106 protein-coding genes and 2 pseudogenes (1 of these 108 running past the window's edge) are annotated in these 115,343 nt (G+C 59.5%); 49 read left to right on the forward strand and 59 right to left on the reverse strand.

The window, feature by feature from the left end:
- Window positions 1–124 (forward strand): annotated as a pseudogene (locus MSKU9_RS02055) (IS5/IS1182 family transposase); the annotation flags it as partial.
- On the opposite strand, the gene MSKU9_RS02060 reads toward MSKU9_RS02055, so the two are convergent.
- Entirely contained in the window at window positions 111–314 is a 204-nt protein-coding gene (locus MSKU9_RS02060) for a hypothetical protein (RefSeq protein ID WP_141259696.1), read from the reverse strand. The pseudogene MSKU9_RS02055 and the gene MSKU9_RS02060 sit on opposite strands and share 14 nt — an antisense overlap.
- 94 nt (window positions 315–408) lie before the next feature.
- On the opposite strand from MSKU9_RS02060, the gene MSKU9_RS02065 reads away from it, so the two are divergent.
- The 3 genes from MSKU9_RS02065 (at window position 409) to MSKU9_RS02075 (ending at window position 3,636) form a co-directional block, all read left to right on the forward strand.
- Window positions 409–1,896, forward strand: coding sequence for a peptide MFS transporter (locus tag MSKU9_RS02065; RefSeq protein WP_141259697.1), 1,488 nt, complete (start codon window positions 409–411; stop codon window positions 1,894–1,896).
- A gap of 17 nt (window positions 1,897–1,913) precedes the next feature.
- On the forward strand, window positions 1,914–2,657 hold the full coding sequence (locus MSKU9_RS02070; protein ID WP_227002319.1) for a CDP-diacylglycerol diphosphatase: 744 nt from the start codon (window positions 1,914–1,916) through the stop codon (window positions 2,655–2,657).
- A 178-nt stretch (window positions 2,658–2,835) separates the two neighbouring features.
- Window positions 2,836–3,636: an SDR family NAD(P)-dependent oxidoreductase gene (locus MSKU9_RS02075; protein WP_162851898.1), complete on the forward strand. Its 801-nt coding sequence runs from the start codon at window positions 2,836–2,838 to the stop codon at window positions 3,634–3,636.
- 21 nt (window positions 3,637–3,657) lie between these two features.
- On the opposite strand, the gene MSKU9_RS02080 is transcribed toward MSKU9_RS02075, so the two are convergent.
- Entirely contained in the window at window positions 3,658–4,125 is a 468-nt protein-coding gene (locus MSKU9_RS02080; RefSeq protein ID WP_141259698.1) for a DUF3574 domain-containing protein, read from the reverse strand.
- 943 nt (window positions 4,126–5,068) lie between these two features.
- Here MSKU9_RS02080 and MSKU9_RS18880 point away from each other — a divergent pair.
- Window positions 5,069–5,209 (forward strand): annotated as a pseudogene (locus tag MSKU9_RS18880) (IS5/IS1182 family transposase); the annotation flags it as partial.
- A gap of 190 nt (window positions 5,210–5,399) precedes the next feature.
- Here the strand turns inward: MSKU9_RS18880 and MSKU9_RS02085 are convergent.
- Entirely contained in the window at window positions 5,400–5,786 is a 387-nt protein-coding gene (locus tag MSKU9_RS02085) for a VOC family protein (protein ID WP_141259699.1), read from the reverse strand.
- A 174-nt stretch (window positions 5,787–5,960) separates the two neighbouring features.
- Here MSKU9_RS02085 and MSKU9_RS02090 point away from each other — a divergent pair, with 174 nt between their 5' ends.
- Entirely contained in the window at window positions 5,961–6,650 is a 690-nt protein-coding gene (locus MSKU9_RS02090; RefSeq protein WP_141259700.1) for a YfdX family protein, read from the forward strand.
- Window positions 6,651–6,701: 51 nt separating this feature from the next.
- Here MSKU9_RS02090 and MSKU9_RS02095 read toward each other — a convergent pair whose 3' ends face one another.
- Window positions 6,702–7,169: a hypothetical protein gene (locus tag MSKU9_RS02095; protein WP_141259701.1), complete on the reverse strand. Its 468-nt coding sequence runs from the start codon at window positions 7,167–7,169 to the stop codon at window positions 6,702–6,704.
- A gap of 387 nt (window positions 7,170–7,556) precedes the next feature.
- On the opposite strand from MSKU9_RS02095, the gene MSKU9_RS17830 reads away from it, so the two are divergent.
- Both MSKU9_RS17830 and MSKU9_RS02100 read left to right on the forward strand, forming a co-directional pair.
- Window positions 7,557–7,724 carry a con-10 family general stress protein gene (locus MSKU9_RS17830; RefSeq protein WP_154670657.1) on the forward strand — a complete coding sequence of 56 codons (168 nt, stop codon included), beginning with the start codon at window positions 7,557–7,559 and terminating at the stop codon, window positions 7,722–7,724.
- Window positions 7,725–7,949: 225 nt separating this feature from the next.
- Window positions 7,950–8,483, forward strand: a complete 534-nt coding sequence (locus tag MSKU9_RS02100) for a DUF4142 domain-containing protein (RefSeq protein WP_141259702.1) — start codon at window positions 7,950–7,952, stop codon at window positions 8,481–8,483.
- 500 nt (window positions 8,484–8,983) lie between these two features.
- Here MSKU9_RS02100 and mgrA read toward each other — a convergent pair whose 3' ends face one another.
- Window positions 8,984–10,009: an L-glyceraldehyde 3-phosphate reductase gene (gene mgrA, locus MSKU9_RS02110; protein WP_141259704.1), complete on the reverse strand. Its 1,026-nt coding sequence runs from the start codon at window positions 10,007–10,009 to the stop codon at window positions 8,984–8,986.
- Window positions 10,010–10,274: 265 nt separating this feature from the next.
- Between mgrA and glgP the strand changes: the two genes are divergently transcribed.
- The 10 genes from glgP to MSKU9_RS02160 all read left to right on the forward strand — a co-directional run bounded on the left by glgP (window position 10,275) and on the right by MSKU9_RS02160 (window position 28,001).
- Complete coding sequence (gene glgP, locus MSKU9_RS02115; protein WP_141259705.1) at window positions 10,275–12,782, forward strand: alpha-glucan family phosphorylase; 2,508 nt, start codon at window positions 10,275–10,277, stop codon at window positions 12,780–12,782.
- 228 nt (window positions 12,783–13,010) lie between these two features.
- Window positions 13,011–14,633 carry a glycogen synthase GlgA gene (gene glgA / locus MSKU9_RS02120; protein ID WP_141259706.1) on the forward strand — a complete coding sequence of 541 codons (1,623 nt, stop codon included), beginning with the start codon at window positions 13,011–13,013 and terminating at the stop codon, window positions 14,631–14,633.
- Window positions 14,634–14,697: 64 nt separating this feature from the next.
- Window positions 14,698–16,917 carry a 1,4-alpha-glucan branching protein GlgB gene (gene glgB / locus MSKU9_RS02125; RefSeq protein ID WP_141259707.1) on the forward strand — a complete coding sequence of 740 codons (2,220 nt, stop codon included), beginning with the start codon at window positions 14,698–14,700 and terminating at the stop codon, window positions 16,915–16,917.
- A complete protein-coding gene (gene glgX / locus MSKU9_RS02130) occupies window positions 16,914–19,028 on the forward strand; it encodes a glycogen debranching protein GlgX (protein ID WP_141259708.1) in 2,115 nt (704 codons plus the stop codon). Before glgB ends, glgX begins: the two co-directional genes overlap by 4 nt.
- Window positions 19,025–20,806 (forward strand): malto-oligosyltrehalose trehalohydrolase, encoded by a 1,782-nt coding sequence (gene treZ / locus MSKU9_RS02135; RefSeq protein ID WP_141259709.1) that lies wholly within the window; start codon window positions 19,025–19,027, stop codon window positions 20,804–20,806. The genes glgX and treZ overlap by 4 nt, the downstream gene beginning before the upstream one ends.
- Window positions 20,799–22,886, forward strand: coding sequence for a 4-alpha-glucanotransferase (gene malQ, locus MSKU9_RS02140; RefSeq protein WP_141259710.1), 2,088 nt, complete (start codon window positions 20,799–20,801; stop codon window positions 22,884–22,886). The genes treZ and malQ overlap by 8 nt, the downstream gene beginning before the upstream one ends.
- Window positions 22,883–25,627, forward strand: a complete 2,745-nt coding sequence (gene treY / locus MSKU9_RS02145; RefSeq protein ID WP_141259711.1) for a malto-oligosyltrehalose synthase — start codon at window positions 22,883–22,885, stop codon at window positions 25,625–25,627. The genes malQ and treY overlap by 4 nt, the downstream gene beginning before the upstream one ends.
- 160 nt (window positions 25,628–25,787) lie before the next feature.
- On the forward strand, window positions 25,788–27,029 hold the full coding sequence (locus MSKU9_RS02150) for an FAD-dependent oxidoreductase (protein ID WP_193557616.1): 1,242 nt from the start codon (window positions 25,788–25,790) through the stop codon (window positions 27,027–27,029).
- The gene (locus MSKU9_RS02155; RefSeq protein ID WP_141259713.1) at window positions 27,029–27,481 is read left to right on the forward strand and encodes a c-type cytochrome; all 453 of its coding nucleotides are present in this window, start codon (window positions 27,029–27,031) and stop codon (window positions 27,479–27,481) included. The genes MSKU9_RS02150 and MSKU9_RS02155 overlap by 1 nt, the downstream gene beginning before the upstream one ends.
- A gap of 289 nt (window positions 27,482–27,770) precedes the next feature.
- Window positions 27,771–28,001, forward strand: coding sequence for a hypothetical protein (locus MSKU9_RS02160; protein WP_227000523.1), 231 nt, complete (start codon window positions 27,771–27,773; stop codon window positions 27,999–28,001).
- Window positions 28,002–28,120: 119 nt separating this feature from the next.
- Here the strand turns inward: MSKU9_RS02160 and MSKU9_RS02165 are convergent, their stop codons facing one another.
- Complete coding sequence (locus tag MSKU9_RS02165; protein ID WP_141259715.1) at window positions 28,121–28,426, reverse strand: hypothetical protein; 306 nt, start codon at window positions 28,424–28,426, stop codon at window positions 28,121–28,123.
- 576 nt (window positions 28,427–29,002) lie between these two features.
- On the opposite strand from MSKU9_RS02165, the gene MSKU9_RS02170 reads away from it, so the two are divergent.
- The 4 genes from MSKU9_RS02170 to MSKU9_RS02185 all read left to right on the forward strand — a co-directional run bounded on the left by MSKU9_RS02170 (window position 29,003) and on the right by MSKU9_RS02185 (window position 33,393).
- Window positions 29,003–29,617: a hypothetical protein gene (locus MSKU9_RS02170; RefSeq protein ID WP_227000525.1), complete on the forward strand. Its 615-nt coding sequence runs from the start codon at window positions 29,003–29,005 to the stop codon at window positions 29,615–29,617.
- Window positions 29,618–29,736: 119 nt separating this feature from the next.
- On the forward strand, window positions 29,737–30,045 hold the full coding sequence (locus MSKU9_RS02175; RefSeq protein ID WP_141259717.1) for a hypothetical protein: 309 nt from the start codon (window positions 29,737–29,739) through the stop codon (window positions 30,043–30,045).
- Between the two features lie 94 nt (window positions 30,046–30,139).
- Window positions 30,140–30,607, forward strand: coding sequence for a hypothetical protein (locus tag MSKU9_RS02180; RefSeq protein WP_141259718.1), 468 nt, complete (start codon window positions 30,140–30,142; stop codon window positions 30,605–30,607).
- A 464-nt stretch (window positions 30,608–31,071) separates the two neighbouring features.
- Complete coding sequence (locus MSKU9_RS02185) at window positions 31,072–33,393, forward strand: mechanosensitive ion channel family protein (RefSeq protein WP_227002341.1); 2,322 nt, start codon at window positions 31,072–31,074, stop codon at window positions 33,391–33,393.
- A 245-nt stretch (window positions 33,394–33,638) separates the two neighbouring features.
- Here MSKU9_RS02185 and MSKU9_RS02190 read toward each other — a convergent pair whose 3' ends face one another.
- From MSKU9_RS02190 to MSKU9_RS17835, 3 genes are all read right to left on the reverse strand, one after another.
- Window positions 33,639–35,018, reverse strand: coding sequence for an Nramp family divalent metal transporter (locus MSKU9_RS02190; RefSeq protein WP_141259863.1), 1,380 nt, complete (start codon window positions 35,016–35,018; stop codon window positions 33,639–33,641).
- A 517-nt stretch (window positions 35,019–35,535) separates the two neighbouring features.
- Window positions 35,536–36,696 carry an acyl-CoA dehydrogenase family protein gene (locus MSKU9_RS02200; protein WP_141259721.1) on the reverse strand — a complete coding sequence of 387 codons (1,161 nt, stop codon included), beginning with the start codon at window positions 36,694–36,696 and terminating at the stop codon, window positions 35,536–35,538.
- 158 nt (window positions 36,697–36,854) lie between these two features.
- Window positions 36,855–37,016: a hypothetical protein gene (locus MSKU9_RS17835; protein WP_154670658.1), complete on the reverse strand. Its 162-nt coding sequence runs from the start codon at window positions 37,014–37,016 to the stop codon at window positions 36,855–36,857.
- A gap of 39 nt (window positions 37,017–37,055) precedes the next feature.
- Here MSKU9_RS17835 and MSKU9_RS02205 point away from each other — a divergent pair, with 39 nt between their 5' ends.
- Together MSKU9_RS02205 and MSKU9_RS02210 are read left to right on the forward strand one after the other, a co-directional pair.
- Entirely contained in the window at window positions 37,056–38,102 is a 1,047-nt protein-coding gene (locus MSKU9_RS02205) for an aldo/keto reductase (RefSeq protein WP_141259722.1), read from the forward strand.
- 191 nt (window positions 38,103–38,293) lie between these two features.
- Window positions 38,294–39,646 (forward strand): hemolysin family protein, encoded by a 1,353-nt coding sequence (locus MSKU9_RS02210; RefSeq protein ID WP_141259723.1) that lies wholly within the window; start codon window positions 38,294–38,296, stop codon window positions 39,644–39,646.
- Window positions 39,647–39,665: 19 nt separating this feature from the next.
- Here the strand turns inward: MSKU9_RS02210 and MSKU9_RS02215 are convergent, their stop codons facing one another.
- Window positions 39,666–39,866, reverse strand: coding sequence for a hypothetical protein (locus tag MSKU9_RS02215; protein ID WP_141259724.1), 201 nt, complete (start codon window positions 39,864–39,866; stop codon window positions 39,666–39,668).
- Between the two features lie 312 nt (window positions 39,867–40,178).
- Here MSKU9_RS02215 and MSKU9_RS18450 point away from each other — a divergent pair, with 312 nt between their 5' ends.
- Entirely contained in the window at window positions 40,179–40,382 is a 204-nt protein-coding gene (locus tag MSKU9_RS18450; RefSeq protein ID WP_141259725.1) for a hypothetical protein, read from the forward strand.
- 211 nt (window positions 40,383–40,593) lie between these two features.
- On the opposite strand, the gene MSKU9_RS02225 is transcribed toward MSKU9_RS18450, so the two are convergent.
- On the reverse strand, window positions 40,594–41,556 hold the full coding sequence (locus MSKU9_RS02225) for a hydrogen peroxide-inducible genes activator (protein WP_141259726.1): 963 nt from the start codon (window positions 41,554–41,556) through the stop codon (window positions 40,594–40,596).
- 144 nt (window positions 41,557–41,700) lie between these two features.
- Here MSKU9_RS02225 and ahpC point away from each other — a divergent pair, with 144 nt between their 5' ends.
- The 3 genes from ahpC to MSKU9_RS02240 all read left to right on the forward strand — a co-directional run bounded on the left by ahpC (window position 41,701) and on the right by MSKU9_RS02240 (window position 45,589).
- The gene (gene ahpC, locus MSKU9_RS02230; protein ID WP_141259727.1) at window positions 41,701–42,264 is read left to right on the forward strand and encodes an alkyl hydroperoxide reductase subunit C; all 564 of its coding nucleotides are present in this window, start codon (window positions 41,701–41,703) and stop codon (window positions 42,262–42,264) included.
- A 76-nt stretch (window positions 42,265–42,340) separates the two neighbouring features.
- Window positions 42,341–43,924, forward strand: coding sequence for an alkyl hydroperoxide reductase subunit F (gene ahpF / locus MSKU9_RS02235; RefSeq protein WP_141259728.1), 1,584 nt, complete (start codon window positions 42,341–42,343; stop codon window positions 43,922–43,924).
- A gap of 273 nt (window positions 43,925–44,197) precedes the next feature.
- Window positions 44,198–45,589, forward strand: a complete 1,392-nt coding sequence (locus MSKU9_RS02240) for an NAD-dependent succinate-semialdehyde dehydrogenase (protein WP_141259729.1) — start codon at window positions 44,198–44,200, stop codon at window positions 45,587–45,589.
- A gap of 130 nt (window positions 45,590–45,719) precedes the next feature.
- Here MSKU9_RS02240 and MSKU9_RS02245 read toward each other — a convergent pair whose 3' ends face one another.
- The 4 genes from MSKU9_RS02245 to MSKU9_RS02260 all read right to left on the reverse strand — a co-directional run bounded on the left by MSKU9_RS02245 (window position 45,720) and on the right by MSKU9_RS02260 (window position 51,783).
- Window positions 45,720–47,294, reverse strand: coding sequence for a glucoamylase family protein (locus MSKU9_RS02245; RefSeq protein ID WP_141259730.1), 1,575 nt, complete (start codon window positions 47,292–47,294; stop codon window positions 45,720–45,722).
- A 276-nt stretch (window positions 47,295–47,570) separates the two neighbouring features.
- Entirely contained in the window at window positions 47,571–49,085 is a 1,515-nt protein-coding gene (locus tag MSKU9_RS02250) for an efflux transporter outer membrane subunit (protein WP_227002320.1), read from the reverse strand.
- A 5-nt stretch (window positions 49,086–49,090) separates the two neighbouring features.
- Complete coding sequence (locus MSKU9_RS02255; protein ID WP_141259732.1) at window positions 49,091–50,623, reverse strand: MDR family MFS transporter; 1,533 nt, start codon at window positions 50,621–50,623, stop codon at window positions 49,091–49,093.
- A complete protein-coding gene (locus tag MSKU9_RS02260) occupies window positions 50,620–51,783 on the reverse strand; it encodes an HlyD family secretion protein (RefSeq protein WP_141259733.1) in 1,164 nt (387 codons plus the stop codon). Before MSKU9_RS02260 ends, MSKU9_RS02255 begins: the two co-directional genes overlap by 4 nt.
- 116 nt (window positions 51,784–51,899) lie before the next feature.
- Here MSKU9_RS02260 and MSKU9_RS02265 point away from each other — a divergent pair, with 116 nt between their 5' ends.
- Window positions 51,900–52,553 (forward strand): TetR/AcrR family transcriptional regulator, encoded by a 654-nt coding sequence (locus tag MSKU9_RS02265; protein ID WP_141259734.1) that lies wholly within the window; start codon window positions 51,900–51,902, stop codon window positions 52,551–52,553.
- Window positions 52,554–52,589: 36 nt separating this feature from the next.
- On the opposite strand, the gene MSKU9_RS02270 is transcribed toward MSKU9_RS02265, so the two are convergent.
- The 4 genes from MSKU9_RS02270 to MSKU9_RS02285 all read right to left on the reverse strand — a co-directional run bounded on the left by MSKU9_RS02270 (window position 52,590) and on the right by MSKU9_RS02285 (window position 57,584).
- The gene (locus MSKU9_RS02270) at window positions 52,590–53,198 is read right to left on the reverse strand and encodes a YceI family protein (RefSeq protein WP_141259735.1); all 609 of its coding nucleotides are present in this window, start codon (window positions 53,196–53,198) and stop codon (window positions 52,590–52,592) included.
- A 34-nt stretch (window positions 53,199–53,232) separates the two neighbouring features.
- Entirely contained in the window at window positions 53,233–54,063 is an 831-nt protein-coding gene (locus MSKU9_RS02275; RefSeq protein ID WP_141259736.1) for a DODA-type extradiol aromatic ring-opening family dioxygenase, read from the reverse strand.
- A gap of 243 nt (window positions 54,064–54,306) precedes the next feature.
- Complete coding sequence (locus tag MSKU9_RS02280) at window positions 54,307–55,470, reverse strand: OprO/OprP family phosphate-selective porin (protein ID WP_141259864.1); 1,164 nt, start codon at window positions 55,468–55,470, stop codon at window positions 54,307–54,309.
- Between the two features lie 209 nt (window positions 55,471–55,679).
- The gene (locus MSKU9_RS02285) at window positions 55,680–57,584 is read right to left on the reverse strand and encodes an N-acyl-D-amino-acid deacylase family protein (protein ID WP_141259865.1); all 1,905 of its coding nucleotides are present in this window, start codon (window positions 57,582–57,584) and stop codon (window positions 55,680–55,682) included.
- Window positions 57,585–57,836: 252 nt separating this feature from the next.
- On the opposite strand from MSKU9_RS02285, the gene panS reads away from it, so the two are divergent.
- Window positions 57,837–58,757 carry a ketopantoate/pantoate/pantothenate transporter PanS gene (gene panS, locus MSKU9_RS02290; RefSeq protein ID WP_141259737.1) on the forward strand — a complete coding sequence of 307 codons (921 nt, stop codon included), beginning with the start codon at window positions 57,837–57,839 and terminating at the stop codon, window positions 58,755–58,757.
- 18 nt (window positions 58,758–58,775) lie between these two features.
- Here the strand turns inward: panS and MSKU9_RS02295 are convergent, their stop codons facing one another.
- Window positions 58,776–58,964 (reverse strand): hypothetical protein, encoded by a 189-nt coding sequence (locus MSKU9_RS02295; RefSeq protein WP_141259738.1) that lies wholly within the window; start codon window positions 58,962–58,964, stop codon window positions 58,776–58,778.
- 437 nt (window positions 58,965–59,401) lie between these two features.
- Here MSKU9_RS02295 and MSKU9_RS02300 point away from each other — a divergent pair, with 437 nt between their 5' ends.
- Window positions 59,402–60,424 (forward strand): LLM class flavin-dependent oxidoreductase, encoded by a 1,023-nt coding sequence (locus tag MSKU9_RS02300; RefSeq protein ID WP_141259739.1) that lies wholly within the window; start codon window positions 59,402–59,404, stop codon window positions 60,422–60,424.
- Between the two features lie 78 nt (window positions 60,425–60,502).
- Here MSKU9_RS02300 and MSKU9_RS02305 read toward each other — a convergent pair whose 3' ends face one another.
- From MSKU9_RS02305 to MSKU9_RS02345, 9 genes are all read right to left on the reverse strand, one after another.
- On the reverse strand, window positions 60,503–61,432 hold the full coding sequence (locus MSKU9_RS02305; protein ID WP_141259740.1) for a 2-hydroxyacid dehydrogenase: 930 nt from the start codon (window positions 61,430–61,432) through the stop codon (window positions 60,503–60,505).
- A gap of 28 nt (window positions 61,433–61,460) precedes the next feature.
- Window positions 61,461–62,216 (reverse strand): 2-keto-4-pentenoate hydratase, encoded by a 756-nt coding sequence (locus tag MSKU9_RS02310; RefSeq protein WP_141259741.1) that lies wholly within the window; start codon window positions 62,214–62,216, stop codon window positions 61,461–61,463.
- A gap of 208 nt (window positions 62,217–62,424) precedes the next feature.
- Window positions 62,425–63,411 (reverse strand): ABC transporter ATP-binding protein, encoded by a 987-nt coding sequence (locus MSKU9_RS02315; RefSeq protein WP_141259742.1) that lies wholly within the window; start codon window positions 63,409–63,411, stop codon window positions 62,425–62,427.
- On the reverse strand, window positions 63,408–64,457 hold the full coding sequence (locus MSKU9_RS02320) for an ABC transporter ATP-binding protein (RefSeq protein WP_141259743.1): 1,050 nt from the start codon (window positions 64,455–64,457) through the stop codon (window positions 63,408–63,410). Before MSKU9_RS02320 ends, MSKU9_RS02315 begins: the two co-directional genes overlap by 4 nt.
- Window positions 64,447–65,418: an ABC transporter permease gene (locus MSKU9_RS02325; protein ID WP_141259744.1), complete on the reverse strand. Its 972-nt coding sequence runs from the start codon at window positions 65,416–65,418 to the stop codon at window positions 64,447–64,449. The genes MSKU9_RS02320 and MSKU9_RS02325 overlap by 11 nt, the downstream gene beginning before the upstream one ends.
- Entirely contained in the window at window positions 65,415–66,416 is a 1,002-nt protein-coding gene (locus MSKU9_RS02330; RefSeq protein ID WP_141259745.1) for an ABC transporter permease, read from the reverse strand. The genes MSKU9_RS02325 and MSKU9_RS02330 overlap by 4 nt, the downstream gene beginning before the upstream one ends.
- Before the next feature lie 370 nt (window positions 66,417–66,786).
- Complete coding sequence (locus MSKU9_RS02335; protein ID WP_141259746.1) at window positions 66,787–68,106, reverse strand: AGE family epimerase/isomerase; 1,320 nt, start codon at window positions 68,104–68,106, stop codon at window positions 66,787–66,789.
- Window positions 68,099–68,959 (reverse strand): glucose 1-dehydrogenase, encoded by an 861-nt coding sequence (locus tag MSKU9_RS02340; RefSeq protein WP_141259747.1) that lies wholly within the window; start codon window positions 68,957–68,959, stop codon window positions 68,099–68,101. Before MSKU9_RS02340 ends, MSKU9_RS02335 begins: the two co-directional genes overlap by 8 nt.
- Window positions 68,960–69,025: 66 nt before the next feature.
- Entirely contained in the window at window positions 69,026–69,427 is a 402-nt protein-coding gene (locus tag MSKU9_RS02345) for a hypothetical protein (RefSeq protein ID WP_141259748.1), read from the reverse strand.
- Between the two features lie 263 nt (window positions 69,428–69,690).
- On the opposite strand from MSKU9_RS02345, the gene MSKU9_RS02350 reads away from it, so the two are divergent.
- Entirely contained in the window at window positions 69,691–70,170 is a 480-nt protein-coding gene (locus MSKU9_RS02350) for a GAF domain-containing protein (protein ID WP_141259749.1), read from the forward strand.
- 62 nt (window positions 70,171–70,232) lie between these two features.
- On the opposite strand, the gene MSKU9_RS02355 is transcribed toward MSKU9_RS02350, so the two are convergent.
- The 8 genes from MSKU9_RS02355 to MSKU9_RS02375 all read right to left on the reverse strand — a co-directional run bounded on the left by MSKU9_RS02355 (window position 70,233) and on the right by MSKU9_RS02375 (window position 75,871).
- Window positions 70,233–70,565: a hypothetical protein gene (locus MSKU9_RS02355; RefSeq protein WP_141259750.1), complete on the reverse strand. Its 333-nt coding sequence runs from the start codon at window positions 70,563–70,565 to the stop codon at window positions 70,233–70,235.
- A 171-nt stretch (window positions 70,566–70,736) separates the two neighbouring features.
- Window positions 70,737–70,871, reverse strand: coding sequence for a hypothetical protein (locus MSKU9_RS18710; protein ID WP_264371833.1), 135 nt, complete (start codon window positions 70,869–70,871; stop codon window positions 70,737–70,739).
- Window positions 70,872–71,249: 378 nt separating this feature from the next.
- The gene (locus MSKU9_RS02360; protein WP_141259751.1) at window positions 71,250–72,278 is read right to left on the reverse strand and encodes an MYG1 family protein; all 1,029 of its coding nucleotides are present in this window, start codon (window positions 72,276–72,278) and stop codon (window positions 71,250–71,252) included.
- A gap of 445 nt (window positions 72,279–72,723) precedes the next feature.
- Window positions 72,724–74,181, reverse strand: coding sequence for a phosphomannomutase (locus MSKU9_RS02365; protein WP_141259866.1), 1,458 nt, complete (start codon window positions 74,179–74,181; stop codon window positions 72,724–72,726).
- Between the two features lie 27 nt (window positions 74,182–74,208).
- Complete coding sequence (locus MSKU9_RS17840; protein WP_154670659.1) at window positions 74,209–74,373, reverse strand: hypothetical protein; 165 nt, start codon at window positions 74,371–74,373, stop codon at window positions 74,209–74,211.
- A complete protein-coding gene (locus MSKU9_RS17845; RefSeq protein WP_154670660.1) occupies window positions 74,370–74,513 on the reverse strand; it encodes a hypothetical protein in 144 nt (47 codons plus the stop codon). The genes MSKU9_RS17840 and MSKU9_RS17845 overlap by 4 nt, the downstream gene beginning before the upstream one ends.
- Window positions 74,513–74,845, reverse strand: coding sequence for a hypothetical protein (locus MSKU9_RS02370; RefSeq protein ID WP_227002321.1), 333 nt, complete (start codon window positions 74,843–74,845; stop codon window positions 74,513–74,515). The genes MSKU9_RS17845 and MSKU9_RS02370 overlap by 1 nt, the downstream gene beginning before the upstream one ends.
- 324 nt (window positions 74,846–75,169) lie before the next feature.
- Window positions 75,170–75,871, reverse strand: a complete 702-nt coding sequence (locus MSKU9_RS02375) for a pirin family protein (protein ID WP_141259753.1) — start codon at window positions 75,869–75,871, stop codon at window positions 75,170–75,172.
- Between the two features lie 187 nt (window positions 75,872–76,058).
- On the opposite strand from MSKU9_RS02375, the gene MSKU9_RS02380 reads away from it, so the two are divergent.
- Window positions 76,059–76,976 (forward strand): LysR family transcriptional regulator, encoded by a 918-nt coding sequence (locus MSKU9_RS02380; RefSeq protein WP_141259867.1) that lies wholly within the window; start codon window positions 76,059–76,061, stop codon window positions 76,974–76,976.
- Between the two features lie 48 nt (window positions 76,977–77,024).
- Here MSKU9_RS02380 and wrbA read toward each other — a convergent pair whose 3' ends face one another.
- The 6 genes from wrbA to MSKU9_RS02410 form a co-directional block, all read right to left on the reverse strand.
- Window positions 77,025–77,624 carry an NAD(P)H:quinone oxidoreductase gene (gene wrbA / locus MSKU9_RS02385; RefSeq protein ID WP_141259868.1) on the reverse strand — a complete coding sequence of 200 codons (600 nt, stop codon included), beginning with the start codon at window positions 77,622–77,624 and terminating at the stop codon, window positions 77,025–77,027.
- A 138-nt stretch (window positions 77,625–77,762) separates the two neighbouring features.
- A complete protein-coding gene (locus tag MSKU9_RS02390; protein WP_141259754.1) occupies window positions 77,763–78,449 on the reverse strand; it encodes a phosphoribosyltransferase in 687 nt (228 codons plus the stop codon).
- 90 nt (window positions 78,450–78,539) lie between these two features.
- Window positions 78,540–78,860 carry a hypothetical protein gene (locus MSKU9_RS02395; protein WP_141259755.1) on the reverse strand — a complete coding sequence of 107 codons (321 nt, stop codon included), beginning with the start codon at window positions 78,858–78,860 and terminating at the stop codon, window positions 78,540–78,542.
- A gap of 166 nt (window positions 78,861–79,026) precedes the next feature.
- Entirely contained in the window at window positions 79,027–79,230 is a 204-nt protein-coding gene (locus MSKU9_RS02400) for a TOBE domain-containing protein (protein ID WP_141259756.1), read from the reverse strand.
- A gap of 256 nt (window positions 79,231–79,486) precedes the next feature.
- Entirely contained in the window at window positions 79,487–80,293 is an 807-nt protein-coding gene (locus MSKU9_RS02405; RefSeq protein ID WP_141259757.1) for a family 1 encapsulin nanocompartment shell protein, read from the reverse strand.
- 1 nt (window position 80,294) lies between these two features.
- Window positions 80,295–81,335, reverse strand: coding sequence for a Dyp-type peroxidase (locus MSKU9_RS02410; RefSeq protein ID WP_141259758.1), 1,041 nt, complete (start codon window positions 81,333–81,335; stop codon window positions 80,295–80,297).
- Window positions 81,336–81,654: 319 nt separating this feature from the next.
- Between MSKU9_RS02410 and MSKU9_RS02415 the strand changes: the two genes are divergently transcribed.
- The 3 genes from MSKU9_RS02415 (at window position 81,655) to MSKU9_RS02425 (ending at window position 84,274) form a co-directional block, all read left to right on the forward strand.
- A complete protein-coding gene (locus MSKU9_RS02415; protein WP_141259869.1) occupies window positions 81,655–82,377 on the forward strand; it encodes an aspartyl/asparaginyl beta-hydroxylase domain-containing protein in 723 nt (240 codons plus the stop codon).
- A gap of 426 nt (window positions 82,378–82,803) precedes the next feature.
- Complete coding sequence (locus MSKU9_RS02420; protein WP_141259759.1) at window positions 82,804–84,000, forward strand: MFS transporter; 1,197 nt, start codon at window positions 82,804–82,806, stop codon at window positions 83,998–84,000.
- Window positions 84,001–84,064: 64 nt separating this feature from the next.
- The gene (locus tag MSKU9_RS02425; protein ID WP_141259760.1) at window positions 84,065–84,274 is read left to right on the forward strand and encodes a hypervirulence associated TUDOR domain-containing protein; all 210 of its coding nucleotides are present in this window, start codon (window positions 84,065–84,067) and stop codon (window positions 84,272–84,274) included.
- Window positions 84,275–84,310: 36 nt separating this feature from the next.
- Here the strand turns inward: MSKU9_RS02425 and MSKU9_RS02430 are convergent, their stop codons facing one another.
- Window positions 84,311–86,407, reverse strand: coding sequence for an acyltransferase family protein (locus MSKU9_RS02430; protein ID WP_141259761.1), 2,097 nt, complete (start codon window positions 86,405–86,407; stop codon window positions 84,311–84,313).
- A gap of 292 nt (window positions 86,408–86,699) precedes the next feature.
- Here MSKU9_RS02430 and MSKU9_RS02435 point away from each other — a divergent pair, with 292 nt between their 5' ends.
- On the forward strand, window positions 86,700–87,485 hold the full coding sequence (locus tag MSKU9_RS02435; RefSeq protein WP_141259870.1) for an alpha/beta fold hydrolase: 786 nt from the start codon (window positions 86,700–86,702) through the stop codon (window positions 87,483–87,485).
- Between the two features lie 14 nt (window positions 87,486–87,499).
- Here the strand turns inward: MSKU9_RS02435 and MSKU9_RS02440 are convergent, their stop codons facing one another.
- Window positions 87,500–87,658, reverse strand: a complete 159-nt coding sequence (locus MSKU9_RS02440) for a hypothetical protein (RefSeq protein WP_227000534.1) — start codon at window positions 87,656–87,658, stop codon at window positions 87,500–87,502.
- A gap of 233 nt (window positions 87,659–87,891) precedes the next feature.
- On the reverse strand, window positions 87,892–88,560 hold the full coding sequence (gene tmpT / locus MSKU9_RS02445; protein WP_141259762.1) for a thiopurine S-methyltransferase: 669 nt from the start codon (window positions 88,558–88,560) through the stop codon (window positions 87,892–87,894).
- 151 nt (window positions 88,561–88,711) lie between these two features.
- On the opposite strand from tmpT, the gene MSKU9_RS02450 reads away from it, so the two are divergent.
- The 6 genes from MSKU9_RS02450 (at window position 88,712) to MSKU9_RS02475 (ending at window position 94,590) form a co-directional block, all read left to right on the forward strand.
- A complete protein-coding gene (locus tag MSKU9_RS02450; protein ID WP_141259763.1) occupies window positions 88,712–88,939 on the forward strand; it encodes a hypothetical protein in 228 nt (75 codons plus the stop codon).
- 47 nt (window positions 88,940–88,986) lie between these two features.
- A complete protein-coding gene (locus MSKU9_RS18455) occupies window positions 88,987–89,736 on the forward strand; it encodes a hypothetical protein (RefSeq protein WP_227002322.1) in 750 nt (249 codons plus the stop codon).
- Window positions 89,737–89,923: 187 nt separating this feature from the next.
- Complete coding sequence (locus tag MSKU9_RS02460) at window positions 89,924–90,994, forward strand: NAD(P)-dependent alcohol dehydrogenase (RefSeq protein ID WP_141259764.1); 1,071 nt, start codon at window positions 89,924–89,926, stop codon at window positions 90,992–90,994.
- Between the two features lie 87 nt (window positions 90,995–91,081).
- Window positions 91,082–92,458: an MFS transporter gene (locus MSKU9_RS02465; RefSeq protein ID WP_227002323.1), complete on the forward strand. Its 1,377-nt coding sequence runs from the start codon at window positions 91,082–91,084 to the stop codon at window positions 92,456–92,458.
- On the forward strand, window positions 92,458–93,435 hold the full coding sequence (locus tag MSKU9_RS02470; protein WP_141259766.1) for an AraC family transcriptional regulator: 978 nt from the start codon (window positions 92,458–92,460) through the stop codon (window positions 93,433–93,435). The genes MSKU9_RS02465 and MSKU9_RS02470 overlap by 1 nt, the downstream gene beginning before the upstream one ends.
- Window positions 93,436–93,639: 204 nt before the next feature.
- Window positions 93,640–94,590 (forward strand): DMT family transporter, encoded by a 951-nt coding sequence (locus MSKU9_RS02475; protein WP_141259767.1) that lies wholly within the window; start codon window positions 93,640–93,642, stop codon window positions 94,588–94,590.
- Between the two features lie 35 nt (window positions 94,591–94,625).
- Here the strand turns inward: MSKU9_RS02475 and MSKU9_RS02480 are convergent, their stop codons facing one another.
- A complete protein-coding gene (locus tag MSKU9_RS02480; RefSeq protein ID WP_141259872.1) occupies window positions 94,626–95,216 on the reverse strand; it encodes a cupin in 591 nt (196 codons plus the stop codon).
- A 223-nt stretch (window positions 95,217–95,439) separates the two neighbouring features.
- Here MSKU9_RS02480 and MSKU9_RS02485 point away from each other — a divergent pair, with 223 nt between their 5' ends.
- Entirely contained in the window at window positions 95,440–96,027 is a 588-nt protein-coding gene (locus MSKU9_RS02485) for a glutathione S-transferase family protein (protein WP_141259768.1), read from the forward strand.
- Between the two features lie 51 nt (window positions 96,028–96,078).
- Here MSKU9_RS02485 and MSKU9_RS02490 read toward each other — a convergent pair whose 3' ends face one another.
- The 4 genes from MSKU9_RS02490 to MSKU9_RS02505 all read right to left on the reverse strand — a co-directional run bounded on the left by MSKU9_RS02490 (window position 96,079) and on the right by MSKU9_RS02505 (window position 99,521).
- A complete protein-coding gene (locus tag MSKU9_RS02490) occupies window positions 96,079–96,720 on the reverse strand; it encodes a Crp/Fnr family transcriptional regulator (protein WP_141259769.1) in 642 nt (213 codons plus the stop codon).
- A 267-nt stretch (window positions 96,721–96,987) separates the two neighbouring features.
- Window positions 96,988–97,641 carry a TetR/AcrR family transcriptional regulator gene (locus MSKU9_RS02495; RefSeq protein ID WP_141259770.1) on the reverse strand — a complete coding sequence of 218 codons (654 nt, stop codon included), beginning with the start codon at window positions 97,639–97,641 and terminating at the stop codon, window positions 96,988–96,990.
- 119 nt (window positions 97,642–97,760) lie between these two features.
- Window positions 97,761–98,222, reverse strand: coding sequence for a hypothetical protein (locus MSKU9_RS02500; RefSeq protein ID WP_141259771.1), 462 nt, complete (start codon window positions 98,220–98,222; stop codon window positions 97,761–97,763).
- A gap of 252 nt (window positions 98,223–98,474) precedes the next feature.
- Complete coding sequence (locus tag MSKU9_RS02505) at window positions 98,475–99,521, reverse strand: YeiH family protein (RefSeq protein WP_227002324.1); 1,047 nt, start codon at window positions 99,519–99,521, stop codon at window positions 98,475–98,477.
- A 109-nt stretch (window positions 99,522–99,630) separates the two neighbouring features.
- On the opposite strand from MSKU9_RS02505, the gene MSKU9_RS02510 reads away from it, so the two are divergent.
- Entirely contained in the window at window positions 99,631–100,509 is an 879-nt protein-coding gene (locus MSKU9_RS02510; protein WP_141259773.1) for a LysR family transcriptional regulator, read from the forward strand.
- A gap of 155 nt (window positions 100,510–100,664) precedes the next feature.
- Here the strand turns inward: MSKU9_RS02510 and MSKU9_RS02515 are convergent, their stop codons facing one another.
- From MSKU9_RS02515 to MSKU9_RS02540, 6 genes are all read right to left on the reverse strand, one after another.
- Window positions 100,665–101,933 carry a c-type cytochrome gene (locus MSKU9_RS02515; RefSeq protein WP_227002325.1) on the reverse strand — a complete coding sequence of 423 codons (1,269 nt, stop codon included), beginning with the start codon at window positions 101,931–101,933 and terminating at the stop codon, window positions 100,665–100,667.
- Between the two features lie 2 nt (window positions 101,934–101,935).
- Window positions 101,936–103,711, reverse strand: coding sequence for a GMC family oxidoreductase (locus MSKU9_RS02520; protein WP_141259775.1), 1,776 nt, complete (start codon window positions 103,709–103,711; stop codon window positions 101,936–101,938).
- Between the two features lie 62 nt (window positions 103,712–103,773).
- Entirely contained in the window at window positions 103,774–104,499 is a 726-nt protein-coding gene (locus tag MSKU9_RS02525; RefSeq protein WP_141259776.1) for a gluconate 2-dehydrogenase subunit 3 family protein, read from the reverse strand.
- Between the two features lie 181 nt (window positions 104,500–104,680).
- A complete protein-coding gene (locus tag MSKU9_RS02530) occupies window positions 104,681–105,868 on the reverse strand; it encodes an SMP-30/gluconolactonase/LRE family protein (protein WP_227002326.1) in 1,188 nt (395 codons plus the stop codon).
- 96 nt (window positions 105,869–105,964) lie between these two features.
- Window positions 105,965–107,335 carry an MFS transporter gene (locus MSKU9_RS02535; protein WP_141259874.1) on the reverse strand — a complete coding sequence of 457 codons (1,371 nt, stop codon included), beginning with the start codon at window positions 107,333–107,335 and terminating at the stop codon, window positions 105,965–105,967.
- A 194-nt stretch (window positions 107,336–107,529) separates the two neighbouring features.
- Entirely contained in the window at window positions 107,530–108,444 is a 915-nt protein-coding gene (locus MSKU9_RS02540) for a LysR family transcriptional regulator (RefSeq protein ID WP_141259777.1), read from the reverse strand.
- A 133-nt stretch (window positions 108,445–108,577) separates the two neighbouring features.
- Here MSKU9_RS02540 and araD point away from each other — a divergent pair, with 133 nt between their 5' ends.
- The 4 genes from araD (at window position 108,578) to MSKU9_RS02560 (ending at window position 112,722) form a co-directional block, all read left to right on the forward strand.
- A complete protein-coding gene (gene araD, locus MSKU9_RS02545; RefSeq protein WP_141259778.1) occupies window positions 108,578–110,359 on the forward strand; it encodes an L-arabinonate dehydratase in 1,782 nt (593 codons plus the stop codon).
- Between the two features lie 165 nt (window positions 110,360–110,524).
- The gene (locus tag MSKU9_RS02550) at window positions 110,525–111,394 is read left to right on the forward strand and encodes a DoxX family protein (protein ID WP_227002327.1); all 870 of its coding nucleotides are present in this window, start codon (window positions 110,525–110,527) and stop codon (window positions 111,392–111,394) included.
- Between the two features lie 297 nt (window positions 111,395–111,691).
- On the forward strand, window positions 111,692–112,171 hold the full coding sequence (locus MSKU9_RS02555) for a GlcG/HbpS family heme-binding protein (RefSeq protein WP_227000547.1): 480 nt from the start codon (window positions 111,692–111,694) through the stop codon (window positions 112,169–112,171).
- A gap of 65 nt (window positions 112,172–112,236) precedes the next feature.
- Complete coding sequence (locus MSKU9_RS02560) at window positions 112,237–112,722, forward strand: GlcG/HbpS family heme-binding protein (protein WP_141259780.1); 486 nt, start codon at window positions 112,237–112,239, stop codon at window positions 112,720–112,722.
- A 265-nt stretch (window positions 112,723–112,987) separates the two neighbouring features.
- On the opposite strand, the gene MSKU9_RS02565 is transcribed toward MSKU9_RS02560, so the two are convergent.
- Window positions 112,988–114,190 carry a carbohydrate porin gene (locus MSKU9_RS02565; protein ID WP_227002328.1) on the reverse strand — a complete coding sequence of 401 codons (1,203 nt, stop codon included), beginning with the start codon at window positions 114,188–114,190 and terminating at the stop codon, window positions 112,988–112,990.
- An 805-nt stretch (window positions 114,191–114,995) separates the two neighbouring features.
- On the reverse strand, window positions 114,996–115,343 hold the 3' end of the coding sequence (locus MSKU9_RS02570) for a glucosamine-6-phosphate deaminase (RefSeq protein WP_162853794.1). The gene runs 429 nt beyond the window's last position; 348 of the gene's 777 nt are visible here — the last part of the coding sequence; its start codon lies off the right edge, out of view; its stop codon occupies window positions 114,996–114,998.

Raw genomic sequence — 115,343 nt, forward strand, 5'->3', positions numbered from 1 at the left:
TCTCATTGAGAACTTCTTCTGCAAGCTCAAGGAGTTCAAGCGCATCGCCATGCGCAGCGAAAAAACAGACAGATCATTCGAAGCCATGATCTATCTCGTTGGCGCAATCATCAATTCAAGATAATTCCCAACAGGCCCTGAACAAAAACAATAAAATTTTTTTTGGGTGCCGCTTCCGTTCCAGAGAGGCGGCGTTCGCTTAAGCTTCTGGAAAAAGCTTCACCAAAAATCTCTTTCAATTTTAAGGTAATGTCATGAGATGATTTTTCAAACGGTCCCTTGGAATCACTCCCGTGTAGTGTCCTGTCCATCATGAAAAGTCTTTTTGAAAAAAGTGGCAATTCAGGAAGTCTTTATGATTTTTTATCAATGGTTTTTTGTTGAAACAGTTCTTTAAGGCCGGTCCGGATGCATGATCCTGACGCCACATCGTCCCGTAAGGACCGTTCCGCAGCGTTTGGCGTCGTACTGGCCATGGAAACATGGGAACGGTTCGGTTTTTACGGCATGCAGGCGATCCTGCTGCTGTACATGGTCCAGAAGCTGGGTCTACGCGATACGCAGGCCAATATGCTGTGGGGCAGCTTTTCCGCCCTGACCTACGCCGCGCCGGTTGTGGGCGGGTGGCTGGGGGACCGGGTCACGGGATCGCGGCGCACGATGGTGGCCGGTGGCATTGTCCTTGCCGTGGGGTATCTGCTGCTGGGGGAAATGGGGGGCAGTGCGCGCGCCCTCTATCTGGCCATGGGTGTCATTGTTGTCGGCAACGGCCTGTTCAAGCCCAATTCGTGCAACATGGTGAACATCATATACCGGGGGCAGGACGAGAAGCTGGATGTGGCCTTTACGCTCTATTACATGGCCATCAATGTCGGTTCGACCTTTTCCCTGTTCCTGACCCCCTGGTTGCAGCAGGCCTACGGCTGGGGGGCAGCATTCGTGTCCTGCGCCGCAGGGCTTGGGCTGGGAACGGGCTGTTATTTCCTGCGCCGTGCGCGTCTGGTCCATATCGGTACGGACCCGGATTTCCGTCCCGTGCCGGTATGGCGCGTGCTGGCGGTTGTCGTGGGAATGGGGGCTGCGGTTGAACTGGCTGCGCGTGTTTTTGCCTCCACGTCCATTCAGGGGGGGCTTGTCGTTGTATCCGGTATTCTGATCCTGCTGGCGTGGGTCATGGTGTACAGGCGGGCGGCCGCCGCGGAGCGGCCCGGGCTGAAGATCATGTATCTGCTGACGTTCGAAGTAGCGCTGTATTTCGTTTTCTACCAGCAGATGGTGACATCGCTCACCCTCTTCGCCCTGCGCAATGTCGGCAAGGATTTCATGCTGGGGAGCATGCATCTGTTTTCGCTTTCAGCGGGGCAGTTCCAGGGCTTCAATCCGTTATGGATCATGTCGGGCACCCCGATGCTGGTCGCTGCGTATGCCGCGTTGGGACGACGGCATATAAACATGGGCATCGCGGTCAAATTCATCATCGGTTTCGGGTGTGTGACCCTGTCGTTCCTGATATGGTGGGGTAGTGTGGCCCTGTCGGCATCGCCCCTTGTTTCACCATGGGTGATGCTGGTGGGGTATGGCCCGCTTTCACTGGGGGAACTGATGATCAGCGGCCTTGGCCTTGCAGCAATCGCCCGTTATGTGCCCGCGCGCATCAGTGCCTTCATGGTGGGGTGTTATTATGTGCTGATCGGGTTTGCCATGTATGTCGGCAGTCTTGTCGCCAACATGGCGGCTGTCGATACATCCGCCCCGGCCAGCATGGATGCCGCGCGGACACTGGGGATTTACGGTGATCTGTTCCGGTCCCTGACCGGCCTTGCGGCGCTTGCCACCCTGGTCTTCGCCCTGCTGCTCCCACTGGTCAGGCGGTGGGAGCGTCAGCAGGCGTATTGAGGGGCAGGTATTGCGGCATGAACAGGATGCTATGGGTCGCGGGCCTGCTGGTGGGGGGACTGGTCTGTGGCCGTATGGTGGCCGGTTCGCATTCCCCGGATGTGTTGTGGCATATCGTGCATGAGCAGTGCGTGGCGCATGCGGGTGCCGGTCCGTGTGAGAAAACCGACCCGCATGCCGGTTACGCCGTGCTGAAGGACCGTGTCGGGATCGGACAGTACCTGCTGATCCCGACGCAGCGTATAACGGGCATGGAAGATCCCGCCATTACGCGTGGGGATGCGCCGGATTACCTTGCCTATGCATGGCAGCAGACGGTGCGGGTCAATCACAGGCTGTCCCATTCCCTGCCGGCGGAGGACATGTCCCTGGCCATAAATTCGGTCTATGGTCGCAGCCAGAACCAGCTGCATATTCATGTTGATTGCATCCGCCCCGATGTCAGGGCTGCATTGCGTCAGGCGGTGCCGCATCTTGGTCCGGGCTGGACCACCCTGCCGCTGTATGGCCATGCCTATCGTGCCCGGCTGCTCAGTGCGCCTGACCTGTCGGGTGTGCGGCCTTTTGCGCTGCTGGCGCGGGACATGGCCGATCCCACGCGGGAAATGGGGCGGCATACACTGGTGATCGCGGGTATCAGGCAGGCTGATGGAAAACCGGGTTTTGTAATGCTTGATGACCATGTCGACCTTGTGCATGGCGACCGTGCATCCGGGGAGGAATTGCAGGATCATACCTGCCAGATCCAGTCCCAGCCCTGATTGCATGTGGTTTTATGCTGGCCGACGCCATGACAGGTTCCGTTCACATTTTCCTGTAGCAGGGGCACGTTGAACCCGCTGGCGTATAAAGCCGTTGCAACATCCGCCCCCGCTGGGGCAGGACGGGTATGTTGTCTTCTTTCTGTAATCCGGACCTTTTGTCATCAAGGAAATATATATGTCTGGTGTTCCCCTTCCATTTTCAGGAAAAGTGGCCGTCGTAACGGGTGCTGCCGGTAATATCGGCCTTGCGACGGCAACCCGTCTGGCCCGTCAGGGTGCCGATCTGGCGCTGCTGGATGTTGATGCGGCCAAGCTGGAACAGGCACGTGCCACGCTGCTTGAACATGAAGTACGTATCAACATCTATACCTGTGATGTGACGGACAGCGAACAGGTCCGCCAGACGGTCGAAACCGTGGTGGCGGAACTGGGTCAGATTGATTTCCTGTTCAATAATGCGGGCTATCAGGGGGCCTTTGCCCCGGTGCAGGATTATCCGGAGGCTGATTTCGCCCGTGTCATGCAGATCAACGTGGTTGGTGCGTTCCACGTGCTCAGACATGTTTCAACACATATGGTCGCGCGCAAATTCGGCCGGATCGTCAATACGGCCAGCATGGCGGGCGTGCAGGGACCGCCCAACATGGCGGCCTATGGGGCATCCAAATTCGCTATCATTGGCCTGACCGAGGTCGCGGCCAAAGACCTTGCCCCCTATAACATCCGCGTCAATGCCATAAGTCCTGCCTTCATGGGACCGGGTTTCATGTGGGACCGGCAGGTAGAACTGCAGGCAAAGGCGGGCAGCCAGTATTTTTCCACCAATCCCAAGGAAGTGGCGCAGCAGATGATCGGCAGCATTCCCATGCGCCGTTATGGCAACATCAACGAAATCCCCGGTGTGGTGGCGTTTCTGTTCAGTGACGATTCCAGCTACATGACCGGTGTCAATCTGCCAATTTCCGGCGGTATCTGACCCTGTTATCCCGGCGGGCTGTCAGAAGGTGTCACAGCCTGCCGTAATGACCACGCCCACGGCCTGCTGCTGGAAACGGGTGCGGTAAATCTGGCGGATGGCGTCAAGGCGGTCAGCCAGATCGGGGGCGGGTGAGGTTACGATCCATACAATCCGGCCGGGTTCACGCCCGATCTGCCCGCTTTCGCGGTCCTGCCATTGTCCTTCTACCCGCAACACGGACAGTCCGGTGGGAAAGCGTGGTGTCACCGTATCGCGCAGGAAGGTATTCCATTCCCGTTTCGTAACGCGTCCGCCATGGGGACGGTTCAGGCCGAACAGCAGTGATATCCGAACATCCGGCTGCGCATGCAATGCCGCGCAGGTTGATCCTGTCGCATCGGTTATGACGGGAGGGGCAGGCAGACCATGCGCCCTGCCGGGATGATCCCATCCTATTGTCTCCAATAATATCAGCAGGACAGGCAGGATACGCCGATATGCCGTCATTATTCATTCTTCCGCAAAGAATACAGGCCGGAAGACAGGATAGTATATCCAAAGCCATCCAGCCAGAGCAGAAGAAGGGGCATGATAGAGTGCGGCACAACTCCGGTTTCTGCCTGCCAGCGGTTATCACATCCGCCCGCGTGTACCATGCCATCGGGTGGCGTGGAAATTGAAAGCGTCCGGATTGTCTTTGATGATGACAGGCTCTAAAGGGTGCCCTGAGATCTGGCATATTCCGTTTTTTTCTGAATTACTGGTTCCAGGCCCATGGGTTTTTCTTAGGGATGTTTTTTAAAGGATAGTACAAGTTTCAGGATGTCATATTTGTTTAAGGCGGTATTTTCTTCAATATTATGAAGAATCTTCACCAAAAAAACTTTTTATGATTTCAGGATATTTCCTGAGCAGGTTTTCAGGCACCTTCGGTTTCACGGCGCGAGCTGACCCGTCGGCATGTGACAATGTTCAGTATATTGTGGGTTGAAATGGATTGCTGGTCCGCATTTTCTATATGCTGCAATTTATCAATAATTCTTGTTTTTATATTATAAAATCAATAAAAATATAAGTATTTGAGTATTATTGTGTATATAAATCGGCCTTGACTAGAAAGAAAATATTTTCCTTCAGGTCGTCGTATTTTAGGCCATATTTCTATCAAATTCTCCTGTAAAAAACCGGAAAGTGTGGATTATTTATATATGTGGGCAGGTATTACATGTTTGGTTCATATATTATCATCTATTGTTAGAAAAATAATTGAAAATATTGCTTGTGGCCTGGCCAAAAATTAATTGAGTGATTTCAGCCGGTGACGATTCACGGGTTTGCAACAACCTGATGAGATCATGTTGGCCTGTAATGAGAAATCACTCATGCGCAGTATTGATGCGGTGATCTGGAATATGCAAGTGACCTGCATGATACGGAACGGGTCCTGATCGCCCCACTGATGCCACGGAGAAAGTGGCTGTGCCATCCCTGGCGCGCGGACCTTGCACAACCCGGTCAATGGATTGTCAAAATCGTCAGGCGCTCCGACAGGACCGTGGGTTTTGTCGTTCTGCCAAAACGCTGGATCGTGTTGTGACATGACCCTGTATCTGCACCGTGCGGGAATGTTCGATCCGTATGCGCTTCGCCTGCAGCATGGTGTATCCCCTGCATCTCGGTATCATAGGCGGAAGCAGGGGCACGTATTATCAGGGGTATCAGGAACATACGTCGCGTGACGGTGATCGTTCCCCTGATACAGCAATAGCTGTGTCGTTTCTTTACGCTGGCGGGACGCGATACATGGCGCACAGTTTGTTGCCAGCCGGATCACGCAGATAGGCAAGGAACAGATCACCGGATTCATGGTGGCGGATGCCCGGCGGGTTTTCACACGTCACGCCACCATTGGCCACGCCTGCCGCGTGCCATTTGCGCACCGCATCTTCCGAACGGGCGTGCAGACCGATTGTCCCGCCATTTGCTGCGGTTGCGGGCTGGCCATTGACGGGTTTGGTCACGACCAGGCGGCCGGTGCGATCGGCGTAAACCAGTCGGCCCTTGGCATTGATTTCTGACGGCGGCACATCAAGGGCTTCAAAGGTGCTGTCATAGAATTTTTTCGAGGCTTCAATATCGTTCGAACCGATTACGATATGGGTAAACATGAAAGTTTCCTCTGTTCTGTCCGGAAGCAATCATTGCATAAGCCGCGACAGGGCGGCAACCACGCCGGAACGCGGAATAAGCGTGGACCATTGAGCAATTTTTTGTAACAATACCCGGTGAAATCAGCGACAAGGCTGATTAGTGACCTGATATGTTTACTGAAAAGGAAAACCATGCGTCTTATTACTTCACTGGCCGTCGTGACCGGACTGGTTGCAGCACCGTTTGGTGCGCATGCGGCATCGCTGCGTACGGACTGGGAAAAATACAAGGTAACCCGTGCGTTCAATCATCTGTCCGCTGATGGACAGCGCGCGATGGCTGATATCCTGAATGCGAAGCAGATCCTTGACGGGGGCCAGACCGACGCTGCCATTCCCGCATTGTACGACGCGACAAAGCGCCTGACCGCTGCAGGTAAGGCGAACAGCAAGTTCATTGCCGCTGAAAACAGCCTTCAGCCTGCCCCGCAGCATCCCGCAGCCAACGGGCATGTCGTGGGTACGACGCCGGTGGCATGGGTGCCGGTTGGTGGTGAAGTCATTGGTAGCGAAACGCTGGCACCGGAAAAGAAGACGGCCATTTCCACCGCCAATACCCAGTTGAAGGCAGGCAACACCCAGCAGGCGGCGCAGACGCTGCAGGTTGTCGCGGAAGATGCCGACTTCATCATGGCGATCACGCCGCTGGACCAGACGCTGGGTGCGGTGAACCGTGCCACCGTCTTTACCGAAGCCCGTCACCCGAAGGAGGCATCGGCAGCTTTGCAGCAGATTATTGACAATCTGGTATTCGTTTCCGAAGACTTTGCTGAAACTGCCGTTCCCGATCAGGGGCAGAAGCAGGCCCCGGCGAAGAAATAAGCGACTGACTGCCGGATCCCGCGCATGCCGCGGGATCCGGTTCGGTGGAGGTCATTCATCTCCACCGACTTTTTTCTTTTCGCGTTCGGCATCCACGCTCATGCGCTGGAATACGCCAAGGGACACGACAATCAGTGTCGCCACTACCAGCAGGCTGGCAGGATACAGTATATCGGCAGGTTCGCTGGTATTGGTTTCAAATACACCCACCAGTCCTTCTATGAACACCGCAATGATAATGGTGGTAATGAACTTGGTCAGGCTGGCGCGGGCTTCGCCCAGGCTTTTCTTGCCACTTGTCTGGATAACTTCTTCCTCAACAAAATATTTTGCCACGTCGAACACTGCGACCGCAATAACGACATAGCTTATGGCCTGTAATATGGCATTCCGGCCTGCATGCCACGAATGGCCCAAAGCGGACAGAAGGCCGATCATCCCGAATGTCAGCAGCAGCAGCGCAAGCAGCATCAGCATGACACTGGCGCAGGCAAAGGCAAAGCGTGACAGATGTTGCATGGACGGCTTCCGTCATTCCTGTAAGGGGGGGGCAGTTTACGGTCCGGCATATCGTATGGAAATGAGATGGCACCCTGCACGGGCGCGCGCTCGCACAGTCATGATTTTTTTCACATGCGACTGGTATGCAACGATTTCAAGATGCGGACAGGTTATTGCCAGTGAATTTTATATTGTGAATTCGATACATAATTCATGAATGCGTAAGGGAATATTATTTTTTTATTTTGTACGGCAGGGCCGGAACCGCCTGCATCCTGCCCCGTCTACCTGTTCACAGCGCGTATCTTCAGGATTGCTTCCCCACTACAGACCTACCGGAGCAAGGGGAAAAACAAGGATCCCATATGCGGTTGTAATCTCGAAAACCGGGAAAGGTGAACGATCATGGTTTATCGCATCAACCTGCACGAACGCACCAGTATCATTACCATGGCTTCTGTCGGCACTTGCGGTGGCGCTACGCACAATCCGGGTAATTTTTATGAAAACCCGCAGCGCACGGCGAAGGCCGGGCAGAAGGATGCCTGCATGACAACGTCCGCGCATACGTAAAAACCTGAACATGCGTGCGGGGCCTGTACGGCTTCCGTGTTTTTCGGGCAGATGGTCAGTCTGGCTGGAACTGCTGATGCGGTTGGCAGCCCGCCCTGGGCGCCCGGCATGACGATCTGACCCGGGCCGTGGATGAACGGGGGCAGGGGTCATGCGTCCGTTCGTTGTGATGATGGCCTGGCTGCATGGAACAGGTCTGTTTTTCAAATATCTGGAGTAATCCCAATGAAGAAAAGCATGATGGCAATGCTGGGGTTGGCTGTATGCATGTCCGTTCCCGCCGTGGCGCAGTCCATACCGGAAAAAACGGGAATCAATTCCCTTATGGGTGTCGCCCCGCGTACGGAAGATTTTGTCAAGATCGCGACAATCAGTGACATGTATGAAATCCAGTCCAGTGAACTGGCATTGCACAGCCATGATACCGCCCTGACGGATTTCGCGACAAGAATGATCGCGGACCACAAGAAAACATCCGCCGCCCTGCAGGATCTTCTCCATAGTGGCAGCGTGCAGATACAGCAGCCGACCGCATTGGATGAAACCCATCAGGACGAACTGGACAAGCTCAAGACCCTGCATGGACGCGATTTTGCACTACAGTACAGAAGTGATCAGGTGTCAGCACACGAGGATGCCGTGTCCCTGTTCCGCCGCTATGCTGAAAATGGCGAAAACGCCGCCCTGAAGACATGGGCAGCCAATACCCTGCCAACACTTGAAAACCACCTGCAGGCGGCAAGGTCACTTCCGCAATAGGGGACGGGGGCACCGTGTCCATGTCATGCTGTTTTTTTCGCACAATGGTGATTCCGCACTACCCTGCCGGGTGCAACTTTCCGCAATGCATGCTGTTGAAGCCGGATATCCGGTAAAGGATGGTTCCAATGAAGTATTCATCAAATGGAAATCCGCGGGATGGACGTGCCCCTGTTGATCCCACTCACGCCCCGCCCTTCACAACGCCCGAGCAGAAACGGCATGGTTTTATTGTCGGTTGCATGGTCGTATTCTTCGTCACGCTGATCGCAATGGTATGCTGGTTCTTTCCGCAGATTCCGCCGCCCAAATTCTGACATGCCGCCATGAACACGGAAACACGCATGACCCGAATGCCGGTCCACAAGGATCGGCATTCGTTTAATAAATCCCATGAACTATAAAGAAGCTCCTTGGGAAGGTTTTTTCAAAAGCTGCAGAAAACGCCGCCTTTCAAAAAAACGCGGCATCCGGAACTTTTATTTTTCAACAGGCATGCCCTACAGCGTGCTGACCGCACGCCACAGGTCGATTTTACCATCACGTGCATACTGGTCGATCAGGGCAAGTTCTTCCGTGCTGAAGGACAGGTTGCCCAGCGCATCCAGAGAATTGTCCAGTTGCGCTACATTGCGTGCCCCGATCAGGGCGGAAGTCACGCGCGGGTCACGCAGCACCCACGCAATGGACATCTGTGCCAGGCTCTGACCGCGTTTTGCGGCGATATCGTTCAGCGCGCGGACATGGTTCAGGTTTTCCTCGCTCAGCATATCGGGATTGAAGGAAGAACCCGCCATGGCACGCGACCCTTCCGGTACGCCATTGAGGTATTTGTTCGTCAGCAGTCCCTGTGCCAGCGGAGAAAATGCAATACAGCCCACGCCCAGTTCCGCCAGCGTGTCCAGCAGGGATACCTCGACCCAGCGGTTCAGCAGGGAATAGGACGGCTGGTGGATCAGCAGCGGCACGCCCTCTGCACGCAGCAGTCCGGCGGCTTCGCGGGTGCGTTCGGGGCTGTAGGATGAAATGCCGACATACAGCGCCTTGCCCTGACGGACCAGTTGCACAAGCGCCCCGACCGTTTCTTCCAGCGGGACATCGGGGGTGGGACGGTGTGAATAGAAAATATCCACGTAATCCAGCCCCATCCGTTTCAGGCTCTGTTCGGCGGAGGCAAGGATATACTTACGCGACCCGCCAGCCCCGTAAGGGCCGGGCCACATATCCCACCCGGCCTTGGATGAAATGAGCAGTTCATCACGATACGCGGCAAGGTCATGTTTCAGGATCCTGCCGAAATTTTCCTCGGCCGATCCGTAGGGCGGGCCATAATTGTTCGCCAGGTCAAAATGCGTGACCCCGCGGTCAAACGCCCGGCGAATGACCGCGCGCCCGGTTTCGAACACATCTTCCCCACCAAAATTATGCCATAGCCCGAGTGATATGGGGGGCAGGTCAATACCCGAATGGCCGCAGCGGCGAAATGGGGCATGTGCATATCGCTGTATATCAGGAACCCATGTCACGGTATTTCTTCCTTCTGTCCGGTGGGGTAGGGGATGGAGCCTGTCGCGCCCGGTGTATTCCGCATGTGCGGGTACGGGCGAAGCACAGCAGGATGATTGATCCCGCCTCGCCGCCTTTTGTCCATAAGGCGCGCATGTGCATTGAACCGTCAATGCCGCGTGGCAGGCTTCGTGCAACTGCCCCGTTCAGGGTGCGTTGCCTGCAGGCCATGTAATGACGGGCGTCTGCCATACATGTTCCCGATCCCAGCAGGAATGTAGCGCCATGAGCGATATGACGCCACCATGCAGCACCGGTGATGAACAGGCCGTGATCGATCTGGCGCTGGACCTGCACTGGACATGGAATCATGCCACGGACCGGCTGTGGCGCCAGCTTGCACCCGATATATGGGACCATACGCATAATGCGTGGACCGTGTTGCTCAACACGCCGCGCAGCCACCTGCGCCGCCTGCTGGCAACGCCGGATTTTCGTGACATGCTGGCGCAACTGGTTCAGGCTCATGCCGGGAGCCAGAAAAAACCGGCATGGTTTACGCAGGTCTGCACCCGTACCCCGTCACCTACCATTGCCTATTTCAGCATGGAATACATGCTGGATGAGGCCCTGCCCATCTATTCCGGCGGCCTGGGCAATGTGGCAGGGGACCAGCTGAAGGCCGCCAGCGACCTTGGCGTGCCGGTCGTGGCCGTGGGGCTGCTTTATGCGCAGGGATATTTTCGGCAGGGTTTTTCCGCCACCGGGCAGCAGGAAGCCCTGTATCCCATCAATGATCCCGCCCAGCTGCCGCTTTCCCCGGTATGCGATGGCAATGGCGACCGGCTGCGCGTGCCGTTCCGGATTGCAACGGGGCAGGTCTGGCTACGCGCATGGCGCGCACGGGTGGGGCGGACGGCACTTTACCTTCTGGATACCAATGATCCCGATAATCCCCCTGATATCCGCTGTATTACAACGCAGCTTTATGGTGGGGACGATACCCTGCGCCTGCGTCAGGAACTGGTGCTGGGCATCGGGGGATGGCGCCTGCTGCGTGTGCTGGGGCTGCGGCCTGATGTCTGTCACCTAAACGAAGGCCATGCCGCCTTTGCAGCCCTTGAACGTGCATGTGGCCTGATGGAAGACCTTGGCATTCCGTTTGCCCATGCCCTGACCATTGCGCGCGCGGGCACGGTCTTTACCACCCATACCGCAGTGCCTGCGGGATTTGACCGCTTCGCCCCGGAACTGGTCCGGCGGCATCTGGACTTTTACGCCCGGCATGACCTGCGTACCGACATTGCCGAGATTCTTGTGCTGGGGCAGGGCGATGGCGCATCCCCTGATACCGCCTTCAACATGGCCTGGCTGGCGTTGCGTGTCAGTTGCGCGGTCAATGCCGTCAGCCGCCTGCATGAACAGGTCAGCCGCAGCCTGTTCAACCCGCTGTTCCCCCGCTGGCCACAGGTTCAGGTGCCGGTATCCCATGTCACCAACGGGGTGCATGTACCCACGTGGGACAGCGCCGCCGCCGATGCATTGTGGACCAGTGCCGCGGGCAAGGACCGCTGGCTTGGCACTCTGGATGAGGTGGAGCATGGCATCCGCGCCATCCCCGCCCATGATCTGTGGCATACCCGCACGCAGGCCCGTGCGGCGCTGGTCGGGTTCATCACAGGACAGCACAGCGCGCGTTCATGCTTCACGGGTGGGCAGCATGATTGCGGCATGCCGCCGCCGGGGTTCGATCCGGATGTCCTGACCATCGGTTTCGCACGCCGCTTTGCTGCCTACAAACGCCCTGACCTGCTGCTGCATGATCCCGACAGGCTGGCCCGCATCCTGACCGGTGCGGACCACCCCGTGCAACTGGTGGTCGCGGGCAAGGCGCATCCGCAGGACATGGCAGGGCAGGCCTTGATTACGCGGTGGATGGATTTCATCCGGCGGCCCGACCTGCGTGGCCATGTAACGTTCCTGGTTGATTATGACATGTCCATCGCCCGGCGGCTGGTGGAAGGGGTGGACCTGTGGGTCAATACGCCCCTGCGCCCGTGGGAAGCATGCGGTACCAGTGGTATGAAGGTACTGGTCAATGGTGGCCTGAACGTGTCCGAACCCGATGGATGGTGGGCCGAAGCGGGCGCGCCGGATGTCGGCTGGGTCATCGGGGATGGCATGGATCATGGCGAAGGCCCCCAGCGTGACGCGCATGATGCGGATTGCCTGTACACCCTGCTGGAAAACGAAATTGTCCCCCTGTTCTATCAGCGAGACGGGGCCGGAATTGCGCAGGGATGGGTTGCGGTCATGCGTGAAAGCATGGCCCGGCTGACCCCGCGTTTTTCGGCTAACCGGGCAGTGCGCGACTATACGCAGCGGTTCTACCTGCCGGCCGCTGCCGCCTACCGCGCGCGTCTGGCCGATGGTGGGGCGAAAGCGGCGGCCATCGGGCGCTGGCAGCAGGCACTGGCGGCACGGTGGCATGAAATACGCTTTGGCGCGCTGCAGGCTGCACGCGTGGCGGACCGCTGGCGTATCAGTGTCGGGGTACATCTGGGATCGATTACGCCGGACATGGTGCAGGTGCAGCTTTACGCCGATGGGACCGCCGGGACGCCGGTCATCGTTCTGATGACACTGGTGGCGGGCGTGGCGGACGGGCAACTGACCTACAGCGCGGAAGTGGATGCCGCGCGTGCCGCCACGGATTATACGCCACGGGTCGTGGGCTTTCACCCCGATGCGTCCATTCCGCTGGAAGCCGCGTTCATCACATGGCAGAAATAGGTGCGGTCCCTGCGCGGTGAAATAATAATGGCCGGACTATATTCAGGAATGCCGTCACATAATTGCCATTTTCATTATACTCCTGAATTCTGAAAAATATTCATAAGTAATGGAACGCAGATACACGATCACATAACCGTGTTGGTGAGACCATGCAGTCCATGCCCCGTTAACTGTCCTAGAACCAGAAAATATGACCGGTTTTTCCCCCTGCAAGGAAACAGGCCGATGGTCCGTGCGGTTACCACCTTCTTTTCCCCGATCCGGCTGCTGTCCGTCACGGCAGAGATGTTTCCCTTCGTCAAGACGGGGGGGCTGGGGGATGTGGCAGGTTCGCTGCCTGCAGCCCTTGCCCCCTATGGTGTCATGGTCACGACGCTGCTGCCGGGGTATCCTGCGGTCATGGCGGCAGCGCGCGAACGGCGGGTGGCGGCCCATATGGACAGCCTGCTGGGACATGCGGTCACGTTATGGTCCGCAACCGTCGCGGGGTTGGACCTGCTGATCCTGGACGCACCCGACCTGTTTGACCGTCCAGGCAACCCCTATATGTGCCCCGATGGGCAGGACTGGTCTGATAACGGCATCCGTTTTGCGGTCCTGTCGCGCATGGCCGCTAATATCGCGCAGGGCCACATCGACCAGTACCGTCCCGATATCGTGCAGGCGCATGACTGGCAGGCCGGGCTTGTGGCGGCGTACCTGCATCATGACAGCATCGCGATGGGAACGTCCCGCACGCCAGTGGTCCAGACCATCCACAACCTTGCGTTTCAGGGGCGTTTTCCTGCGACCTGCCTGACGCAGTTCGGCCTGCCACCCGAAGCGTTCTCGGTCGAAGGGTGCGAATGTTATGGCGCGATCAGCTTCCTCAAGGCCGGGCTGTATTATTCCGACCGGATCACCACCGTTTCCCCCAGCTATGCGCAGGAAATCCAGACGCCTGAGGGTGGTATGGGACTGGACGGCCTGCTGCGTCATCGCGGCGACAGGCTGGAAGGCATCCTGAACGGCATCAACACCGACATCTGGAACCCTGCCAGCGATCCGGCGGTACATTTTCCCTACGTGGTGGGGGACATGATCGGGCGCGTGCCCAACAAGCGTGACCTGCAGGCGCAGTTCGGCCTATGGGCTGACCCGAATGCCTTTGTGGTCGGCATTGTCAGCCGCCTGACTGCGCAGAAGGGCATCGATCTGCTGGCTGATGTCACGGACCGCCTGCTGGCGGGCAATACCCAGATCATTGTAGTGGGGGAAGGGGACCGGGATATAGAACGCGATCTTGTCACCCTGAACCGGCGGTTCCCCGGACGGTTCGCATGCCATATCGGGTATAGTGAGGTACTGGGCCACCGCGTGCCCGCGGCCGTGGACGCGCTGCTTATCCCTTCGCGCTTTGAACCCTGCGGGCTGACCCAGCTTGGGGCGCTACGTTACGGGGCCGTACCGATTGCATCGCGGGTGGGGGGACTTGCGGATACCATCGTAGATGCCAACCCGGCGGCACTGGCGCGAGGTGGGGCAACGGGGTTCCTGTTTGCACCTGTGGATGGGGAAACACTTGTCGCCGGCGTTAACCGCGCGCGTGCCCTTTACCGTCGTAACCGGGCGGCATGGCGCCAGCTTCAGCACAATGGCGCAGGGTATGACGTGTCATGGAATGACAAGGCCGCGCATTACGTCATGCTGTTTGCCGAAGTGCTGGGCATGGACCTGTCCGCACCTGCGCGCTCCAATGTGATCTGCCTGCCTGGTGGGGCGGATATGGGCATGAGCCTGCGTGAAGGCCGCAGGCGTACCATTGCCCGGCGACCGCCCCGCCTGTCCCGTCCACTGGCCGCGCCATGACCGGGGCGCGGCCACAGCTGTTCGACGGCGTCATTACATAAATACAATAATATAAGGCCAAGGCATGAGGATCAGGCACGATGCAGCCCACTATTCCCTTCCCAAAGGCGTTGATGACCTGGTGCATGGACGCAGCCCCGACCCGTTTTCCATCCTTGGCCGACATAATATGGGCAAGGTCGATGTCATCCGCGTTTTATATCATGACGCGGCCCGTGTGCGCCTGGTGGTCGAACGTCCCCGTGCGGGGGTCATGGAACGACCCATGCGGCGCATGGGGGAAACCGGGCTGCATATCGGCACGATCCCCGCGGGTGCGCGCTATCACCTGAAAATCCAGTGGGCCGACGCGGTGGAGGAAACGGACGATCCCTACGCCTTCGGCCTGCTGGTGGATGAGGCGGACCTGCACCTGTTTTCCGAAGGGCGGCATCCACATCTTGACCGTGTCATGGGTGCGCAGCCCATGGTGGTGGGCGGGACGGCGGGTGTGCGCTTTGCCGTATGGGCGCCCAATGCGCGGCGGGTTTCGGTCATCGGGGATTTCAATTTCTGGGACGGCAGGCGTCACCCCATGCGCCTGCGCCACGGGGCGGGAGTATGGGAACTGTTCATTCCCGGCCTTGGTCCGGGTGAGCGGTACAAGTTCGAGATCATGACGCGCGAAGGCCATATCCTGCCACAGAAGGCCGACCCCTTCGCCCGCTTTGCCGAACGCCCCCCCGCCACCGCGTCCGTCATTGCTTCCCCCGCGCCCTTTGCATGGCGGGACCACGACTGGATGGAACAGCGCACGGCACGGCAGGCGGAGGATGCGCCCATCACCATATACGAACTGCATGTTCCCTCATGGCGCAGGCCGCAGGGTGATCCAGACCGCATCATGACATGGCGTGAACTGGCGGCGGAACTGATCCCTTATGTGATGGAGGCGGGTTTTACGCATGTGGAACTCATGCCCGTGATGGAATACCCGTTTGGCGGATCGTGGGGGTACCAGCCACTGGGCCTGTTTGCACCGTCCGCACGCCACGGGACGCCAGCGGATTTCGCGGCTTTTGTTGATGCCTGCCACAGCGCGGGCATTGGCGTGATACTGGACTGGGTGCCGGCCCATTTTCCAAATGACGTCCATGGTCTGGTCAATTTTGATGGCTGCGCACTGTATGAACACCAGGACCCGCGCGAAGGGGTGCACCGGGACTGGAACACCCATATCTACAATCTTGGCCGGCATGAGGTACGCGGCTTCCTGATCGCCAGTGCGCTGATGTGGCTGGAACGCTTCCATATCGACGGGCTGCGGGTCGATGCGGTGGCGTCCATGCTGTACCGTGATTACAGCCGCAGGGATGGGGAATGGATACCCAACATACATGGCGGCCGCGAAAACCTGGAGGCCGTGGCCTTCCTGCGGCAGCTGAACCAGGCCGTGCGCGACACCATTCCCGACGCCATTACGGTGGCGGAGGAATCAACCGCGTGGCCCGGCGTTACCCGGCCGGTGGAACACGGCGGGCTGGGGTTTTCATACAAATGGAACATGGGCTGGATGCATGACAGCCTGCGGTTCTTCGCCCGTGATCCGTTATGGCGGGGTTATCACCTGCCGGAAATCCTGTTCGGGCTGGATTATGCCTTCAGCGAGCGGTTCATCCTGTGCCTGTCGCATGACGAGGTCACGCACGGCAAGGGATCACTGCTGTCGCGCATGCCCGGAGACAACTGGCAGCGCCACGCCAACATGCGGCTGTTCCTTGCCTTCATGTGGGCGCATCCGGGCAAGAAGCTGGTTTTCATGGGTATGGAATTCGCGCAGGAAGGCGAGTGGTCGCATGATGGCCAGCCGGAATGGCATATCCTGACTGATCCGTTCAAGTCCGGCACGCTGCGGATCGTGACCGACCTCAACCACATGTACCGCACGTTGCCTGCACTCCATGCGCGGGACTGCGACCCCACGGGATTCGCGTGGGTCATCGGTGATGATACGGCCAATACGGTCCTTGCATGGCTTCGTTTTGCCCCCGGCCATGTGCCGGTCCTTGTCGTGCTCAACATGACGCCGGTCGTGCGCCATGACTATCGTGTGGGCGTGCCGGTGGGCGGGGCATGGCGCGAATGCCTCAATTCCGACGCTACCGAATATGGTGGCAGCGGGGTGGGCAACGGGGGATACGCCATGGCGACGGATCACGCGGCCCACGGCCACCCGTGTTCGTGCGTTCTGACACTGCCGCCGCTGGCCGCCCTTTACCTTCATCCGGCGGGGGATGGATCATGACGCGTTTTCCCTCATCGCTCATGCCCGGCACGCCTACGCGCCTTGGCGCGCACTGGGATGGCATGGGTGTCAATTTCGCGGTGTTTTCCGCCAATGCGCAACGGATCGACCTGTGCCTGTTTGACCCGCGCGACCGGCGCGAGATCGCACGCTTCCAATTGCCTGAATACACCGATGAAGTCTGGCACGGCTACCTGCCGGATGCGGAACCGGGGCTGCTGTACGGCTTTCGCGCCTTCGGGCCATATGACCCGGTAAACGGGCATCGGTTCAATCCGCACAAGCTGCTGATCGACCCGTATGCCCGTCGCCTGACCGGCCCGATTTCATGGTCGGACATGCAGTTTGGCTATCGCCTGCATTCACCACGTGCCGACCTGTCGTTCGACCGGCGCGACAGCGCGCCCTACATGCCGCGCTGCGTGGTGGAAAATGACGCGTATGAATGGGAGGACGACGTCCTGCCCCGCGTGCCATGGGACCGTACCGTCATCATGGAAGCCCATGTAAAGGGGTTGACCATGCGTCGGGAAATGGACCGCAATCCCCAGCCCGGTACGTTTCAGGCGCTTGGTGCGCCGGAAATGATCGCGCACCTGCACCGGTTGGGTGTCACCACCATCGAACTGCTGCCCATCCAGTGCTTCGCCCCCGAACGCTATCTGCTGGAACGCGGGCTGACCAATTACTGGGGATACAATACGCTGGCGTTTTTCGTGCCGTATGCAGGCTACCTTGCCAACGGTTCGCCGCATGAACTGCGCGCCGCAGTCCGCAGGCTGCACAAGGCGGGGATCGAGGTTGTGATGGATGTTGTCTACAACCATACCTGCGAAGGCAGCGAACTGGGGCCGACCCTATGTTACCGGGGGCTGGACAACGCCACCTATTACCGTCTTGTGCCGGGGAATGAACGCCACCTGATAAACGATACCGGGTGCGGCAATACACTCAACCTGTCACACCCGCGCGTATTGCAGATGGTGCTGGATTCCCTGCGGTACTGGGCGAATGAATTCCATATCGACGGCTTCCGTTTCGACCTTGCCCCGGTGCTGGGGCGCGAGCCGTATGGATTTGACCCGGGATCGGGGTTTTTCGATGCAATCATACAGGACCCTGTCCTGTCCAAACGCAAGATGATTGCCGAACCATGGGATCCGGGGCCGGGTGGGTACCAGTTTGGCAATTTCCCGCCCGGCTTTGCCGAATGGAATGATCGTTTCCGCGATACCACGCGCCGGTTCTGGCGGGGGGATGCGATGCAGCAGGGCGAAATGGCGGCCCGTATCGCAGGGTCGGGCGACCTGCTGGACAAGCGGGGACGCAGGCCGTGGAGTTCGATCAACATCCTGACCACGCATGACGGATTCACGCTGGAAGATGTGGTCAGTTATGCAGGCCGGCATAACGAGGCCAACAAGGAAAACGGACAGGATGGCCACGCCGAGAACTACAGCGCCAACTGGGGCGTGGAAGGGCAAAGCGATGATCCCGCCATCATCAACCTGCGCGGGCGCATACAGCGCGCGATGATGGCGACCCTCATGCTGTCCCACGGCACGCCCATGCTGCTGGCGGGTGATGAGTTCAACCAGACGCAGGAGGGCAACAACAACGCCTACTGTCAGGATAACGACATAAGCTGGCTGGACTGGAGCCGTGCGGAAACACCGGCGGGGCAGGTCATGATCGGGTTCGTGGCCCGGCTTGCGGCGCTGCGGCGGGGGCATGCCTCGCTACGGGCCACGCGTTATATGCACGGGCGGCACCATCCACTGCCCGACCTGCCCGATATCGGCTGGTTCCGCCGGGACGGTTCCCCCATGGGGCAGGAACAGTGGGGCGAGGAAGCTTTTCACCTGCTGGGCGTGCGGCGCGCCAGTACGGAAGCTGACCGCGTGGACATAACTTACATGCTGCTTAACCCCGGTGGTGATGACATCCGCGCCGTACTGCCGGGACCGGCGGGACGATGGACGCTGCTGCTGGACACCACCCGGCCCGAACAGCCGGAAACGGCGCTGGATGAAGCAGCGCACGATGTTGTCGTGCCCGCACACGGTCTGGTGCTGCTGTCAGTCGCGCCGGATGCGGAGGACACGCCATGAACCGCTATTTCCAGCACCCCCGCCACGCCGGGGCGACGGTGGTTGATGGCGGGCATACGCGTTTTCGCCTGTGGGCACCGTCATGCGACACGGTCGCGCTGGAGGTGGAAGGCCATGCCCCGGCCCCGATGTCGCGGCGCAAGGGAGGATGGTACGAATGCGTCTTTCCCTGCGGCCCCGGTGCACGCTACCGCTATCGTGTCGCCCCTGACCTTGCAGTACCTGATCCCGCGTCGTGCTACCAGCCCGATGACGTGCATGGGCCGAGCGTGGTGATCGATCCCGGTGCCTATGACTGGCAATATCCGCGCTGGTCCGGGCGGCCATGGCATGATGCGGTGATATATGAACTGCATGTCGGACTGCTGGGCGGATACGCTGGTGTGGTGCGCGAACTGCCCCGTATTGCAGCCCTTGGGGTAACGGCCATCGAACTCATGCCCCTGTCGGAAATACCGGGGGGACGGAACTGGGGCTATGACGGCGTGCTGCCCTATGCCCCGGAATCCGCCTATGGCCATCCCGATGATCTCAAGGCGCTGGTCGATGCGGCGCATGGGCATGGGCTTATGGTGTTTCTGGACGTGGTGTACAACCATTTCGGGCCGGACGGGAATTACCTGGCGTCTTATGCCGCACCATTTTTCCGTGCTGACCTGTCCACACCATGGGGCGCGGCCATTGATTTCCGGCAACCAGCCGTTCGGACATTTTTTGAAGATAATGCGCTGTACTGGCTGATGGAATTCCGTTTTGACGGATTGCGGTTTGATGCAGTGCAGGCCATTGCCGAACGTAACTGGCTGTGTGAACTGCCCGCGCGCATCCGCACCCGGACCGAACCGGGGCGACATGTCCACCTGATCGTGGAAAACGAGAATAATGACGCGGGCCTGCTGCGCGCGGGCTATCGTGCCCAGTGGAATGATGATGCCCACAACGCCCTGCATGTCCTGCTGACGGGGGAAGATGAAGGATATTACGCCAATTTTACCCCCGACCCCATAGCCGCCCTTGCGCGCGTGCTGGCGGAAGGCTTTGCCTTTCAGGGGGAAATATCGCCTGTTACCCATAAACCGCGTGGCAGCCCCAGTGGCGACCTGCCGTCCGACCGGTTCATTATTTTCCTGCAGAATCATGACCAGATCGGCAACCGGGCACTGGGCGAACGGCTGAACGTCCTTGCTTCGGAACCGGCGTTACGCGCGGCTTACGGGCTTGTGCTGCTGTGCCCGCAGATCCCCATGCTGTTCATGGGAGAGGAATGGGGATCACGCCAGCCTTTCCTGTTTTTCACCAGCCATACGCCCGGTCTGGGCCGGATCGTGCGTGATGGGCGACGGAAAGAATTTGCGGCGTTTTCACATTTTGCGTCCGAGACGATGCGCGACACCATCCCCGACCCCAATGCGCCGGAAACCTTTACGGCGTCGCTGTTGCACGACGCGGAACGTGATGCGCCGGAGCATGTGGCGTGGGCTGCGTCCATCCATGACCTGCTGGCCCTGCGGCATCGCTGGATCATGCCCCGCCTGGCGGGCGCCCGCGCCATGGGGGCGCAGGTGATCGGGCCAAAGGCGGTGGTGGCGCGGTGGCGCATGGGGGATGGCACGGTGCTGGCCATTGCGCTCAATCTGGGGTCTGCATCCGTTCCTATGCCCGATGCGCCACGGGGGCAGTGCCTATATGCCCAGCCCATGTTGGAAACCGACGGGATTTCAGACGTTCTGCCTGCCTGTGCCGTCATGGTCTGTCTTGCCGAGGTGCCCGATGAATAACCGTGATCTTGTCGATCGCGCCCGTCATGCCGGGCTGAGCATGCGCTGGCGTGACGCGGCGGGGCAGATCCACCGTGTTTCCAACGAAAGCGTGCGCCGGCTGCTGGCCGTGCTGGAGGGGCATGGCCTGCCCGGCAGCACGGGCGGCCTGCCGCCCATGGTGGTGACGGTGGAAGGGCAGGTCACCCCGCTGACCCTGCCTGACAATACGCAGGCGACCCATTTCCGCCTTGAGATGGAAAGCGGGGATGTGGTGGAGGGGCCATTGCGCCGCATACGCGGGCGGCCCGCGCTGCCGCCATTGCGGTTATGCGGGTATCACCGCCTGTCCATCGGCCTGCATGTCACAACCCTTGCGGTGGCTCCGCTGACCTGTCCCACCGTTGGCACGCGGATGGATGGGGCGGGGCCAGACCGGCCATGGGGGCTGGGCGCGCAGGTTTACAGTCTGCGCACGCCCGGCGATGGCGGCATGGGCCATCTTGGCGCGGTGGCGACGCTTGCACGTCTTGCAGCGGCGCGGGGGGCGGATGCGCTGGCCATAAGCCCGGTCCATGCCATGTTTGCCGCGCGCATGGAGCAGTACAGCCCGTATTCGCCTTCCACGCGTCTGTTTCTCAATGTCCTGCTGGCGGATCCACTGGCGGTGTTTGATACCGCGACGGTGCAGGCGGCGGGACTGCGGAATGGCAGGGCCTATGTCGATAAGGTCAGGATACTGGAGGATGCGCCCCTGATCGACTGGCCACAGGCCGCTGCCCGGCGTTATGAACTGCTGCGGCGGCTGTACGATGAACGGATCGTGCCAAATCCCCCTGCCGAACTGGCCCAATTCCGCAAGGCATGTGGGACGGCATTGCAGCAGCATGCCATATTTGAAACCCTGCATGCCTATTTCACCACCCGTGGCGGACGCGGCGGGGACTGGCGGCAGTGGCCGCTGGCAATGCGTCACCCCGACAGCCCGGAGGTCGCGCGTTTCGCCCATGAATTCGCCCATGACGTCAGCTTTCATGTGTTCGTGCAGTGGCTGGCCGCCAAAAGCATGGAACAGGCATGTGGTGCCGCGCGCGCGGCCGGCATGCGCATTGGCCTAGTGGCTGATATGGCTGTGGGTGTTGACCCTACCGGCAGCGAATGCTGGGCGCGGCAGCAGGAATTCCTGGTGGGTGCGTCCATCGGTGCGCCGCCCGATGCCCTCAGCCCGGTGGGGCAGGACTGGGGACTGACCACCTTTTCCCCCGCCGGGCTGCAGGCGGGGGGCTACCGCGCCTTTATCGAAACGGTGCGCGCGGGGCTGGCCCACGGGGGCGGGCTGCGCATTGACCACGTCATGGCGCTGGAACGGTTATGGGTCATACCGCAGGGGGGGACATCGGCTGAAGGGGCTTACCTGTCCTTTCCGGTACGTGACCTCATGCGGCTTGTGGCGCTGGAGGCGACGCGCGCCAATGCCATCGTGATTGGCGAGGATCTGGGCACGGTCACCTCCGCCTTTCGTACCATGGCGCAGAAACACGGTATCATGGGCATGAACGTGCTGTTTTTCGAACGTACGCCACAGGGGGCCTTCAAACCGCCGGGCACGTGGTCACCCGGCGCGACTGCCATGACAACGACGCACGACCTGCCTACCGTGGCGGGCTGGTGGCAGGGAACTGATATCGACTGGCGCGTGAAGCTGGGTCAGATGGCTCCGGGCGTGGATGGCGTCACCCTGAATGACGAGCGCGAGAATGACCGCACCGCACTGTGGGCGGCGATGGTGGGGCAACGTGGCACGCAGCCACCCGACCCGGCCGCGCGCAGGAAGCCGCCTGCGGAAAAGCCACCCGCCACCGCCGATGGTGCCGTAAAGGTGGTGGATGAAGCCATAGGCTTCGTTGGCCGCGCGGCATGCCCGCTGGCTGTCATTCCGATAGAGGATCTGCTGGGCCTGAATGAACAGCCCAACCTGCCCGGCACCACGACCGGCCACCCCAACTGGTGCAGGCGGTATCCGGGCATGACCGCGACCCTGCTGTCCGGTGTGGATGCGCGCCGGCGTTTCGGTCGGCTGCGGACGGGACGGTCGTCATGAACAGCGGTCACGGCGCACCATCGGTGCGGGCGACGTACCGCCTGCAGTTCCGGGGCGGCATGACGCTGGATGGCGCGACGGCCCTTGTGCCGCAGCTTGCGCGGCTGGGCATCAGCCATCTTTATGCCTCGCCACTATCTGCCGCACGCCCCGGCTCCACGCATGGCTATGACACGATCTGCTATGACCGGATCGATCCTGTTGTGGGGGATGAGGCGGCGCTGGCGCGACTGGCCGCACGGCTGCATGCCCATGGCATGGGGCTGATTGTCGATATCGTGCCCAACCACATGGCGGCGGACGGACATAACCCATGGTGGATGGATGTGCTGACATGGGGGCGGGCATCGCCGCATGCCAACTGGTTCGACATCGACTGGGACGTGCCGGATCCCGATATCCACGGGCGCGTCATGCTGCCCTTCCTTGACCGGCCGTTTGATGACGCGCTGGAAGCCGGCATGCTGGCGTTGCGTCATGATGACGACAGCGGGCTGTTTTTCATCCATCACCATGACCACCGCTTTCCGCTGTGTCCCACTGGGTATGCATCCCTTCTGGCGCGTGTCGATGCGCCGGGGGAACTGCTTGCGGCCTTTACCACCGTGGCCATGCGCGCAGGCCCGGGGCCGGAGGCGGATGCAGCGGTGGGCAGGCTGCGGCAATGGGGGACAACTGATGCGGGCAGGGTGGCCATGGCCCGTATCGCCATGATGCATGATGGCACGAACCTGTCGGGCCGCGCGTGCCTGACGGGCGTGCTGGCGGGGCAGGCATGGCAACTGGCGTGGTGGCGGGATGGGGCGTTGCGTCTGAACTGGCGGCGGTTTTTTGATATTACCGGCCTTGTCAGCCTGTGTGTCGAACGTGAAGAAGTGTTCGACGCCGTGCATGGCTATGTTTTTTCCCTGTACCGGCGCGGACTGGTTGATGGCCTGCGCGTGGACCATATCGACGGGCTGGGCGCGCCCGCGATCTATTGCCAGCGCCTGCGCGCCCGGCTGGATGCCCTGACACCCGACCGGCCAGAGGACGCATTGCCCGGTGGGGCGGTCTATGTTGAAAAAATCCTGATCGGGGGGGAAAGCCTCCCCACCGCATGGCCGGTTGATGGCACCACCGGCTATGACTTCATGGATCAGGTATCCGCCGTGCTGCATGACGCCCATGGAGCCGGAGTGCTGGACCGGCTATGGGCCGGGTGCGGTCCCGATGCCAGACCCCTTGGCCAGATCGTGCGGGCGGCGCGCACCTATCTGCTGGAACATGTCTTTTCCGCGGAATTCGGCCATCTGGCTACCCTGCTGCGGCATTGCCTGCCGGACGGGGACGGATCATGGGCGGCACAGGACCTGCGGCCCGTGCTGGAATGCCTTCTGCTGCAGTTTCGTCCTTACCGCACCTATTTTGGCGATGAGGCCGTGCAGGAGCATGGGGCGGACAGCATGGTGCTGGATATGGCGAAGACAGCGGCATGCCGCACCACGACCGGGGATCAGGCCATGGTGGTGGGGGACATCACGCGCCTGCTGTCGGCCTGTCCCGAACAGGCGCCGCCGCCCGTCGTGCGGCGCGCGCAGCAGGCGTTTGAACACCTGACCGCGCCGTTGGCGGCCAAATCGCTGGAGGATACGGCATTCTACCGTTACGGCCGCCTGGTGTCGCGCAATGAAGTGGGATCGGACCCCGCAGTACTGGGCCTGCCGGTCGCGGCCTTCCACGCGTGTTGCCTGTCGCGGCAGGCGCGGTTTCCCCATGCGCTGCTGGCGGGTGCGACCCATGACCACAAACGCGGGGAAGATGTCCGCGCGCGCCTTGCGGTGCTGAGCGCCATGCCCGGGGAATGGGAACGGCAGGTGCATGAGTGGTTTGCCCATAACCACGCGGCAGGCCGGGGCGGTCCGGACCGCATTGATGAGATCATGCTGTACCAGACACTGGTGGGGATCTGGCCGCTGGAGCCATTTGCGAATGATGCGGAACGGCTGCATTTCCGCAGGCGCATCCAGCAATGGCAGATCAAGGCCCTGCGTGAGGCCAAGCGGCACACCGGCTGGATCAGTCCCGATATGGTGTATGAAGACGCCTGCGCCGGCTTTGTGGACCGCCTGCTGGACCCTGTTGTATCTGCATCATTCCTGCGGCAGATGGCGGGATTTGTGAGCCGCATCGCCCCGGCGGGCGCGGTGAACGGCCTTGCGCAGACGTTGCTGCGCCTGACCGTGCCGGGGGTGCCGGACCTGTATCAGGGGTGTGAGCTATGGGATTTCAGCCTTGTTGATCCTGATAACCGCGCGCCGGTCAATTTTGATTACCGTGCGGGACTGCTGGAACACGCCACCAGTTTTGCTGCAGCCGCGACCGACTGGCGCACGGGGCGGGTCAAGCAGGACATGATCCGCCGGATCCTGGCGTTTCGCCAGAATTATCCCGACCTGTTCACCTACGGCACCTATGAACCGGTGGAAATCACGGGACGGGACCGCAGCCACGCCATTGCCTTCCTGCGGCGACAGGGGGGGATCCGCCTGCTGGTCGTAGCACCCCGCCTGCCACAGGCGTTGGGAGTGCAGGCGGCGGATCTGTCGGTGGGGCGCGATGTCGACCTCGGGCTTGAACTGCCGCAGCTGCATGGGCCGTGGCACAGCCTGCTGGGGGATGTGCCACGGCAGGTAAGGCATCCGTTCATGCGCGGGCAGGTGCCGCTGGTCTGCCTTGTGCACCACGCGGTGGGGGAATAGGGCTGCGGCCTGTCCTGTTGCCGACGGATCTTGCGTCCGGTCAGGAATTTTGTATCCTGTTACGTTTCAGATGCTTGTGCGATGGCACTGGCGTGGACAGATGCAAAAAGGCTGGAACTTGACCGGTTTTGACGACAACCAGAAAATCAGGCGCCTCCGCCTGAAACGAAGGGACCTGTTTGCCGGTTCCCTGGCTTTCGGTGCCGTTGGCGCGCGCGGGATGTGGAACTCCGTCCCTGCCGCCGCAGCAGCCCTGCAGCGCACCGCTGTTGGTGGCACCGTGCCCCGGCTGGTGCCCATGCGCGCCCATGCCGACCAGATTACCGATATCAAGGTCTGCCTGCGCCCGTTCCGTCCCGCCGGTCCCCGGCTGGATGTCGAGCGCGTGGGCGACAAGGTGGTCATCCATAACTATGGCCATGGCGGTAGCGGGTGGTCCCTGTCATGGGGCTCGGCCGATATCGCGGTGGGCAAGGCGGCATCGCTGTCACCCCGGCGGATTGCGGTGGTGGGCTGTGGCGTGATCGGACTGACGTCGGCCCTCAGCGCGCAGCGCGCGGGTTTTGAGGTCACCATCTATACCCGCGACATGCTGCCCCATACCCGTTCGGTCCGCGCCAATGGCAGCTGGACCCCGGATTCACGCATTGCGCTGACCGCCCCCGCCGGGCCGCAATTTGCCGATGTGTGGGAACAGATGGCCCGCTATTCATGGAAAACCTATCGCGATTACCTTGGCCTGCCGGGCAATCCGATTGATTTTCGTGACAACTACACACTGTCCGACACGCCATTTGAAGAAGGCCCCGAACCCGAAGGCCGGACCGGACCGGGGGATTACGCCTCTACCGGGATGCCGCGCGCGACCAGTGAATTCGCCACTTATGGCGACCGGATCAGGGATATCATTCCCGCACCCGAACTGCTGGCCAGTCAGGATAATCCCTTTCCCGTCGCGTATGCACAGCGTGCGCCGATGATGATGTTCAATTTCGGGGCGTACGGGCACCTGCTGCTGTCGGAATTCTATCAGGCGGGCGGCAAGATCGTGATCCGTGAATTCCATACCCCTGCTGACATGAAATCCATAGCGGAACCCGTCATCATTAACTGTCCAGGCTATGCCGCGCGTGACCTGTGGGGGGACAGGACCCTTATTCCCGTGCGGGGGCAGACGGCATGGCTGCCGCCCCAGCCGGATGTGATGTACGGGGTGGAATACAAGGGGGCTGCGGCCCTGTCCAAGAGTGACGGGCTGATGATTCAGGCCGTTGATCTGAACAATGTTGGCGAAATGGAAGGGGTCGGCAACAGCTTCGAGCATGCTGACCGCGCTGAAGCTGAAAAGGCGATTGCGGTGTTTGAAAACCTGTTTGCACGCTTTCCCGCGGGGCGTGGCTGATGCGTGGGTCGGGTTATGCCTGCCGCGCGGGCCTGGGGGCCGGGCTGCTGCTGGCGCTGGTGCAGATCGGGCTGCCTGCGGCCCATGCGGCACAGGCGCGCACCGTATCCTATTACACCACCGAACAGGCGCAGCGGGGGGAGACGACATACCAGCAGTTCTGCGCTGTCTGTCATGGCGCCAGTCTTGCAGGTGCGTTTGACGTACCGCCGCTGAAGGGGCGTTTTGTAACCAACTGGTCCGGTGCCACGCTGGATCGGCTGTTTGACTATATTTCCAAAGCCATGCCGCTGTTTTCTCCCGGTGCGCTTACACCGGCGCAGAATGCTGATCTGGTTGCCTTCATACTGCGTGAAAACGGTGTTCCCGCGGGGCGGACGGAGCTGCCAGCCACGGATGCCGCGCTGAAAACAATGGTGTTTCCCACCATTTCCGCTGACAGGGTAAAATAATCCGGGCATCCCGCAACGTGAGCAGGGAGCGCGTGACGGGATGATCCGTTTAAAGATCGTCTGAAAACAGCTGATCGACAAAAATAAAAGTTTTTGGGTGTCGCCTTTTTTTAAAGGCGGCGTTTTTTTGCAAACTGCCCCTAACTGCGGATCACAGTGTGGGGAGAAAAAGTAATCTTCCCGAACTTATGCTAATATCTGGCGTTGGGTGCATGTGGCAGGCTGCCGCAGCGTCCCACATACCTCGTGACAGTTCCAGTACCCACCATGCAGATGCAGGGAGATGGACATGACGAAGTCAGATTACACCGTGAATAATCAGGAACTTGAGATGCGGGCGATCAGCCTGTGGAACAAGCAGCATCCCGACCGGCCATGGCGGCGGCTGAGCAACCTGCACCGCTATCGCAAGGCCACGCATGCGCTGCAGGGCATTCCGGCCTTTCCTGAAGAACAGGCGCAGTTCCGGTTTCTTGCATCCCATGGCATGGGCCTGTCACAGGGCAGGAACTGCATGTAAGCAGATGGCGGGTGGGGGCATGTCCGTATGCATCCCTATCCGCTGTCCCGGACCATGACGATACGGGGCAGGTACAGTCATGTACCTGCCCTGTTTTTATATGATCAGTGTGGGGAGGGTCATTGCAGGGCGGATGGACTGCGCAGGGTCTGGTGGTTGGTGGACATGCCGGGCTGATCCGGACTTTTATTACCTGCGGGCTGTCTTGTCAGGGGCTGGTCGGGTTGCTGTTGCTGCCGTGCCGGATCGGCCTTTTCCGGCAGAGGTTCCGTCTTGCGGGAATATGGCTGCGCGCGCTCGATCGAGGAAGGTGAATTGCCCCCCGGCTGGCTTACGTTTCTATCCTGTGGGTGCTGCTGCGCCATGGCGGCCGGGGTAACGGTCAACGGCACGCACAGTACGAGTATTGCAGGAAAATATCGCATCGCGTCATATCCCTGAAGATATCTGGATGGATGGGAGGCAAAAAATCACCACCTGCATCCGCTTTCCTGCCCATAGCGTGCAGGCATATGAACAGTTCCAACACGGCGGGCTGTTTTATTGTAATTCTGGAATATTTACAGTCGGTATTTATGTTATTTCATTTTGTTCTGAAATAATTTGAAACCTTCGTGAAGGCAGGATGTTATGCTTGAGGCGGCGCATGGATCATGCGTGCCGTGACGCCGATCAGGTAAATGCCAGAATATGCGTAAGATGTGCATGACGGGAATGCATGTTTGTACGGTCATGACGCATGTAATGACAGGAGTACGCACATGCCGGATGGACTTTCCTCCCACGCGGATTTTTTTGATTCCGATTTCTGCCAGCATAAAAATTTCTGGCAGAAACGTAAGGTTTCCGTCCTGACTGACATGCTGTTTGATATTCACAATACGAAATTTTCCCGACAGGTCAGGCGTATTGCAACACGTCAGCCGATCCGCAAAGTGCTTGTTACTTCCGTGCAGGTTCCCAGACGGGACAGGACGCTTAAAAAAGTATTCAGCCGGTTCATGAATACACGGCATGCCGTTGATTTCGCCCCGGTCCGCATGATGCGTGGCAAGGGAAAGTTCAGTAATATCAATACAGCCCTGTCAAAGGTCAATCTGCCTGACTACGACTGGGTTGTGGTAACGGATGACGATGTAGCCCTGCCACACCGGTTTCTGGATATGTTCATTCCATTATGTGAAATCATGGACCTGAAAATATCACAGCCCGCGCACCGGTACCATTCCTATACATCCTTTACGTTCAATTACAGGAAATGGAACAGTCTTGGCCGTGTGACCCGCTATGTGGAAGATGGTCCCGTTACGGCATTCCACAGGGACGCCATGACCTACCTGTTTCCTTTTCCCGAATTGCGCTGGGCATGGGCGACCGATATCGCATTCTGTGATGAAGCCTACAGGAACAACCATAACGTCGGTATTGTCGATTACACGGCCATTGAACATCTCAAGCCCGCCGGGCAGGATTATCCCGTAAAGGAAGCCAGGGCCGAGGCCCGTGCCTTTCTGGCGCGCAGGTCATTGCGACCCGATCGGCTTGACCTGTTCCGCAATACGGAAATACTGCGCCATATCGGTAATGAATGCCTGACATATGATGTCATGGTGTGAATGGGGCATTCCCCTTGGCATTCCTCCCATACTGGCCGTTTTTGTAAATTCCCTTTATGGCAATCCGTAAGGGATGACCATGTTGCAATGGCATCCGCAGTTTTTGCGAAGGATTGACCATGACCCCATCGCATGATGATGCCCTGTCCGCTACCGAGCAGGCGCAACTGGGTGTCCATATCTGGCATAATGCCTTCTGCGCGGCCCTGCTGGACATGGATGCCGCGCAGCGCAAGGTCCTGCTGGCCCGTCTGGAAAGACTGGGCCAGACGATAGAACAGGGCAAGGATACGCCCAGTCGCGTCAACACCCATGCCGCGCGCAATCATGCCCTGCATCTGGTCCGGCAGGCCGTGAGGGAGGCGGAAAACACAATTCCCCCATTGCGCGTGCCCCAATGGTGTCGGGATGTCCCTGATTGTGACTGATCGTGCATAAGCGTCTTTTCCATGCTGCTGATTGCCTGCCGGGTGCAACTGGCCCAGTCTGGCATTGTAATCATGATGGAAAAGAGGATTTGACGTGATTGACCATGACCTGCAGGAGACGATGCTTCGCCGCATGGCCGACAATGGCGGGACGGCCAATCTGGTGCCCGGACACGATGCGGATGCCGGGCGCTACGCCCGAAACCTGCTTGATCTGGAATTGCAGGGACTGAGCAAGGGCGGTGTCAGCATTACCGGAAACGGATTGCGGATCACGGGAAACAGCACCCTGACCAACGCAGGGCGGGCCTATCTGGATCGGCCGGATGACATGCATGTGGTGCTGGATGGTTCCGATACCGTAAAGGCACTGCACCAGCGTATAGCAGATGATCCCGGCCTGTCGGATACGGAACGGCGTGACCTTGCCCGTTCGCTTGATGATATGCATCCGCTGTCGTTGAAAGCCTTCGGTCAGGAACTACTGGAACGTGCGGTCACGCATGGCTCGGATACCGTATTGCTGCTGAAAAAACATACAACCCCGAAGGATAGGCCGTAAGGCCCATCACTGCGCGTATCGGCGCATGGACGCCGGGCTGTTCCGTTGAATGGTGCAGTAACGGACGGTCCGCATGGGGAAGAATTCATGCCAAAACCAAATATGAGAAAAAATGTATATAAAATTAATACATAAGTCTTATTTCAATAAAAATTAATAATGACAAATAAAAAATGGCTGCCAAAAGTAAATTACAAAAAGGTAGCCAGTTTCTTGCATATCAGATCGGCTTCCGCGTCTCTGCGCTTTTAGGGTCATTTCTGCAATAACGCAGGGTGGCTGCCTGAAATGGTCAATGATCGTGCCATGTTTACCATGGCGGGCATCCATAATCAGGCCGTCGGGACGGAAGGGAAACAATGCGGCACTTAACCGATACCTGCCAACGCGGCGGCACAGGCCATTCCCTGCTGGCGCTCTGGCGGGTTGCCGTGCTGGGGATTGTCGCAACGTGCCTGCTGTCCATGCCCGGACGCGGTCATGCCGCCGATACGGATGCGGCGCAGGGCATGAGCCGTGAACAGGCGCAGCAGGTGCTGGCGGTCATGAACGACCCGGCGAAACGTACCGAATTCACCAATACCCTGTCGGCCATTGCATCCCAGATTCCTGTTGCTCCCGCGGCACCAGCCGCCGCCGTCAAAACCGCCACGGATACCCTGTCGGTCGAACCCGACACGCTGGGCAGCGATCTGGTTCAGGATATGGAAACCCTGCGTAGCCGTCTGATCGTGCAGGCCCGGCATTTTGTTGCCCTGTTTGGTGATCTGGTGTTCGTGGTGCACTGGACCCATACCATTTTTGCCGATCCGCAATCGCGGATGATCCTGTTTGATGCCATGGGGCGGGCGACATTGATCCTGCTGCTGGCTCTGGCGGCGGAACATGGTTTTTCGCTGCTGTTGCGCAAGCCACTGCTGAAGGTTACCGAACGCGCGGTCGCAACCGAACGCCGCCTGAACCTGCCTGATGCCACGGTTGCCCCGACGCCCCCAGCAGCGATAGGGGCGACAGCACAGGACACGGACGACGCGCAGACCCGGCAGGGCGACATGCAGGCCCAGCACGCAACACTGCGTCTGCTGGCCCGTGTGCCGTATTCGCTTATGCACCTGCTGATCAAGCTGCTGCCGGTGGGGCTGTTTTTCGCACTGGGGACCTGTTTTGCGTACCTGCTGACCACCACGCATCAGGCCATGCTGGTCACGCTTACGCTGACGAATGCCTATGTGGTGGCCCGCGTGGTCTATTTGCTGATGGAAACGCTGTTCGTGCCGCATTCGCCCGCCATCCGGCTGTGCAGCGCCAGCGACCAGACGGCCTTCATGGTCACGCACTGGCTCAACTTCCTTGTCGCCGCACCGTCGGTGGTAGTGTGCCTGTCCACGCTGGGGGGCGTGTTTGACATGCCCGCGCGCGGGACGGAGGCAATCATCCGTTCCGTCGTGCTGATTGAACATGTGCTTGTCGCCATCTTCACGTGGCGGGTGCGCATGCATGTCGCACTGGCCCTTCAGCCGCCCGCACGCCTGCGCACGCAGCCATTTTGGATGTTCCTGGGGCGGCTGGTCTATCTGTGGTGGGTGCCGGCCATGTTCTTCAACTTTGCATTATGGCTGATCTGGGCAACCCATATCCAGGGTGGTTATGCATGGATCATCCGTACCGTCATCCTGACAACGGCTGTCGTCATCCTGTCGCGGGTACTGTCGGTGCTGATCTTCAACCTGCAGAACCGGCTGTTCCATGTCTCCCCCGCGATGGAGGCGCGTTATCCCGGTCTGCAGGCGCGAGTGAATTATTATTACCCGGTTTCGCGCAAAATCCTGTCGTTCCTCATGTTTTTTGCATCCGCCATGCTTTTCCTGCAGGCGCTGGGGCTGCCTGCCATCCATTTCCTGTTCCATGGCAGGCTGGGGCCGAAGATCATTGGCGCAATGCTGTCCGTGCTTGTCGCCTATACGGTCGCCATCATCATATGGGAAGCGGCCAATGCCGCATTGCAGGGACAGATCGCCCGTTTTGAAAACTCATCCCAGACCGGGCGGGCCAGCCGTTTGCGTACGGTTCTGCCCATTATCAAGACGGTGCTGCTGGCGCTGATCATCATTATTGTGGCGGTCACCACCCTGTCCCAGATCGGGATCAATGTTGCCCCGCTGCTGACCGGCGCGGGGATTATGGGTGCGGCCATAGCCTTTGGTGCACAGAGCCTGGTGAAGGATTTCATCACCGGCTTCTTCATGCTGGTGGAAAATGCCATTCAGGTGGGGGACTGGGTGACCGCAGGCGGCGTGTCTGGAACGGTCGAACACCTGTCGATCCGGACCCTGCGGCTGCGTTCGGTCAATGGCGACCTGCATATCATTCCGTTTTCGGAAGTGTCATCCATTGCCAATACATCGCGTGATTACAACCTTGTCGTGGTTGATTTCATGATCGATCTCAGCCAGGACACGAAGCAGCTTTGCGCGATCCTGCATGAAGAACTGGAACTGATGCGCAGGACACCCCGTTACGGGCACCTCATCATGTCCGAATTCGCCTTTTTGGGTATTGAACAGGCGGATGGGAATGGTGCGCGGTTCCTTGGTTCGGTCCGCACCATGCCGGGCGCCAAATGGACAGTCTATCGTGAATATTATGCCCGTCTGGCCGTGCGGATGAACAGTGAAGGCATCAGGTTCCCGGTTCCCAGCTTCCTCAATCTTGTGGACAATGGTCCAGGGCCGGATGGCCTGAAGGTGACGGCGACCGTGCCCCCCACGACAGTGCCACATGCCTGAGCCTGTGCAGGATCTGCCATTTTCTCACCCGCTGCATAATAATGCGCGGCAGGGCCGGTAAGGTGTGGGTGGATAGAGATGCTGAGTGTCCTGACAATGCATGCTTCCATGCGGCGTCAGCTCCTGCTCCTGAATGAGACAGCAGTTTTCTGGTAAAGCTTTTTTTTAAAAAGTTTCAAAGAACGCCGTCTTTTTTGAAGAAAAGATGCTCCTAAGAATTTTTATTATTTTTTATCAATGAGCTGTCACAATGTGAGAACCGTATCGTAAAGCAGCTTGAAATTCAGCACCAGGATAATGGCAGCCACCAGCCACGACAACAGGGCGAATGGGCGGGATATAACGAATTCCTCCATTTTCCGCCGGTCGGATACGAACATCACCAGTGGAATTACAGCAAAGGGTAATTGCAGCGACAGAATTACCTGACTGGCCAGTAGCAGTTGCCCCACACCCCTGTCCCCATAAATGGCCGTGACAATCACAACCGGGATAATGGCCAGCCCACGTGTCAGCAGCCGTCGCGCCCAATGGGGAATGCGCAGCCGCAGGAACCCTTCCATGATGATCTGGCCGGCCAGTGTGCCGGTAATGGTTGAATTGGTGCCCGCTGCCAGCAGGGCCACCGCAAACAGGGTGGAAGCAATGCCCAGTCCCAGTATGGGGGACAGAAGGCGGTAGGCGTCCTCCAGTTCCGCGATATCCCGGTGGCCGGTGGTGTGGAAGGCGGCAGCAGCCACAATCAGGATGGCAGCATTGATGAACAGCGCCAGCATGAGGGCAAGCGTGCTGTCCCATGTTGCCCAGCGTATGGCGTCCTGCCGTCCGGGCACGGTGCGGGGAAAGGCACGCGTCTGTACGATGGCGGAATGCAGGTAAAGGTTATGCGGCATCACCGTCGCCCCGATAATGCCAATGGCGATATACAGCATCTGGCTGTTGGTCACGATCCGGGAAGAGGGCAGGAACCCCTTCAGTAACGCCGTGATGGGGGGCTGTGCCGCCACGACCTGAACGGCAAAGCATAGTGCTATGATACTGAGCAGCCCGATTATGAAGGCCTCAAGGTAACGGAAGCCCCGGTTCATCAGGAATAGCACCAGAAAGGCATCCAGCACCGAAATCATGGCGCCTGCCAGCAGGGGTATGCCGAACAGCAGTTGCAGTGCAACTGCCGTGCCGATGACTTCCGCCAGGTCACACGCGATGATGGCCAGTTCACAGGCCAGCCACAGAACGATGTTTACAACCGGCGGAAAATGATCGCGGCATGCCTGCGCCAGGTCACGCCCGGTGGCGATACCAAGTCGCGCCGACAGCGATTGCAGCAGAATCGCCATGAAGTTCGACAGCCCAATGACTGCCAGCAGCGTATAACCGAACTGCGCCCCACCCTGAAGGTCGGTAGCCCAGTTGCCGGGGTCCATATACCCGACCGAAACCATATAACCTGGCCCCACGAACGCCATGAACCGCCGCAGCCATGATGCCCCGGCACCTGGCACCCGTACGCTGGCAAAGGCTTCGGGCAGGCTGTTGGTTTCAGCTTCCCCCGGGCGGGCGAAACGCCATGCTGCGGTAGGGGAGGGTGGCGAAACGGGCGGTATTGGTGGCGTCATGGGCATACTCAATCGTACCCCTCATGAATATGCAATATGCTATATTACATTGCATAAGGAAATTTTATCAGCCGCAACCATGACACTGCAGGTGTAATATATGAAGTAAAAAATTATAAATATATGAATGAACATAAATCGTGTCTGTTTCGTGATGAAGCTATATTGAAATGCAGAAGCGATCAGGGGCTTTAACGTGCCGTATATCGATCGGATGCATGGTAAACCAGAAATTACAATCACCAGTCCCCCAGACTGGCACGGAGAAGCCAAGCTCCGCGCCCGTGGTCCTGGAATTGTAGCCCGACGCATCCTGCATGGCAGTGATAATTCGGATCAAAAGTAATGTTCATGAAGTTTTGAAAGAAATATTAGAGATTACTGACTGAAAAATTATTTGTAAGTATATTTATTTCCGCGAACCATCCGACAGTTTATAACGACTCTAGGTTCAGGACTCATGGCCCGAACATGACGGTTGCTGCGAGGCAGATGGCTGAGAAAGAAGACGGTCGGGCATTTGTCATTCCGCCGGGGTCAGGGCTACCCTGCCTGCCGCAGCCAGCGCCACGTCGCCCTGCGGGGAATGGATGCGCGCGCACAGGACGTTGCGAAAATGGCGTTCCAGCGGGTTATCCTCACTCAATGCCGGATTGCCGATTGCGGCAACGCCCAGTTCAACGGCCCTGATGGCGTTTTCCGTCATGACATATTTGGCCAGATTGGCTTCGGTGCCAGGATAATCCCCGTTGTCAGCCCGGTTGAGGGCAACATCCATTATGCTTCGGTTTGTCATCAGCAGCGCGTCAATCTGCCCCAGAAGCGTATGGAACCGGGGCAGGGTGGCAAGCGGTTTGCCCAGCGCCGTCGGCACGCGTGCATGCAGGAAGGAAACCAGCCAGTCCCGTGCTGCGCGGGCGACACCGTCATATAAGGCTGCAATGGCCAGTGCATGGCCGATAACCAGCGCCCCGTCATTGCCTGGCCATTGTTCAGGCACCCGCAGGTCAACCAGAGCCGCTTCAGGCAGTTCAACATTTTCAAATACGAAGGTATGGCTGCCCGTCGCGCGCATGCCCATCTGGTGCCAGCTTCGTTCAATACGTATACCCGGAGCATGCAGGTCAACCAGAACCTGTCCCACCCGTGGCCGGGCTTCGTCCGTTACAACCCATACCGTGCCCCAGCGCAGGGCGGTCGATCCGGTGGAATAGATTTTCCGCCCGTTCAGCATAATCTTGCCTGCATCGCGTGTAATGCGTGTCGCGGGTAGGCCGCCGCGCGAAGGGGTACCCAGTTCAGGCTCAACCCGCAGCGCGTTGATCAGTGCCCCATCTCGCAGGGCAGTTTCAATCACCTGCCGTCGCGTGATTTCGGGCCAGCGGAAATTTTCTGCAATCAGCATATGCTGCAGGAAATGCATGGCCATGATCAGCGCGGTGGTGGGATCGCCGATGGCCAGTCGGCCAACCACATCCACCACCTGCCGCAGGCCGCCGCCCTGTCCCCCATCCGTGCGTGCAATGGTCAGGCCAGGCAGCCCTGCCGCGCGGCATTCATCAAGGTTTTCGGTGGCGATTTCACCAGACCGGTCATGGGTGGCCGCACGGGTGGCAAAACGCGCCGCCAGTTCGTTCAGTGTCTGTCGGGTTACCGGAATGGCAGTGGCGGGGGATGAACCCATGGTTCAGATATCCTTGCTGCGGTTATCCATGACGGACCGGACCTCAACAACTTCATCATCATGTATCGATCCGTGCAACCCATGGTCACGGCCCGGCCACGCACGCGTCGGATAGCTGCCTGCATAATAACGATAAATAATGTGCATTTACAAAAATATCATTCTGCGCGGTTGAAATGATCGGCCATCATGCTACCGTCCGCCATGTTTTTCCTGTTGCCCTTGATCCTGTCACGGATGCGGGGCGCAAGGAAGGCGTGCGGTCGTGCCGTATGGGCATGATGACCGCCATGACTGTCCAGACCCCGGTTACGCGTCATCAGGCGTGCCGGTCCCTTTTTCAACCAGCAGGGTTTCAGATGAAGCAACGTGAACTTGGGCGTACCGGTATCAAGGTTAGCGAAATCTGTCTTGGCACAATGACATTCGGCCAGCAGAATACGGAAGCCGAGGGGTATGCCCAGCTTGACATGGCCGTGGCGAACGGCATCAATTTCATTGATACGGCCGAACTGTATTCCATCCCCCCGCGCGCGGAAACCCATGGTGCGACCGAGCGGATCATCGGGAGCTGGCTCAAGGCCCGTGGCGGGCGTGAGCGTCTGGTTATCGCCAGCAAGGTGGTCGGGCGCGGCACATCGCCGTGGTTCCGCCCCGGGGGGGAGGAAACGCGCCTGACCCCGAAACAGATCCGTTACGCGCTGGACGGCTCATTGCGTCGGCTGGGCACGGATTACATCGACCTGTATCAGCTGCACTGGCCTGACCGGAAGGTCGGCCTGTTCGGGGCGGGCGGCAATACTTTCACCACCCTGTCCGACGCCGACGAGGTACCGATTGCCGAAACGCTGGGCGTGCTGGGTGACCTTGTGAAAGAAGGCAAGATACGCCATGTCGGCCTGTCGAACGAGACCGCATGGGGCCTGTCGCAATATCTGGCCGAAGCCCGCAATGGCGCACCGCGTGTGGTATCCATCCAGAACGCCTATAATCTGATCAACCGCACGTTTGAAATCGGGCTGGCTGAAATGTCGCTGCGTGAAGGCGTGGGCCTGCTGGCCTATTCACCGCTGGCGCAGGGGTACCTGACCGGCAAATATCTGGACGGCGCACGACCAGCCGGCGCGCGCACGACCCTGTTCAACCGTGGTCAGCGCTATGAAAAACCGGGCGTGGATGACGCCGTTCGTGCCTATATCCAGCTTGCACATGAATACGGGATCGATCCTGTGCAACTGGCTATCGCCTTTGTCACGTCGCGTCCGTTCGTGACTTCCAACATCATCGGGGCCACCAGCACGGACCAGCTTGAGGCCATTTTGGGGGCGGAAAACGTGGCCATCCCCCCGGAACTGGAGGAACGAATCAACGCCATCCACCAGGTTCATTCCAACCCGGCGCCCTGACGGGACGCATCATGGCGCGCGCTCCCGGACCGGGGCCGTGTCGCCATGGTTATCCCCTGCGCCGGGACAGTCGGGCAGTATCCCTTTATCAACAATCCGTAATGTAATTTAAGTAAAAAACGATTTCACCTGATTAAACATATCTGTACGGGTTTATAAAATTACATGCTATATTGCGTGGCCGTCATTTTATGGGTGTTCCGGTGGTTTTGTTTTTCTCTGGCCTGATCGCGCTTGTCCTTCTGGTCGCACTTAATATCTTCATTTCACTTTCTGAAATATCCTTTGCCGCCGCACGTGATGCACGCCTGCGTTCGCGCGCGGAAGCAGGCGATGAACGGGCCACCGCGTTCCTGAAACTGCGGCGCAACAGCGGGCAGGTCATAACCGTCCTGCAGATATGCCTTAACGGCGTGGGTGTGCTGGGCGGCATGATCAGTTCGGAAATGATCGCGCCGTCCGTCACTCATGGACTGATGGGCTGGGGTCTGCCGACCTCGACCGCGGAAACGCTGGCCTCGGTCTTCGGGTTCATGCTGGTGACGGGGCTGTTCGTGCTGTTTGCCGACCTGCTGCCCAAACGTGTGGCCATGAACGCGCCAGACAAGATCGCGCTGGCCGTGGGCTGGTTTCCGGCTCTGGCATTGAAGCTGCTCTATCCCATTGTCTGGGTGTTTTCCAAGATGTCAGACACCATCCTGCGTGCCCTGAAGATCCCGGCGGCATCGGCCGTCGAGCCGGTTACGCCAGAGGATCTGCGTGCCATCCTGGCTGCTGGCACGGCATCGGGCGTGCTGCTGGAACAGGAACACCAGATGATCCAGAACGTGCTGGGCCTGCAGGACCGTTCAATCACGTCTGCCATGACCCCGCGTGATGAAATCGTGTTCCTCGACCTGCAGGAAACCATAGAGGAACAGAAGACCAAGGTCCGCGCCAAGCCCTATTCACGCTATCCGCTGTGCAATGGCGGCCTGGATAATGTTGTGGGGTCCATCCGCGCGGAAGACGTGCTGGCGGCCGTGGTGGACCGCGACCCGACCCAGCCACCCGCCACGGGACCGCAGGGCGCGCTGCCCGGCGGCAACGCGATCTTTCAGGTGCGGCGCGATGTCCTGTCTGTGCCCGAGACGATCAACCTGTGGGATACGCTGGCGCAGTTCGACACACATGGCGCAGGTTTCGCGCTGGTGGTGAACGAATACGGGCTGGTCGTGGGGCTGATTACCTTCAAGGACATCATGGGGGCGTTGATGGGTGGGCTTGCCAACCCGTTCGAGGAACAGCTGATCGTGCGCCGTGATGCCAATTCATGGCTGATTGACGGTGCTGCCTCCATAGGGGACGTGCGCCGTGAACTGGAGGCTGCCGATCTGGATGAAGCCGGGCCATTCGACACCATTGGCGGTTTTGTCATGCACCGCCTGCGCCGCATGGCACGCAAGGCCGACCGCGTGGATACGCTGGGTTTCCGTTTCGAGGTGGTTGATGTGGAAGGTTTCCGCATCAACCAGCTGCTGGTCACCCGGCTGACCGGGAAATGACCGTACGGACCGTTCGGGGTTACGGCCCACGCATGCCGCCCCCGCCACCCATGTAGGGACCGCCGTAGCCGCGTCCGGGGCTGCCATATCCATTGCCATAGCCACCACGATGGTAACCGTCATATCCACCGCGGTGATGATGGTGATAATGGCCATCATGGCATCCTGCTACGGACAGGCCGATAGCCAGGGCAATGAACAACCTGATGGGACGTGTCATGGGAACCTCCTGTAATGCCGTGACAACGCCATGGCGGTGCAAAGGTTTGGTGATTATGGCCCGAATCCCCAATACATGCTAACGGCGGCGTTTGCGGACTATCTGGTTGTGCATGACACGGACTTTTTTCCCGATGGGCTGCAACCTGGTCTGATGCTTCCCTGCGCGTCATGCAGACTGGCTGTTTCCTGCATGCTTTGCGCCTGCAGGGCTGGATTAATGGGGGACGCACCGGTGCCGAACAGGTCAGGCGCCGGTGGCCGTGGCGCGTGGAATGCTTCCAGCCCTTTTCGCGCATGTGCAGGCAGTTCCGTGCCGAGCCGCGTCCTGCCCTGTCCCGCCCTGCTCGTAATGATCTGGATCGATACGTTCTGTCGTGTGTCCTCCATCCACTGGCGCAGCGCATCAAGCCGTGCGGCGTGCCCCTGGAACGGGATGTCATGGCTGTCGCCGGGATACAGGATCTGGGTCAGTGATCGTCTGCTGCCGCCTGCCTCCGCCGGGGCGGGGGTCTGACAGGCTGCAAGATTTTACTGAATGGGTGACGTGTTCCGCAGGTTCTTGCCCATTACAGATTCTTTTCAGGATTGCATTCCGGGTTCCGGATGCATGCATGTGGTGAGTAGGGTTCATTACCTGACTGCACACATGGATGAAAAGCGCAGCAAGGATGGTTTCCTGTCTAACGCCTCATGGTCGTGGAAAATACCAGCCAGGCATGCCACGGTCACGCGGACCGGATGTGCGCCGCGTGCGGTGGGGACGGGACATCGACCGGTGTGCAGCTTTCGGGCGGGTTTTCGCGCAGGAAGCGGGCAAATTCCTCAAATGCAGGGCCTCGCGGGTCGGATGCACGCCATACAAGCCCGATCGTGCGGCTTGCGGATGGCAGGGCGGTCACGCTTATCAGCCCGTCCCATTCGCCCCGGTGACGCAGCGCCAGGCGGGGGATCAGGGAATATCCTTCCCCCGCGCCAATCATGTGCCACAGCATTTCAAGGCTGGTGGCCAGGCGTGGCTGGTCGCGCTGTGGCGGCATGCCACATAATGCCAGCGCCTGGTCACGCAGACAGTGTCCGTCTTCCAGCAGCAGAAGGTCCGGTCCCTTCAGGTCGGGCATCGCCAGCGTCTTGCGTCGCGCCAGCGGGTGGGTGGCGGGAAAGGCGGCAAGAAATGGTTCGCGGAACAGGGGGGCGCAATGAAATCCCTCCCCACTTACCGGCAGGGCGGCGAACACCACGTCCAGTTCATCATGGCGCAGCATTCGCAGCATTGTATCCGTCAGGCTGTCGGTCAGTTGCAGTTTCAGTTGCGGATAGGCCCGCCGAAGCAAAGGCAGCAGGTCGGGCACGTAATAGGGGCCAAGCGTTGCAATGATCCCCACGCGCACCACCCCATCCAGCGGACCAGTGCGCGTGCGCGCGGCCTCGATCATGGCGCGGGCGGCGGCCAGCACGTCGCGTCCCATCGCGATCAGGCGCGCGCCATCCGGCGTAACCGTCACATGGCGGCGCGTGCGTTCGAACAGCACGACACCCAGCAGGGATTCAAGCTTGCGCACCTGTTCCGACAGACCGCCCTGACTTACGCCACAGCGTTCCGCCGCGCGGGAGAAGTTGCGCAGGTCATCCACCGCCACCACATATTCGATGTCGCGCAGCGACAGGCCGGAAAGGGGAATATAATTCATATCTATAGATAGGACCGATTTCGGTATGTTTGTAAAAAGGTTTTTCCGATTACACCCATTGACAGAAACGGTTTCTCCCCATTTCGTGTTTGTGGGACAGATACCCCGTCAATAACTGACAAGCCAAAGCAAGGAGCATTCCGCATGGCACGCATCAATTCGTCTCTGAAGCCGTTCGAAACAGACGCCTTCCACAACGGAAAGTTCATCAAGGTGAGCGATGCCGACGTGAAGGGCAAATGGTCCGTCTTCTTCTTCTACCCGGCAGATTTCACCTTCGTCTGCCCGACGGAGCTGGAAGACCTGGCTGATAATTATGAGACGTTCCAGAAGCTGGGCGTGGAAATCTATTCGGTTTCGACCGACAAGCATTTCACCCACAAGGCATGGCACGACACGTCGCCGGCCATCAGCAAGATCAAGTTCGTCATGCTGGGTGACCCGACCGCCCACATCGCACGCAATTTTGATGTGTATATCGAGGAAGCGGGCGTGGCCGATCGCGGCACCTTCCTGATCGATCCGGAAGGCCGGATCCAGTACATCGAAATCACCGCAGGCAGCGTCGGCCGCAGTGCCGCCGAACTGATCGCCAAGATCGAGGCCGCGCAGTACGTCGCCTCCCACCCCGGTGAAGTGTGCCCGGCGAAGTGGAAGGAAGGCAGCGCTACGCTGACCCCGTCGCTGGATCTCGTTGGCAAGATCTGACGCAAGTGGTCATGGTCCGGCCCCACGGGGCCGGACCATCCACGCCACCTTTTCCCAAAGAGCGGAGTCCATTCCCATGTTGCAAGATCCCATCAAGACGCAGCTCAAGGGGTATCTGGCCAGCCTTGCGCACCCGATCGTGCTGGAGGCCAGCCTGAATGACACCCCCAAATCGCGTGAGATGCATGAACTCCTGCATGAGGTCGCCGCCCTTTCGGACAAGGTGCAGGTGTCCGAGACAGGACAGGCCTCCCGGCGTCCCAGCTTCCTCATCCACCGCGATGGCGCGAAAACGGGGGTGATGTTCGCAGCTATCCCGCTGGGGCATGAATTCACGTCATTCGTGCTGGCGATGCTGCAGGTCGGTGGCCATGCGCCAAAGATCCCCGATGACGTGGCGGCCCGGATACGCGCCCTGCCGGGACCATACAATTTCGAAACCTACGTGGCCCTGTCGTGCCAGAACTGCCCCGATGTGGTGCAGGCGCTCAATGCCATGTGCGTGCTGAACCCCAATATCCATAACGTCACGATAGACGGGGCGCTGTTCCCGGACGAAGTCGCAGCCCGCAACATCATGTCCGTGCCGCAGGTTTACCTCAATGGTGAACTGTTCGAGACGGGACGTATGGAAATTGAGCAGATCCTGGCGAAGCTGGATGCCGACGCCCCCCGGCAGGCCGCAGAAAAGCTGAAGGATATTGCGCCGTTTGATGTCCTGATTATCGGGGAAGGGCCTGCTGGCGCATCGGCCGCGGTCTATGCTGCGCGCAAGGGGCTGCGCACGGGACTGCTGGGCGACCGCTTTGGCGGGCAGGTCATGGATACCGCAGGCATCGAGAATTTCATCTCCATCCCCGAAACCGATGGCCCGAAACTGGCTGCCGCACTGGAAGCCCATGTCCGGCAGTATGATGTGGAAATCATTCCCGGCCAGCGCGCCAAGGAACTGTTTCCCGCGACACAGCCCGGCGGCCTGCATGGCGTGGTGCTGGAAAACGGTGCGGTCCTGCATTCCCGCACGGTCATACTGGCCACTGGAGCGCACTGGCGGCACCTTGGCGTGCCGGGTGAGGAGGAATACCGCAACAGGGGCGTTGCCTACTGTCCGCATTGCGATGGCCCCTTTTACAAGGGCAAGCGGGTCGCCGTGGCTGGCGGCGGCAATAGCGGGGTGGAAGCAGCCATCGACCTTGCGGGCATCGTCGCCCACGTGACGCTGCTGCAGCGTGGGTCACACCTGAAGGCGGACAAGGTCCTGCGGGACAAGCTGCACACGCTGCCCAATATCACGGTCCTGACCGAGGCCCTGACCACGCGGATCGAAGGTAATGGCCGCAACGTGACGGGACTTACCTATCGCGGTGGCGATGGCGCAGATCATCATATCGACCTGGAAGGGGTATTCGTGCAGATCGGCCTGCTGCCCAATACGGGCTGGCTGAAGGGCACGCTGAAACTGAACGACTTTGGGGAAATCATGGTCAATGACCATGGTGCGACCTCGATCCCCGGAGTGTTTGCCGCAGGCGATGCGACGACCACGCCCTACAAGCAGATTGTCATTGCCGTGGGTGACGGGGCGAAGGCCGCGCTATCCGCCTTTGATTACCTGATCCGCGTGCCCGCGCCAGCAGCGGAACAGCTGGTTACGGCCTGATTGCCGACCGGTCTGCTGTAATAAGTAAAGTAATAAAGGTCTCTGGGTGCCGCCTTTTTTCAAAAAGGCGGCATTCCTTGAGTCTTGAAAAAGCTTCACCAAAAACTTCTTTATGGTTTGGTGGATACCGGCATGTGCGAATGCCACGCAACCCGGACGCCTTCGTGCCGTTCTGCACGCACAGGCGGCATGAAGGTGGCGTTGGCCGATCAAGACGCAACGCCGCAGCATGGACCACGCCTGTTGCCCCAAGATCCGGATGGAGACAGGCCAATGGCGTACAAGACAGTCAATCCGTATACCAATGAAACCATTGCAACATTCCCAGACCTGACGGATGCGGAACTGGCGCAGAAGCTGGACCGCGCCCATGCGACCTACAGGGAATGGTCGAAACTGCCATTTGACAGGCGCGCGGCCATCGTGGGAAAGGCTGCCGACCTGCTGCGCACGCAGAAAGATAAATATGCCCGCCTGCTGACGTTGGAAATGGGCAAGCTGTATCGGGAAAGCCTGGCGGAAGTCGAACTGTCCGCCGATATCCTGCAATATTATGCCGATAATGCCGAAACCTTCCTGGCGCCACAGAAGCTGAAGGAAAAAAGCGGGCGCGGGGACCAGGCCATGGTGGTCAGCCAGCCGCTGGGCATCCTGTTTGCGATCGAGCCGTGGAATTTCCCCTATTATCAGCTTGCCCGCGTGGTGGGGCCACAGTTCATGGCGGGCAATGTGGTCGTGGTGAAGCATGCGTCCAACGTGCCGCAGGCCGCCGCTGCCTTTGAACAGCTGTTCCGTGACGCCGGTGCGCCGGAAGGGCTATATACCAACCTGTATGCCACCCGCGACCAGTTGGGCAAGATCATTGCCGATGACCGCGTGATTGGCGTCGCGCTGACCGGGAGCGAGGGGGCGGGCGCCATCGTGGCGTCGCAGGCCGGCAAGGCGCTGAAGAAGACCACCATGGAACTGGGTGGCAGTGACGCCTTCATCGTGCTGGAAGATGCCGACCTTGAAAAATCCGTGAAATGGGCGGTCTGGGGACGCATGAACAATGGCGGCCAGTGCTGTGTCGCGGCCAAGCGTATCATTGTGGCCGAACCGATTGCCGATGCCTTTCTGGACCGGTTTGCGACCGAATTGGGCAAACTGGTTCCCGGTGACCCGATGGATGAAAAAAGCGGCGTGCCGCCACTGTCATCACAGGGCGCTGCCGACCAGTTGAATGAACAGGTGGAACTGGCCGTTAAGAATGGTGCAAAGGTCATGCGTGTCGGCCCCACGCCACCCAACAGGGGCGCGTTCGTGCAGACCAGCATCCTGACCGATATAGCGCCTGATAATCCGGTTTTTCATCAGGAACTGTTCGGCCCGGTCGCCATGTTCTTCCGTGTGCGCGATGAGGATGAGGCCATAGCCCTGGCCAATGACAACCCGTACGGGCTGGGCGGTTCGGTGTTTACGTCCGATACGGCGCGCGGCATCCGGGTGGCTGAACAGATCGAGACGGGCATGGTTTATGTCAATCATCCCACATGGACGACATCAGACCTGCCCTTTGGCGGGGTCAAGCGGTCAGGCTTCGGGCGTGAACTGTCATCCATGGGCATACAGGAATTCGTCAACAAGAAGCTGATTGACGTCGTGCCGATCGATGCTGGCCCGTAAAACCTGTCGAAAGAAGTTTTTGGGTGAAGCTTTTTTTCAAAAAGCTTCGTGAAACGCCGCCTTTCTGAAAAAAGGCGGCACCCGGAAACTGTTTATTTTCTGAACAGTCTTTCAGGCAGTCAAAAACACACTACGACGGGTTGGCCGGGGCCACCGGTCCCCGTGTGGCATCACCGGTCGGTGCCGCCGTGGGGGATTGCGGGGCAAGTTGCGAAGTCCGTGTATCGGGCCGGGCCACCTTCGCGGCGGCGGTCGGGGTCGGTAGCCATCCCCCTTCAAATCCCGCGCGTTCCAGCCCCGCGCGGATATAGGGGTTGCGCTTCATCACGTTCCACACCAATCCGCTGCGCCAGTTTTCGATCATGAGCAGGATCGGCCCCTGATCGATGCCCAGATATTCCCGATCGGTCCAGAAGGTCTGCCCGTTGCGGAAACTGGGGTTGAACGCATCGACAAAACCGTACTGGCCATAAATATTCTGCCCGTAGCGGTTTTTCATGTTCTGCAGTGTCGGCAGCACGATTTCAGGCGCGAACGCAATGGACCCGGCTGCGGCGGTGGGGGCTACGGTGCCGTCATCCTGCGTATAGTCGCGGCCAGCGCCACGGGCGGAATAGGACAGGAAATGCCGTGACTGCCCATCAATCTGCCGGGTCACGTCACCGGGACCGTCACAGGCGGTCAGGCCCCACATCGTGGCACTGTAATCCTGCCACTTGCCGGGGTTGGCAATGGCATAGGCCCGCTGGGCATAGACGGCGCGGCGGCTGTTTTCAAAGTAATCGATCTGTTTTTCACGCGCCCATGCATCCTGCACGCCACGAAAATCAATCCACGCATGGGTGTACTGGTGGCCGAACAGGGGGGCGAAGTTCAGGAAGGTCTGGCCATAATAATCGCCCCAGCGCTGGTTGTTGGTCGCCAGCCACGCCTGCCACGATACGGGCGCCAGCGCATGGGTGGGGGAACCAAGGCCGAGGATATAGGCCATCATCCCTTCGCTGTAGCCTTCCCAGTAGCTGGGGATGAAGCCATGTTCGGGACTCCATCCCATGCTCAGCCGGTTATCGGGGCGTGTCATCCACTGCCAGTTGACGCGTTTGTACAACTGGTCCGCCAGGGTGCGGATCTCGGCTTCGCGTGGCGTCTGGCGGTCATAGAAGGACTGGACGAACAGCACGCCCTGCATCAGCAGTGCCGTGTCGATGCTGGACAGTTCGATATCGTGGCTGAAGCGCAGCCCCGTCCCCCGGTTTAGGAAATGGTAGTAAAACCCCTGATACCCCATCGCCCCGTCCGCCGTGTCGTTCTGCGGTCCGTCCAGAAGATAGTGCAGGGTGGCCAGCGTCCGTGTCGCGGCCTGCGTACGGGTGACATAACCCCGGCTGGCCCCGATGCCATAGGCCGTCAGCCCAAAGCCGATGGAGGCCACGCTGCTTAACGTCTGCGGTGATGGATAACGGTCAGGCACCAGCCCCGTTTTTGGATCCCCCGCATCCCAGAACCAGCGGAAGGTCCGATGTTCCAGATCATCGACAAGGGCATTATCCGCCACGCTGGCGGCTATATGGGGAACGGATGGGGTAGAGATCGCGTTGGCTGCAACACCATCCACGGCATATGCGGACAGGCCAGGCGAGGATAGGGCAAGGATCAGGGCTGACAGGAAGGCACGCGCGTGTCTTCCCCTTGGTCCAGAATGCAAGACTCAGTCTCCCGCCCGTGGCCGTCCAACCCTTATGAATTCAGATCGGGATTGTGGCAATATCCACGCAGGCGTCAGTGGGCGGAAGTTTCATTGCGAAGTGTAACTTTTATCTATGCAACAAAGACTGTCTGAAAATAAATCATTGATAAATAAAAATAAAAGTTTTCGGGTGCCGCCTTTTTTCAAAAAGGCGGCGTTTTCAAAAGTTTCCTCATGATTGCAGGATGTTCCGGATCCGACTTTCCAGACATCCTTTAAAACCCGCGCGCGTGTTTAACGCTCCGCCGTCCGGACCGCCGCAGGCGGCGGGGCAGGTGATTCCCAGCCAAGGCCAAGCGCTTTCTGCACGGCAATGTAGTCATTGGTCATGCTGGCCTGCGCCTGTGCCTGTTCCTGTTCAATCTGGACGCGCTGACGTTCCACATCCAGCGCGTCAATGACCGACAGGGTGCCCGCGCGCTGGCGCTGCCGGGCCAGTGCCCATGACCGGTCCGACGCCCCGCGTGCTTCCTGCAGTTTCAGCACATACTGGCGCTGGTGGCCAAAGCGGGACAGCGCGCCTTCCGCATCCTGCAGCGCGGACAGGACAACGCCCTGATAATGCGCAAGGGCCGCGTCACGCCCGCCCCTGGCCTCGCCCACGCGTGAATTGGTGCGGGCGAAGTTCAGGATGCTCCATTCCAGCGTCGGCCCGCCCATGTAGGAAAAGCTGTCACCCGAAAAGAAACGCTGCCCGTTGGCGGCGGTAAAGCCAACCGTGCCGAACAGGCTGATCTTGGGAAAATACTGTCCAATGGCCTGACCGATCTGGGCATTGTTGGCGGCAATGTCACGTTCGGCCACGCGGATGTCGGGACGCCTGCGCAACAGGTCGGCGGGATTGCCCACGGGAACCACTGCGGGTGGCAGGGGAATGGGTTCAGGTGGGGACAGTTGCGCATCAAGCTGTCCCGCCTCGCGCCCGGTCAGGGTGGCCAGCGCGTCCATATACCCGGCCTGCTGCGCCTGCATCGGGGCAATGGCGGCCTGCACCTGTGACAGCTGGCCCGAGAAGCGTTCCACATCTTCCTGCGACGCGGTGCCCTGCATCCGGCGTTGGCGGGTCAGGTCCAGCATGTTCTGTTCGATTTCAATGGTCCGCTGCATAAGCGCAAGCCGGTGCTGCACCCCGCGCAGGCTGACGTAATTGCGCCCTACATCCGCTGCCAGCCGGACACGGGTATCAGCCAGCTGCGCCATCTGGGCCTCGCTTTGCGCACGTGCGCCCTCATAGCCACGCCGGTTGCCGCCAAAGGGGTCGATTTCCCAGCTGGCGTCAAAACCCGCGCCATAGGAATCCGACTTGATGGCAGGTGGCAGCGACATGGTGTCAGGCTGTCCGCTGCCGCCAAGAACAGACGTGATATCGCCCGTAGGCAGGCGCGTACGGTCCCAGAACGCGGCCATGCCGCCACCGGGGAAGAACCCGGCAAAGCGTTCACGCTGGGTCGCGCGGGCGGTGTGCAGTCGTGCTGCCGCCTGTTTCATGTCAGGGCTGTTGCGTAGTGCCGTGGTGACAAGGTCGGTCAGCACCGGGTCATTCAATCCTTCCCACCAGTGCGACAGCGGGGCCTGCGCCGTGGTCAGCGCGGGATCGGCCCGGTGGAAACCGGCCGCGTGTTCCGCCACGGGGGCGACATGCGGCGGTCCCTTGTAATCGGGGCCTACGGAACAGGCCGCAAGCGTCATGCTCAGGGCAATGCCGGACGTGGCGCGCCATGCGGGACGAAAGGGGGAAAAGGGGGTCATGTCTGTCATCCCGCCGTCATGCCAGCGTCTTTGGGCATTGGCCTGATAAGGAATACGAGGGGCATCATCACCAGCAGGGCGATGCCGAATATCCAGAACAGATCGCCATAGGTCATTACGGTCGCCTGTCGGGTAATCAGCGCGCTGAGACGCGCCAGACCGTAGTGCTGTACGAATTCCTGCCCCAGTGGGGAATTGGCGGTGACCGTTTCCTCGATGCGGGCGGTATGCAGGTCCATCCGGCGATCATGCAGTGTCGCTACCGCGGCCAGCCCGAATGACCCGCCAAGGTTTCGCGCGGCATTGAACAGGCCGGACGCATCTTCCGCATACTGTATGGGCACCGCACTGGTCGCAGCCTGATTAAGGAACAGCAGCGAAAAGAACTGCGCAAAGCCACGCACTACCTGCGACCAGAAAAAATGCGGCCCCGCGCTGTCCGGTGACAGATGCGCGTTCATGAAGCAGCTGACCACATACAAAAACATGCCAAACGCGATGGCCAGGCGGATATCTAGCTTGCGCACCAGAATGGGAAATACCGCCAGCATCAGCAGGGTGGGAATGCCGCTTATGGCGGCAACGATACCCGACTGTTCGGAATTGTAGTCGGGGACGGCGGCCAGGAACTGCGGGATCAGGTACAGGATGCCATACAGCGCGCCACCCACCCCGAGGCTGAGGACAAACACCCCGAAAAAGCTTTTCTGCAGCAGGATTTTCAGGTGAATGACCGGCTGGCGCGAGCGGAACTGCCCGATCACCAGCAGGGCCATGCCAATGACGGACATGATGCTGAGTTCACGGATCATGTCGGATTCAAACCAGCGTTCGCGCTGCCCTTCCTCCAGCACGACTGTCAGGCCACCCAGCCCCAGTATCAGCCCCGCCAGTCCGTAATAATCGGTATTGCGGAATTCGCCCCAGTCAATTTTACCCGCGGGCAGGCCGACAAACAGCAGGATGCCCAGCCCGATGCTGATGGGCAGGTTGAGGAAGAAGGCGTAATGCCAGCTCAGGTTTTCCGTCAGCCATCCGCCAATGACCGGACCGATCACCGGGCCAAGGACGGCGGTCATGCCAAACAGCGCGATACCCACTGGACGCTGGGCTGGCGGCAGGCGCGTGGCCACGATGGTCATGGCGGTGGGGATCATGGCCCCACCGGTAAAACCCTGTCCCACACGGCCGATAATCATGTGCATGAGATTGGGTGACAGCCCGCACCACATGGAAAAGATGGTGAACAGCACCGCTGCGATCAACAGGAAATTGCGCAGCTTGAATATGCGCTCGAACCATCCGGCCAGAGGGATCATGACGATTTCGGCCACAAGATATGCCGTGGTGACCCACGTGCCCTCACTGCTGGATGCCCCGATTTCGCCCTGGATGGTGGGCAGGGCCGAATTGACGATGGAAGTATCCAGCGTCGCCATCAGCGCGCCAATGGTACCCGCCGCCACCGCCAGCCACGCCGCCGCATCCGCTTTCTGCGGAACGGCGGGGCTGTTATCGTCTGTTGGCTGCGTGCTCACGACCCACCGCCGGTGGGGGCCGGATCACTGACCGGGACGGACGTATCGACCGCCGCCGTAACCGACAGGCCAGGGATCAATATCACGCGTTGTGCCGCATCGGGCTGGATATGGATGCGTACCGGCACGCGCTGGACTACCTTGGTGAAATTGCCGGTTGCGTTGTCGGGCGGCAGCAGGGCGAACTGTGCGCCCGTGCCCGGCGCGAAGCTTTCGACCGTACCGTGTATCGTCTCACCGCCCAGCGCGTCGACCGATACCCGGACCGGCTGGCCTGCGCGCATGCGGCGGATCTGCGTTTCCTTGAAATTGGCCACCAGATAGATGTCCTGCACCGGCACGATGGTCATCATATGCGTGCCAACGGCAGCATACTGTCCCACACGTGCGCTGCGGTCGCCCACGCGTCCGTCCACTGCGGCGCGGATTGTGGTGGCGTCCAGATCCACCTGCGCGGAACGCTGCTGGGCGATGGCCTGTTCAATACGGGCCTGTGCCTGCAGGATTTCGGCACGGAAGGTGGCGATCTGAAGCTGTGCCGATTTCAGGGCGGCGGTGGCCTGCGACAGTTGGGCATGGGCCTGTGCGCTGCTGTTGCGCAACTGGTCATAATGTTCATTTGTTTCGGCCCCCGTTGCGGCCAGCGCGCGGTAACGGGCAACCTGCCGGTCGGCAAAATCAACCTGCGCCTGCGCTGCATCGCGCCGGGCCTGTGCCTGTGCAATTTCGGCGTCCTGCGCGTCGATCTGGGCCCTGGTCTGGATGATCGCGGCATTGCCCTGATCGGCCAGCGCACGGGCCTGTTCAAAGCGGGCGCGGGGATCACGTTCATCCATGCGCACCAGAACCTGCCCCTTCGTCACCGCCTGGTTTTCGGCCACCAGAACCTGATCGACAAAGCCCGCCACACGGGTGGACACCGTGACCTGATCGGCCTGCAGGTACGCGTCATTGGTGGACTGGATGAACCGTCCATGCGTCCACCAGTGGATCAGCCATGCCACGAACGCTATCACGGCAATGCCCGCGATACACGCCACAACCAGCCTGCGTATGGCGGCCTTGCGCGGGTCAGCAGGTTTTTTCGTATCGGACTGTGGCGCGCCGGACGGGGCGGGCTGGCCTGAGGGGGACGGGTCGGTTGGTGAAGTATCAGGCATGCGCCACCATATATGGAACGGTTCGGTACGGTTTTGTTAGGTGGACAATTCCGCATGGTCAAGCCACATATGGCCGCGCATCTGCGGCAAATCATGTTTGGGACGGGAAAGTTGGGATGTCGATCATGCTATGCAAGCCGCGCCGTTCGGGCCGCCCGACACCACAGGATTCCGCCCTGCTGGACCAGTACCTGCTGGATGTGGCGGGCAGGCTGTTCATTGCCCACGGCTATGCCGGGACATCAATGGGGCAGATCGCGCGTGCGGCGGGGGCCAGCAAGCAGACGATCTATCACCGCTATGCCTCCAAGGAAGCATTGTTCAAGGCGGTCATCACGCATCTCAGCGCCTCGCTGCTGGAAACGGATACGGAAGCTTCCCTGCTTGATCCGTTGCAGGCGCTGAAGGAAGTGTGCCGGATGCTGCTCGATTTCATCATGCGGGAAAACGTGATCGCCACGTACCGCATGATGATCGCGGATGGCTACCGCTATCCCGGTCTGATCGACCATGCCATGGACGAAATTGTCGGGCCCTTCCACGGGCGGATCACAACCCTGCTGACGGCTGCCGTGGCGGCAGGGCAGATCCGCAGCGGCACCGATAACGAAAGCACATCCCGGCTGCTGACCGGGATCATGACCGGATGGCCGATCCAGCAGCGCCTGCTGGGGCTTGATCCCCTGCATGACAATGTGGCACGCGCCGCGTTTCTGGATGCGGCATGGTCCATGTTCCTGTGCGGGGTGACGGGTTCAGTGGCGGGATGACATGCAATCCCTGCACGGGTATCCGGTCCGGCAGCATCAGTCCTGTTTTTCAAACGCACCGGCAATGGTCAGGGTCACGTCATCCCCCACCATGGGTACATAGGTCCTGATCCCGAAATCGCTGCGTCGGATGGTTGCCGTGGCCGCGAACCCGACCGTATAGGCCTTGTCCATCGGGTTGACGCCTGCGCCCACGTAATGCGCATGCAGCATGACCGGTCTTGTCACACCATGCAGCGTAAGGTTGCCCGTGATCGTGGCATTTTCCGCCCCGGCGGGCACGACCGAAGTCGAGGTGAAGGTCGCATTCGGGTAGCGGCCAGCATCAAACCAGTCCGCGCCCTGCAGTTCCCCGGTCAGCCGGTCGCTGGGGGTATAGAGGCTGCTGACTGGCACGCTGACATCCAGCCGGGATGCGGACAGGTGGGCGGGATCAAGCTGCAACGTGCCACTGATGCCTGAAAACATGCCGGAATAGGGCGTAAACCCCAGATGCAGCAGGGAAAAGGTGATCTGGGTATGGCCGGGTTCGATCCGGTAACGCCCGGCCTGCACGTCATGGGCAGGCGTTGCGGCCATCACCGGAGCCACGAGCAGCGCCCATATGCAGGCGGAGGCCACGGCGGGCGGAATGCTTTTTTTCATAGTGCAATGCCTTTCTCTTCTGGAAATGTCATCATCAGCCAAACCGGAAACCCGACAGTGCCTTGCCCATGACCGTATCGCTGTAATCGCGCACGCCCCGATCCGTCCCGGCGGCCCCCGCCGCGAACATGAGCGGCAGCAGGTGTTCGGGGCGGGGGTGGCAGATCCGTGCACCCGGCGCGTGGGTCCACCGGGTCAGGGCTTCGGTCCGTATGTCAGGTGGGGATTCCACCGCATGGGTCAGCCATGTGTCGAATTCCCGTGATACGGCATTTGATTGCGGGTTCTGCCCCATGAAATGATGCAGGTTGTGATACGTCATGCCCGTGCCCACAATCAGCACGTTCTGCGCGCGCAGCGGCTGCAGCGCCGCCCCGATCCGTATTTCCATCGCGGCGTTGAGATCGCGTTGCAGCGACAGTTCTACAATCGGGATGTCGGCCTGCGGAAATGCCAGCATGAACGGTATGAACACCCCATGGTCAAAGCCCCGGTCGGGGTCCTGCGCGTTTGGAATCCCCACCTTGTCCAGCAGGGCGCATACCTGTGCCGCAAGCTCGGGGGAACCCGCCGCGGGATAACGCAGCTGGTACGTATGGGGCGGAAAGCCGGAATAATCGTATATCAATGCCGGATGGGCGCCCGATGTAACCGTGGGCACGCCCGTTTCCCAATGGCTGGACATGACCACGATCCCGTCGGGACGCCGGGGCAGGGTGGCGGCGACGGCGCGCAGGTAGGCCCCCATATGGTCCCATGTATCCGGCCAGTCCATGAAAAAGCATGGTCCCCCCCCATGCGGCAGGAACAGGACTGGCTGTTGCGGCCGTGCTGTATTGTTATGGGGGGCGGGTTGCTGTTCCATGCCGGTTATCTTCCTGTCGTGGTCGTCATGATCTGTTCACCCATCCGTATCGGTATCAACGCCCGGTAAGCGGATACGTTACGGCAGATGGGTGTGAAGGCGCCAGTTGTTGCTAACCGGCAGCATCATGAAAAAGGTATCACGATGCTGTCTGGAAACATGGTTTTGCAGATGGCTTCGGGAGACGCCGCTTTTTTGAAAAAGCGGTAATCAAAAGCTTTTCTTTACATATCAAAACGGTTTTTAGAATTTTATCTGGAACATCGACATGATTGCATGGAAATGTTCCGCTGACGGAGTGCGCGTGACCTGCCCGTATTCATATTGCACGGTCGTACGGATGATGCCCGTGGGCCACCAGTTCACGGCCAGTGACCCGGTCTGCTGGTCGCCGCCGTGGATGGGGCCAGATTCAAGGTCAGCCTGTGAATAGCGGGCCGCAATTTCCAGCACACCATAGCCATTGCACAGAACGCTCTGTTTCCTGTCGCATGATGGCGAGGAAAACGCCGCGGTGCGGCCCTTCCACTCCCGCTGCCTGCCATTGATGGTATAACCAAGCTGTCCGTACCACCCATGGAAGCGCAGTCGCTGGTTACCGTTATTGATGCGGCTGTTCAGCACGATGTCATAGGCTTCGCCCTGAAACAGAAGTTTTTTCCATGACACGGCGGTCTCCACCCCGAACGCGCCCGCGCTGTCGGACAGGATTTTCCCTGTATTGAGGTATTTTGAAACCGTCCCCGGATTGATTTCCGGATTATCGGACAGGGACAGCACCGGCGCCGCGTTGCCGGCGGATGCGGGGCGGAACACCCATTCCCCCGAAAACCCGACATGAAGCAGCACGGAACGCGTCCGGACCGGCAGCCCCACAAGGCGGAAGGCCATGGCGCGCTGGTTGCCGTTTTCGCCTGGTCCTGCGGTGCCTGCGGTGGCGGATAGCGCGAAATGATAGCGTTTTCCGTATGTTTCCGCCTGCACCGCCTGTCGTTCGATACCCGTGGCCAGGTTGCGTGTCAGGGTGGAAATGCTGGAGCGTTCGATAAAAACGGTATCACCCTGTGCCTGCATGGATTCAAGGCCGAAGCTGGGTTTGAAAATTCCTGCCGTGAATACGAAATGCCGCAGCCCGACATAGGAAACCTGACCTTCAAACAGGCGCATCGGCCCAGCGGGTGCCGGCCCGAAATCCCAAATGGCCCCGATTTCGACCTGTTTGTGGATATTCAGCCGCACGCCATTACGCATGCGTGCACCCCGTGCTCCCGTACCCGGACGGGTGGGGGATGCATTGGCGAACCCGCCCACATCAAGCTGGTCCGTGGCATAGGGTTTTATGGTCACGCCATGCAGGTCAATGGTGGGCACGCTCTGGGCGCGGGTCGTGCCGGCGTACAGCAGCACGACGGCACAGAACGCGGACCCGGCTTGCAATCGGCATGACAAGGGACGGTACTCTCCACGCAATGCACAGGGGTGACCCGCAGCCCATAGCATGGACAGGCAGGAGGACAGGCCATCAAATCTGTGCAGGTGCGTGTTGCCCGCTGGGAAACACGGGCGCGTGGACAGGCAGGCGGGCTATGGTCCCCGGTCTTGTCCCCCGGTTCGTATCATTCGGGGATCAGCCGTGCGGGGTTGCGTTCATCCGGGTGGTCTTTTGCACGCATGACCCGGCCAAAGGCTGTGTGGCCAAAGTCACGGGTATAATCGCCATCGGTCCACACGGTCCGGCCTGCGACCATGACATGGCGTACGACACCGGGCGGGCGATTGATGACCTGACGGCAACCAAATGCGCTGCGATAAACGAATTCATAGGTTTTTTCCGGGTCCCAACGGCGCAGGGCATCGGGGTCGATCACGCACAGATCGGCCTGCGCGCCGACCTTCAGCACACCTGCGTTTAGGTTGAAGAAGCCGGCAGGCAGGCCGGTCAGGCGGTGCACGGCGACAGCCACCTGCCGCGGTCCGTCAGGCTGGGCCATTTTCAGGGTCCGCAGGTTTCCGTCATAAAAGGCGATATTGGCCAGATGCGCGCCACTGTCATTGAATCCCGGCAGCGTGTGTGGATTGAACAGCAGTTTCTTCAGCGTGACCGGATTACGGTTGGCAAAAGTTGTCTCCCACCGCAGGTCGGTATCCCATTGCCGCAGCAGATGGATGATGAAAGTGGCGTCATCCCCGACAGGGTTGGGAAAGGTTGCGAAAAACGCGGCTTCTTCCGGATTGACCGCCCCATGGCGTCCTTTTGTCGCCTGCCATTGCCGCAGGCGATGATAGGGGTACTGCAGTGTCTCGCCCTGCCACAGGGACAGGGGGCATTCAGTCACCTTCATATCCGCCAGTCGGCGGGTCAGCACTGTATCCTCCAGCCGCAGCAGCCGGCGCAGCCGTGCGATGGACCATCCTGTCCTGCCTTTCAGCCACATCGCCCGGAAGGCTGCGATCCATTGCGGGTCATCAAGGATGCGCAGGCGTCCTGCCCGGTCATCCAGTTCCAGTTCATTCAGGGCGCGCAGTTCGGGTATTTCGTCGGCGATGGGATTGATTGCCCCGTCGCTCCATATCCGGAACGTGCCTGACAGTACCTGAAAACGGAATATCCCGTCCAGCAGCCGGGAGTTGAGGATGGCGGACAGCATGAGGCACATCGTGACCGCTGCGCGATTGGTCCATAGGTCGATCGCCGCCAGCACCGTTGTGCGCAGCGGGCGGCCGAACAGGCGCCCGCTGGTCAGCAGGAAGGTGCGCACCGCCTCGATGATGTCATCCTTGGGCGGGGTTGCCTGCCATACGCGCCCGTAGCGGCGGACGACATTGGTCAGCTGTGCCAGTTCGCGGTAGCTGGCGTACTGGGTCGGGATCTTGCGTTTTTTATGCGGGCTGTTCGCCAGGAAGTGGAAGGGCAGGGCATCGGTGGAAAAACCTGCGTAACCCTGCGCCATGCCCGCATCCACCAGACGTTCCATCTGTGCGCGCTCGCGCTTGGTGGGGGGGCGGGTAATGGACTGCTGCAGCCCCATGACCGCGATGCGCAGCATGGAATGGGGGATGAGCGGGACAACATTGGCACCAAGTGGCAGGCGGGAAAGGTGATCCAGATACCCCTGTGAATCGGTCCAGGTACATCTGTCCGCCACGCGGGCCAGCACGGGTTTTGGCATGTTTTCCACACGGGCGAAACAGTCCACGATGGGGTCTTCCCCCGCGCTGCGCTGGTGGCCATAGGTCACGCCGATGGAACAGTTGCCGATTACCACCGTGGTGGTGCCGTGGCGCACCACTTCGGGCAGTTCGGGGGCCAGTTCCAGTTCAAGGTCCAGATGGGTGTGGATGTCCAGCAGCCCCGGCATCAGCCACAGGCCGGCGCAATCTACCTGTGTCGTATTTTCATCAAGGTCCAGTGATGGTCCGATCGCCACAACCCGGCCGTTGGATATGGCAATGTCTGAAATGACAGGATGGCTGCCCGTGCCATCAAAAAAAAGCGCATTGCGATAAACGGTATCGGGCACGCAGGCCTCCCCATGACACGACGCGGGTATGGCAGCATACATGACGTGTTCGGCCATGGATGGTGTATCCCGCATTCATGACAACAGTCGGGCACGGGTGGGGTTGCGTAAGACACTGTCGGTGACATCACAAAATGATCCGTCGCCTGCCATGCGCTCTGGTCATATCGCGCGGCCGTGCGTATGCAGGCATCCCGCATTAACAGGCACGAAAGCGCAGGGTGGACATATGCTGAACGCGTGGACAATGACATGTCGGTCCTGACACGGCTGTTTCCGTTATGGGCGGTCCTTGTCTCGGTCGGGGCGATTGCGTTTCCCGCGCCGTTCATGACCTTGACCCCTGCCATAACCCCACTGCTTGCCTTCATCATGTTCACCATGGGGGTGACGCTGACGGCGGGGGATTTCATGCGCATCGCGCGCAGGCCGCAGCCGGTCGTGGCGGGCGTGGTGCTGCACTATCTTGTCATGCCGCTGGCGGCATGGGGGATCGCGCATATGCTGCGCATGCCACCCATGATCGCCACCGGCATGATCCTGGTGGGCTGTGTTTCCAGCGGTACGGCGTCCAATGTCATGATCTATCTGTCACGTGGCGATGTGGCGCTGTCGGTCAGCATCAGCACGCTTTCCACGCTGGTCGGTATTGTCGCCACCCCGGTGCTGACGCGGCTTTATGTATCGGCCGGTGTCAGCGTTGACAGTTGGGGCCTGTTTCGCAGCATTGTCGAAATCGTGGCCCTGCCGGTCATGGGTGGCGTGGTGGTCAATACAGGCTTTCCCCGGCTGGTCCGACGGATTGAACCGGTGCTGCCGCTGGTGGCCATGGTGTCGATCATGGCCATTATAGGCAGTATCGTAGCGGGTGTGCGCCCGTCACTTGCGGCGGTGGGACCGCTGGTGCTGGTGGGCGTGGTGCTGCATAACGCGATCGGGCTGCTGGGCGGATACTGGGGAGGGCGGCTGCTGGGTTTTGACGAGAGCGTGTGCCGCACGTTGGCGCTGGAGGTCGGCATGCAGAATTCCGGCCTGGCGGCAACATTGGGGCGGCTGTATTTCGCCCCGCTGGCGGCCCTGCCGGGGGCAGTGTTTTCCGTATGGCATAACATATCGGGATCGGCCCTTGCCGCCCTGTGGGCGGGGCGGCCCCCACGCGACGGTCGCCCTTAACCCCACGCACCGTCACCGCTATGGTGGCGGTGCGTTACCAGGCGTGTGTAGCAACAAAAAAAGTGCAATGACCAGCAGGATGATCGGCAACAGCCCAAGGCCGTTGAATCCGGTTCCCCTCGGTCCACCGTACCAGCCGGAGCGGTAACCATAGCCACCCCCGCCAATGGCGAAGATGATGAGGGCAATGATAAGAAGGGTCAGCATGGGATATACTCCGCGAAATGCCTGCTGATCCAACGGGCCATCATGGGGATGGTTCCTGTATTCAGGGATGTGTGCTTCATGCGGGACGAAAGATCATTCAATTAAAGCGGGTCAGGTCGGTCCGAAGGCTATCGTGTTACTGGATATGGCGGTTTTGCGCCCCGATGTTCGGGTATCGGATCCTGTGATTTTCTTTGACTGCCATAAAAATTGTCTCACCAGTCCCATGACCATAAGAAGTTTTTGGTGAAGGTTTTTTCAAAAAGCATTCAAAAAAATGCTGTCTTTTTGGAAAAAGGCAGCACCCGAAAACTTTTATTGTTTTTGATCGGTGAATTATTCCGTAATGGGTTCTCGGGTATCCCTGAACTGGATTTTACATGGTTTCGCCCCATATCTTCCTGACTGGCCTGTATTATTCATGCTGAGGTAATGGTGTGATCCCGTTTTCCGTCCTTGACCTGTCCCTTATTACCCGCGGCGGCAGCGTGGGTGAAGCCTTCCGCAATACACTGGATCTGGCGCAACTGGCCGATGATCTGGGGTTTGCGCGCTACTGGCTGGCTGAACATCATGCCATGCCGGGTATTGCATCGGCTGCGACAGGTATCCTGATCGGGCAGGTGGCGGCGGCGACGCGCCGTATCCGTGTCGGCGCGGGTGGTGTCATGCTGCCCAACCATTCTCCGCTGGTCATCGCCGAACAGTTCGGCACGCTGGAAACCCTGTTTCCCGGCCGGATCGACCTGGGCCTTGGTCGCGCGCCGGGGGCGGACCAGCGCACGGCCCGCGCCCTGCGCCGCGACCCGCATGCGCCCGAACGCTTCGCGTCTGATGTGCTCGAACTGCTGCAGTATTTTGAACCGGCGGGACCTGAAGATACCCATATGATCCACGCCATACCCGGCATGGGCCTGCGGGTGCCGGTGTGGCTGCTGGGCTCATCGCTGTTTTCGGCGGTTCTGGCGGCCCGGCTTGGCCTGCCTTATGCCTTCGCATCCCATTTCGCACCGGGACAGATGGCGGAGGCGATCAGCCTGTACCGCACGCGGTTTGAACCCTCGGCCCGTTGCCCGAAGCCCCATGTCATGCTGAGCGTGAACATCATCGCGGCGGATGGGGAGGAGGAAGGCGCGTTTCTCGCCACCTCCCTGCAGCAGTATTTCATTGCCCTGCGACGGGGGCGGCCCATTGCCTTTCCTTCCCCGGTCACGGACACCACCGGCCTGTGGTCGCCAGCGGAGCAGGCAATGGTGGACCAGACCCTGTCCTGCACGTTTGCAGGCTCGATCCGGTCCATCATGCCACGCCTGCGTGACTTCATTACCCGGTATGGACCTGATGAGCTTCTGGTCGCACTGCCCATTCATGACCATGGGCTGCGGCGTCATGCTCTTGAGCTGACCGTTGCCATGCAGGATGCGCTATCGTCCGATCCGGATGCCCGGCCTTTTAAATAAAAGTTTGGGGAGCCGCCTTTTTTAAGATGGCATTATCCGCAGCATTTTTGAAAAATGCTTCCGGTTTTGAAGGTCTGTTCAGACTACCGGCGTCAGCAGCGGCCTGCCTGCAAAATGGGCGGCCAGATTGCCTACGACCAGGTTCCCCATCGCCAGCCGGGTTTCCACCGTGGCGCTGGCGCGGTGGGGCTGCAGGACCGTGCGTGGTGAGGTGCGCAGACCATCGGGGACATCGGGTTCATGCTCGAACACATCCAGCCCCGCGCCACCCAGTGTTCCATCCGCAAGGGCCGCGACAAGGGCAGCTTCGTCCACCACCGACCCGCGCGCCACGTTGATCAGCACACCATCCGGTCCCAGCGCATCCAGGATCTGCCGGTTGACCAGATGTCGTGAGTCCGCACCGCCGGATGCCGCCACCACCAGCACGTCGCTATGTTGCGCAAGCGTTGGCAGGTCCGGCACGAATGTATAGCCCGGCAGGGTCTTGTCACGGCGGTCGGTATAGGAAACCGGCATGCTGAACGCACTGGCGCGCATGGCCACTGCCTGCCCCACATGGCCCATGCCCAGTATGCCCAGCCTGCGCCCCGATACCCTGTGGCCCAGCGGTGGCGCGGGCCTGCTGCCCCATGCGCCGTCGCGCACATAACGGTCCGATGCAGGCAGGCCGCGCAGCAGCGCCAGCAGCAGCCCCATCGCCATGTCCGCAACGTCATCGGTCAGTACGCCCGGCGTGGTGGTGACATGGATGCCACGCCGCTTTGCTTCATTCAGGTCAATGGCGTCCGTGCCGATGCCGTTGACGGCGATGATTTCAAGGCGGGGCAGGCTGTCCATGACCGCGCGGGGCACGCCCGTACCACCACCGGTCGCGATGCCGCGTATCAGCCCGGCGATCCTGTCCAACGGTTCGCCCGGCATGGGGCGATGGACGGTATAGGCCGCATCAAGCTGTTTCTCGATTTCAGGCATCATGGGTTCAAGCAGCAGGATATCGGGCTTCATGTCAGACCTTTCGTACGGGGCAAGGGGATCAGGCCAGATAGGCACGTACCGACCCCAGTGCAGGGAAACTGGCTTCGACATCCGTGCCGTGTGCGACGAAAATGGTGCCGGTGGTGGAACCGGTCGTCACCACGCAGCCTGCATCAATACCCATGCCGCGCCGGGCTGCATGGTTGGCCAGCCATACCAGCATGCGCAGCGGGTCGCCCGCCGAATTGCCGCCTATGTGGTCTTTTACGACCTTGCCATCAATCCGTAGCACCACGCGTTCGTGTATCGGGTCCAGCGTGCGCCATGCACTGGTGCCAGGACCTACGATCAGTGCGCCATGGCTCTGCTGGTCTGCGGCGTGCAGCAGTTTATGCAGTGATCCGGGCCGGGCGAAGCGGGTATCAAGGATTTCGATCACCGGGTGGGCCGTGCCAATGGCATCGAGCACTTCATCCCGTGTCCATGGCGTCGCCCGTGGGGGCAGGGGGCGGGCGAAGCGGTAGCCGATCTCGGCCTCGACACCCAGATGGTGGCATGTATTTGCCGGAACCGTATCGCCATCACCGAAAATGGTTGTGGTATGGATGGGTGCGCAGGCGGGCTCGGCATCCGGGCTGGACGCACCGACCTTCCACCCGCCAACCGGGCCAAGGGACCGCCCCACCGTATCCTGCACTGCATAGGCATCAGCTTCCGTATCCGGTACCAATGCCCCGTCCACGCTGGCGGGTGGCGGCAATTGGCCACGGCGTATGGCAAGGAGCAGTTCAGGCAGGCTGGTGGTGCTGGGCATGGAAATGGTGTTCCCCCGATACGGTCACGGCTGCGTCACGATGGCACATCACATCGCCCCACGCCATGCCGGGGCCGGAGATGTGCCTTGTGGTTGCGGGTAAAACGTCCCGTAGATCATCAAAATTTTTTGGTGAAGCTTTTTTCAAAAAGGCGGCATCTCCAAATTTTGATTATTTATCAGAATATTATTTTGAAAATGGGACCCATCACGACGGGGGCAGGGGAAAGTGGCACGCCGCTTCATGACCGGGACGGATGGGGCGCAGGACGGGTGCCTCCATCCGGCAACGGTCCTGCACGTATGGACAGCGGGTATGGAAACGGCACCCGGCGGGGCGGTTGACGGGACTGGGTATGTCGCCACCCAGCGGCGGCGGGGGCGTGGCGCCCACCACGGGGCGGGGCACGGCTGTGGTCAGGGCGGCGGTGTAGGGATGGGCGGGCTGGTGCAGCACGTCATCTGTCGCCCCCATTTCGACAATCGCGCCCAGATACATGACAGCCACCCGGGTGGAGACCTGACGCACCACCGCAAGGTCATGCGCCACGAACACATAGGTCAGCCCCAGGCGTGTGCGGAGGTCTGAAAACAGGTTGACGATCTGTGCCTGCACCGACACATCCAGCGCCGAAACCGGTTCATCCGCCACCACCAGCCGGGGGGACAGGGCAAGCGCGCGGGCAATGTTGATGCGCTGGCGCTGGCCGCCGGAAAATTCATGCGGATAGCGCGTCAGCGCTGCAACGGGCAGGCTGACCAGTTCCATGAGATCACGCACGCGCCGTTCAATATCCGCTGCCTGCCGCCTGCGCTGATCCGGGCCGGGATGGACACGCAGCGGTTCGGCCAGAAGGTCCCCGATGCGTCGGCGCGGATTGAGGCAGGCGCTGGAATCCTGAAACACCATCTGCATCCGGGGGCGTAACGGACGCAGTCGGCGCTCGGGCAGGGTGGTGATGTCACGCCCTTCAAACATCACCTGTCCCGCTGATATGTCCGTTAGCCGCAGCATGCACCGTCCCAGCGTTGACTTGCCGCAGCCGGACTCCCCCACCAGTCCCAGCATTTCGCCCGGCATGACCGACAGGGATATGCCATCTACCGCCACCAGACGGTGTCCGCCGCCCACACGATAGCTCTTGGACAGGTTGCGCACTTCCATCAACGGGGCAGGGGATTGCGTATCGGTCATGGGCATGCATCCCCGATGGTGTCGATGGGCCAGTCCGCCGCAGTGCGGGGCGGAAGCGGTGTGCCCTCGGCTGGCAGGACGCAGGCGGCTTCATGGTCGGGACCCAGCGGCAACAGCGCGGGCGGTGTGGTGGTGCATGCCGCATGGACATGGGCGCAGCGTGGGCCGAATGCACATCCGGGCGGTCGCGCCATGGGCACAGGGGGGGCCCCGGCAATGGCAGGCAGCCTGTCGGGCCGTGGACCATATAGCGGCGGGATGGAGTCCAGCAGTGCTGCGGTATAGGGGTGGCCGGGATGGCTGAATACCCGGTCCGATGGCCCTGTTTCCGCAACCCGGCCCGAATACAGCACCAGCGTGCTGTCACAGGTCTGGGCCACAACGCCCATGTCATGCGTAATCAGCAGCACGGATGACCCGTACGTGCCGCGCAGGGAGCGGATCAGGTCAAGGATCTGCGCCTGTACTGTTACATCCAGCGCGGTTGTCGGTTCATCGGCAATCAGTAGCGTGGGATTGCAGGACAGCGCCATGGCGATCATCGCACGCTGGCGCAGGCCGCCTGATAGCTGGTGGGGATAACGCCGTGCCATGCGTTCGGGATCGGGTACGCCCATTTCACCCAATATTCGTACGGTACGTGCCCGCGCCTGCGTGCGGGAGATGCGTTCATGGGCGCGGATCTGCTCATCAATCTGCCAGCCGATGGTATAGACGGGGGTGAAAGCCGTCATCGGGTCCTGGAAGATCATGGCGATGTCCCGCCCGCGCAAGCGACGTATCTGCCGGGGTGGCAGCCCGACCAGTTCCCGACCGCGAAAGCGCACCGATCCGCTGACCCGCACTCCCGGCGTGTCAATCAGACCCATGATCGCCATGGCGGTGACGGATTTGCCGGACCCGGATTCCCCCACCAGCCCCAGTATGCCCGCTTCCGGCAGCGTGAAGGAGACATGTTCGACAATCGGCACCATGCGCCCGCCTGCGGGAAAGCTGACACACAGGTCACTGACATCCAGCAGCGGGATCGTGGGGTCAGCTGGCATCACGCACCCGTGGGTCAAGGAACACATAGATCACGTCCACCGCCGCATTGGCCAGTACCACGAAAACGGCGGAATACATGACGGTGGCCATGATGACGGGCAGGTCCAGCGTGGTCAGTGCGCGATAGGTCAGGCGACCGACACCGGGCAGGCCGAACACCACTTCCGTCAGCAGCGCGCCACCACCCACCAGTTGGGCAAAATCCATCCCGAACAGGGATACGAAAGTAACCATGGATGTCCGCAGCCCATGCCACAGCAGCACGCGTATGGGTGACAGCCCCTTGGCGTGGGCCGTACGGATGAAGTCCTCGCCTGCTAGTGTTACAAGGTCCGTACGTAGCACGCGGCTGTAGATGCCAATGAACATGACCGCCAGCACGGTCCACGGAATGACCAGCGCCCTGAACCACCCCAGCGGGCTTTGGCTGAACGGCACGTAACCCAGCCCCGGCACCCATGAAAACAGCCATGTGTCGTGATAGCGGTTCTGGGTGACAAGGTTGGCGACCTCCCCCAGCCAGAACACGGGAATGGAAATCCCCACCAGCCCCAGCATCATAAGCCCCCGGTCCACCCATGTATCCTTCATGGCCGCAGCCACCGTGCCCATGGCGATGGACATTGTGACCCAGATGAACGCCGCCCCACAGACAAGGCATGCCGTGACGGGCGCCGCCTGCATGATTTCGGGCACCACCCGTTCGCCACGGTTGGCATAGGATGCAAGGTCGCGGGTAATGAACAGCTTCTTCATCATGATCACGTACTGCACCGGCAGCGGCCGGTCGAAGCCGTATTCATGGCGCACTTTTTCCATGATCTGCGGCGATGCGTTCCGTCCGGCGATACGGGCCGTGGGGTCCGCGCCGGGCGTTGCGAAAAAGACGCCGAACACCAGTACTGACACGCCAAACAGTACCAGCAGCGTCTGGCCCGCGCGATGCAGCAGGGCGGTCATGAACGCCGCCCTTCATCGCGCACGTCCAGCGCGTCACGTAACCCGTCGCCAAGGATGTTCAGCGCCAGCACCACGACCACGATCGCAATTCCGGGCGCTACGGCCACCATGGGGCGGGTGTAGATCAGGCCTTCGCCATCCTGAATGATGGTGCCCCATGAAGGTTGCGGCGCCTGCACCCCCAGCGAAAGAAATGACAGCGCACTTTCCGCCAGCAGCGCCAGCGCCATCAGCAGCGGGCCGAGTGTTATCAGTGTGGTCATGACATTGGGCACGATGTCGCGCAGCATGATCCGCCATCCCGGCACGCCCAGACAGCGCGCTGCGGTCACGAATTCCTGCTGCCGCAACGCCATGACCCGCCCGCGGATGGGGCGTGCGGCATAGGGCACGTACACCAGCGCGATGATCATGACGGGGATGAACAGGCTGTCCGCCCGCAGCACGAACGGGCCAAGGCGGACCTGCTGGCTGGTCATGACAATGGAAAGCGATATGGCGAACAGGTAAACCGGCACCGCCCACATGATGTCCATGAGCCGCGAGAGGACGGTATCGACAACCCCGCCAAAAAAGCCTGCCATAATTCCCACGCCCGTTGCCAGCAGCAGGCATACAATGGCCGCTCCCGCTGAAATCAGCAGTGAATTGCGCCCCCCATACAGCAGGCGGGCCATTACGTCGCGCCCCTGGCTGTCGGCACCCAGCATATACGTGGTGCGCCATGTTGGCCCGATGGGGCTGAGGCCAAGGTGCAGCGGGTTGTCATTGGGTTGCATGATGTCCACTTCACGCCCGTCCAGCATGATGGTGCCGGCCACGGTGGACTGGAACGGATTGGTCCGCGCAACACTATGGGCATAGAACGGGGCCAGAAGGCACGCCATTGTCATGACCACAAGCACACCAAGCGCCACCATGGCCGACGGGATGCGCGCAAGATTGCGCGCGGCCTGCCGCCAAGGGCCGGGGGATGTGGGCTGGGTCTGGGCGGGCATGATGGTATGGCACTCAGAAACTTGGGATCAGGACACGGATGCAGGGTGGCACCATATCCCCCGCTTGCGAAGGGGCTGGCGCATTTTATCCGATTTGACCGGCAGGCCGGGCATGATGACCTGTTTCATGACGGGCAGAAAGGGGACATGCATCCATGAAGACCGCGATATGTCCATGACCGCTTCCGGTTGATCGCCCTGACTGAAATCGGCGGCGGAGTGTGGATCATGCAATGTGGGTCTGGCTTTTTCATGCGCAGACAGGTTCAGGCCGCGGATTACAGGAAGTTTTTGGTGAAGCTTTTTTCAAAAAGCTTCAAAGAACGCCGCCTTCTTGAAAAAAGGCGGCACCCGGAAACTTTCATTGTTTTCAGGATGTGCGGAAAAAGTCCGGAAATTCAGGCGTGTCACGTGCCTTACCGTGATTTTCCAGCAGGGCGACAGCGGTGGCGAAGCTGGGGGCAAGCGGCAGGAGCGGGGTCATGGTCGCCTGCCATGCATGGTACAGGTCGGCCTTGCCTTCATACACCACGGCGGATGGCCGGTTGTTGCGGTCCAGTTCCTGTATCCACCCGCCATGCCTGCGGTCGATCATGAAGGTGTCGATATAATCCCACAACGTGCGGTACCACTGTTCATACTGCCGGTGGCCCGTGCGTTTAAGCAGGGCGGCCGCCGCTGTCATGGCTTCCGCCTGGCACCAGTGGGGGCGGTTATGGACCACGGGATCATGGTTCCAGTCGATCGTGTAAACCAGCCCCGGCGCCCCATCGCGGGCCCATCCCGCTGTCATGCCGTTATGGAACATCTCGGTGGCGTCTTCCAGCAGCCATGCGGGCGCGCGGCCATCGGCGCGCAGCAATGCCGCCTCCAGCTTCAGCAGCAGATGCGCCCATTCCGTGAAATGGCCCGGCGTCATGCCATAGGGACGTAGCGGGTCAGCGGGCCGGTCGCGGTTGTAATCATCCAGCCGCCGCCAGTTGCGGTCGTAGTGTTCGGGCAGGCTGTAGCCCGCATCGCGCGCCAGTGTATGGATGAAGCGTTCGGCCACGCGCAGGCCCCGGTTGCGCCAGACGGGGTTGCCGGTTACATCGGCAGCCGCCATGCAGGCTTCAAGCGAATGCATGTTGGCGTTGGCGCCCCGGTAATCTTCCTCATCCGACCAGTCGGCGGCGAAACTTTCGCGGAAAACGCCTTCTTTCTCGCTCCAGAAATACCGTTCCCATACCGCAAGCGCCTTATCCAGCAGCCTGCGCGCGTCCGCAATCCCCGCAACCGTGGCGGATGAGGCGGCCAGCACGACAAAAGCATGCAGGTACGCCTGCTTACGCCCGGCGTCGGACGGTTGGCCATCGGCGGGAGGAGCAGGAAACCAGCCGCCATTTTCATGGTCCGCCAATGGCCCCAGCAGGCAGTTGACCCCATGGGCCGCAAGCGGTCCGCAGCCGGGCAGCCCGCGTCCCGTCGCCACGGCATAAACATGGGTCATCCGCGCGCCCAGCGTGGTGTCGGCCGTGGAATCGGGCGGCAGCTCGCCCTGATCGTCCAGGGCTGCGAACCCGCAGGGCACGCGGGCAGCTCTGGAAAAATCCAGCAGTCGCTGTCCCTGCGTGTCCAGCCAGTGTCGGTGGGGCGAAAGGCGCAACCATGACGACGCCGGCACCATGAGTGAGGGCAGGGCTTCACCCATTGATGATCATGCCCCCGTTCACGTGCAGTGTCTGCCCGGTCATGTATGATGAATCCCGCGCCGCAAGGTAAACATAGGCCGGACCAAGCTCACTGGGCTGGCCAATGCGACCCATGGGGGTGTCCTTGCCAAGGTTGGCGACCGCTTGCGGGTCCACAGGCCCCCAGCTTGCAGGTTGCAGGGGAGTCCAGACCGGGCCGGGGGCAACCGCGTTGACCCGTATGCCCTTGGGCGCAAGCTGCAATGCAAGTGCCCGGGTAAAGCCCATTTCCGCCCCCTTGGTCGTGGTATAGGCGACCAGTGAGGCATTGCCCGCAAACGCATTGACCGAGGACGTATTGATGATCGCGCTGTCGCGTTCCAGATGCGGCAATGCCGCGCGGGTCAGGTAAAAATAGCCATTGATGTTCACGTCCATGTGACGCTGCCATGTTTCATCCGTAATATCGGTCAGGTCACTGCTGACGTATTGGACGGAGGCGTTATTGACCACGACATCAAGCCCGCCAAAGGCCTGTACCGTACGCGCCACCGCGTCATCGCATACCTGGCTGCATGATATATCGCCGCGTATGGCCAGCGCGCGCGCCCCTTCGGCTTCGATCAGGCGCACCGTTTCGTTGGCATCCTCGTCTTCTTCCAGATACACGATGGCGACATCGGCCCCTTCACGTGCGAAATGCACGGCGGCGGCGCGCCCTATGCCACTGTCACCACCGCTGACCAGCGCCCTGCGTTCCTCCAGCTTGCCGCTGCCCCGATAATCAGCGCGGATATGTTCCGCTGGCGGATCAAGCAGGCGCTCGATGCCGGGCTGGTGGGGCTGGCTCTGTGCGGGAATGCTGTGGGACATGCGCGAACTCCGTCATGTGGTTTGCAGGGTGTGCCCATAAGGGCATGTTGACGGGGAAACCCTCCGTCACGCCCCCATGCCCGCCTTTTTCACGGCATGCGTACACGCATCGCGTCGCGCCGGGATATCAAGGTCGGTCATGCGGGGCACGTTGCCGGCACCGGGTTGCAGGATACCCGCCGTGCCATAGGCATAATCCATGTTGCCGTGTTCATCGGGCGGGACCGCGCCGGTATTACGGATCAGCGTATTCATGAGCGGCGTGGCGTCGGCATGCCCAGCCAGGCCATTTTGAATGCAGAAATTGAGGTAACCCGCCAGTCGCGCGCCCGGTGCCACATCGATCATGGCCTCTGGTTTGCCGGTCGTTGGCATGACCATATCGCGCGCCATGACGGGAAGCATGCCTCCTCCGAACACGACGCTGATTGTCATGGCGGACAGGGTTATCATTGGACGGTACGACATTGTTGCATCCTGCTGGCGGGACGTGAAATGACGTGGCAGCGCGGAATGGTGCGTTAGGGCAGTCTTTTTGCGGCCATCATGTGTTGCGTATTAAACCCGCTTCACGGCGACAGGTTGCATCAGGTGGGACAGGAAGCCGGAAGCTGCCGGCGCCGCGTGGTGGTTTACTGTCTGTATGGCCGGGCGGATATGGACTATGTTTCAGGGCAGGGGAGCGGACATCATAGTCCGTTGCCCAATGTCGTGCAGGAAGGAAAAAACCGATGTCGGCACCCCCGCAGCGCCTGCGTGCAGACGAACTGATGTCCGCCGTGGCATCAGTCGTGGCGACGGAACCGGACATGATCGCGGACATGGCCAATATCGCAGCCATGATTTTCGAGGCACTGCCCGACCTCAACTGGGCAGGATTTTATATCTGGAAAGAAAACCAGCTTGTGCTGGGGCCGTTTCAGGGGCGGATGGCCTGCACCCGCATTGCCTATGGCAGGGGCGTATGCGGGACAGTGGCGCGGGAACGGCGGAGCCTTGTCGTGCCCGACGTGCACGCCTTTCCCGGTCATATCGCCTGTGACGCCGCCTCGGCTTCCGAAATCGTGGTGCCGGTCATTGCGGGCGACCGGTTGCTGGGCGTGCTGGATATCGACAGTCCGGTGCGCGACCGTTTTTCCGATGCCGACCGGATCATGCTGGAAAAAATCGTGGACCTGCTGGTACAGGCCATCTCGGCCACGGCTGTATAGAAAAACCGTATCCGCATGTGAACGCTTCCGCCCGGCCCATGACCGGGTCAGGCGGAAAGGGATCAGGAATTCCCATACCTGATATAATCGGTCAGTTCACCCAGCAGGCTGTCAAGGAATGTGTGCGGCTGGGGCCTGTCGGATGTCGCGGCGGGATCGACGGGCGGAACCGGGGTCTTGCCAGATGCAAGCTGCCACAGATATTCCGCCCACAGCCGTTCGGCCTGCATGGAAACAGCCGCCTTGCGCAGGTTGTCCAGTGCGCTGACCGCATCTGCATCGCCGCGTTTGACAAGGGGGATCAGGGCTTCAGCCGCATCACTGACGCGGGCCTGGCTTTCCTCGATCCGGGTGCCCAGCGTGAAGTAGGCTTCAGCAATGGTCCTGGTGTCCATGATATGATCTTCCTTTCCCGGATATAGGGTGCATGAGCTTAACGCACCCGTGCCACAGTCGCCAATCAGGGGAGGTATGCCCTGCGCACGCCCCGTGGCGACGGGATGGGTGTGGACATGAAAAAAGCCCGGCAGCACTGTGCCGGGCTTTCGTTGTGTGGGGTGATGTTTTCAGAACAGGAATATCAGCGCCGTTGAAAGGGCGAATGCGGCGGCGATCAGTGCCGGTCCCGCAATGTCCCAGCTCTCAAGACGTCCGGTCCGTGGTGCGCCAGCAAGGCGCTGGCGGCGCAGGTGTATCCACATTGTAGCCTCCGGCAGAAGCATTCAGGCCAGCTTGCGTCCCGATCCGGACGCGGACTGAACCATCATATGAAGATAAACGACAGCCATAGTGCAAGCGTGAGCAGGACCATGCCAATGCCAATCATGTCAATGACATCGGGATTGGAGCGGTAACGGGTTCCCCGATCCATGGTGACCTCCAGTCCGGGCGACGAAAAATCACCCGATGCAGCCGATGTAGGCAGGCAGGGGTCGACAGAGAAGGGCCAGTCATGCTCCCAAGCGGGGAGGCAGCCCGATTGTTCATCACGTTTGTGACATCATGCCCGTCAGGCCGCGTCGCATCCGGTGCGCCTGCCTGACAGGGGATGGATAACAAAGGGCTGGTGGAGGGACGGGTCAGTCGCCGGCCTGCTCCAGTTCATCATTGATCTTCAGCGCCAGGCGCGCCATCTGCAGCGCCCCTTCCCGGCTGCCCGCGCCACAGATGAAGCGGGCGGGATGGGCGAATACCGCGTCTGGCACGCCCGATACTTTGGCCAGTGTTTCCCCATCCAGTCCGCGCCAGGCTTCAGGCAGGGAGACACGCTGCCCGAAATCGCCGCGTACGGGTGGCACTGCCTTGACGTTCCAGCGGTCGGGGGCCGCGGGCGAGACGACATAGACGACGGGCAGGTCGTTTTCGAAAATGACCTTTTCGGTCGGCATGCCCGTATCCATCAGCAGGATGCGTTTGTCCTCGGCGGCTTCATAGGCGGTCATGACCCGGGCTGCCGCCTTCAGGCTGGCGCGCACGCGGTCCACCACATTGACCAGATGGGAGGCGACGGTCGTCGCAGCATTGGCGAAGCCCAGCGTCTCGCGCCGTTTTGCTTCTTCGGGTCCATACAGTTCAATGGTGTCCCATGCCGGGCGGCACGACGACACGATATCGGCCAGCGACAGCTTGCCCATTTTCACGACGCCATTGTCATCTTCGTCAATTGGCAGGACCAGCGATTTGTCGATGGCCTGCCATATGGCGGCGATGTCCGCTTCATCCACCTGTGTCTGTACAATATTGCGGATGGCGGCAATCCCGTAATCCTTCCACAGCAGGCCCGCGGCACTGTAGGGCGTTCCGTCATCACGCAGGGGCTTGTCCTTCATGTGATGGTCGTAACGACCCTTTGCCGGGGCATACTGGCCACCCACGTCAAACACGATATGGGACGCCGCGATCTGTTCGGGCGAGCGTGAACGGATGAATTCCAGCCGGTCGGCAGGCCCGTCCCCCAGAATACGTGCGCGCAGGTCCCCCCCCGGTGCAAGGGCGTAGTGAAGGATGACATAGCCCAGCGTCTCATCAACGTGGAAATTCCCCGAATGGGTCAGCGCCCGGACGGGGGCGGCCGCGTTATCAAGACCAATGGGGGTATGTTCGGACATGGAAAACCTGCTGACAGACAAGAATGGAATTCTGATATGCCCCCTCATGCCGCAAAGGCCAGCCCAAGACAACAGACTTCATCACCGCGTTACGGGAAGAAGGAGACGGGCGAAAGCCGGAAGACAGGCATATGTCATGCCATTGGCGGCACCAGAAAATTTCTTAATGATTGCCGGATTGTTCAGGACGGCACTGTCTTAATATGCGCCACGACCGCCATGCGGGTGATGTTCTCCATGCTGCTGGTTTTCATGCCAGTAGAGCGGATGATCCCGATGTCGGTCATGGCATCCCGCAAGGCAGATGATGATGGCGCAGGCCATGAATATCCAAGGAATATGGCGCATGACAGGCCCCCTGTTGCTACGCCTGCAACGCGGGCACAGGGGGAAGGTTTGAAGGGGACGATCCTTGCTGTTCGGGATGGATGTGATCCGCTGCAGGCTATGGCGTATCACGCCATGTGCTGACGGCATCCATACCAATTTTCAGCAGGTCCGTCGTGCGCGCAGGGCTGTCGCTTTCCACATACACCCGCAGTTCCGGCGCGTTGCCTGATGGACGCAGGTGAACGATTTCCCCATTTTCAAAGGTCATGCGCAGGCCATCGGTTTCATCAACATGCGCAAGCCCGCCGCAGGCATCCAGCAGCCCCAGTGCTGCGACCCCTTTGGCCGGGTCCGCCCGCAAGGCGGTAATCCGCGCCTGACTCTGCGCAGTCGGCATTTCCACCAGCCGGTCGCTGAGCGTGAAGCGCGGGGGCAGGGTGGCCACAAGCCCGGCCAGATCCACACCCTGCTGCCGTGCCGCGACAAGGGCGCAGATCATGGGCAGCATGGAATCCCGCGTGGGCAGTGCGCCAAGGGTGCGCGCGCCCTGGGTCACGTCACTGGCCAGCAGGAAACCGCCATTGGCTTCATACCCGACGGAGGGCAGCAGCCCGGCCTCAGCCGCCTCGGTCATGGCCGCGACGACAAAGGGGGAGCCGATGCGGGTGCGCCGTATGTCACGGACGAAACCAGCCTGTTCCAGTGCGGTGTTGCTGCTGACCGGTGTGGTCACGGCGGCCGCGCCCAGGAAGCGCGCGGCAATAATTCCCAGCACGTCCCCCCGTAGCCAGTTACCATGTCGGTCCGCCAGCAGCGGACGGTCGGAATCGCCATCGGTGGTCAGGATGGCGTCCAGCGTGCCATCGCTGGCCCATTCGCGTGCCAGGGCCGCATCTTCGGGGCGCACGGCTTCGGTATCGACGGGAATGAAGTCATCCTTACGGCCCAGCGGGACGGCGGTGCCGCCCAGTGCCTCGACAATTTCCACCATCACGTCACGCCCCACGGCGGAATGCTGGTAAATGCCCAGTTTCAGGCCGGACAGGGCATCAGGGCCAAAAAAATCCTGGTAACGGGCAACAAAGCCCGGCACGACATCCGTGATAACCGGTAGCGTGATGTCACGCGCCAGCGCCCCGTCCGTGTCAAACCAGCCATCGGGCAGGGTCACATCCTGTTCGCGCATAGTGGCTTCATCGGTCTTGAGGAATTCACCACGCGCGCGGTTGAACTTGATACCATTGCGATCAGCCGGGATATGGCTGCCCGTCACCATAAGTGACGGAATACCCAGCGTGAATGCATGCAGGCACAGCGCGGGTGTCGGCACGTACCCGCAGAAAACCGGCACACCCCCCATATACGTGATGGCCGCGACACAGGCGCGCAGGATGCGCGGCGTGCTGGGGCGCAGGTCGCCTGCCACCGCGACCTGCGTGCCGGGCAGGAATTCACCCAGACTGGCCAGATGTTTGAGATAGCCCACCGTATAGGCAAAGCAGACGGAATCCGTCATGGCGGTCACAAGGCCACGTGCGCCGCTGGTACCGAAGGCGACACCGGACTGCTTCATCCACTGGGCTATTTTCATGTGTTTCTCTCACGACTGTGGTGTGGTTCGGGGCGAATGTTCACCTGATGGCCTGTCCGGCCTGAACACATGCGACGCGACGGGGTTGAGACACATGATCGTGCCCACCCGCAGGATTGCCATGGCGACAGGCTGGTTTTCGCCCGTCATGTGCCGCTGGTCTGGACATGTCATGCCGTTTTGTCGCCACGTTCCATCAGGATCATGTCGTCCAGTGAATCATGAAAATGCGGCTGGAAAAAGCCCCGGTCCCACGCGGCGCGAAAGGGACGGCCACGCCCCATGGCACAGCGCATGACACGGAGGCCGGGCATCAATCCAGTGTTGCCGGCACGACCGCCACACCGGCACCCGGGCATGATTTTGCGATCTGCATGCGCTGGATGGCTTCCATCTTGTCCTTTTCACGCGCCAGAACCCCCGCCACGTCTGATCCGGTCATTTCAGACAGCGGCACGCCCAGCGCCAGCACACCCCACGTATCGGTCTTGTGCGCCCGGCGCTGCTTGTTGGTCAGGGTTTCCAGCGTATCGCCTTCCTTCAGTTCTTCCTGGCCGAGCTGCTGGCAGTCCATGCTGGCATAGGCGGTATCCGGAACATAAGTCGCCTTGACGTTCTTCGGGCTGGATGCGCACCCGGCCAGCAATGCAAGACCCGACAGGACAAAAAATCTTTTCTTTACGTTCTCTCCATAAACGGAGAGGTTGTGTTACATACCGTCACATTGTCAGGTAGCCGGAAACTGCATGGCTGTGACGCATGCATCAGGTCCTGTCATGGGGATAAGGGCACCCTGAGCGGGCAGGGTGCATCATCGCTTCATGAAAAATCATGGCTTCCTCGCCTTCTGCGCCGCATTACCGGGCTTCAGTCGGGGTAATGACGGGGACGCGCCAGCCCGGAACCGCCATCTGTATCAAAATCTGTCAGTGGCGATTGGCCGGATTGCGCGCGTCCCCTTCACATCCGGTTACGGGGCAGTATCGACCAGCACGATTTCGCTATCCTCCAGTGCGCGGACACGCAGCGTTTCGGTGTCGGAAATGGCGGCGCCGTCACGTTCATGCACTATCGTGCCCTCGATTTCCACACTACCGCGCGCGGGCACCAGATAGCCAAGCCGGTCCGTGCCCAGCGGGTAATCGGCAACCTGTCCCTTCTTCAGCGTCGCCCCCAGTACGCGGGCATCGGCATTGATCGGCAGGGCGTCGTCATCTTCCCCCCGGCCCGAGGCAAGGACCACGAAACGTCCCGCCCGGTCCCCCTTGGGAAAAGATCGCGTACCCCATGATGGCACATGGCCCGCACGGTCGGGCATGATCCAGATCTGGAACAGGCGGGTGGCCACGTCCTCGCGGTTGTGTTCGGCATGGCGGATGCCGGTGCCCGCCGACATGACCTGAACATCACCCGCATCTGTCCGTCCGGTATTGCCAAGGCTGTCGGTATGGGTAATCGCGCCTTCGCGGATATAGGTGATGATTTCCATATCCCGGTGCGGATGGGTGCCAAAACCGGTGCCGGGCGCGATCATGTCATCATTCCATACCCGCAGCGCGCCCCAGTTCATGCGGTCGGGGTCGTGGTAATGTGCGAACGAGAAATGGTGGCGTGCATCCAGCCAGCCATGGTCGGCGTGGCCCAGCTGGCCAAAGGGGCGAACTTCAATCATCGGTTTTTCTCCAGTTGGCTGCGTTGACTATGGGGTCACGTTAGCGTCTGGCCGGTATTGCGTATATGGAAATGGAAGAAAGGTATTGTTTCCATTTATTGATCATAAGGGATGGCAGGGAGGGAGACACGCCGGGGTCGATAAGTTATGGAAACATGCAATGGGAATCATTGCGTGGGATTGTGCAATGCGGCTGCCGGATTTTGAGGCATGGGCCATTTTTGCAAAGGTGGCGGAACGCGGTTCGTTTGCGCGCGCGGCGGAGGACGTGCAACTGTCCAAACCCACCGTGTCCAAGGCCATAGGCCGGCTGGAACAGTCGCTGGGTGTTGCCCTGTTCAATCGCAATTCACGCCAGATGTCGCTGACCGAGACGGGGCGGATGCTGCTGGGGCATGCCAGCCGGATACTGGCGGAAGCCGAAGCCGCAGAAATGGAAGCCCGTGGGGGGACCCTGACGCCATCGGGCCTGATCCGGGTCGCGGCCCCAATGGTGTTCGGGGTCCGGCATCTTGCCCCGCTGTTGCCGGATTTCCTTGTGCGTCATCCCGAAATAGACATCACCATCGATTATAGTGATGCCATCGTGGATCTTGTCGCGGGTGGATACGACATGGCGCTGCGGATTGCGTCGCTGGCGGATTCGGCCCTGCTGGCGCGGCGGCTGTGCACGGTGCGGCTGCTGCTTGTGGCAACCCCGGGATATGTGGAGCGGATCGGCCATCCTGATGACCCTCGTGCGCTGGAAGGGCACAGGAGCTTCGTTTACACCAATACTTCCGCTCCTGGCATGATCCGCCTGCGGCATGAGGGGAACGGGCGAGAATTCGTCCTGTGCCAGACCGCCCGGCTGCGCGCGGATAATGCCGAAACTTTCCTGCCTGCGCTTGAAGCTGGTCTGGGTTTCGGGCTGTTTCCGGAATTCATGGTGTGGGACGGGCTGAAATCAGGCAAATTTACACGGCTTCTGCCCCAATGGGAGGCTCCGCCAGTGGCCCTGTACCTGGTCACCCCCGCCAGCACCCTGCGGCCCATGCGGGTTACGGCTTTCATTGATTATCTGGTGGGTGCGTTCGGTCACCCGCCATGGGCGAAGGCAGGCTGACGGATGGGATAGGGCACGCCCGGCGACAGGCCGGGCGTGCCAGATGGGTCAGGAGGCCAGTTTTTTGGCCAGTCCCGCCACGTGCTGGCCCAGGAAGCGCGCGCCATCCAGTTCAGTGGCGCTGGGCTGACGCGACCCGTCACCAGCAGCGATCGTGGTTGCGCCATAGGGCGCGCCACCGGTCACTTCATCCACCTTCAGCTGACCCTGAAACGTGTAGGGCAGGCCGGTGATGACCATGCCGTGGTGCAGCAGGTTGGACATGAGCGAATACAGGGTGGTTTCCTGTCCGCCATGCTGTGACGCGGTAGAGGTAAAGACCGCGCCCACCTTGCCAACCAGCGCACCCTTCAGCCACAGGCCGCCCGTCTGGTCCCAGAAATTGGCCATCTGTGACGGCAGCCGTCCGAAACGTGTCGGTGCGCCGACAATGACTGCATCATATTCGGGCAATTCCGCCGTGGTGGCGAGGGGAGCAGCCTGTTCGGTCTTGAAATGATGGGCTTTCGCCACGTCTTCGGGCACCAGTTCGGGTACACGTTTCACGTCCGCTTCCAGCCCTGCCGCGCGAACCCCTTCCGCCACGGCGTGGGCCATGGTCTCAATATGACCGTAGGTGGAATAATACAGTACGAGAACCTTGGACAATTTCGTAATCCCTTGCTGTGTCATGGACTGTTTCCCGCAGGAACCTTCCTGACAATACGTCCCGCAGCAGGGCTGAATACGCCAAAATCGGAAACGCTCCGTTTCCTGTCTTTACGTACCGCACGTGCGCAGGCGGGATCAGGTGTCCGCAAGTGGTCGCCAGCCGCCATCGGTCCGGCCAAACATGGGGATATGGCCAAGGGCATGCACCAGTCCCGGCATATCGGGGCCTGAGCGTTCCAGTTCGGCCTGCCACGCCCAGCCTTCGGTCAGGACTGCCGTGATGCCGATAACCTGTGCCTCTACCTTCTGCATGAGCTGGATGGCTGCGGCCGCGGTCCGGCCGGTGTTCAGCACGTCGTCCATGACCACGACACGCCTGCCGCGCACCCGTTCGACAAGGGCGGGATCAAGATACAGGTGCTTGGCCCGATCAGGGCTGGTGGACGATGTCAGGCATTGCGACAGCGCATCATCATACCAGAATTTGCGTGAATGCCCCAGCGCGACATAGTCACTGAACCCAAGGTTTTCCGCCACGGGCCGGGCATAGGCCAGCCCCATGGTCGGCACGCCCACGATCACCTCCGGCGCCAGTTCCCGCACCATGTCGGTCAGCAGGCGGACCAGGGCACCTTCGACGGCAAATCCCGTCTGGTTGGACATAAGCAGCGCAATGGCCTTTTCCCCACCGGGTAGCGGGCGCAGCGGCAGGATCAGTGTCGATCCGTCCACCAGCCGCACGGGATAGGTGGTATCATTGCACGTCCGCTCTTCTGTTACGGAATGTGGGTGCCATTGGGCGTGATAGGGTGGTATCTGCACGAATATCTTCCGGTTGGGGCTGTCAGGACGACAGCCTGTCTACACGTTACGATATCCGGACGGATTTCGGTGCGCCAGTCCCTCCGCGTGTTATCGCCACGCGCCACTTTCGATCATGCACTGCGTGTAGAAATTACGGCGCGAGGACCTGCTGACGCCGATCGTCACACTTTGCGTGGTGACGTTATTCAGTCCACGGCCGGCGCATTTGGCATCCATGTTGCGATATGCACTGCTGTCAGGGGACAGGACGGCGGCATGGCCGCGTATGTAGCCCATTTCCGTGTTGACTTCCTGCACGTGATGGCTGGCTGTGGGGACGTGGATACGGTACGACCGGGCCTGCACCGGAACACAGATGCCAATCACCAGCAGGGCGAGTATACTGGAAAATGCGATTTTCAGGGTCACAGGGGCATTACCTTAAAGGTTGGTTGATCGCATGTTATGCGCCCAACGTGGCCAGCCTGTGTCTGGATCCTGTCTTTTTGTATCCCGCAGGTTAGGGATTGTTCATGTTGGAAAAAGGGGAATGCCGCCCGTCCATATGGACAGACGGCGCGTGGGTCCGTGCCCCTTAAACGCCCACCATGACATCGGACGCCTTGATGATGGCAGTTGCATGTTCACCAACCTTCAGATTCAGGTCGGCAACCGCTTCATTGGTGATCGAGGCCGTGATGATGGTGCCGCCAATATCGATGCTGACATGGGAAGTGGTCGCGCCCTTGGTGATGGACGTGATCTTGCCTGCGATCTGGTTACGTGCGCTGATTTTCATTGTCTATCTTTCTTTTCCGGTTGCGTCATGCTGGCTGTAATCACGAAACGGGCAGCAAATCAAACCATGCCCTGTTGCGCGATCAACCGGGAGGAATGCCTGCCATTGTCGGTCGTTCCTGCCGGATTGCAGTGAGACCTTGATAAGGTGCCTGTTCCCATTCCTGCGGTTGTGGCCCGTGTCGCTGCATGGGCCATCACCTGCAGTAACTCCCCTGGTTTGAGAAGCCGCGTGCCGTCCGGATTATGGACGGTTGTTATGCAGCCGCATGCTTTATCACGACCGAGGCTTCGGTTGTCAGCACGCGGAAGGTGAAGCTTTCCTGCAGGTACAGTTCCACTGCCGTGGCGGAATGGCTGCTGTAACCGATGGAGACATCCTGCCCGATATCCAGTTCAAAATCACCGCCACGGGTGGACAGGATATAGGCGCCTTCAATGGCCGGGGCGCAGATGATCTTGCCCTCGATCATCCGTTCCAGGTGGCGCAGGACAGGGTAGCCTTCCTCGTTCCCACCGCTGACGGCAGCGAACGCCCGGGCGCCAAGCACAATCGAATAGGGGCCGTTTACGCCTGAAATACGCAGTTCATTCAGGCCATCGGCAATAATGGCGGGATAGTCGCGGGCGGATGCGGGCAGCGAGAACTGGCCGTTGGACGTGTCCTGCCCGATCCCCCGGATTCCGGCTGCGGCATAGCCGTCAAATATCGCGCGGTCCTCGGCATAGGCGATTTTCTTTGCCGCGTCCTTCAGCGGCTGCCAGTCGGAATCCAGCGCCCCGCGTTCCACATCGTCAATCGCATCGCGGCTGAGCGAGAAGGGGACACGGAGTTCCACCAGCGGCAGGACCTTGCGCTGTAGTGCCTGCACCCCGTCTGCCGGGCTGTTGATACGGGCGGTGTGGCCGGTATCGACGGCGGCAAAGCCGACGCCACGGGCTTCGGGCACGTCCACGACGCGCCGGCCGGCAAGGTAGCGGCGCAGCGTGCGGGATGCTTCCTGTTCGATATCCGCCCATGCGGCGTCGGAAATGGGGGCTAGGTTGCGGTGCAGATTGTTCATGTCAGACTTCTTCCTTCAGTGACCCGATACCAAGTGAACCGCTGGCGGCGGGGGATGGTCCGGCCGGTGCGTCTTCAGTGCTGTCCGCTGGTGCGGCGGCCGCTTCGCCATATGTGGGGGCGGCATCAAGGAAATCGGCAGCGGGAATAAAAAACAGCACGCCCGTTACCGCGCGGCTGACATCCAGCAGGCGGTCGTAATTGCCCGGCGGGTTGCCAATGAACATGTTGTCCAGCATCCGCTCCACACGGGTTGGGGTTTTTGCGTATCCTATGAAGTAGGTTCCGAATTCACCCTTGCCCACTTCGCCAAAGGGCATGTTGTCGCGCACGATCTGCAGTTGCTCGCCATTTTCCTCGATATTGGTCAGGACATTGTGGGCATAGCTGGGCTTGGCGGCTTCGGGCAGTTCAATGTCGGACAGTTTTTTGCGGCCAATGATCTTTTCCTGCTGTTCGACGGGAATGGCGTCCCATTTTTTCAGGTCATGCAGGTATTTCTGGATGATGACATAACTGCCGCCTGTAAAATCGGGGTCTTCATCACCAATCACGGTGGCATCGGTCGCGGCCTGATTGACCGGGTTTTCCGTGCCATCGACAAAGCCCAGCAGGTCGCGGGCATCGAAATACTTGAACCCGTGGACTTCATCCACCACCCGCGCAACGCCTTCCAGCCGGGCAGTGATGGCGGCTGCCAGTTCAAAACACAGGTCCATGCGCGTCGCACGGATGTGGAACATCAGGTCACCGGGAGTGGAGGGTGCTTCATGCACCCCGTGGATGGCGCGGAAAGAGTGGAGTTCCTTCGGTTTTGGTTCCCCGAATACGCGTTCCCAGGCATCCGATCCGATCCCCGCGATACAGGACAGCCGCCCGTCGGGAATGCGGAAACCCACCCCACGCACCAGTGATGACAGGTCGCCATACAGGTCACGAACCACGGCGCCATCATCTCCATCGCCAGGATCCAGCGTGAAGATCAGGAAAATCGCGGCACTGGTCAATGTGGTGTCAACCGGCTGTGGTGTAGCTGAAGGCACGCCTTACTCCCTGCATGGCGCCATGAAGAACATGTGGCAGGCCCGGCGCGGCGTAGGTCTGCGGATGATGAGTGATTCTATACACTTCGCGCCGCCAGCAAAAGGGCCGCCACGATGATTTCTCCCTGTGTTCCGCTGTGGCATGATCCGGATGCATCCCTGAACCCCGTCCGGACGTTGGCACATGGTTTCCCGCAACCGTGCGGGAATATTGCAACCTGCAGCGCGAAAAGCTGCCATGCCGGCGAAAGGGGGAGAAAGGATGTTCATGCATGACTGGCTGAAATATATTTCCGCGCCTCAGCCCAACTTCAGGGAAATGCATGTGGTGAAAAAGAAGACCATTTATCATTTGACCAAGAACCTGCGTGACTGGGTGGATACTTTCATCATGCGGTTCTCCCTTCTGCCGGATCAGGCTCTTTTTGATCCCCATATCATGCAGTGGGTGCATGACCTGGAACAGAACTGGGAAAGAATTCGTGACGAGGCGCTGCAGATTGCGGCGACCGATATTCCTTCCCTCGGGGACATATCGCCCGATCACGGGCGTATTGCTGCTGACCGCCGCTGGCATTCCTTCTTTCTCGAAGGATATGGCTACAGACGGCAGGAAAACCGGGCGCATGTGCCGACTGCCGCGGCGCTGATCGACCGGATCCCCAATTTGTGCACCGCCAGCTTTTCCGTCCTGGAAGCGGGCTGCCATATTCCCCGTCACCGTGGCATGACCAAGGGCATGCTGACCTATCATCTGGCGCTGCATGTTCCTGCCGATCGTGAAAACTGCTGGATCCAGTTCGAGGAAGGCGACAGGTTGCATGTCTGTCCATGGACCGAAGGCAGATCGATCCTGTTTGACGATACTTACAACCATGAAGTGTGGAACAACACGACCGACACCCGCTACGTCCTGCTGATTCAGGTCAGGCGGCCCTGCCGCTGGCCTGCACGCCTGCTGATGGATGTTTTCTTTCGGGGTGTTCGGTACTCACGCTTTGTCCAGGACATTCGTAAAAATCTGGATCAACGTCAGTCATAACCTGTAACAGCCCCCATTGCTGCCCCGTGGTTCATGCCTGCGGGGCCAAAACATGCCGGGACATGCGCAGAATGTCCCGCGCCGCCACGAAGATGGCTGCAGGGGCGGAAATGGCATGGGATCGCAACACACGGCACTTGTATAACACGACGGGTCTGAACCTGACGTGCGCCATGACAGCGTGGCAATCAGCGCATACCGGATGTCGTGGGTCTTATGGTCCGGCAAACTGAAAAAACAGTATTTTTCATCTGGCGCCCGACGGGTTTTCTGGCCGGTTTTTCCCGCAGCGATTTCCCTTTGATAATTTTGTTCCATCGAAAGGGCAAAACGTGAAATACGCCTATTCCATGGGGATGCGGAAAGTGCAAAAAGGCACCGAAAAATCGACGTCATAACATATGGCGCAATCCAAAGCAGGTGAGCATGCTGTTCAAGACACTTTCCACGGGCGCCGTGATCGGGCTGTGCGCCCTGTTTGCCTGTACATTTACCGCCCTGACCAGTGAAGTCGCCCCCGTGGGTATCCTGATTGAAATGGCGCGCGACTTCCACATTCCCGAAGGACAGGCAGGGTTGTCCGTCAGCGCCTTTGCGCTGATGGTCATGCTGGGTGCCGTGCCGCTTACGATCATGACAGCGCATATCGACCGCAAGCGGCTCGTGCTGCTGTCCCTGCTGGGCTATGTCGTGTCCAACCTTGCGGTGACGGTGGCGCCGACCTTCCTTATCCTGTGCGCGGGGCGTCTGGTCGGGGGGGTGGCACATGCGCTGCTCATGTCCATTGCAGCGGCCTATGCCGCGCGCCTGGTACCGCAGAACATGACGGGACGGGCCATTTCATTCGTCTATGGCGGGACGTCGCTGGGCATGATCCTGGGGGTGCCGGGGGCGGCAGCGATCGGGCATCTGGCAGGGTGGCGCGTGGCCATGGGCGTCATGACCGTTCTGGCGGTGATCCTGACGGTGTGCATTGCGTTTTTCCTGCCGCCGGTCACGTCGCCGGTGCAGGTAAGGGAAGGGCTGCCCACTATCGGGGGCAGGCGTGCAATGCGCATATTCCTTGTTGTTGTAATGGTTGATGCGGTGTTCTTTTTTTCCCATCACCTGCTGTACACGTATATTACGCCTTTATTACTGGCACATGGGCTGTCGGTGGGAACGCTCAGTATCGCGCTGCTGCTGACGGGTGGCTTCAGCATCCTTGGCCTGTGGGGGGCAGGGCAGGTGGTTGACAGCAGGCCCGCAGCCGGCTTGCTGGGCAGTGGGCTGGCCATGCTGGTGGGCATGGGGCTTATGTACGGGCACATCCTGTCCGGCTGGATGGCGGTTGCGGCTGTTGGTCTGTGGTGTATCGGCTATGCCGCCATCGTGCCTTTTGTCATGTCGGGCGCAATCCGGGCGCGTGCGACACGCCCTGATGTTGCGGGGGCTGCGATCAATGCCGCATGTAACGCGGGTATCCTGCTGGGCTCCGCCGCAGGGGGACAGGTCCTGTCCCATGGCGGGTTTGCCGTCCTGGTCCCGCTATCCTGCTGCATGGTGCTGCTGGGGATCGTGCTGGCCTTTTTCAATCCCGCGGCTTTCCCCCGTGCATTGATACCTGCTGATGAGGAAGGATAGCCCCGACGCGCATAGGGGCCGGTTTGGGTAATGTTGGACGGATACGAAATAAAGGGATGCAGACATGACGGTATTTCACGTTGGAGACACAGTCTCATGGCCCTATGAAGGGGGACGCACCCATGGCACGGTCATTGGCGTGCATACCGTGCCATTTCAGGTCAGTGGCTATACCCATCACGCCACGGTGGATGAACCGCAATATGAAATCCGCTGTATCCGCACTGGGCATGTAGCCTTTCACAAACCGTCCACCCTGACCCGTGAAACGTAAGCGACTGTTTGAAAATAGCTTCACCAGAAACTTTTTTCAGTGAATGGCGACCTGTGTCGCTGCGGATACGGGCAGCGGTGTCGTGGGGATGGGGGGCTGCGCCGCAATCCGTGCCATGCCCTCGCCCATGACAGGTAGCAGTCCATCAAGCCGCGCCAGCAGGAAGTCGGCCCCCGCGCGCGACAGGTGTTGCGGATCAACGTAGAACGGGTTGTCCCCGTCGCGGAATTTGCATCCTGCGGATGAACACAACCCATCAGCCAGTGAAAAATAAATAATGTCCTGCCTGTCGGTCACCGCATTGTGTACCAGAACCGGGACAGGTTGGGTGGGCAGGGTAAGAAGTTCCACAGGTGCGATTTCCCTTACTGTCTGGAATGACGGGTCCAGCGCGCGTTCGGCCCTCTGGCGCATGGGCATGAACGCGGTCACTGCTTCCTTGGCGGGATCGAAGCGGAACTGGGGCACATCCCCCAGTACGACAACATGCTTGTGCGCATTGACCAGTACCTGCGTTGTATTGCGTAACGCAATGTCCAGCCGCGCAAGGCTGGCGGGCACGCCATGGTCCATCATGTCATGTGGGTCGGTATAGGCATCCCGCCCGGCGTCAGTGGCAAAGGGCGCGGCCCAGTAACCCGCCAGCACGACCGTCTGGACACGTGGGTCATGCATGATGGCGGCGAAGGCCTGTTCGTTATACTGTGCGCACTGCATGGCATGGCCGGGATGGGCAGGCATAAGCCGCGTGGTCCCCAGCAGAGGCGGGCAGGAGGATTTCGTGAACTGCACGAAATCAAATCCTGCCTGATCAGCCATATGGGACAGGGATGCGGCAAGTGCGGATGCATGACTGTCTCCCAGCAGGGCGACGCGGGGGCGTCCCGTATCGTGTACGCAGCGTGGCGACATGTTCAGGTTGGATATCCCGTAATTGGCCAGGCAGGGTTCACCCCGTCCCTGCGCCAGAACCTGTTCCGCAATAACCAGGGCCGGGTCAAAACGCCGGGGCAGACCATTGGATACATAGACTGCGGCCAGCATGCTGACACCCAGCGCAAGGCTGCCTGCGTACCGTAGTACGACGACAGGGTTGCTTCCACCACCCCGACGGAATGGCTGTTCGATATAGCGCCATGACAGTGCGGCCGGCACCAGTGACACAATGCCCGCGCCCGCAAGCAGCAGTGGGGACGGTGCGCGTGCCGAACACAGCCAGATGAACGCCATAAGCGGCCAATGCCACAGATACCACGAATACGATATGCGTCCGATCCATATGAATGGCGGCGTGGACAGGATGGCGCGGTTGACGAAACTGCCATCCGACAGCAGCAGCGCCAGCGTGCCCCCAACCGGCAGGAGTGCGGCCAGACCGGGAAAGGGCGTATGTTCATCAAAAATGAATATGGATAGCCCGATAAGAAAAAGCCCCGTCCAACCAATTAAATGATTGACGGGGCGGGGAAAGGATAAAGTATAGTTCGATTTCGCTACGGCAAGGAACGTGCCCATGCCCATTTCCCACGCCCGTGTGGGCAGCAGATAGAATACTGCGGCAGGCCACCGGCCCAGCCCGAACTGCGCCATGCACAGCGATCCAAGGCACAGCGCCCCGATAACGCACAGTACAACGAGATGCCGCAACCGGCCGATCATAAGTAGAAGAAGCGGGAAAAACAGGTAAAACTGTTCCTCAACCCCCAGCGACCATGTCATGAGAAACGGGTTGAGATGGGCATCGGGGGAAAAATAACTGATCTGTTTCCAGAACAGTATGTTGGACCATCCAAGTAACGCGCTTATGGCCCCCATACTGGTCTGTCGTAATTCCGCCGGGCTGGAAAGCAGCAGTCCCACCAGCATGACAGAGGCGATGACGGCCATGAGTGCCGGCAGGATACGCCGGGCACGCCGGGCGTAAAACCCGGTAAAGCTGAAAGTCCCCCGCCCGATATCCCTGTAAACGATGCCACCGATCAGGAAACCGGAAATAACAAAGAAAATATCCACGCCAACAAATCCTGACTGTACAGGATAGACGCTGGCATGAAAAAGCACGACGGACGTTACCGCGATTGCGCGAAGGCCATCAATATCGCGCCGGTAATTGGCGTGCAAATTCAGGCTCATGGGGATCACCCTATAGAAAGCTGCGTGAAAACAGATTGGGGTGATCTTGCGATCCCACACAATTTGTTAACATTAATAAAATGAAAAGGTTGATGCCGGTTCCACCCGGTATATAAATTTATTTATAAATAGAAACCATTGTGTTCGGCCTGCATCAGGGGGCTGCGCAAGGTAGCAGGCACTGTCGGTGCATGCATGGTTTCTACCCCACAGAATTATGAAAGGCAGGGATGGCCCGATCCCCCTAATATACCCCGGATATTTCATGAAAAGAACCGGAGCCCACGCTGCCATGCTGCTCAATACCATAGAACTCGGCCCTGAAAACGACGACCTGTCCCAGCCGCCCGTTGTCTTCCTGCACGGGTTGTTCGGGCGGGCACGCAATTTCGGTTTTTTCCAGCGTCGTATCGCAGCAACCCGCCGCACGCTGGCGCTGGACCTGCGCAATCATGGCGCAAGCCCGCATGGTCCGATGGACTACCCGACCCTTGCCGCTGATGTATGCGAAACACTGGCGGCCCATAACGCACTGCCCGCCACCGTGGTGGGTCATTCGATGGGGGGAAAGACCGCGATGATGCTGGCGCTCAGCTTTCCGGCCGAGGTGCATTCACTGATGGTGGTGGATATTGCACCGGGCGAGGGTGGCTTTTCCCAGTCCCATGAACTGGCCCGCAAACTGGCTGACCTTCCGTTGCCGGATTTCCTTGATCGCGCGGGGGCGGATGCCTGGCTGGGGCAGGTGATCCCTGAAAAATCCGTACGAGACCTTATGTTGATGAATCTCGATCTGGGGGAAAGGCCGCGCTGGAATATCGGGCTGCGGGAAATAGTGGCATCAATGCCCGTCATCATCGGGTGGCCCGATCTTCAGCCCGGTATCCATTATGACGGGCCAACCCTGTTTGTAGCGGGTGGACGCTCACACTATATCCAGCCCGATAACTATCCCGCCATGCGTCGGCTGTTTCCACATTACCGGCTGGAAACCATACCTGATGCCGGGCATTGGGTGCATGCACAGGCGCCGCAGGCGTTTTTGACCGCGCTGGAACATTTCCTGCGCGTTGCCTGAATGGCGCAACCGGTTCAGTGATCGGTGTGGGGGCCACGGCTCCAGTGCTGGTTGGGGTTGCGATAATCCGCCGCTGTGCCTTCGTCACGGTAGGGATGGTGACGTTCGGGGCCGTAGCAGCCTGTGGCAGACAGGGTGATGAGGATAGCGGAAAACCTGATGATGTGGCGCATCGCAACCTCCTGCGGATGCGGTCTGAACGTCCGTGCGGCAGGGAAGTTTGTCCGGGGCACGTCATATGGCCCGCTGGTTGACGTCATGGCGTGGGGGCGGGATCCGAAAGGCATTTCTGAAGCCTGCCCATGAAACATCCGTGGGAATTCAAAGGTGTTTTTGGTGAAGCTGTTTTTTCAAAAAGCTTCAGGAAATACCGCTTTTTTGAAAAAAAGGCCGCACGCAAAGACTTTTATCCATTTCTTATCAATGCTTCTGCCCCGTAGCGCGGTTTCATGACCCATACGCTTTCCGTTGCGGGACAGCTTCCCTTCAGACCGCCCGGTATGGTTCTGTGCGCCACGCGGTCCAGCGTAAATGTATCGCGATAATACTGTCGCAGCGCATTTTCATCGACCGAAAATGGTGGTCCTGCCTTGCGCGACTGGTCATATTCCATGCTGATCACCAGTTCAGGTGCCGCCTCGGTAATGGTGATGAGATGCCGGGCATAGGCCACGCGGGTGGGCGCGGGCAGGGCGATGAGCGCCGCACGGTCATAGACAGCGTCAACATGGCCCAGTTCCGTCCGCGTCAGGCTGAAGACGTTGCCTGTGAAAACACACAGAGACCCCGCTTCGTAACGTAACAGTGGGCCGGCCGGTGAAATGCGGGGTGCAAGCCCCAGTTCGAAAAAAATCTGGGTTACGGCAATAGGACTCAATTCGATGCCTGCAACCTGATACCCATATTCAAGCAGCCAGTGAATGTCGCGGCTTTTCCCGCATAATGGCACAAAGACCCGCGCGCCGACAGGCAGACGCAGGGCCATGAAATTATCAGTCAGCAGTGCATTGGGCCATGGCTCGTGAAAGCCAATTTCATTGCGCTGCCATTTGCCATGCCAGAAGGTTTCATCCATTGCGTCGTATGCCTTCAATCCGCTTCATGTCCACAATACCGCTATCTTCCTCGGTGCGAAAGGCGGGCTCCATCACCCGTGCCGGGTTGCACGGGTGGGGGAATTATGGTTTCCACACACTGTCATCCAGGCGTTCGGAACAGATGGATCGGTGCAGATACACAACAGGAATATCTGGTATCAGTTCTGTCTGGTATGTCTGGCCACGATCGGGGCTGTGGGCGGGTGTCTCTATCTGTTCGTGGTACTGGTCGATCCGTGGGACGGGCTGCCCCTGTCGCTGCCACTGCATCGCCTGCCGGTAACAAGCAACGCGCGCTTTACCATGCCCATGCTGGCGCGCAGGTCACGGTTTGATGGACATCCACGGGCCGCCTGATACAGCCTGCGGTAATGGATGCTCCGTTCGGGGCGCATTTCCTTAATATGGCGATGAATAATGCGCAGCCCCATGAGCAGTACCGCCTGTTGTGGGAATTTACGCGCCATCATCCCGATCCGAAGGTATTGATGGTCGATATTGACCGCGCATGGTGCCTGTATGGTCCCAAACAGGTGCCCCTGAACGAGGAGCCATGGTCTGACTGGATCTATCAGGGATCACCATGGATGGGTTACCTGCATATGGCCAACCTGTATGCCCTGCAGGAAGCCGCCAATGAATTCATGGTGCAGACAGGGCTGCACCATGAACATTACGGGGAAGATGGCTATACCAGTTTCGTAGGGTCGGATGCCAGCTATACCCGCGCACGTGCGGACAGGCTGTTTGTCCACTGGGGGCCTGACCTCATGCGGCCTCCACCGGGTCCCGTGGCTGCTGCCCCCGCCATGCAGACGTACCTGCCCCTTGTCCTGCATGCGGTGCCGGATACCACGCTGCGTGTCATCTGGTTTCCCCCGGTACAGGCCATCCGGCATAATCCGCAGGGGTCGATGTATGACAGCATGTTCAGCGCCTGCCACCGTTATGTAGCGTCGGTTGCCGGAAACATGCCCAATACGCTGGTGATCGATTTTGATATTTCCGGCCCGATCATCAATGATCGTGATATGTTCTGGGACCCGATCCATTACCGGCTCATGACGGCGGACCGTATCATGAATGATATCATTATGGCGTTTCATGACCGGGCATATAAGTCTGCGGACTATACTGTCATATCGGGGCCATAGGGGGCAGCCGGGCAGAGGCTGCGCGTCACGAATGCGTGACGTTCCGCCATTTTCGGGCGGAAATGCGCGGATGTCAAAAAAGTATCATTTTCCGGCAAAAGACGGGCTAGACGCGATGCCTCCTGATCTTTTCATATGATTTCGCCAAAACAAAAAGAAGGGGCGCCCAAAGGGCGTCAGGAAATAAATGGCGGAAGCTCTGGTCCTTGAACGCCAAGGCGTTCTTTCCATCCGTAATATCGACCTGCCGCAGGAACTGGGGCCTGATGACGTGCGCATCAGAATCCATACAGTCGGGATCTGTGGCAGCGATGTCCATTACTACACGCATGGGCGCATTGGTCCCTTTATTGTCAACGATCCGATGGTCCTGGGACATGAAGCCGCAGGCACGGTCACTGAAATCGGATCATGTGTCAGGAACCTGAAAATCGGTGATCGCGTATGCATGGAGCCGGGCATTCCCGACCCCATATCGCGCGCGTCCCGCATGGGGATCTATAATGTCGATCCCGCCGTGACCTTCTGGGCGACACCGCCGGTTCATGGCTGCCTGACGCCAGAAGTGGTCCACCCGGCCGCCTTTACCTATCGTCTGCCCGATAACGTGTCCTTTGGTGAAGGGGCCATGGTCGAACCCTTCGCCATTGGCGTGCAGGCCGCCGTCAAGGCTGCGATCAGACCCGGTGACACCTGCCTGGTGACCGGGTGCGGACCGATTGGATTGATGACGGCACTGGCCGCGCTGGCATCCGGGGCAGGGGTGGTCTTCATATCCGATCTGGCCGCACCGAAACTGGAGATTGCCGGTCGTTATGACGGGCTCGAACCAATCAATGTCAGTGACGAAAACCCGCGTGACGTCATCTCCCGCCATGTTGGTGCCGATTGGGGTGCGGATGTGGTGTTCGAGGCCAGCGGCTTTGCCGGTGCGTATGACGATGTCCTGTCCTGTGTGCGTCCGGGTGGGACGGTCGTGTTCGTGGGAATGCCGGTGGAAAAGGTGCCCTTTGACATGGTGGCGGCGCAGGCAAAGGAAATCCGCATGGAAACGGTTTTCCGCTACGCCAATGTGTACGAACGCGCCATTGCCCTGATCGCGTCGGGCAAGGTGGATCTGAAACCCCTTATTTCGGAAACATTTGCATTCAAACGGGGTGTTGTCGCGTTTGAACGTGCGGCATCGGCCTGTCCTGCGGATGTAAAGCTGCAGATCACGATGCCGGAAATCACGATGTCAGGGACAACCGGCACCTGATCGCCTGCGTGGCGTAGCGCTACTTACGGCATGCGGCATGCAGGCTGTCTGCCCAATAAAAACAAAAGGCATGAAAAAATGAATGCCATGAACAATTCCGCCGGTAATGGCGGTGCATCCATGAATCCCCCTGCATCCCCGATCATATGGGGTATGCCGGTGGCGCTGTTCTGGGGTTATGTCGCGGTTGCGCTGTATATGACCGGCGACGGGATCGAGGTCGCGTTCCTGTCCAAATACGTGACGGGCATAGGGTTTTCCGCCCGTCAGGCTGGGCTGCTGTTTACCGTGTATGGGGCGACTGCGGCAGTGGCAAGCTGGCTGTCCGGCGTGCTGGCGGAAGTGTACGGCCCCCGCCGGATCATGGCCATCGGGACGCTGTGGTGGGTGGTATGCCATGTCGCGTTCCTGTCCGGCGGGGTCATGCGGCATGACTTTGTGCTGATGCTGGTATTTTACGGATTGCGTGGGTTCGCCTATCCATTGTTTTTCTATGCATTCTTCTTCTGGATCGTGCAGCGCACGCCTGACCACAGGCTGGCTTCGGCCATTGGCTGGGTATGGTCCATGTTTACGATCGGCTATGGCATCATTGCCTCCTTTCTGCCCAGCTTCACCATTCCCGCCATCGGTTTCCTGCCAACGTTGTGGATGTCGCTGGCATGGGTCGGGTGTGGCGGCCTGCTGGCGTTTCTTGCCATACGCGATGATGCGCCTGCCGCGATCGACAGTCACGAAGGACGCAGCCTGCGCCATCAGTTGACCGAAATCAGCCGGGGTCTGACGCTGATCGTCCATAACCGTGATATCGCGCTGGCGCTGGTGACACGGATCATCTGCAACCTGTCGCTGTTCGGTTTCCCGGTCGTCATGCCGCTGTTCTATACTTCAGCCGAAGGCGGGTTCACCATGCCGCAATGGCTGCGGATATACGGCATATTCTTTCTGGTACAGCCCTTTACCAATGTCATGTGGGGGATCGTAGGCGACCGGATCGGCTGGTTGCGGCAGATGCGCTGGGTCGGCTTCGTGGGCTGCGGCATTGCAACGCTGGCGTTCTACTACCTGCCGCACGCCGCCCCGGGCAATATGGTAGTGGCGATCTTCGCGGCCCTTCTGTTTGCACTGACGATCACGTCATTCGTGCCAATGGGGGCGATCTTTCCCATGCTGGCACCCGAACACAAGGGTGCGGCGGTATCGGTGCAGAACCTTGGGGGCGGTCTTGCCAACTTTGCCGGGCCGGCACTGGCGACGGTGCTGGTGGCGGGATATGGGACGCAGGGCGTGGTCGTGACCTTTGCCAGTCTGTATTTTCTTGGCGCGGTGCTGACATGCTTCATCCGGCTGGTGCAGCCACGTGGCGTCCATGCCATGGATGTTGCTTCCAGTGCCAAGGCGCAGGCGGTGCGTGACGGGCTGGATATCAGCCATTCTGACCCGTCGCCCACGCCGGCGGAGTAATGCATGCCCATATGGGGGAAAGCCGCGCGGTACGCCCCCCGGTATTCGAGGTCATACAGCCCGGTCCCCGGCAGAGTTTTGTCTGGCATCGCCACGACTACCCAGCCGCCTGCGCGCGGTGGAACTATCACCCTGAATATGAACTGCACCTGATTACGGCCGGGACAGGGCATTTCATGGTGGGTGATTTTCTGGGCACGTTCGCCCCCGGCCATCTGGTGCTGGTGGGGCCGGACCTGCCGCATGGGTGGTTCAGTGACCTGTCGATGGGCGAACGGATTGCAGGACGGGATATCGTAATGCAGGCCCGTGGTGACTGGTTGCGCCAACTGGTGGGCCTGTGTCCGGAACTGGAAGCGGTGTCCACCCTGCTGGCGGATGCACGGTACGGGGTTGTGTTTACCGGGCCAATGGTGCCCGTGCTGGCTGCCCGACTGGCGGCGATGGGGGGCATGAACGACGCCGCGCGCCTTGCGGCCCTGATCGGGCTGCTGTCGGGTCTCGCCGCATGTCCACGCCAGCGGCTGACCGGCATTGCTCCCTTTGGCGCGGAAGGGCAGGCCAGGGTCGCGGATCGGGACCTTGAACGCATGGACCGGGTGATCCGTCACCTGCTGTCAGGCGGTCCGCATGATATCCGGCAGGCGGACATGGCCCGTCAGGTCGGGTTGAGCGGTCCTGCGTTTTCACGCCTGTTCCGCCGGGCGACGGGTTCGACATTCGTGTCCTTCATGCGCAGGCTGCGGGTCAGTCACGCCTGCCGCATGCTGGCAGAAACCGATGCGTCCATCGCCGAAATCAGCAGTGCCGCGGGCTTTGCCAACCTGTCCAACTTCAACCGGCAGTTTCTGGAGATATGCCGCACGACGCCACGGTGCTACCGCCGTGATGTCCGCAACCTCAGCCGCGTGGATGACCCGATCGAACGCACTGTCATGCAGGAGCGTGGCCCGGATCAACCAGTTGATAGAAAATAAAACTTTCCAGACACTGATTTCCAGTCCCCTGTCCGGGGCAGCCGGCGGCTGGGCGTATTCCCGTTTTCGCGCAACAGGATATCCCGCTGCACGGCCATGTTTAACATGGGTGGCACGCTGGCATATCAGGTCGTCTCATCCAATGTTGGCCCTGACCTTCTTTTGCATTCATACTGTCCGCTTCTCCGGCTACGGGCAACGCAGATGAACATGTCTTTCTTTACCTCGGGGATGATGCTGGCCTTTGCGGCATATTCCTCCTTTTCGATCAGTGATGCGTATTCAAAGCTGCTGGCCGGTCAGCTTGATCCCTTCGAGGTCGCGTTTTCCGGTGGCGTGTTCGGTTTCCTGATCATCCCGTTCATCCGCAAGCCCGATGAATCCCTGCGCGATATTTTCTCCCCCCAGCGTCCGGGCATGTGGGTGGTGCGCGCGATCGCCATCTTTGCTTCCACCGCGGCCAGTGTCGAAGCCTTCATGCTGCTGCCCATGCCCGAAGCGCTTTCGCTCATGTTCCTCATGCCGTTTTTCGTGACGGTCCTGTCGGTCACGCTGCTGCGTGAAAAAGTCTCGGGCTGGGCGTGGCTGTCGGTCATTCTGGGGTTTGTGGGCGTGCTGATCGTGCTGCGGCCCGGCGTGCGGGCGCTGCATCTGGGACATCTGTGCGCCGTGATCGCGGCGGTGGCCAACGCCGTTGGTGTCATTGCCTATCGGCTGGCGGGCAACAATACGCCACGGCTGTCGCTGTTCGGATCCAGCCTGTTTGGCCCGCTGGTGGGGGATGGGCTGCTCATGGTGGGGCATGCGCACTGGCCGCATGGGCTAAAGACGTGGCTGTTCCTGTTCGGTTACGGGTTTCTGGCCGCACTGGGCCAGTTGTTGATGATGATGGCGACAGCCCGCGCGCCCGCCAACCGTGTGGCCCTGCCGCAATACAGCCAGATGCTGTGGGCCGTGGCATTCAGCTATTTCCTGTTTCGCCAGCCGCTGGACAACTGGACGATTGTCGGCATTATCGTCGTAACCTTTTCAGGCATGCTGAACTGGATACGTCAGCGTATCCATTTCGAACGCCTCGCTATGGAAGAGTGGCGGGCGCGGCGACACATGCATGATTCCACCCGCGGCGTTACCGTTCAGGCGCCCGTGGAATAACCTGATCCGTCCGCTCCGGGTAACGTGGCGGCCCTTCAGTAACGCCATTCCCGCGTCGTGGGGCCATGTGTCCCCATAACCGGATCGGAAGCGGGAAAGGGCAGGGACGCCAGCCGGGCGCGCTGTGGCCCGCTCGGGGCGTCGCGCACGATGTCGAAATCCTGTCCCGGTGGATATGCCCCCACTACGGCGAAATCAGGGCTGGACCCCATATTCATATGCCCGGTGCCTGCGGGCAGCAGGGCGATGTCGCCTGCCCGCACGTCTACCACCCGCCCGTTCGCACCACCCAGCATCAACTGCGCGGAACCACCATAAAATCCCAGAACCTCGTGCCCCATGGTGTGATAATGGTGGAAGGAATAGACCCCGTTGCGCCATTGTGGCGGCCAGCCATTATGCTGGAACAGGCCCTCGAACACCGTTGCCGGGTCATTCCCGCTTACGGGCAGGGCGTTACGGTACAGGATAACCGGCAGTTTCGGATTGTTGGGCACCCAGTCATTGGCGCACAGAATGAAACTTTCACTCCGGACCGGTGGCGGCGCGGCAGCAGCCCGCCCGTGGGCGCCACCAAGGGAAAGCCACAGTCCCGTCAGGATGGAATTGAAGGAACGCCGTTCCATCATGTTGCCTCCATGTATCCGCGGAATTCAGGCTGGCGGTTACGGTCCCCCGGCTGCTGGTGAAACGCGATTGGTAAGATGTCTGAGCAGCTACGTCGTGTCGCCTGTCGTCACATCACCCGTAACCTGACACTATGCATGGGGCAGGCATGTGACAAGGGGCAGGGCTGTCCGCGGATATGGCAGCAATGCTATGGTTGGCAAAACAAGGGGAACCGTCGTTATGATAACACTTTACGGCATGTCCTTATCGGGTCATGTGCACCGCGTAAGGCTGCTTCTGTCGATGCTGGGCCTTGAGTATCATTTCGAGGTCGTGGACGCCTCCTCATCGGAACTGAGGCACCTGAACCCGTTGGGGCAGGTTCCGGTCCTGCGTGATGGGGATCTGGTGCTGGCGGACAGCAATGCGATCCTTGTCTATCTGGCGAAGGCCTATGGCGCGGGCACGCAATGGCTGCCCGATGATGCCGTCGGGGCAGCGCATGTGCAGCGATGGCTGTCGATCGCGGCAGGGGAACTGCGACAGGGGCCGGCAGCGGCCCGCATGGTGGCGTTGTTCCATAAGAAAGGTGAACCGGCCGACGCCCGGGCGCGGGCGGCAACGTTACTGGGTTTCATGGATGCGTATCTGTGTGACCGCGCATATCTTGCGGCCGACTGCCCCACGCTGGCCGACCTGGCCTGCTACAGTTATACCGCCCATGCACCCGAAGGCGGCATTTCCCTTGATCCCTATCCCGCTGTCAGGGCGTGGCTGGAACGGATCGAGGCATTGCCGGGGTTCGTGCCCCTGCCATGGCGGGAATAAGGTTGCGGTTTCCCTGGACAGGGGAAGATACGGAGAATGGGGAGGGGGCGGTCAGATAATCGCCCCGATCCTGTCGCGGTCTAACTTTATGCGCTGGGCAGACAGACGCTGTATCAGGCCCATATCCTCCAGTTCCTTGAGTGTGCGGCTGGTGGTTTCAATGGCAAAGCCCAGGTAGTCGGCAATATCCTTGCGGTCCATGGCCAGCGTCAGGATATTGGACTTCCGGTCAAAAAAATCCGCCTGCCTGCTGCATTCCAGCAGGAAACCGGCCAGCCTTTTGACCACAAGGGGATAGGTTGCCAGCAGCAGGTGACGTTCCGTCGTTTTCGCATAATCCAGCGCCTGCTGTAAGAACAGCGTCTGTACACGGGGGTACACCTCCACCAGACTCTTGAGTGCGGAATAGGAAATCTGGAACAGATATGTATCCACCAGGGTAATGGCGGACGTATGGTACAGCCCGCCTTCCTGGGTGCCAAACATGTCATCGGGCCACAGGAAGGCGAAAATCTGGTTACGTCCGTCCTTCAGCTGGTGTTCCAGGCGCACGGCGCCCGAACGGATACGATAGATGTAGTTCCCCGGATCCCCCTGGGTATAGATACGGCGCTTTGCAGGCCGGTGTATTCTGGTCGAGATCGCATTCAGCGCCTCCCGTTCCGCACTGGTCAGTTTAAAACTACTGAACATTATGAATATCTATTTCTCTATCGTCATTATTCATGGTGCATCCACCATGAATGGCCGTATGGACTGAAATCCTGAACCGGCCCGTTGCCCCTGATCATACGATGGGGCCGGGGGTGGTACTCATGAATTATATATACGATACCGTTTCGTATCGCAACATGGCATGTAATTGCATCATGAAAAAACCAGCCTGAACGCGGGTGTCAAATGGGATGGAAGCAGCCCGGATCACGTGGCCCTTCATGTTCCGTGCCGGGAGGAAAGACGTCAGGGCGCCGTGCGGCTGATGCCCGATATGAAGATCTGCCATGCCCGTTCGAAAAAGCGCTGGCGCATCTGTGGATCAAGCAGCTTGTTCTGTCCCAGCAGGGTATTCTGCAATGGCCATCCAAGGACAAGGCCCATCAGGACACGCGTGGTTTCTTCATGGTCTATGGACTCAATATGTCCCGCATCGGCGGCGGCTTTCAACAGGCGGCTGATGGTTGCGACAAACGGTTCCACGCTTGTCGCCATCATGTCATCAACCACGGAAGGGATGCGGTGTCCGTCGGCAATGACGATCCGGTAGGCTTCCACCGTTTCGGGACGAAGCATGAAGGTCAGGAAGAACTGGGCGATTTCCTTTGTCGCCAGCAGCGGATTTTTTGAAGAGGCCTCGACCGCGCGGGCTTCCTCCAGCAGGTGCTTGCCGCGTGCGGCCACCACCGCCTTGAACAGGGCCGCCTTGGAGGAGTAGCGCCGGTACAGGCTGGCCTTGCTGCATTCCGCGACGCGGGCAATCTGTTCAAGGGATGTCGCGGCATAGCCCTGTTTTACAAACAGCGTGGTCGCGACCTCAAGGACATGCCGGTCAAGCTGCGCTGACCCTTCCGGTGTCGGACGTCCCCCTGTATGTGGCGGTCGTGGTGGTACAGGCATGCTTCCGTCCTTAACTACGGTCGATCAGTCAGGATATGCAAGCACCCCACGTCATTCACAGGCCCGAAGCACGACATATCCGCATCGGGATGCCAGAACTGACGTTTTCATTCAAACGGTCATTGCGAATGGGTGGTCTCCAGCAGATGGAAGGAAAGGCGGCCAACCTGACCTGATACCTGCGCGCCACGGGTTTTTGCCTTCAGGTTGATATCGACGCCGTGGGCGTTTTCCATGACAACACCTGCCGTGCCATGATGAAGTGTCGCAGTCCCCCCCACGGTCCAGTATGTGCCATTGAAATCGCGCACGCGTGGCAGGTTGCGCACGCAGCCCTGACCCGACAGGGCAATGCCCCCAAGGCTGAACGCGCCCCCGCCGCGCACGGTAAAGGGATAGGTATGCGTGCCGTCATATAACGTGCCTTTTCCCCACAGGTAGCCGATACCCGCACCCACCTGATGGGCTGACATATCAATCCGTGCGTCCGTGTCCGCGCATCCTGCCTGCGCGCGGGCCATGCCATGACCGGCAAGGAAGCCCGCAAGGACCAGGAGGCCCAGATGCCTGAAACAGTTCATGATGTGTCCAACGTAAAAAGGGATATGACATATTCGCGTCCTCTAACAGAACGAACCCGTTTCGTTTAATTTAGGCAAAAAGACCCGTCAATTATAAAATCAGCGCCAGACGGCCGCAGGATCAATGCCCATGCGCGACGGGCAAAACCCTTACCCGGTATCCAGATGATGCGCGAAGCGGCAGAATGCATCATCCGTCACCCCACCGCCTGTCATGCCAGTAAATAACCTTAGCGATGCATGACGTGATGGTTATCCACGGAATGCAGCCGTAACCACCAGCAGGCTGATACCCAACAGGCCACAAAGGGACAGCATGACGGTCAGGGCCAGCGGCCGCCCCGTTCGAAGGACCGAACGGATATCCACACTCAGTCCCAGCGCCGCCATGGCGAGGACGGTCAGGACCGCCGCTGTTGTATTGATCGGTCCCACGGCCATTGCCGGGATCAGGTGCAGTGACCGGACGGTCATCATGGCCATGAACCCCGTGATATACCATGGTACCAGGCGGGTAAGGGCGTATGGCCGCTTCCCATGTTTGTCCCGCCCGGTTTCAGGCCGGACGGACAGTATGGACAGGATGACACATACCGGCCCCAGCATCAGCACCCGCACCAGTTTGACCAGCATGCCCATATGGATGGCGCCCGCACCGAACGGGGCGGCCGCGGCGACAACCTGCGGCACCGCATAAACGGTCAGTCCCGCAAGGGCGCCCTGCGCCATGTCACTCATGTCCAGAAACGGTCTCAGCAGCGGTATGCCGATAACGATCACCAGACCGCCCGCAGCCGTGAATGTAATGGTGACTCCAATATCGCGTTCCCCGGCGCGGATAACGGGGGCCGCCGCCATGATGGCGGAATTGCCGCAGATGGAATTGCCACACGCGACCAGCAGGGTCTGACGGGTATCCAGCCCCATCATGCGTCCGATGCAGCATGTAAAAACCAGACTGAAGGCCACGACTCCCGCAACGGCCACCAGAACCCACGGCCCCACGGAAAAGACCGTGTCAATGCTGAAAGACGTGCCCAGCAGCACAATGGCGACATTCAGCAGCGTGCGTGAACAGCACCGGATGCCCGGCATCCATACCGGACCCGGCACATGCATGGCCCGGAAGGCGAGACCGGCCAGCAGGGCCAGATTAAGTGTTTCCAGCCATACCCTGCCCAACACCATTCCTTCCATGCGTTCAAGCAGGCAGGCGAGACCCGTAATCACCAGACATAGCCCGATGCCCGGTACCTGCCGTGCCCCGATGGGCAGGGACCACCGTGGCAGGGTTGTCACGGCATTCTTCCTTTCGCCACGCAGGTTAGGGGAAGGGCATTACATAATTCCAATTCATAGTTCTTCTGATTCCAATCGGAAATCGTGATTGATCGTGGTATGGGTAGTCATGACCCTGGAACAGCTTCGTCTTTTTATCGCCGTTGCGGAACGTGAACATGTCACGGCGGCCAGCCGTGCCCTGAATGTGACCCAGTCCGCCGTATCGGCCGGCATTGCAACGCTGGAGGAACGGCACGGGGTCAAGCTGTTCCATCGTGTGGGACGTGGTATCCGCCTGACCGAGGCTGGACGGCTGTTCCTGCCCGAAGCCCGGGCCGTTCTGGCCCGCGCCAGTGCAGCGGAAGCCGTGCTGGAGGAATTCAGCGGTTTGAAGCGGGGCACGCTGCGCGTTGTCGCCAGCCAGACCATCGCGGCGTACTGGCTGCCTGTTACCCTTGTCGCGTTCCGACGGAAATACCCGCACGTCGCAGTCGAACTGGCGATCACCAATACGGAAGAAGCCGCTACCCGCGTCAGGGACGGGGAAGTGGATCTGGGCATTGTCGAGGCGATTGTCGATGATCCAGTTCTGGCGCAATGGCCCATCGGGACCGATCGCCTGACCATCATACAGGCCAGTCCATGCCTGCCGGACGCGGTCGATGCGCAGTGGTTGCGCGCCGCCAGCTGGGTCATGCGTGAACCGGGATCGGGTACCCGCGCCACGCTGGAACACAACCTGCGCCAGTTCGGGATAGAACCGGCGGAACTGAACGTAAGCCTTGTCCTGCCATCCAACGAGGGGGTGCGAACCGCGATCGAAGCCGGGGCAGGCATTGGCGCGCTGTCGTCACTGGTTGTGACCCCCGCGCTGCACGCGGGTACGCTGCATGCCGTGCCGCAGGCGCTGGGAATCCGGTCATTCTACGGCCTGCGGCACAAGGAACGGTATCGAAGTCCGGCAGCCGAAGCCCTGCTGTCCCTGATTGCCGATCGCTCCCTGTGATGCGGAGTAGATCTGCATAGTATAAAGAAATTTTTATTTAAAATTTATTCAAGAAATATTCAAAAATGCCGCCTTATTAAAAAGGCGGCACTGGAATTTTTTATTTAAATGTAATTGTAGGCATTATCCCATCATTTTATTTCCTAAAACAATCATCAATGCCAGACAGCCTGCTGGGCATCGATGGCCTTGCGTGCCCGTCCGACATCGCTTGCCAGAACCGCGGGGGCCGCGTTGCCCATGCTGTTGCGGATATAGGTCAGAATGCCGGCGATCTGGTCATCATGCAGTTTCCAGCCAAAGGACGGCATCGCAGCCCCGGTCGGGTTGGCTGCCGTTACCGGGCCATTGGTGCCCCTGAGCACGATGTTGATAAGGCTGTCCGGGTTGGGCGCGTTGACTGCCGGGTTGTTCTGCAGCGTGGGAATCATGTTTGCAATACCTGCACCATTACTGACATGGCAGGCGCTGCACTGTACGACGAATTCCCGTGCGCCCGTCATCATCTGCCGGTTGCCGGGGGGCAGGGGCGTAGGGACCGTAACGGTGCGCTGCGGCAGGGATTTGAAATAGGCGGCAATGGCCTGCAGGTCCGCATCCGTCAGGTGCTGGGTAGAATTTTCGATCGTCTCCGTCATTGGTCCCGATGCCGCCGTGTGGCGGTTGGTGCCAGCGCGCAGGTAGGTTACGATGTCATCCGCACTCCATCCACCCAGACCCGTATGGGTATTGTTGCTCAGATCCGGGGCATACCATCCCTGCAGCGACGTGCCCTGATAGGCGGCCCGTGTGTCACCACCAAAGGCATTCTTGGTGGTATGGCAGGTGCCGCAATGTTCCAGCCCTTCGACCAGATAGGCACCACGGTTGACCTGCGCACTTTTGGACGTATCCGGGGTGAAGGGAGATCTGTTAAAGAACAGCATGTTCCACCCGATCATGAGCGCGCGGATATTATAGGGAAATGGCAGCTTGTTCGCGACAACCCTGTTGCTGACCGGTGGAATGGTCCGGATATAGGCCCACAGGTCGGCAAGGTCCGCATCCGTGATCTTGACATAGGCGGTATAGGGCATGGCGGGATAAAGGTACCGGGTCGGGCTTTTGCCATGCCGTACCGCGCCGTCAAACTGCTGCAGCGTCCATGACCCTATACCCGTTTCCCTGTCTGATGTGATGTTGCTGGCGGTGATGATGCCAAAAGGCGTCTTCAGGTCCAGACCACCCGCGAATGGCTTGCCGCCAGGGGCGGTATGACAGGCCAGGCAGTCGCCCGCTATCGCCAGATAGCGGCCGCGTTCGATCTGCGCATCGGCGGCCCCGTCCTGTGCTTTCGCGCCGTGGGCCATAAAAGTAACCGCGGAAAGGAGCATGCCACCACGCATGCAGGTGCGCAGTGCATTGCGAAGCAGGTTTTTTGCCATGATCATAGCCTTACCAGCGGGCCGGGGTTCTTGAGATACAGGTCCTTGATCGCTGTTGCGGTCCACAGGGTCGTGGCCCCCACGGCGACTGTCGGGTTGTAGCCGGCATTATTGGGAAAGGATGACGCGCCGAGGACAAACAGGTTGGGGATATCCCAGTTCTGCTGGTACCGGTTCTGCACACTGGTGCGCGGGTCTTCACCCATGACGACACCACCCTGTACATGCGATGAATCCCATGGCGTATAACCGGAATAGGGCCGATCGGCGAAGGAATCCCCCCCGACCTGCGTTGCCCCCATCTCACGCGCGATTTCAACGCACTTGTCGCGGATGAACCGGCCCGAACGGCGGTCGTTTTCATTATAGTCAAACGTAATGCGCAGCAGCGGCTGGCCGAAACGGTCCTTGTATGTCGGGTCAAGGTCAAGGAACTGTTCGCGATGGGCGAAGCTTGTGCCCTGTCCCTGAATCTGCGCGTAATTCTGGTAGCCTTTCTGGAAGGCCTGTTTCCAGCCCTTGCCCCATTGCGGGCTGCCCTGTGGCAGCAGGCCCGCCATGCCGATCGGCAGGCCCTGGTTGCTGAGCGACTGGATACCAGCCCCCCCGATAAAACCCAGGCCCGTATGGTCGAAGTTGTCGCCGTTGAAATCGTCGATCTGGGTCGCAAGGGCGCCGGTGTTCATGAACGGGTTGAGGTACTCGTTTTCAAAGAACATGAAGCCCCACGACAGGGTCTGGAACGTAAAGGCCCGCCCGACAACACCCTGTCCCGATGCGACATCATACGGTGTGCTGATGCCCGACAGAAGCAGCAGGCGCGTATTATCCAGTGTAAAGGTCGCGGTGATGACAATATCGGCAGGCTGTTCGCCAATATTGCCGTCGGAATCAACAAACGTCACCCCGGTTGCCATTTTCCTGTCAGGCGTCGTGTTGATACGGATGACCTCGCATTCCGTCACAACTGTGAAATTCGGGCGCTGCATCAGTACCGGCAGGATGCAGATATTGGGGCTGGACTTTGACCAGTTACCACAGCCGTACAGCTGGCAGTACCCGCAATAGGTGCATGGCGCCAGGTTCAGGCCCAGCGCATTTTTATAGGGCGCGCCAATCATGGCCGACGGCACGGGAAAGGGATGGTAGCCCAGCCGCGTCGCCGCTTCCGCAAACAGCACGTTGGCGCGCGATCGTTCCAGCGCGGGCGTGGGGTAGGGGGCGGTGCGCGATCCCTCGAACGGGTTGCCACCGGGCTGGCGTTGCCCGTTGACCACGCCGGCGGTGCCGGATGTACCCGCGATTTTCTCGAACCGGTCATAGAAGGGTTCAAGGTCGTCATAGGTCACCCCCCAGTCCTGAAGGATCAGGCCATCCACCAGCTGTCCTGCGCCATAGCGTTGCATGACATGGCTGTAGGGCTGGTGATCGAATGGCAGCCACCGCCAGCTTGCACCCGCCCAGTGCGTGCCTGCGCCGCCCACGTTATTGCCCAGTGTCAGGTTGTGGTATTTGCGCATGGGCAGGGCGGTCTGGCCAACCTTGTTGCGCACGGTATAGGTTTCGGTTACCGGGGCCTGCAGGATTTCCTTGCGCACGGACCCGCTGAGTTCATCGGGATCGCGTGTGGTGGGAAAACTGGTCGAGGTATCACGCCATGCCCCACGTTCGATCGCGACGACCTTCAGCCCCGCACGGGTCAGTTCTTCCGCCATTGTGGAGCCGGACCAACCCAGCCCGATAATGACCACATCGGCCTTTGGCCTTTTGTAATTCATTCAGGTGCACCTTGGTTTTTATTATAATCGTGCTTCTCATCACCATGCCGGACATGGCGCAATCAGGCGCGGCCCAGCAGGCTTATGGGGTGGATATCAATTTTCTTGCCCCGTTTTGATACGATCCAGTCGCGATAGTCATAAATGGCGCCGGGAAATCCGACCAGTTTCCAGCCCACCATGTCGCGGTTGCCGCCATACATGGGATCGGCCAGGTAGCCTTCACGCACATTCTGCAACAGCAGCACGAAAAACTGGTCGGATTTCAGGGTATCGAATGCGATCGCGCCACTTTCGATACTTTTAAGAAACGCAATTTTCTGTTCTTCGGACAGATCAGTAAATGATTTATCGAATTTCGCATGCACGGCCTGTTCGAATTCAGCCAGTCCCTTCCGGTAGATTTCCGCAGGTGTCATGATGCTCTGGGGGCCCTGCTGGGGCAGGCCCTCGACGACCGGACCAAGTTTGTAATCCTTTGCCGCCGTGCCATACGGGCCTGCCAGCTGGTGGTCCAGAAAAGTTACGCAGCCTGCTTCTGTCGCACCCATCCCCAGTTCATCAGCGGGGATAAGGACATCGAATATGGCACCAACCAGTCTGGCTTCATCTGCTGTCAGGTAAACCAGCCGGCTGCCATCAACCACCGACAGGGGTGGGGGCGGCGTGGCCCGCCAGGCACCGCTGCCGCCGACATAGGTTTTGGAATAGGCTGGTTTGTATATGGAGGCCAGCGTGGAGGTCGCCATCAGCACCAGGCCGCCTTTTATTACGTCACGCCGCTTCATTATTGTTCTCTCCAGACAGGCATTGCCACCATATCCCTGCGGGACCATGCTTCGGGCGAGCAGGGCGAGGCGCGCCAGAAAAGATCCGTCCACACGGAATCTGTTCAACGTGTTTACTTTTAATTGGTGGTATTATTATAGGTAAACGTATGTGGTTATTAATAATTACACGGAGGGGAGATCACAAACTGCTCACCACTCCACCCAGTTTGTGCCCATCCAGCATATCCGGCAGCGGGAAGCCAAGGCTGATGAAAGGCAGCTTCAGGGCATTTACGCCAGCATTGTTGGCGGGCAGGCGTTCCGTCTGCGCAACCGGCACCAGCATGCGTCGGTCCGCCGTGATAAACAGGGCGTCGCCGTCAACCAGGCGTGCGTCTTCAAATAGCGTAAGCTGTTTCTTTTCCGGTGTCAGGACAACAATCCGTCCATGTTCGGCATCGGCAAAGTACAGATTGCCCAGCGTGTCGATGGCAGTCCCCATGATTGTCGGCAGGTCGATGACCTTCTCGATCCGTCCGGCCCGCTGGCCATCGGTCAGGCTGGCATCCAGCAGGATATCAGTCGGGATGCGGCGCAGCGGACCGGAGGGGGTGGAGAAATAGAACCATTTCCGGTCAGCCGTGATTTCCAGCATATCTGAATGGACCAGTGGCCGTTTGCCAGTGCTGTCGCGCAGTATATGCCCGTCACGCCCGCGCAGTGGCTTGTCCGGCGTTGCCCGCAGCAGCGGATGTTCCGACAGCCTGCGCACCGTCTCACCACTGCGCATGTTGTGGATGATGATCCCGCCCAGACCTGAATCGGTCACGAACATAAGGTCGCCCGCAATGCGCAGGTCATTCATGGCCGAACCCGGCGGCAGGATATCATTACCCCAGCGCAGGATCTGCAGCACCCTGCCGTCATGGGGATCAAGCTGCACCAGTTTCTGGCCGCCCGGCACGGATGTGCTTTTTGTCGGGTCGATCCCCTGATCGACGACCCATAATGTATCGTCGCTGAAGATATGCAGGCCATTGACCATGACAAAGGCGCTGGCCGCATCGGCGCCCGGTTTCCATTCGTTCCAGCTACCGCCCGGAAAGGGCTGGAGCATACCATCCGACGTAACACGGAACACGCTGGGCGTATCTGCCATAAGATCCCACCGGGGCGCGCCAAGGAACAGTGTTCCGTCACGTGTCGCGGCCACCGCATTGCATAGATAGCGCGGGGAGGTGGCGATAACGGTCGCATGCACGGATGCCGCCGCTGCCTGCGGGATGCGGACCGCGTCAAGTCCCGCCAGCGCCAGTCCACCGGCCAGCCCACACAGGGCGGCCCGCCGGGACAGGCCGTGGTCCAGGGCATCGGTAATGTATGTCATGAAGATTTTCTCTTGCTTATTGTTTGTTATTACTTGTGTCTATATTTATGTCGTCTGTCGCTACACAATAAAGTGCAGGAAAGCGATGGAACCGATTCACACCGGAAGGGAAAGACGCCTGATCTTTCCAACCACGAACAGGTACAGCAGGATCGCCACGACACAGTGACCTGCCACAAACAGCAGCGCACCATTGTAGGATTTTGTTATTGCAACGATATAGCCGATCACGATGGGCGTCACGATCCCGGCGATATTCCCGATCCCGTTGAAGATGCCCGCAGCCAGGCCCGGCGTTTCCCTGGGGGCTATGTCGGATATGACCGCCCAGCCAATGGCGGCGACACCCTTGCCAAAGAATGCAAAGGACATGATGAGGACAATTACCCAGGCGGACTGGACAAAATTGCACAGGCAGATGGTGGATGCGATTGCCATGCCCACAACATAGGGCGTCTTGCGCGCGACGTTTTCCGATTGTCCCCTGCGTAACAGCATGTCCGACAGCGCCCCGCCCGAGATCGCACCCGCCAGCCCGCACAACGCGGGCACGCTGGCCGCCAGCCCGGTCTGCGTCATGGACAGCCCGCGCGACTGATGCAGGTAAAGCGGGAACCACGTCAGGAAGAAATACAGGATTGCGGTAATGCAGTATTGTCCCCCGTACACCCCCACCAGCGTCCGGTCCGTCAGCATGAAGCGCACCTGCCGCCATGTCAGCGGCCTGCGCAGCCGCCTGGTGCGGTCATCGATATCGACCAGCGCGCCACCCGTGCGGATGAACGCAAGCTCCGCCGCATTGACGCCAGGATGGGTGGCGGGTGGACGCATGCGCATGAGCCAGACTGTAGCAAGCACTACCCCCGCTATACCCATGACGGCAAAGATGTATTCCCAGCCGAACTGCTGGGTAATCCACCCCATGAGCGGCGCAAAGAACGCGACCGCGACGTATTGCGCCGAATTGAAGATGGAGGTAGCAAGGCCGCGTTCCGCCGTCGGGAACCAGCTTGATACAATACGGCTGTTGGCGGGAAACGTCGGTGCCTCCACCAGTCCCAGCCCGGCCCACAGCACGAACAGCACGGGAAAGGCGATGGTGTGGGGAACATGGCCCACGCCTGCAATGAACAATGTGCAGACCGACCACGCCAGCAGGCTTGCGCCATAGACACGGATGGAACCAAAACGGTCCAGCAGCCAGCCACCGGGCACCTGGTTCATGACATAGGCCCAGCCGAAGGCGGAAAAGATGTAACCCATCATGACCGGGCTTAATCCGAGGTCGTGCGAGATGGATGACCCCGCGATCCCCAATGTCGCGCGATCACCATAGTTGATCGCCGTGATGATGAACAGGAACGCAAGGACACTGTAACGGACGGCGGTGCGTGGGGCCGCATGGGATACGCCTGCGGCAATCGGTGCATGTGTGGCGGTGGGGCCTGTGGTTGGCCCTCTTGTCATGGTCACCCTGTTTTCTCCCCTGATACGCGGACCTGCACGGTGGGGCCGGGGTTTTGCCCGGTCGCCCTGCGACCGCATCGGGTCCTGTGTGCAAGGGAACGCGTGAAAAAGGCAGGAAGTCCAAATCAAACTGCGCATGGATTGATGCACTGGCGGCATCACCCACAAAACCATCGCGGTTCTGGAACGCCCCGTCAGGGCTGGGGCCGGGGCGGGATCTGCGTTTTGGTCATCCGGGATACGATATCCATGACATTGCCCAGCACCGGGCTGACATCCTGCGCGCGGTGGACCATGAACAGTTCGGCCATGATGTTCTCGCCAAACGCCAGCGGACGGTAGATGACATTTTCGATACCAAGCTGTGACGCCGATTCCGGGATCAGGGCGATGCCAACCCCGGTCCTGACCATGGAAAGCAGGGCGTGAATCTGGGTCAGATGATGGATCAGGTGCGGCCGGATATGCGCGCTGACCAGAAGGCGCTGCACAAGGTCGTGAAAATAGCCGCCCCCCAGGATCGAATACATGATGAGATCCTGCCCCTCCATATCCGCAGGCGTCAGTGCGCTGCATGCGACCAGAGGGTGATCGTGGGGCAGGGCGGCCACCATGGGTTCGGCCCGGACCTTGCGTGCGCAGGTTTCCTTTGATTCGAACGGCGGGCGAACGAAAGCAAGGTCAATCCGGTGGGAGGCAAGGGCTGCGATCTGGTCGCGGGTGATCATTTCCTCCAGCGTAAGTTCGATATCGGGATAGGCCGCCCGCAGCCCATGGATCAGCCGGGGCAGAAAGTCATAGCTGCTGGATGGCGTGAACCCGATCGCGACCTGGCCCAGCGCACCGCGCCGCGCACGGCGGGCCAGAAGGACCGCGTCTTCCGCGCTGCGCAGCAGGCGGCGGGCCTCGGGCAGGAAGATCGCGCCCGCGGGCGTCAGCCGGACGCTGCGGCTGTTGCGCTCCAGCAATTCAACGCCAAGCGCGTGTTCCAGCAGCTGGACCTGTCGGCTCAGCGGCGGCTGGGTCATGTTCAGCCGTGCTGCAGCACGCCCGAAATGCAGTTCCTCCGCCACCGTGACAAAACACCGGACCTGCGTGAGCTGAAGCATCGATATCAATCCTGTCTTAATCCATGCCGTATCTAATCTGGACACTCCAGAACTGTCTTGCCCTAACTGCAGTAATAAACACCCTTGTTATCAGGCCATTGTGACCGACCGGGGGCGCAGGGAGAACAAAAGCATGACGGAAGACGCCGGTACACATCCTGATGGCGGAAATACGGCAGGACAGGCGAAACGCAGGCTGCGTAGCGCGCGGTGGTTTGGTCCTGCCGACCTGCGCAGCTTCGGTCATCGTTCCCGCGCAATGCAGATGGGCTATGACCCACAGGACTGGGAGGGCAAGCCCGTCATCGCCATCCTGAACACATGGTCCGACATCAATCCGTGCCATATGCATTTTCGCCAGCGTGTGGAGGATGTAAAGCGGGGCGTGCTGGAAGCAGGCGGATTTCCCATGGAGCTTCCTGCCATCTCGCTGTCCGAAAATTTCATGAAGCCCACCACCATGCTGTACCGCAACATGCTGGCGATGGAGGCGGAAGAACTGCTGCGCGCCTACCCCGCCGATGGTGCGGTGTTGATGGGGGGGTGTGACAAGACCACGCCCGGCCTGCTGCTGGGGGCGACCAGCATGGATATTCCGGCAATCTATGTGCCGGCGGGACCGATGCTGCGCGGGAACTGGCAGGGAAAGACACTGGGTTCGGGTTCGGATTCATGGAAATACTGGGATGAACTGCGCGCGGGCAAGATCACGCCCGAAGACTGGCAGGGGGTTGAAGCCGGGATCGCGCGTAGTGCGGGCACCTGCATGACCATGGGCACGGCCAGCACCATGACCGCCATTGCCGAAGCGATCGGCCTGTCCCTGCCGGGGGCCAGTTCAATTCCGGCGGTTGATTCCAACCATATCCGCATGGCCAAGAGTTCGGGACGGCGGATTGTCAATATGGTGTGGGAGGACCTGAAACCATCAAAAATCCAGACCCATGCCGCCTTTCGTAACGCCATTGCGGTGGCGATGGCAATGGGGTGTTCGACCAACGCCATCATACACGTTATCGCCATGGCGCGGCGCGCGGGCGTTGACATCGGGCTGGATGATTTTGACCGCGCCAGCCGTGATGTCCCGGTCATCGCCAATGTCCGGCCAACGGGCACGACCTATCTTATGGAGGATTTCTACTACGCTGGCGGGATCGCCGCGCTGATGAACCGGATTTCCAGCTTCCTTGATCTGGGCTGCCTGACAGTGACCGGACGCAGCGTGGGGGAAAACATCCGTGATGCAAAGGTCTGGAACGATGATGTCATAAGACCACTGGACAGACCGATGTTCACGGGGGAAGCTGGTGGCGCGCTGACAGTCCTGCGCGGCAACCTGGCCCCTGATGGCTGCGTGATGAAGCCTGCCTGCTGTGACCCCAGGTTCCATAAACACAGGGGACCGGCGCTGGTGTTTGACGATTATCCCACCATGAAGAAAGCGCTGGATGACGAGACGCTGGATGTAACCCCCGATCATGTCCTTGTACTGCGCAATGCCGGGCCGCTGGGCGGTCCGGGCATGCCGGAATGGGGGATGCTGCCCATGCCCAAACGTCTGGTGAAGGAAGGTTACCGGGATATGCTGCGCCTGTCCGATGCCCGGATGAGTGGCACAAGCTACGGCGCATGCATCCTGCATGTCGCCCCTGAAAGCTATGTTGGCGGTCCACTGGCGTTGCTGAAGACGGGCGATATCATCGCGGTGGACGTGGCGGCGCGTTCCGTCAACATGGAAGTATCCGACGCGGAACTGGCACGCCGTCGTGCGGCATGGACACCACCCGCACCGCGTTACGGGCGTGGATATGGCTGGATGGCCGCACACCACATGCGTCAGGCGAATGAAGGATGTGATTTCGACTTCCTGCAGACAGATTTCGGCCCGCCAGTGCCCGAACCGGTCATTTATTGACCATGCTGGCGAACCCGATCCGCCATTTCGATCGTTCAGCATGCATGACGCAGGAATGGAGACATCAATACACATGACAGGTCGGGCGGGAACATGACCCCGCCCATGACCCGAAATAGATGAAACACGGTTCGACACCAGTCAAAGAAGAAAAATAAAATGTACATGAAGTCGAATACGGTCCCACCGTCGTTCGCGGCATTGCGGCCGCGTTTTGTGCCTTACTGGCTGTTGTGGCTGGCGCTGGCTGGCACGACTGCCGCCATGATCTATTCGTCCTTTATCGTGCCGGTGATACCGGACCTTGCCTGCCTGTCCACCATCGGGCTGGATGGTCTTGCGCTGGTTATCACGGTTGTGGTGATGCCACGGAATTTCGTGGTCGGTTTCCTTGGTTCGCTCCTGCCGTTCGTCATAAGCTGGCGGGTGGCGGCCATTCATGGATCAGTACCGGGCATGGCCTGTTCCACGGCCACGTTCATCATCTATCTTTTACTGTATGCGGACTGCATGGCCCGTGACTGGACAGCGCATGGCATTGATGGGTGGAATAACCACCTGCAATGGCAGACGGCAATACTGCGCATATATTTCGGTTTCGACATGGTGGGGCATTTTGCCGAAAAACTTTTTGCGGGCATACATTCATTCCATCATATGGAATATGTCTTTGTCGGATTCGGGTTTCCGCCAGACGGGCAGGCTGTTATTATTGGTGGATTATGTGAACTGTCGGTGGCAATTGGCGTAGGGATGGGATTCATGACCCGTCTGGCCGGAATCGGTGGGGCGGCCTATTACCTGATTGCCAATCATTACGGCCGACATTTCGGTGACGGATTTACCTGGAACAATGCCCCTGTCGGCGGTTGGGAATATCCGATGCTGATGATTGTCGCCTTTGCCAGTTTTTCGATTGCGGGGGCGGGCAAGTTCTCGATTGATGGCTGGCTGATCGACCGTGGCCTGCTGCCTGGATTCCTGTTGCCGTTATGTGTATCTGCGCCCCCGGATCATGCACCGCGTGATATCTGAATCAGGTTGTGATGGCATCGTTATTCAATACTTTTTCTGTCCATATTTTTTATACGGTAAGAATATCCATTATTCGTAAGAAGGTGATGTAATTTATCACATGCATGCGATTTGTTGATTGTTATTTGTATGTGCACAAAAAATCTGTAATAGAATGTCATGTGCGATATGACATGGGTTCTATCGTATAATCTGAACTGAACGACGTCTTTACTGTCCATGTATGTGCCGGTCCGGCCAAACATGAAGCGTCGTCAGGGGTTCAATAATAACATTGAGAATAAGGTAACCCTTGAAATGAAGCATCTGCTTAAAGCCCTTGCGGTGCTGGCGTCGTGCGCGACCCCCGCGCTTGCGCAGCCGTCATCTTCCTCCACCGCGCCGCAGCTTAACATCACGACCGATGCGGCAATGGATATGGCGCATTATGCAGTTGGCCTGGCAGAAAACCGGCATCTCAAGCTGTGCATAGCGGTCGAGGATACGGATGGAAACCTGGTGGCCTTCATCCGTATGCAGGGCGCCTATGCCGGGTGTGTGGAAGCCTCGATCGCAAAGGCGAAATCGGCGGCACGGTTCGCCCGTAACACGATCGAGTTCTTTGATGCCGTGCGCACCCAGAACCTGCCCATTGGTTTTGTGCCCGGTATCCTGCCATCAGCGGGTGGCGCGGTTTTCAGGCAGGGTGATGTTGTCGTTGGCAGTATCGGCACCAGTGGCGATACCAATGAAAATGAACAGGCACTTGTTATCGATACGGCCAGGCACTTCCGCTGATACGGACCGAAAATGGCCCCGAATATAAAACAGAGTATCCAGACAATCTTGCATCAGGATTTCCCATGAAGATCAGACATATTGGGCCACTGGCCATTCTGGCGTGCCTTCCTGCATTTGGCGTGGCGCATGCTGATGACGCCAAACTGCTGACCCGTCCGCAGCTTAGCAATGCCGGTGCGAAAAGCCTGCTGAATGCCGCCGAGGAGGAAGCACGACAGAAGGGCATGCAGGTCAGTATTGCGGTAGTGGATGCATCAGGCAGGCTGCTTGCATTCACCCGCATGGATGATTCCCAGACCGGAACGGATGAAACAGCCATAAAGAAGGCCCGGACGGCTGCGCTGTATCATTCACCGGGCAAGGTACTGGCCCAGCGCATCAGTCAGAATCAGGCGTTTCTGGCAACATTGCCCGGTATTACGGCAGTACCCGGGTCCTGCCCGGTCATGAGTGGCAAATACCTGATCGGGGCAGTGGGCGTCAGTGGGGCTACGGATGATCTGGACAACGCAGTTGCGACCGATACGGCAACCGGATTTCATTCATAGGATGGAGCAGGCCGGATAACAACGGCGAGTTTCAAAAATTAAAGAATACAGGCTATCCTTCACCTGAACAGAAGATGGCCTGTATTTTATTATTTTGAATGTAAAGGAACAATATAAAGGGACTGTTTTAAAAACTGACTGCAAATCATGATGAAATTTTTGATGCCACCTTCCCCAAAAAGCTTCAGAGAAGCGCTGCCTTTTTTTTAAAAAGTAGTATCCAAAATATTTCACCATATCATTGATAAGTTGTGTTGAAATATTCCTAGAAGGTAAAGCCAGTTTTCATACCGATAACCGTAACCAGGTCGCGCTGGGTATAACCGCCGGGATTAACCCAGAACTGGACGTTTGGCTCGATATAGACCCACGGCCTGAACTGGATTGTGTAGTCTGTTTCAATGGCAAATTCGGAATCCCGTCGCGGTCCTTTTTTACCGGCCTGATACCATTCCAATGTAGCAAGGCGTGAATTGACGTGATTGGTACCAAAGGCAAGTGTCACGGCATCATGCCTGCGCCATGGCAGTCCAAGATAACGCAGGCTACCTGTCACCTGCGATGAAACGGGACTTGTTTTCTTGTCGACCATGGTCAGTGTGACATACGCGGTCAGGCCCTGCAGGACGACCGGATCCTGTCCGGATTTTTCGCTGAATGTACCCGTCAACTGCTGCTGGAACCATAGATAGCCACCATGGGAACTGCCCCGTTCCAGCATTGGCAGTCCACCAGTAACAGCGGGCTGCCCATTGGTTGCCAGCAAGATATCCGGTGCGCTGGCGGTATTGATCCATCCGCCAATACGGTAAACCCCTGGATAGCGGTGTGATCCCATATGCAGGCGTAATCCGGTTTCGAACGGCAGCAGGGCACCGGTTGCCCCATGAACGTAACCAAGGAAAAACTTGTTATCCAGATTGCGCATGTTCTGTTCATAAGCGCCGGCCTGCAGGTACCACAGGGGACTGTTGTATTTAAGATAGCCGCCCCAGGTACTGACAGGCCAGTTCAGCCAGCGATTGCCATCCATGTTCCCCGTTGTCGCACCGCAGAAATAGTTGACCATTGTCAGGCAGGGCACATTGTCAAAATCGGCACCGGTTGGCAGGCGTCCAATCTTGAAACTGAAGTGATTCCCCAGTTTCTGATTATACCATAATCCGGTCAGTCGGGTGGTCTGCCCGCGTCCCCATACTTCCTGTGGCTGTTGCAGGGTATACAGGCCCGCCCGTGTAATCAGGTTGGTGCCCCAACGGCTGGTAAAGGTGAAATTGAAGGTTGCCCCTTTCCATTTCACCAGTTTTTCCGCGTCGATATCCATAATGGCCGCGATCTGGTTGGTTTCGGCGGCAGTGCGCCGGTCCCCGCCTGTCGTGTTGCCGGCGGTTTCGTTGGTCCATGTCGCAGCCAGGTCTATTCCCCTGTCGCGCAGATAGGTTCTGTAACCACCCCAATCCCCTGTCATGGTCGATGCCGGGTGCTGGGCGCTGTTACGCAGGGCATAACTGGCGTCATTCCCCTGGTTTCCATTGAAAATGCCATTTGCGGGCGATTCATGTGTGCCGATAGCTATATATATGGAAAATCCGAAATACAGTATCGAAAATCTTCCACGTCGATGCGTAAAATATTTCATTTGACGGCCACTGATATATTATTGGTTTTATTTATGTGGCAACTAAACGAATTTATACGGATATAGTTTTCTGTTTAATATATTAATTTATTGTGCATCGCGGTATATGTTTTTTAAATTTCGTTTTTTAAGGAAAATTATTGACGGAATTGAGTTCCGCATAGGTGAAAATATTTTCTGGGAAAATTTTTCCAGCTTGAAAACCGTATTTTGATATTTGGTTTTCAGTAAGGAGTGTTTCAAAAATCTGCCTGAAAGTGTTCTGCAGATCATGAAAAGGTTTCGGTGAAGCCTTTTGAAAAAAGCTTCAGGACGCGCCACCATTTTGGGAAAAGGAGCCGCCTTGGAATTTTATTATATTCCTGAAAATAATTTTTTATAATATCATATATATAATACTAAAGTATTATATATATTTTTATTAAGTAACGATATGTGTGGCAAATGCATGTCGTGCTCATATTCCTGCCACGCGATGGAAAACAGGACCGGCCAATCATTGAAACGCGCCGTCCTGAACCACCGGCCCTGACGAGAAAATTATGTGGAGTTTTTGAAATATACTGAAAATCATTAAGCAGTTTTCCGTGAATATTTTTTCAAAAAAAAGCAGAATCAAAAACTTTCATTTTTATCAATAAGTCAGTGACGGGACGTATTCCGCCATCCATCGGCATTCATCCGACAGGTCCATGGCTGCATCTTCATCCAGTACAAATGTGCAATCAGGATGGAAATGCAGCGCGGAGGCGCTGGTCATGGGTGAAATAGCCCCTTCGATCACGCGGGCAATGATTGCAGCCTTGCCGGGACCTGTCGCCAGCAGGACGGCGCGCCTGGTTTCCAAGATTGTCCCGACACCAACAGTCAGCGCATGGTGCGGCACATTGTCCGGACAGCCGCCAAACATTTCCGCATTCTGGGCGCGCGTCGCGGGGGCAAGCCTGACACGACGGGTACGGGACGCGAAAGAAGAAAGAGG

It is taken from the genome of Komagataeibacter diospyri (assembly GCF_006538165.1).
Classification (GTDB): domain Bacteria; phylum Pseudomonadota; class Alphaproteobacteria; order Acetobacterales; family Acetobacteraceae; genus Komagataeibacter; species Komagataeibacter diospyri.

Bases quoted from the DNA above. Each gene is read 5' to 3' on its own strand.
- glgB (WP_141259707.1), top strand. From the start codon at position 14,698: ATGAGGATCAGGCACGATGCAGCCCACTATTCCCTTCCCAAAGGCGTT.
- MSKU9_RS02515 (WP_227002325.1), bottom strand. From the start codon at position 101,933: ATGGCAAAAAACCTGCTTCGCAATGCACTGCGCACCTGCATGCGTGGT.
- MSKU9_RS02500 (WP_141259771.1), bottom strand. From the start codon at position 98,222: ATGAACTGTTTCAGGCATCTGGGCCTCCTGGTCCTTGCGGGCTTCCTT.
- MSKU9_RS02355 (WP_141259750.1), bottom strand. From the start codon at position 70,565: ATGGACACCAGGACCATTGCTGAAGCCTACTTCACGCTGGGCACCCGG.
- MSKU9_RS02380 (WP_141259867.1), top strand. From the start codon at position 76,059: ATGCGGCTGCCGGATTTTGAGGCATGGGCCATTTTTGCAAAGGTGGCG.
- MSKU9_RS02060 (WP_141259696.1), bottom strand. From the start codon at position 314: ATGATGGACAGGACACTACACGGGAGTGATTCCAAGGGACCGTTTGAA.
- MSKU9_RS02305 (WP_141259740.1), bottom strand. From the start codon at position 61,432: ATGAAGCCCGATATCCTGCTGCTTGAACCCATGATGCCTGAAATCGAG.
- MSKU9_RS02310 (WP_141259741.1), bottom strand. From the start codon at position 62,216: ATGCCCAGCACCACCAGCCTGCCTGAACTGCTCCTTGCCATACGCCGT.
- MSKU9_RS02555 (WP_227000547.1), top strand. From the start codon at position 111,692: ATGAAGCATCTGCTTAAAGCCCTTGCGGTGCTGGCGTCGTGCGCGACC.
- MSKU9_RS18455 (WP_227002322.1), top strand. From the start codon at position 88,987: ATGGCGATGAATAATGCGCAGCCCCATGAGCAGTACCGCCTGTTGTGG.
- MSKU9_RS02360 (WP_141259751.1), bottom strand. From the start codon at position 72,278: ATGTCCGAACATACCCCCATTGGTCTTGATAACGCGGCCGCCCCCGTC.
- MSKU9_RS17845 (WP_154670660.1), bottom strand. From the start codon at position 74,513: ATGCCCGGCCTCCGTGTCATGCGCTGTGCCATGGGGCGTGGCCGTCCC.
- MSKU9_RS02425 (WP_141259760.1), top strand. From the start codon at position 84,065: ATGACGGTATTTCACGTTGGAGACACAGTCTCATGGCCCTATGAAGGG.
- MSKU9_RS02540 (WP_141259777.1), bottom strand. From the start codon at position 108,444: ATGCTTCAGCTCACGCAGGTCCGGTGTTTTGTCACGGTGGCGGAGGAA.
- MSKU9_RS02095 (WP_141259701.1), bottom strand. From the start codon at position 7,169: ATGCAACATCTGTCACGCTTTGCCTTTGCCTGCGCCAGTGTCATGCTG.
- MSKU9_RS17830 (WP_154670657.1), top strand. From the start codon at position 7,557: ATGGTTTATCGCATCAACCTGCACGAACGCACCAGTATCATTACCATG.
- MSKU9_RS02520 (WP_141259775.1), bottom strand. From the start codon at position 103,711: ATGAATTACAAAAGGCCAAAGGCCGATGTGGTCATTATCGGGCTGGGT.
- MSKU9_RS02225 (WP_141259726.1), bottom strand. From the start codon at position 41,556: ATGAATTATATTCCCCTTTCCGGCCTGTCGCTGCGCGACATCGAATAT.
- ahpF (WP_141259728.1), top strand. From the start codon at position 42,341: ATGTTGCAAGATCCCATCAAGACGCAGCTCAAGGGGTATCTGGCCAGC.
- MSKU9_RS02440 (WP_227000534.1), bottom strand. From the start codon at position 87,658: ATGCGCCACATCATCAGGTTTTCCGCTATCCTCATCACCCTGTCTGCC.
- MSKU9_RS02550 (WP_227002327.1), top strand. From the start codon at position 110,525: ATGAAGTCGAATACGGTCCCACCGTCGTTCGCGGCATTGCGGCCGCGT.
- MSKU9_RS17835 (WP_154670658.1), bottom strand. From the start codon at position 37,016: ATGACGCGTAACCGGGGTCTGGACAGTCATGGCGGTCATCATGCCCAT.
- MSKU9_RS02080 (WP_141259698.1), bottom strand. From the start codon at position 4,125: ATGACGGCATATCGGCGTATCCTGCCTGTCCTGCTGATATTATTGGAG.
- MSKU9_RS02400 (WP_141259756.1), bottom strand. From the start codon at position 79,230: ATGAAAATCAGCGCACGTAACCAGATCGCAGGCAAGATCACGTCCATC.
- MSKU9_RS02250 (WP_227002320.1), bottom strand. From the start codon at position 49,085: ATGACCCCCTTTTCCCCCTTTCGTCCCGCATGGCGCGCCACGTCCGGC.
- MSKU9_RS02075 (WP_162851898.1), top strand. From the start codon at position 2,836: ATGTCTGGTGTTCCCCTTCCATTTTCAGGAAAAGTGGCCGTCGTAACG.
- araD (WP_141259778.1), top strand. From the start codon at position 108,578: ATGACGGAAGACGCCGGTACACATCCTGATGGCGGAAATACGGCAGGA.
- glgA (WP_141259706.1), top strand. From the start codon at position 13,011: ATGGTCCGTGCGGTTACCACCTTCTTTTCCCCGATCCGGCTGCTGTCC.
- treZ (WP_141259709.1), top strand. From the start codon at position 19,025: ATGAACCGCTATTTCCAGCACCCCCGCCACGCCGGGGCGACGGTGGTT.
- MSKU9_RS02200 (WP_141259721.1), bottom strand. From the start codon at position 36,696: ATGGGTTCATCCCCCGCCACTGCCATTCCGGTAACCCGACAGACACTG.
- tmpT (WP_141259762.1), bottom strand. From the start codon at position 88,560: ATGGATGAAACCTTCTGGCATGGCAAATGGCAGCGCAATGAAATTGGC.
- MSKU9_RS02185 (WP_227002341.1), top strand. From the start codon at position 31,072: ATGCCCGGACGCGGTCATGCCGCCGATACGGATGCGGCGCAGGGCATG.
- MSKU9_RS02325 (WP_141259744.1), bottom strand. From the start codon at position 65,418: ATGACCGCCCTGCTGCATCGCGCGGGCCAGACGCTGCTGGTACTGTTT.
- MSKU9_RS02065 (WP_141259697.1), top strand. From the start codon at position 409: ATGCATGATCCTGACGCCACATCGTCCCGTAAGGACCGTTCCGCAGCG.
- MSKU9_RS02190 (WP_141259863.1), bottom strand. From the start codon at position 35,018: ATGCCCATGACGCCACCAATACCGCCCGTTTCGCCACCCTCCCCTACC.
- malQ (WP_141259710.1), top strand. From the start codon at position 20,799: ATGAATAACCGTGATCTTGTCGATCGCGCCCGTCATGCCGGGCTGAGC.
- MSKU9_RS02535 (WP_141259874.1), bottom strand. From the start codon at position 107,335: ATGACAAGAGGGCCAACCACAGGCCCCACCGCCACACATGCACCGATT.
- MSKU9_RS02275 (WP_141259736.1), bottom strand. From the start codon at position 54,063: ATGGAACAGCAACCCGCCCCCCATAACAATACAGCACGGCCGCAACAG.
- MSKU9_RS02175 (WP_141259717.1), top strand. From the start codon at position 29,737: ATGACCCCATCGCATGATGATGCCCTGTCCGCTACCGAGCAGGCGCAA.
- MSKU9_RS02420 (WP_141259759.1), top strand. From the start codon at position 82,804: ATGCTGTTCAAGACACTTTCCACGGGCGCCGTGATCGGGCTGTGCGCC.
- MSKU9_RS02335 (WP_141259746.1), bottom strand. From the start codon at position 68,106: ATGGGTGAAGCCCTGCCCTCACTCATGGTGCCGGCGTCGTCATGGTTG.
- MSKU9_RS02405 (WP_141259757.1), bottom strand. From the start codon at position 80,293: ATGAACAATCTGCACCGCAACCTAGCCCCCATTTCCGACGCCGCATGG.
- MSKU9_RS02100 (WP_141259702.1), top strand. From the start codon at position 7,950: ATGAAGAAAAGCATGATGGCAATGCTGGGGTTGGCTGTATGCATGTCC.
- MSKU9_RS02530 (WP_227002326.1), bottom strand. From the start codon at position 105,868: ATGACATACATTACCGATGCCCTGGACCACGGCCTGTCCCGGCGGGCC.
- MSKU9_RS02240 (WP_141259729.1), top strand. From the start codon at position 44,198: ATGGCGTACAAGACAGTCAATCCGTATACCAATGAAACCATTGCAACA.
- MSKU9_RS02365 (WP_141259866.1), bottom strand. From the start codon at position 74,181: ATGAAGCAGTCCGGTGTCGCCTTCGGTACCAGCGGCGCACGTGGCCTT.
- treY (WP_141259711.1), top strand. From the start codon at position 22,883: ATGAACAGCGGTCACGGCGCACCATCGGTGCGGGCGACGTACCGCCTG.
- MSKU9_RS02350 (WP_141259749.1), top strand. From the start codon at position 69,691: ATGTCGGCACCCCCGCAGCGCCTGCGTGCAGACGAACTGATGTCCGCC.
- ahpC (WP_141259727.1), top strand. From the start codon at position 41,701: ATGGCACGCATCAATTCGTCTCTGAAGCCGTTCGAAACAGACGCCTTC.
- MSKU9_RS02465 (WP_227002323.1), top strand. From the start codon at position 91,082: ATGAACAATTCCGCCGGTAATGGCGGTGCATCCATGAATCCCCCTGCA.
- MSKU9_RS02345 (WP_141259748.1), bottom strand. From the start codon at position 69,427: ATGTCGTACCGTCCAATGATAACCCTGTCCGCCATGACAATCAGCGTC.
- MSKU9_RS02205 (WP_141259722.1), top strand. From the start codon at position 37,056: ATGAAGCAACGTGAACTTGGGCGTACCGGTATCAAGGTTAGCGAAATC.
- glgX (WP_141259708.1), top strand. From the start codon at position 16,914: ATGACGCGTTTTCCCTCATCGCTCATGCCCGGCACGCCTACGCGCCTT.
- MSKU9_RS02155 (WP_141259713.1), top strand. From the start codon at position 27,029: ATGCGTGGGTCGGGTTATGCCTGCCGCGCGGGCCTGGGGGCCGGGCTG.
- MSKU9_RS02375 (WP_141259753.1), bottom strand. From the start codon at position 75,871: ATGATTGAAGTTCGCCCCTTTGGCCAGCTGGGCCACGCCGACCATGGC.
- MSKU9_RS02160 (WP_227000523.1), top strand. From the start codon at position 27,771: ATGACGAAGTCAGATTACACCGTGAATAATCAGGAACTTGAGATGCGG.
- MSKU9_RS02490 (WP_141259769.1), bottom strand. From the start codon at position 96,720: ATGTTCAGTAGTTTTAAACTGACCAGTGCGGAACGGGAGGCGCTGAAT.
- MSKU9_RS02480 (WP_141259872.1), bottom strand. From the start codon at position 95,216: ATGGAACGGCGTTCCTTCAATTCCATCCTGACGGGACTGTGGCTTTCC.
- MSKU9_RS02485 (WP_141259768.1), top strand. From the start codon at position 95,440: ATGATAACACTTTACGGCATGTCCTTATCGGGTCATGTGCACCGCGTA.
- MSKU9_RS02330 (WP_141259745.1), bottom strand. From the start codon at position 66,416: ATGCCCGCCCAGACCCAGCCCACATCCCCCGGCCCTTGGCGGCAGGCC.
- MSKU9_RS17840 (WP_154670659.1), bottom strand. From the start codon at position 74,373: ATGACATGTCCAGACCAGCGGCACATGACGGGCGAAAACCAGCCTGTC.
- MSKU9_RS02070 (WP_227002319.1), top strand. From the start codon at position 1,914: ATGAACAGGATGCTATGGGTCGCGGGCCTGCTGGTGGGGGGACTGGTC.
- MSKU9_RS02560 (WP_141259780.1), top strand. From the start codon at position 112,237: ATGAAGATCAGACATATTGGGCCACTGGCCATTCTGGCGTGCCTTCCT.
- glgP (WP_141259705.1), top strand. From the start codon at position 10,275: ATGAGCGATATGACGCCACCATGCAGCACCGGTGATGAACAGGCCGTG.
- MSKU9_RS02320 (WP_141259743.1), bottom strand. From the start codon at position 64,457: ATGCCAGCTGACCCCACGATCCCGCTGCTGGATGTCAGTGACCTGTGT.
- MSKU9_RS02265 (WP_141259734.1), top strand. From the start codon at position 51,900: ATGTCGATCATGCTATGCAAGCCGCGCCGTTCGGGCCGCCCGACACCA.
- MSKU9_RS02270 (WP_141259735.1), bottom strand. From the start codon at position 53,198: ATGAAAAAAAGCATTCCGCCCGCCGTGGCCTCCGCCTGCATATGGGCG.
- MSKU9_RS02430 (WP_141259761.1), bottom strand. From the start codon at position 86,407: ATGAGCCTGAATTTGCACGCCAATTACCGGCGCGATATTGATGGCCTT.
- MSKU9_RS18710 (WP_264371833.1), bottom strand. From the start codon at position 70,871: ATGTGGATACACCTGCGCCGCCAGCGCCTTGCTGGCGCACCACGGACC.
- MSKU9_RS02090 (WP_141259700.1), top strand. From the start codon at position 5,961: ATGCGTCTTATTACTTCACTGGCCGTCGTGACCGGACTGGTTGCAGCA.
- MSKU9_RS02340 (WP_141259747.1), bottom strand. From the start codon at position 68,959: ATGTCCCACAGCATTCCCGCACAGAGCCAGCCCCACCAGCCCGGCATC.
- MSKU9_RS02470 (WP_141259766.1), top strand. From the start codon at position 92,458: ATGCATGCCCATATGGGGGAAAGCCGCGCGGTACGCCCCCCGGTATTC.
- MSKU9_RS02495 (WP_141259770.1), bottom strand. From the start codon at position 97,641: ATGCCTGTACCACCACGACCGCCACATACAGGGGGACGTCCGACACCG.
- MSKU9_RS02165 (WP_141259715.1), bottom strand. From the start codon at position 28,426: ATGCGATATTTTCCTGCAATACTCGTACTGTGCGTGCCGTTGACCGTT.
- MSKU9_RS02085 (WP_141259699.1), bottom strand. From the start codon at position 5,786: ATGTTTACCCATATCGTAATCGGTTCGAACGATATTGAAGCCTCGAAA.
- MSKU9_RS02565 (WP_227002328.1), bottom strand. From the start codon at position 114,190: ATGACAGGGGATTGGGGTGGTTACAGAACCTATCTGCGCGACAGGGGA.
- MSKU9_RS02295 (WP_141259738.1), bottom strand. From the start codon at position 58,964: ATGCTGACCCTTCTTATCATTGCCCTCATCATCTTCGCCATTGGCGGG.
- MSKU9_RS02415 (WP_141259869.1), top strand. From the start codon at position 81,655: ATGCATGTGGTGAAAAAGAAGACCATTTATCATTTGACCAAGAACCTG.
- MSKU9_RS02315 (WP_141259742.1), bottom strand. From the start codon at position 63,411: ATGACCGATACGCAATCCCCTGCCCCGTTGATGGAAGTGCGCAACCTG.
- MSKU9_RS02525 (WP_141259776.1), bottom strand. From the start codon at position 104,499: ATGAAGCGGCGTGACGTAATAAAAGGCGGCCTGGTGCTGATGGCGACC.
- MSKU9_RS02170 (WP_227000525.1), top strand. From the start codon at position 29,003: ATGAATACACGGCATGCCGTTGATTTCGCCCCGGTCCGCATGATGCGT.
- MSKU9_RS02435 (WP_141259870.1), top strand. From the start codon at position 86,700: ATGCTGCTCAATACCATAGAACTCGGCCCTGAAAACGACGACCTGTCC.
- MSKU9_RS02210 (WP_141259723.1), top strand. From the start codon at position 38,294: ATGGGTGTTCCGGTGGTTTTGTTTTTCTCTGGCCTGATCGCGCTTGTC.
- MSKU9_RS02460 (WP_141259764.1), top strand. From the start codon at position 89,924: ATGGCGGAAGCTCTGGTCCTTGAACGCCAAGGCGTTCTTTCCATCCGT.
- MSKU9_RS02510 (WP_141259773.1), top strand. From the start codon at position 99,631: ATGACCCTGGAACAGCTTCGTCTTTTTATCGCCGTTGCGGAACGTGAA.
- MSKU9_RS02215 (WP_141259724.1), bottom strand. From the start codon at position 39,866: ATGACACGTCCCATCAGGTTGTTCATTGCCCTGGCTATCGGCCTGTCC.
- MSKU9_RS02260 (WP_141259733.1), bottom strand. From the start codon at position 51,783: ATGCCTGATACTTCACCAACCGACCCGTCCCCCTCAGGCCAGCCCGCC.
- panS (WP_141259737.1), top strand. From the start codon at position 57,837: ATGTCGGTCCTGACACGGCTGTTTCCGTTATGGGCGGTCCTTGTCTCG.
- MSKU9_RS02475 (WP_141259767.1), top strand. From the start codon at position 93,640: ATGAACATGTCTTTCTTTACCTCGGGGATGATGCTGGCCTTTGCGGCA.